At 40.0% G+C, this 115,343-nt stretch carries 108 protein-coding genes and 1 tRNA gene (2 of these 109 only partly in view); 62 read left to right on the forward strand and 47 right to left on the reverse strand.

Features of this window, described 5'->3' with window-relative positions:
• Positions 1-4,946, reverse strand: the 5' portion of a protein-coding gene (locus tag G7B20_RS01635; RefSeq protein ID WP_164108289.1) for a GH36-type glycosyl hydrolase domain-containing protein. It extends 3,733 nt beyond the left edge of the window; only the first 4,946 of its 8,679 coding nucleotides appear in the window; its start codon is at positions 4,944-4,946; the stop codon falls past the left edge of the window.
• A gap of 667 nt (positions 4,947-5,613) precedes the next feature.
• Between G7B20_RS01635 and G7B20_RS01640 the strand changes: the two genes are divergently transcribed.
• Together G7B20_RS01640 and G7B20_RS01645 are read left to right on the forward strand one after the other, a co-directional pair.
• A complete protein-coding gene (locus tag G7B20_RS01640) occupies positions 5,614-6,498 on the forward strand; it encodes an ABC transporter ATP-binding protein (protein WP_164108290.1) in 885 nt (294 codons plus the stop codon).
• On the forward strand, positions 6,491-10,144 hold the full coding sequence (locus G7B20_RS01645; RefSeq protein WP_164108291.1) for an ABC transporter permease/M1 family aminopeptidase: 3,654 nt from the start codon (positions 6,491-6,493) through the stop codon (positions 10,142-10,144). Before G7B20_RS01640 ends, G7B20_RS01645 begins: the two co-directional genes overlap by 8 nt.
• Positions 10,145-10,260: 116 nt before the next feature.
• Here G7B20_RS01645 and G7B20_RS01650 read toward each other — a convergent pair whose 3' ends face one another.
• Positions 10,261-11,049 carry a Cof-type HAD-IIB family hydrolase gene (locus tag G7B20_RS01650; protein ID WP_164108292.1) on the reverse strand — a complete coding sequence of 263 codons (789 nt, stop codon included), beginning with the start codon at positions 11,047-11,049 and terminating at the stop codon, positions 10,261-10,263.
• 262 nt (positions 11,050-11,311) lie between these two features.
• Here G7B20_RS01650 and G7B20_RS01655 point away from each other — a divergent pair, with 262 nt between their 5' ends.
• The gene (locus tag G7B20_RS01655) at positions 11,312-12,490 is read left to right on the forward strand and encodes a class I SAM-dependent methyltransferase (protein ID WP_164108293.1); all 1,179 of its coding nucleotides are present in this window, start codon (positions 11,312-11,314) and stop codon (positions 12,488-12,490) included.
• A 19-nt stretch (positions 12,491-12,509) separates the two neighbouring features.
• Here G7B20_RS01655 and G7B20_RS01660 read toward each other — a convergent pair whose 3' ends face one another.
• From G7B20_RS01660 to G7B20_RS01675, 4 genes are all read right to left on the reverse strand, one after another.
• Positions 12,510-12,896, reverse strand: a complete 387-nt coding sequence (locus G7B20_RS01660) for a VOC family protein (RefSeq protein WP_164108294.1) — start codon at positions 12,894-12,896, stop codon at positions 12,510-12,512.
• Position 12,897: 1 nt separating this feature from the next.
• Positions 12,898-13,800: a DUF72 domain-containing protein gene (locus G7B20_RS01665; protein ID WP_164108295.1), complete on the reverse strand. Its 903-nt coding sequence runs from the start codon at positions 13,798-13,800 to the stop codon at positions 12,898-12,900.
• Positions 13,801-13,886: 86 nt separating this feature from the next.
• Entirely contained in the window at positions 13,887-15,167 is a 1,281-nt protein-coding gene (locus G7B20_RS01670) for a Gfo/Idh/MocA family protein (protein WP_164108296.1), read from the reverse strand.
• Positions 15,168-15,422: 255 nt separating this feature from the next.
• The gene (locus tag G7B20_RS01675; protein ID WP_164108297.1) at positions 15,423-18,077 is read right to left on the reverse strand and encodes a heavy metal translocating P-type ATPase; all 2,655 of its coding nucleotides are present in this window, start codon (positions 18,075-18,077) and stop codon (positions 15,423-15,425) included.
• Positions 18,078-18,209: 132 nt separating this feature from the next.
• Between G7B20_RS01675 and G7B20_RS01680 the strand changes: the two genes are divergently transcribed.
• The 7 genes from G7B20_RS01680 (at position 18,210) to G7B20_RS01710 (ending at position 27,063) form a co-directional block, all read left to right on the forward strand.
• A complete protein-coding gene (locus tag G7B20_RS01680; protein ID WP_317164253.1) occupies positions 18,210-19,142 on the forward strand; it encodes a tyrosine-type recombinase/integrase in 933 nt (310 codons plus the stop codon).
• Positions 19,143-19,155: 13 nt separating this feature from the next.
• On the forward strand, positions 19,156-19,500 hold the full coding sequence (hpf, locus tag G7B20_RS01685) for a ribosome hibernation-promoting factor, HPF/YfiA family (protein ID WP_164108298.1): 345 nt from the start codon (positions 19,156-19,158) through the stop codon (positions 19,498-19,500).
• 159 nt (positions 19,501-19,659) lie between these two features.
• On the forward strand, positions 19,660-20,022 hold the full coding sequence (locus G7B20_RS01690; protein ID WP_164108299.1) for a hypothetical protein: 363 nt from the start codon (positions 19,660-19,662) through the stop codon (positions 20,020-20,022).
• Positions 20,023-20,211: 189 nt separating this feature from the next.
• Positions 20,212-20,739: a ferritin gene (locus G7B20_RS01695; RefSeq protein WP_164108300.1), complete on the forward strand. Its 528-nt coding sequence runs from the start codon at positions 20,212-20,214 to the stop codon at positions 20,737-20,739.
• 312 nt (positions 20,740-21,051) lie between these two features.
• Complete coding sequence (locus tag G7B20_RS01700) at positions 21,052-23,736, forward strand: outer membrane beta-barrel protein (protein ID WP_164108301.1); 2,685 nt, start codon at positions 21,052-21,054, stop codon at positions 23,734-23,736.
• Complete coding sequence (locus G7B20_RS01705) at positions 23,733-24,704, forward strand: NAD(P)H-quinone oxidoreductase (protein ID WP_317164371.1); 972 nt, start codon at positions 23,733-23,735, stop codon at positions 24,702-24,704. The genes G7B20_RS01700 and G7B20_RS01705 overlap by 4 nt, the downstream gene beginning before the upstream one ends.
• A gap of 73 nt (positions 24,705-24,777) precedes the next feature.
• On the forward strand, positions 24,778-27,063 hold the full coding sequence (locus G7B20_RS01710; protein ID WP_164108302.1) for a GH92 family glycosyl hydrolase: 2,286 nt from the start codon (positions 24,778-24,780) through the stop codon (positions 27,061-27,063).
• A gap of 44 nt (positions 27,064-27,107) precedes the next feature.
• On the opposite strand, the gene G7B20_RS01715 is transcribed toward G7B20_RS01710, so the two are convergent.
• On the reverse strand, positions 27,108-27,959 hold the full coding sequence (locus G7B20_RS01715) for an AraC family transcriptional regulator (protein WP_164108303.1): 852 nt from the start codon (positions 27,957-27,959) through the stop codon (positions 27,108-27,110).
• A gap of 146 nt (positions 27,960-28,105) precedes the next feature.
• Between G7B20_RS01715 and fucP the strand changes: the two genes are divergently transcribed.
• From fucP to G7B20_RS01755, 8 genes are all read left to right on the forward strand, one after another.
• Positions 28,106-29,350 (forward strand): L-fucose:H+ symporter permease, encoded by a 1,245-nt coding sequence (gene fucP, locus G7B20_RS01720; RefSeq protein ID WP_164108304.1) that lies wholly within the window; start codon positions 28,106-28,108, stop codon positions 29,348-29,350.
• 27 nt (positions 29,351-29,377) lie between these two features.
• Positions 29,378-29,713 (forward strand): L-rhamnose mutarotase, encoded by a 336-nt coding sequence (locus G7B20_RS01725; RefSeq protein ID WP_164108305.1) that lies wholly within the window; start codon positions 29,378-29,380, stop codon positions 29,711-29,713.
• A complete protein-coding gene (locus tag G7B20_RS01730; protein ID WP_164108306.1) occupies positions 29,710-31,374 on the forward strand; it encodes a UxaA family hydrolase in 1,665 nt (554 codons plus the stop codon). Before G7B20_RS01725 ends, G7B20_RS01730 begins: the two co-directional genes overlap by 4 nt.
• A 215-nt stretch (positions 31,375-31,589) precedes the next feature.
• Complete coding sequence (locus G7B20_RS01735) at positions 31,590-32,894, forward strand: alpha-L-fucosidase (protein ID WP_164108307.1); 1,305 nt, start codon at positions 31,590-31,592, stop codon at positions 32,892-32,894.
• Between the two features lies 1 nt (position 32,895).
• Positions 32,896-33,660: an SDR family NAD(P)-dependent oxidoreductase gene (locus tag G7B20_RS01740; RefSeq protein WP_164108308.1), complete on the forward strand. Its 765-nt coding sequence runs from the start codon at positions 32,896-32,898 to the stop codon at positions 33,658-33,660.
• Positions 33,661-33,798: 138 nt separating this feature from the next.
• Complete coding sequence (locus G7B20_RS01745; protein WP_164108309.1) at positions 33,799-34,653, forward strand: fumarylacetoacetate hydrolase family protein; 855 nt, start codon at positions 33,799-33,801, stop codon at positions 34,651-34,653.
• A gap of 46 nt (positions 34,654-34,699) precedes the next feature.
• Positions 34,700-35,530, forward strand: a complete 831-nt coding sequence (locus G7B20_RS01750; RefSeq protein WP_164108310.1) for an amidohydrolase family protein — start codon at positions 34,700-34,702, stop codon at positions 35,528-35,530.
• 1 nt (position 35,531) lies between these two features.
• The gene (locus G7B20_RS01755) at positions 35,532-36,320 is read left to right on the forward strand and encodes an SDR family oxidoreductase (protein ID WP_164108311.1); all 789 of its coding nucleotides are present in this window, start codon (positions 35,532-35,534) and stop codon (positions 36,318-36,320) included.
• A 51-nt stretch (positions 36,321-36,371) separates the two neighbouring features.
• Here the strand turns inward: G7B20_RS01755 and G7B20_RS01760 are convergent, their stop codons facing one another.
• The 5 genes from G7B20_RS01760 to panB all read right to left on the reverse strand — a co-directional run bounded on the left by G7B20_RS01760 (position 36,372) and on the right by panB (position 41,332).
• Positions 36,372-37,430: a patatin-like phospholipase family protein gene (locus G7B20_RS01760; RefSeq protein WP_164108312.1), complete on the reverse strand. Its 1,059-nt coding sequence runs from the start codon at positions 37,428-37,430 to the stop codon at positions 36,372-36,374.
• Positions 37,431-37,493: 63 nt separating this feature from the next.
• Positions 37,494-38,279, reverse strand: coding sequence for a murein L,D-transpeptidase catalytic domain family protein (locus tag G7B20_RS01765; protein ID WP_164108313.1), 786 nt, complete (start codon positions 38,277-38,279; stop codon positions 37,494-37,496).
• Positions 38,280-38,441: 162 nt separating this feature from the next.
• Complete coding sequence (locus tag G7B20_RS01770; protein ID WP_164108314.1) at positions 38,442-39,500, reverse strand: L,D-transpeptidase; 1,059 nt, start codon at positions 39,498-39,500, stop codon at positions 38,442-38,444.
• A 405-nt stretch (positions 39,501-39,905) separates the two neighbouring features.
• Positions 39,906-40,505, reverse strand: a complete 600-nt coding sequence (locus G7B20_RS01775; protein ID WP_164108315.1) for a hypothetical protein — start codon at positions 40,503-40,505, stop codon at positions 39,906-39,908.
• A gap of 11 nt (positions 40,506-40,516) precedes the next feature.
• Positions 40,517-41,332 carry a 3-methyl-2-oxobutanoate hydroxymethyltransferase gene (panB, locus tag G7B20_RS01780; RefSeq protein ID WP_164108316.1) on the reverse strand — a complete coding sequence of 272 codons (816 nt, stop codon included), beginning with the start codon at positions 41,330-41,332 and terminating at the stop codon, positions 40,517-40,519.
• Positions 41,333-41,714: 382 nt separating this feature from the next.
• Here panB and G7B20_RS01785 point away from each other — a divergent pair, with 382 nt between their 5' ends.
• The 7 genes from G7B20_RS01785 to G7B20_RS01815 all read left to right on the forward strand — a co-directional run bounded on the left by G7B20_RS01785 (position 41,715) and on the right by G7B20_RS01815 (position 47,131).
• Positions 41,715-42,458 carry an RluA family pseudouridine synthase gene (locus G7B20_RS01785; RefSeq protein ID WP_164108317.1) on the forward strand — a complete coding sequence of 248 codons (744 nt, stop codon included), beginning with the start codon at positions 41,715-41,717 and terminating at the stop codon, positions 42,456-42,458.
• Positions 42,459-42,470: 12 nt separating this feature from the next.
• The gene (locus G7B20_RS01790) at positions 42,471-43,085 is read left to right on the forward strand and encodes a TlpA family protein disulfide reductase (protein WP_164108318.1); all 615 of its coding nucleotides are present in this window, start codon (positions 42,471-42,473) and stop codon (positions 43,083-43,085) included.
• A gap of 160 nt (positions 43,086-43,245) precedes the next feature.
• Positions 43,246-44,079 (forward strand): orotidine-5'-phosphate decarboxylase, encoded by an 834-nt coding sequence (gene pyrF, locus G7B20_RS01795; RefSeq protein WP_164108319.1) that lies wholly within the window; start codon positions 43,246-43,248, stop codon positions 44,077-44,079.
• Positions 44,080-44,221: 142 nt separating this feature from the next.
• Positions 44,222-45,076: an ATP-binding cassette domain-containing protein gene (locus G7B20_RS01800; RefSeq protein ID WP_164108320.1), complete on the forward strand. Its 855-nt coding sequence runs from the start codon at positions 44,222-44,224 to the stop codon at positions 45,074-45,076.
• Positions 45,060-45,872 carry a hypothetical protein gene (locus G7B20_RS01805; RefSeq protein WP_164108321.1) on the forward strand — a complete coding sequence of 271 codons (813 nt, stop codon included), beginning with the start codon at positions 45,060-45,062 and terminating at the stop codon, positions 45,870-45,872. Before G7B20_RS01800 ends, G7B20_RS01805 begins: the two co-directional genes overlap by 17 nt.
• The gene (locus G7B20_RS01810) at positions 45,873-46,250 is read left to right on the forward strand and encodes a GntR family transcriptional regulator (RefSeq protein WP_079642332.1); all 378 of its coding nucleotides are present in this window, start codon (positions 45,873-45,875) and stop codon (positions 46,248-46,250) included. It begins immediately after the preceding gene.
• A gap of 2 nt (positions 46,251-46,252) precedes the next feature.
• The gene (locus G7B20_RS01815; protein ID WP_164108322.1) at positions 46,253-47,131 is read left to right on the forward strand and encodes a hypothetical protein; all 879 of its coding nucleotides are present in this window, start codon (positions 46,253-46,255) and stop codon (positions 47,129-47,131) included.
• A gap of 33 nt (positions 47,132-47,164) precedes the next feature.
• On the opposite strand, the gene G7B20_RS01820 is transcribed toward G7B20_RS01815, so the two are convergent.
• From G7B20_RS01820 to G7B20_RS01835, 4 genes are read right to left on the reverse strand one after another with little or no spacing between them, the layout of a single operon-like run.
• Entirely contained in the window at positions 47,165-47,974 is an 810-nt protein-coding gene (locus tag G7B20_RS01820; protein ID WP_164108323.1) for a phosphate ABC transporter ATP-binding protein, read from the reverse strand.
• Positions 47,929-48,732 (reverse strand): PstA family ABC transporter permease, encoded by an 804-nt coding sequence (locus G7B20_RS01825; RefSeq protein ID WP_240465970.1) that lies wholly within the window; start codon positions 48,730-48,732, stop codon positions 47,929-47,931. Before G7B20_RS01825 ends, G7B20_RS01820 begins: the two co-directional genes overlap by 46 nt.
• Positions 48,733-48,782: 50 nt before the next feature.
• Positions 48,783-49,670 carry a phosphate ABC transporter permease subunit PstC gene (gene pstC, locus G7B20_RS01830; protein WP_164108325.1) on the reverse strand — a complete coding sequence of 296 codons (888 nt, stop codon included), beginning with the start codon at positions 49,668-49,670 and terminating at the stop codon, positions 48,783-48,785.
• Positions 49,667-50,665, reverse strand: coding sequence for a PstS family phosphate ABC transporter substrate-binding protein (locus G7B20_RS01835; protein ID WP_164108326.1), 999 nt, complete (start codon positions 50,663-50,665; stop codon positions 49,667-49,669). Before G7B20_RS01835 ends, pstC begins: the two co-directional genes overlap by 4 nt.
• 169 nt (positions 50,666-50,834) lie before the next feature.
• Here G7B20_RS01835 and G7B20_RS01840 point away from each other — a divergent pair, with 169 nt between their 5' ends.
• From G7B20_RS01840 to G7B20_RS01865, 6 genes are read left to right on the forward strand one after another with little or no spacing between them, the layout of a single operon-like run.
• Complete coding sequence (locus tag G7B20_RS01840) at positions 50,835-52,934, forward strand: HEPN domain-containing protein (RefSeq protein WP_164108327.1); 2,100 nt, start codon at positions 50,835-50,837, stop codon at positions 52,932-52,934.
• A 16-nt stretch (positions 52,935-52,950) separates the two neighbouring features.
• Positions 52,951-53,718: a uroporphyrinogen-III C-methyltransferase gene (cobA, locus tag G7B20_RS01845; protein WP_164108328.1), complete on the forward strand. Its 768-nt coding sequence runs from the start codon at positions 52,951-52,953 to the stop codon at positions 53,716-53,718.
• 1 nt (position 53,719) lies between these two features.
• Positions 53,720-54,289: a bifunctional precorrin-2 dehydrogenase/sirohydrochlorin ferrochelatase gene (locus tag G7B20_RS01850; RefSeq protein ID WP_164108329.1), complete on the forward strand. Its 570-nt coding sequence runs from the start codon at positions 53,720-53,722 to the stop codon at positions 54,287-54,289.
• Between the two features lie 8 nt (positions 54,290-54,297).
• Positions 54,298-54,996, forward strand: coding sequence for a phosphoadenylyl-sulfate reductase (locus tag G7B20_RS01855; RefSeq protein WP_164108330.1), 699 nt, complete (start codon positions 54,298-54,300; stop codon positions 54,994-54,996).
• 42 nt (positions 54,997-55,038) lie between these two features.
• Positions 55,039-55,929: a sulfate adenylyltransferase subunit CysD gene (gene cysD / locus G7B20_RS01860; RefSeq protein WP_164108331.1), complete on the forward strand. Its 891-nt coding sequence runs from the start codon at positions 55,039-55,041 to the stop codon at positions 55,927-55,929.
• A 52-nt stretch (positions 55,930-55,981) separates the two neighbouring features.
• Positions 55,982-57,226 (forward strand): sulfate adenylyltransferase subunit 1, encoded by a 1,245-nt coding sequence (locus G7B20_RS01865; RefSeq protein WP_164108332.1) that lies wholly within the window; start codon positions 55,982-55,984, stop codon positions 57,224-57,226.
• Between the two features lie 23 nt (positions 57,227-57,249).
• On the opposite strand, the gene G7B20_RS01870 is transcribed toward G7B20_RS01865, so the two are convergent.
• Complete coding sequence (locus tag G7B20_RS01870) at positions 57,250-58,071, reverse strand: alpha/beta fold hydrolase (RefSeq protein ID WP_164108333.1); 822 nt, start codon at positions 58,069-58,071, stop codon at positions 57,250-57,252.
• Between the two features lie 158 nt (positions 58,072-58,229).
• On the opposite strand from G7B20_RS01870, the gene G7B20_RS01875 reads away from it, so the two are divergent.
• Positions 58,230-58,303, forward strand: a tRNA-Arg gene (locus tag G7B20_RS01875).
• A gap of 425 nt (positions 58,304-58,728) precedes the next feature.
• Positions 58,729-58,956 (forward strand): hypothetical protein, encoded by a 228-nt coding sequence (locus tag G7B20_RS19390; protein ID WP_240465967.1) that lies wholly within the window; start codon positions 58,729-58,731, stop codon positions 58,954-58,956.
• A 142-nt stretch (positions 58,957-59,098) separates the two neighbouring features.
• Here the strand turns inward: G7B20_RS19390 and G7B20_RS01885 are convergent, their stop codons facing one another.
• Both G7B20_RS01885 and G7B20_RS01890 read right to left on the reverse strand, forming a co-directional pair.
• On the reverse strand, positions 59,099-59,581 hold the full coding sequence (locus tag G7B20_RS01885) for a hypothetical protein (protein ID WP_164108334.1): 483 nt from the start codon (positions 59,579-59,581) through the stop codon (positions 59,099-59,101).
• A 91-nt stretch (positions 59,582-59,672) separates the two neighbouring features.
• Entirely contained in the window at positions 59,673-60,146 is a 474-nt protein-coding gene (locus G7B20_RS01890; protein ID WP_164108335.1) for a hypothetical protein, read from the reverse strand.
• A gap of 437 nt (positions 60,147-60,583) precedes the next feature.
• Here G7B20_RS01890 and G7B20_RS01895 point away from each other — a divergent pair, with 437 nt between their 5' ends.
• From G7B20_RS01895 to G7B20_RS01905, 3 genes are all read left to right on the forward strand, one after another.
• Positions 60,584-60,994 (forward strand): hypothetical protein, encoded by a 411-nt coding sequence (locus G7B20_RS01895; RefSeq protein ID WP_164108336.1) that lies wholly within the window; start codon positions 60,584-60,586, stop codon positions 60,992-60,994.
• Between the two features lie 125 nt (positions 60,995-61,119).
• The gene (locus tag G7B20_RS01900) at positions 61,120-61,536 is read left to right on the forward strand and encodes a hypothetical protein (RefSeq protein ID WP_164108337.1); all 417 of its coding nucleotides are present in this window, start codon (positions 61,120-61,122) and stop codon (positions 61,534-61,536) included.
• Positions 61,537-61,972: 436 nt separating this feature from the next.
• Positions 61,973-62,122 (forward strand): hypothetical protein, encoded by a 150-nt coding sequence (locus G7B20_RS01905; RefSeq protein ID WP_164108338.1) that lies wholly within the window; start codon positions 61,973-61,975, stop codon positions 62,120-62,122.
• Between the two features lie 379 nt (positions 62,123-62,501).
• On the opposite strand, the gene G7B20_RS01910 is transcribed toward G7B20_RS01905, so the two are convergent.
• Together G7B20_RS01910 and lysS are read right to left on the reverse strand one after the other, a co-directional pair.
• Positions 62,502-63,212 (reverse strand): DUF4397 domain-containing protein, encoded by a 711-nt coding sequence (locus tag G7B20_RS01910; RefSeq protein ID WP_164108339.1) that lies wholly within the window; start codon positions 63,210-63,212, stop codon positions 62,502-62,504.
• Between the two features lie 119 nt (positions 63,213-63,331).
• Entirely contained in the window at positions 63,332-65,038 is a 1,707-nt protein-coding gene (lysS, locus tag G7B20_RS01915; RefSeq protein ID WP_205600160.1) for a lysine--tRNA ligase, read from the reverse strand.
• A gap of 308 nt (positions 65,039-65,346) precedes the next feature.
• Between lysS and G7B20_RS01920 the strand changes: the two genes are divergently transcribed.
• From G7B20_RS01920 to G7B20_RS01945, 6 genes are all read left to right on the forward strand, one after another.
• Positions 65,347-65,595: a type B 50S ribosomal protein L31 gene (locus G7B20_RS01920; protein ID WP_093096812.1), complete on the forward strand. Its 249-nt coding sequence runs from the start codon at positions 65,347-65,349 to the stop codon at positions 65,593-65,595.
• 69 nt (positions 65,596-65,664) lie between these two features.
• Positions 65,665-66,852 carry a putative sugar nucleotidyl transferase gene (locus tag G7B20_RS01925; RefSeq protein ID WP_164108340.1) on the forward strand — a complete coding sequence of 396 codons (1,188 nt, stop codon included), beginning with the start codon at positions 65,665-65,667 and terminating at the stop codon, positions 66,850-66,852.
• A 31-nt stretch (positions 66,853-66,883) separates the two neighbouring features.
• On the forward strand, positions 66,884-67,648 hold the full coding sequence (tpiA, locus tag G7B20_RS01930) for a triose-phosphate isomerase (protein WP_164108341.1): 765 nt from the start codon (positions 66,884-66,886) through the stop codon (positions 67,646-67,648).
• A gap of 137 nt (positions 67,649-67,785) precedes the next feature.
• On the forward strand, positions 67,786-68,625 hold the full coding sequence (gene prmA / locus G7B20_RS01935) for a 50S ribosomal protein L11 methyltransferase (RefSeq protein WP_164108342.1): 840 nt from the start codon (positions 67,786-67,788) through the stop codon (positions 68,623-68,625).
• Between the two features lie 2 nt (positions 68,626-68,627).
• Complete coding sequence (locus tag G7B20_RS01940; protein WP_164108343.1) at positions 68,628-70,001, forward strand: Mur ligase family protein; 1,374 nt, start codon at positions 68,628-68,630, stop codon at positions 69,999-70,001.
• Between the two features lie 70 nt (positions 70,002-70,071).
• Positions 70,072-70,401, forward strand: a complete 330-nt coding sequence (locus tag G7B20_RS01945; RefSeq protein ID WP_164108344.1) for a helix-turn-helix domain-containing protein — start codon at positions 70,072-70,074, stop codon at positions 70,399-70,401.
• Between the two features lie 59 nt (positions 70,402-70,460).
• Here G7B20_RS01945 and G7B20_RS01950 read toward each other — a convergent pair whose 3' ends face one another.
• From G7B20_RS01950 to rpsF, 8 genes are all read right to left on the reverse strand, one after another.
• Positions 70,461-70,628, reverse strand: coding sequence for a hypothetical protein (locus tag G7B20_RS01950; RefSeq protein ID WP_164108345.1), 168 nt, complete (start codon positions 70,626-70,628; stop codon positions 70,461-70,463).
• A gap of 128 nt (positions 70,629-70,756) precedes the next feature.
• Positions 70,757-71,317, reverse strand: a complete 561-nt coding sequence (gene scpB / locus G7B20_RS01955) for an SMC-Scp complex subunit ScpB (protein ID WP_164108346.1) — start codon at positions 71,315-71,317, stop codon at positions 70,757-70,759.
• Positions 71,318-71,326: 9 nt separating this feature from the next.
• On the reverse strand, positions 71,327-72,451 hold the full coding sequence (gene mqnC, locus G7B20_RS01960; protein ID WP_164108347.1) for a cyclic dehypoxanthinyl futalosine synthase: 1,125 nt from the start codon (positions 72,449-72,451) through the stop codon (positions 71,327-71,329).
• A 27-nt stretch (positions 72,452-72,478) separates the two neighbouring features.
• Positions 72,479-73,135, reverse strand: a complete 657-nt coding sequence (locus G7B20_RS01965; protein ID WP_164108348.1) for an HAD family hydrolase — start codon at positions 73,133-73,135, stop codon at positions 72,479-72,481.
• A gap of 8 nt (positions 73,136-73,143) precedes the next feature.
• Positions 73,144-73,458 carry a hypothetical protein gene (locus G7B20_RS01970; RefSeq protein WP_164108349.1) on the reverse strand — a complete coding sequence of 105 codons (315 nt, stop codon included), beginning with the start codon at positions 73,456-73,458 and terminating at the stop codon, positions 73,144-73,146.
• Positions 73,459-73,626: 168 nt separating this feature from the next.
• Positions 73,627-74,070 (reverse strand): 50S ribosomal protein L9, encoded by a 444-nt coding sequence (rplI, locus tag G7B20_RS01975; RefSeq protein WP_164108350.1) that lies wholly within the window; start codon positions 74,068-74,070, stop codon positions 73,627-73,629.
• A gap of 14 nt (positions 74,071-74,084) precedes the next feature.
• Positions 74,085-74,348, reverse strand: coding sequence for a 30S ribosomal protein S18 (rpsR, locus tag G7B20_RS01980; protein ID WP_021072256.1), 264 nt, complete (start codon positions 74,346-74,348; stop codon positions 74,085-74,087).
• The gene (gene rpsF / locus G7B20_RS01985) at positions 74,348-74,716 is read right to left on the reverse strand and encodes a 30S ribosomal protein S6 (RefSeq protein ID WP_164108351.1); all 369 of its coding nucleotides are present in this window, start codon (positions 74,714-74,716) and stop codon (positions 74,348-74,350) included. The genes rpsR and rpsF overlap by 1 nt, the downstream gene beginning before the upstream one ends.
• A gap of 178 nt (positions 74,717-74,894) precedes the next feature.
• Between rpsF and G7B20_RS01990 the strand changes: the two genes are divergently transcribed.
• From G7B20_RS01990 to G7B20_RS02010, 5 genes are all read left to right on the forward strand, one after another.
• Positions 74,895-75,455, forward strand: coding sequence for a Crp/Fnr family transcriptional regulator (locus G7B20_RS01990; RefSeq protein ID WP_164108352.1), 561 nt, complete (start codon positions 74,895-74,897; stop codon positions 75,453-75,455).
• A 186-nt stretch (positions 75,456-75,641) separates the two neighbouring features.
• On the forward strand, positions 75,642-77,030 hold the full coding sequence (locus tag G7B20_RS01995) for a TolC family protein (RefSeq protein WP_164108353.1): 1,389 nt from the start codon (positions 75,642-75,644) through the stop codon (positions 77,028-77,030).
• Between the two features lie 10 nt (positions 77,031-77,040).
• Entirely contained in the window at positions 77,041-78,009 is a 969-nt protein-coding gene (locus tag G7B20_RS02000) for an HlyD family secretion protein (protein ID WP_164108354.1), read from the forward strand.
• A gap of 2 nt (positions 78,010-78,011) precedes the next feature.
• Positions 78,012-79,184, forward strand: coding sequence for an ABC transporter permease (locus G7B20_RS02005; protein WP_164108355.1), 1,173 nt, complete (start codon positions 78,012-78,014; stop codon positions 79,182-79,184).
• A gap of 32 nt (positions 79,185-79,216) precedes the next feature.
• Complete coding sequence (locus G7B20_RS02010) at positions 79,217-79,741, forward strand: GNAT family N-acetyltransferase (protein WP_164108356.1); 525 nt, start codon at positions 79,217-79,219, stop codon at positions 79,739-79,741.
• Here G7B20_RS02010 and G7B20_RS02015 read toward each other — a convergent pair.
• The 4 genes from G7B20_RS02015 to G7B20_RS02030 all read right to left on the reverse strand — a co-directional run bounded on the left by G7B20_RS02015 (position 79,724) and on the right by G7B20_RS02030 (position 85,550).
• Positions 79,724-80,689: an alpha/beta fold hydrolase gene (locus G7B20_RS02015; protein ID WP_164108357.1), complete on the reverse strand. Its 966-nt coding sequence runs from the start codon at positions 80,687-80,689 to the stop codon at positions 79,724-79,726. The two genes, G7B20_RS02010 and G7B20_RS02015, sit on opposite strands and share 18 nt — an antisense overlap.
• A 131-nt stretch (positions 80,690-80,820) precedes the next feature.
• A complete protein-coding gene (locus tag G7B20_RS02020) occupies positions 80,821-83,004 on the reverse strand; it encodes a DUF4954 family protein (RefSeq protein WP_164108358.1) in 2,184 nt (727 codons plus the stop codon).
• 1 nt (position 83,005) lies between these two features.
• Positions 83,006-84,847 carry a glutamine--fructose-6-phosphate transaminase (isomerizing) gene (gene glmS, locus G7B20_RS02025; protein WP_164108359.1) on the reverse strand — a complete coding sequence of 614 codons (1,842 nt, stop codon included), beginning with the start codon at positions 84,845-84,847 and terminating at the stop codon, positions 83,006-83,008.
• 277 nt (positions 84,848-85,124) lie between these two features.
• Positions 85,125-85,550, reverse strand: a complete 426-nt coding sequence (locus G7B20_RS02030) for a hypothetical protein (protein WP_164108360.1) — start codon at positions 85,548-85,550, stop codon at positions 85,125-85,127.
• A 92-nt stretch (positions 85,551-85,642) separates the two neighbouring features.
• Here G7B20_RS02030 and G7B20_RS02035 point away from each other — a divergent pair, with 92 nt between their 5' ends.
• From G7B20_RS02035 to G7B20_RS02050, 4 genes are all read left to right on the forward strand, one after another.
• Positions 85,643-86,998 carry a TolC family protein gene (locus G7B20_RS02035; protein ID WP_164108361.1) on the forward strand — a complete coding sequence of 452 codons (1,356 nt, stop codon included), beginning with the start codon at positions 85,643-85,645 and terminating at the stop codon, positions 86,996-86,998.
• A gap of 142 nt (positions 86,999-87,140) precedes the next feature.
• Positions 87,141-90,296: an efflux RND transporter permease subunit gene (locus G7B20_RS02040; RefSeq protein WP_164108362.1), complete on the forward strand. Its 3,156-nt coding sequence runs from the start codon at positions 87,141-87,143 to the stop codon at positions 90,294-90,296.
• A 4-nt stretch (positions 90,297-90,300) separates the two neighbouring features.
• The gene (locus tag G7B20_RS02045; protein ID WP_164108363.1) at positions 90,301-91,389 is read left to right on the forward strand and encodes an efflux RND transporter periplasmic adaptor subunit; all 1,089 of its coding nucleotides are present in this window, start codon (positions 90,301-90,303) and stop codon (positions 91,387-91,389) included.
• A 13-nt stretch (positions 91,390-91,402) separates the two neighbouring features.
• On the forward strand, positions 91,403-91,960 hold the full coding sequence (locus tag G7B20_RS02050) for a TlpA family protein disulfide reductase (protein ID WP_164108364.1): 558 nt from the start codon (positions 91,403-91,405) through the stop codon (positions 91,958-91,960).
• Between the two features lie 50 nt (positions 91,961-92,010).
• On the opposite strand, the gene G7B20_RS02055 is transcribed toward G7B20_RS02050, so the two are convergent.
• Complete coding sequence (locus tag G7B20_RS02055) at positions 92,011-92,868, reverse strand: flavin reductase family protein (protein WP_164108365.1); 858 nt, start codon at positions 92,866-92,868, stop codon at positions 92,011-92,013.
• A 33-nt stretch (positions 92,869-92,901) separates the two neighbouring features.
• On the reverse strand, positions 92,902-93,876 hold the full coding sequence (locus G7B20_RS02060) for a fumarylacetoacetate hydrolase family protein (protein WP_164108366.1): 975 nt from the start codon (positions 93,874-93,876) through the stop codon (positions 92,902-92,904).
• 309 nt (positions 93,877-94,185) lie between these two features.
• Here G7B20_RS02060 and G7B20_RS02065 point away from each other — a divergent pair, with 309 nt between their 5' ends.
• Genes G7B20_RS02065 through G7B20_RS02075 form a run of 3 tightly spaced genes read left to right on the forward strand, consistent with a single transcriptional unit; the run spans position 94,186 to position 97,761 of the window.
• Positions 94,186-95,343: a homogentisate 1,2-dioxygenase gene (locus G7B20_RS02065; protein WP_164108367.1), complete on the forward strand. Its 1,158-nt coding sequence runs from the start codon at positions 94,186-94,188 to the stop codon at positions 95,341-95,343.
• Between the two features lie 29 nt (positions 95,344-95,372).
• Entirely contained in the window at positions 95,373-96,500 is a 1,128-nt protein-coding gene (hppD, locus tag G7B20_RS02070; RefSeq protein ID WP_205600159.1) for a 4-hydroxyphenylpyruvate dioxygenase, read from the forward strand.
• 34 nt (positions 96,501-96,534) lie between these two features.
• Positions 96,535-97,761: a Glu/Leu/Phe/Val dehydrogenase dimerization domain-containing protein gene (locus G7B20_RS02075; RefSeq protein WP_164108368.1), complete on the forward strand. Its 1,227-nt coding sequence runs from the start codon at positions 96,535-96,537 to the stop codon at positions 97,759-97,761.
• Between the two features lie 32 nt (positions 97,762-97,793).
• Here the strand turns inward: G7B20_RS02075 and G7B20_RS02080 are convergent, their stop codons facing one another.
• The gene (locus tag G7B20_RS02080; RefSeq protein WP_240452762.1) at positions 97,794-98,399 is read right to left on the reverse strand and encodes a thioredoxin-like domain-containing protein; all 606 of its coding nucleotides are present in this window, start codon (positions 98,397-98,399) and stop codon (positions 97,794-97,796) included.
• Positions 98,400-98,532: 133 nt separating this feature from the next.
• Here G7B20_RS02080 and metA point away from each other — a divergent pair, with 133 nt between their 5' ends.
• The 4 genes from metA (at position 98,533) to G7B20_RS02100 (ending at position 102,047) form a co-directional block, all read left to right on the forward strand.
• Positions 98,533-99,480: a homoserine O-succinyltransferase gene (gene metA, locus G7B20_RS02085; RefSeq protein WP_164108369.1), complete on the forward strand. Its 948-nt coding sequence runs from the start codon at positions 98,533-98,535 to the stop codon at positions 99,478-99,480.
• Between the two features lie 359 nt (positions 99,481-99,839).
• Positions 99,840-100,883, forward strand: coding sequence for a sensor histidine kinase (locus tag G7B20_RS02090; RefSeq protein WP_164108370.1), 1,044 nt, complete (start codon positions 99,840-99,842; stop codon positions 100,881-100,883).
• Positions 100,880-101,662, forward strand: coding sequence for a LytR/AlgR family response regulator transcription factor (locus G7B20_RS02095; RefSeq protein WP_164108371.1), 783 nt, complete (start codon positions 100,880-100,882; stop codon positions 101,660-101,662). Before G7B20_RS02090 ends, G7B20_RS02095 begins: the two co-directional genes overlap by 4 nt.
• Positions 101,663-101,786: 124 nt before the next feature.
• On the forward strand, positions 101,787-102,047 hold the full coding sequence (locus G7B20_RS02100; protein WP_164108372.1) for a hypothetical protein: 261 nt from the start codon (positions 101,787-101,789) through the stop codon (positions 102,045-102,047).
• Between the two features lie 83 nt (positions 102,048-102,130).
• On the opposite strand, the gene G7B20_RS02105 is transcribed toward G7B20_RS02100, so the two are convergent.
• The 10 genes from G7B20_RS02105 to G7B20_RS02150 form a co-directional block, all read right to left on the reverse strand.
• Positions 102,131-102,589 carry a MaoC family dehydratase gene (locus G7B20_RS02105; protein WP_164108373.1) on the reverse strand — a complete coding sequence of 153 codons (459 nt, stop codon included), beginning with the start codon at positions 102,587-102,589 and terminating at the stop codon, positions 102,131-102,133.
• Between the two features lie 592 nt (positions 102,590-103,181).
• A complete protein-coding gene (locus tag G7B20_RS02110; RefSeq protein WP_164108374.1) occupies positions 103,182-103,583 on the reverse strand; it encodes a DUF1634 domain-containing protein in 402 nt (133 codons plus the stop codon).
• A gap of 2 nt (positions 103,584-103,585) precedes the next feature.
• The gene (locus G7B20_RS02115) at positions 103,586-104,419 is read right to left on the reverse strand and encodes a sulfite exporter TauE/SafE family protein (protein ID WP_164108375.1); all 834 of its coding nucleotides are present in this window, start codon (positions 104,417-104,419) and stop codon (positions 103,586-103,588) included.
• A gap of 160 nt (positions 104,420-104,579) precedes the next feature.
• Complete coding sequence (locus tag G7B20_RS02120) at positions 104,580-105,020, reverse strand: KTSC domain-containing protein (RefSeq protein WP_164108376.1); 441 nt, start codon at positions 105,018-105,020, stop codon at positions 104,580-104,582.
• A gap of 343 nt (positions 105,021-105,363) precedes the next feature.
• On the reverse strand, positions 105,364-106,353 hold the full coding sequence (locus tag G7B20_RS02125; RefSeq protein ID WP_164108377.1) for a diaminopimelate dehydrogenase: 990 nt from the start codon (positions 106,351-106,353) through the stop codon (positions 105,364-105,366).
• Between the two features lie 109 nt (positions 106,354-106,462).
• Positions 106,463-107,236 carry a TIGR03915 family putative DNA repair protein gene (locus tag G7B20_RS02130; RefSeq protein ID WP_164108378.1) on the reverse strand — a complete coding sequence of 258 codons (774 nt, stop codon included), beginning with the start codon at positions 107,234-107,236 and terminating at the stop codon, positions 106,463-106,465.
• 2 nt (positions 107,237-107,238) lie between these two features.
• Positions 107,239-108,486 carry a putative DNA modification/repair radical SAM protein gene (locus tag G7B20_RS02135; RefSeq protein ID WP_164108379.1) on the reverse strand — a complete coding sequence of 416 codons (1,248 nt, stop codon included), beginning with the start codon at positions 108,484-108,486 and terminating at the stop codon, positions 107,239-107,241.
• Between the two features lie 78 nt (positions 108,487-108,564).
• A complete protein-coding gene (locus G7B20_RS02140; protein WP_164108380.1) occupies positions 108,565-109,041 on the reverse strand; it encodes a carboxymuconolactone decarboxylase family protein in 477 nt (158 codons plus the stop codon).
• A 62-nt stretch (positions 109,042-109,103) separates the two neighbouring features.
• The gene (locus G7B20_RS02145; RefSeq protein ID WP_164108381.1) at positions 109,104-109,682 is read right to left on the reverse strand and encodes a Crp/Fnr family transcriptional regulator; all 579 of its coding nucleotides are present in this window, start codon (positions 109,680-109,682) and stop codon (positions 109,104-109,106) included.
• Positions 109,683-109,917: 235 nt separating this feature from the next.
• Entirely contained in the window at positions 109,918-110,118 is a 201-nt protein-coding gene (locus G7B20_RS02150; RefSeq protein WP_164108382.1) for a hypothetical protein, read from the reverse strand.
• A 182-nt stretch (positions 110,119-110,300) separates the two neighbouring features.
• Here G7B20_RS02150 and G7B20_RS02155 point away from each other — a divergent pair, with 182 nt between their 5' ends.
• The gene (locus G7B20_RS02155; RefSeq protein ID WP_164108383.1) at positions 110,301-110,858 is read left to right on the forward strand and encodes an NADPH-dependent FMN reductase; all 558 of its coding nucleotides are present in this window, start codon (positions 110,301-110,303) and stop codon (positions 110,856-110,858) included.
• Positions 110,859-110,993: 135 nt separating this feature from the next.
• Positions 110,994-112,868 (forward strand): oligoendopeptidase F, encoded by a 1,875-nt coding sequence (gene pepF / locus G7B20_RS02160; RefSeq protein ID WP_164108384.1) that lies wholly within the window; start codon positions 110,994-110,996, stop codon positions 112,866-112,868.
• Positions 112,869-112,939: 71 nt separating this feature from the next.
• Here pepF and G7B20_RS02165 read toward each other — a convergent pair whose 3' ends face one another.
• Positions 112,940-114,214: a DEAD/DEAH box helicase gene (locus tag G7B20_RS02165; RefSeq protein WP_240452761.1), complete on the reverse strand. Its 1,275-nt coding sequence runs from the start codon at positions 114,212-114,214 to the stop codon at positions 112,940-112,942.
• Positions 114,215-114,450: 236 nt separating this feature from the next.
• Here G7B20_RS02165 and G7B20_RS02170 point away from each other — a divergent pair, with 236 nt between their 5' ends.
• Positions 114,451-115,023, forward strand: coding sequence for an RNA polymerase sigma factor (locus G7B20_RS02170; RefSeq protein ID WP_164108385.1), 573 nt, complete (start codon positions 114,451-114,453; stop codon positions 115,021-115,023).
• A 195-nt stretch (positions 115,024-115,218) separates the two neighbouring features.
• A protein-coding gene (locus G7B20_RS02175) for a FecR family protein (protein ID WP_164108386.1) crosses the window boundary here: on the forward strand, positions 115,219-115,343 show its 5' portion. 1,048 nt of this gene lie beyond the right edge of the window; 125 of the gene's 1,173 nt are visible here — the first part of the coding sequence; its start codon is at positions 115,219-115,221; its stop codon lies beyond the right edge, outside the window.

The following is a 115,343-nucleotide window of genomic DNA, read 5'->3' on the forward strand; positions in this document are numbered from 1 at the left end:
TTCCATCGACTGTAGCCGCCACCGGCATTGGTTATCATCACTTGATAACGGCCATTGCTGAGCAGTTGAATTTCGGGCATGGTAGAGTGGGGCGTGGCAATGTGCCGGATTTCAACATCAGCTACTTTTGCGTGTGTTTCTATCAAGTCGGCTGTGTGTGCATAAAATAGCGTAGCTCTTGGGATACGTTCCTGAAGTAACAACAGCGTGGCTTGAAACCGAAGCTCGGAGACGAAGCGTTCTTGCATAGGTTTGTTGAGTAAGGTGTAGGCAAGTGACAGCAAGCCCATACCTTGATGGTGGACCATATAGCTTTGTATCAAGCTATACTTGCGATCTCTTGATAGGCGGCTAGGGGTATAGTCAATGGCTTCGTAGAAGCCAAGCTCTCCTTCAAATCCTTGGTTTTCTAGCAATTTTAGGTTATTGCAGGCCTTCTCAGGAGACATTAATAAGGCTAGCATAGATGCATAGGGGGCAATAACCAGATCTTCTTCGAGGCCTCTTTTGAGACCAAGTCCAGGGACACCAAATGCGCGATACTGGTAGTTGAGATCGGCATCTACCATATTATAGGCCGACTCAGAAATTCCCCAAGGCGTATTCCGTTTCCTGATATAATCGATTTGCCGTTTTACCGTAGCTCTGCTGGTTTGGTACAGTAGTGTGTTTTTGTAAGAGGGCATGACCAGCTGTGGCATCAGGTATTCAAACATTGAACCACTCCAGGATAGTAATATAGGTTCGCCTCCGAAGTGTGTCAATAACCGACCGAGTGCAAACCAGCTTTCTTGCGGTATTTTCCCTTGAGCGATAGCGACAAAAATTCCTAGCCTTGCTTCCGACGCCAGCAGATCATAGTATGTGTTTTCTTTCTTTTGTTCTTCCACATTATATCCGATTCGTAACAAGTTAGTCGATTTATCGAACAGAAAATCATATTCTACCGTACTCAGTTGTTCGCATTGGTCACTCAATAGGTGGATTAAGTCGCGTCTTTCTTTTGCCTGCTGGGCTGCGCGTATTATGCATTCCTGCAGTGCATTTAACCAATCATTCTCTTCAACTGTGTTCTCCATGCCTGCAAAGTGATCGCAAAACCGGGCTAGTTGCTCCGGCATCTTTATTAATGATGATATAGAAGGGATGTGATCTATCTCAGCGAGCTTTATAAATTTCTCTGGAATTGGCATTAGATCAAGCCAGGGAATTTGATTTCTCACATCGTCAATCGCGTATTTGATCTGTATAGATAGCCTACTTGTCCATCTTTTATAAGCTGTTTCATCTTTGACAGACAAATTATTCAATTTGTTTACGAGTACAAGCAGTTTGCTTAAGTTAGTTTTTATAGTAGCTAAGGTAGCTTTTACTTTCATTGCGGCATTCAGTACACTATCCATCTCATCTATTTTTGCCATATCATCTATCCCTACATATTCTCGAAGCACCGCTAGGGTGGTGTGCAATCCCTTATATACTCGTTGGCTAAATATAGGTTCGTTCACAAGACCTAAAAGTCCCTGTCGTAAAGTGAGCAAATGGCCTAATAGATTGCCACTATCTACGGATGAGACATAGCGTGGTTTTAAAGGTTCCAACGAACGCGTGTCGTACCAGTTATAAAAGTGACCTTTAAATCGTTCGAGCAAGAATAATGTATTTAACGTACTTCCAGATCTGTTTATTAGCTCTCCATTGGAGACGAATCCAAAGTCATAAGCAGTTAGGTTGGCCAGTAATGCCATGCCTATATTGGTTGGTGAGGTACGGTGTGCAATGCGTTCTACGGGTTGCTCTTGGTAGTTATCTGGCGGAAGCCAGTTTTCTTCAGCGGTTACAAACTGCTCAAAGAAAGCCCAGGTTTTTCGAGCCACTTTATGAAGAAATAACGATTGATCCTTTGATAGGGTTGTACTTTCTTCTTTGATCGGCCTGTTTAAATACCAAGAAATAGCGGGAGCCAGCATCCACAGGATCAATATAGGAAAGGCTACAAAAAAGACGCTAGAATTGATGTATAAAAACAAAACAATACAAATAACGGTCAATAGCGGAGTTATCCACATGGATCTGTAGAATACCCACAATAACTTATAGTGCGGATGTTGGGCGATCGCTGCTGAAGAGGTCCACTCTAATAGGTTCTTACGACTTACCATGACGCGCCAGTTGGCTCGTATAATCGCATCGGTAAACACGAATGCTTCATATGGTAATACTGCAATCCCAAAAATAAAGCGGATGAGCGTGTTTCTTACTGATGTCGCTACTTCTTTCAGATGTGCATTTAGCGTGAGGTCTATGGGTTTATGTAGGAGTTGCCATAGTGCAGCGGCCATTACTGGCAGGAGAATAATGAAAGATACGGTTAATGTCCAGAGCCAAGGGAAGGGCAGTATTGTCCAACCCATCAGCAGCATTGTAATTAATGTCTGTGGCAGAAGGCTTCTTCTGAGATTGTCAAAAATCTTCCATTTGGATAATAAAGACAATTTATTTCTTCGCATACGGCCACTTCTAGTGGTTACAAAAGGCAATGTCCAGGCAGCGATCTGCCAATCACCTCTCGTCCATCGGTGGCGCCGTTTTATATCGGCCTCGTATTGCATCGGATTTTGTTCGTAAAATAAGATATCGCTGACCAGTCCAGCTCTTGCATAACATCCTTCTACAAGATCATGGCTAAGGATGCGGTTGTCCGGAAAGACTTTGTGAACGCTTTTTTCAAATATGTCTACATCATAAATTCCTTTACCGATAAATGAACCTTCTGCAAAAAGATCTTGGTATACGTCCGAAGAGACCTGCGTATAGGGGTCTATACCAAAAATATCGCCTTGCATACGGAGATACAACGAAGCTTCAGATTTAGGTATACCTGAAGCAATTCGGGGTTGTAAAATGCCGTAGCCTTCTGTAACGCGTTGCTTTTCGCGGTTGTAGACGGCTTGGTTAAGCGGGTGGGTCATTGTTGCTATCAACTTCCAGGCTGCATCTCTAGGCATTTGGGTGTCCGAGTCTAATGTAATAACATATTTGACCTTCGTTAATATATCAAATCTGCCAATAATGACGGAGAATACGTTAGACCCCAATCCTCTTATCAGCTTATTCAGTGCGGCCAGTTTTCCTCTTTTTCGTTCATACCCCATCCATTTTTTTTCTTTGGGGTTCCAGGTTCTAGCACGATGAAAGAGAAAAAATATATCGTGGTCAGACGGACTATACTTCAGATTTAGCGCATTGATTTTGTCAGAGGCTGTTTGAAGTAAGAGATGGTCTCCGGATAAGCTTTCGGTCGGTGCATCTTTGAAGTCGGTCAACAGGCCAAAGTGAAGATGTTCTTCTTTATTGGCCAAAAAATGTATCTCTAGTGCCTCCAGCTGCTCTTCGATATATCCTTTACTAAGAAGGAGTGTAGGGATCACGACCAAGCTTCGGTATTCAGAGGGGATACCAGAAGAGAAGTCCATCCTTGGGAGTAATTTTGGTTTGACACACAATGTGGATATCCAGTTAATTAAAGAGATGACTAGCTGTGCAGATCCCAGTAAAAAAGTAAGCGCAATCCAAGCTAATAGTATTGTTTTTTTTATACCGTGCCAATAGGTTAGATAGAACATCCCTCCCGCAGCGATCAACGTCAATAAGAAGATAAGGGATAGATAAATAAACAAAGGCCTTTTTTCAATGGTACTATTTAACCGTTGTTTCCATGTGTAGCGCATATTGACCTCACGTTCGAGTTTATTTCGGCCGGCATCGATTAAGTAATATCCTATGTGCTTTGTTTTATATATTTGATCGTTGTTAGGATGGTCCGCTTTGGAAAGCTGAAGTGCTTTTTCTGCCACTTCCGTTTCAGAGAGCGAGGAAGACTTAGCGATAGATTCCACGACGTGTCTGTATCTATCGCGTGTTGCGAAGTCCATTAGTGGATAAGTTTCTGAAATATCTTGCCGCAACACCTGTTCTACTGTACTCAATTTTTCTACAAATTCATGCCAGTCTGTTGTATCCAGAAAGTGTAGCGTTCCTATGCTGTTACGGATCGAGACCTGTCGTGCGGCTTGCTTCTGGTTTTCAGATCGTATGAGTTCCATACTGTTGGTTCCTATTCTACCAAGTTGCTGTTCGATCCAGCTCAATGGGAGTGCCAAAGCCGAACCCTTCCCCTGAAGTTTTCTTGTAATACCTGCTACAAAAGGAGCATTTAACTCCGGCTTTGACTTGGCCATATCCGCGATAGTTACAATTAGATCATTAGGTTCTTCCTGTAGCGTATCCATCAGTTTTAAAGCCCAATAGTCGGCCAGATTATTGTCAATCATGTCCAGTGCCACCTTCATAGCTAATCTCCGCAAATTCTCAATGACAGCAAGTCGCAGCATGATAGGGATTGCCCATAGTTCGCCAAGGGTCAATGTTGCGATAGATTGATAAGATGACATGAAGTCCATTAGACTTTTCATTCCTACCCATGCATCACTATGTGAGATGTTTTCCAATACGATGCCATATACCCGGGGCAACCCTATCGAAATGCCGTTTGCTAACGAAGGTAACCCTTCACTATATCCTTTGGGTAAGTGCTTTCGGGCAATTACAATTTGTTCCGCTATAAAGTAGAAATTGTCGAGTAACCATTCCGCTGCCGGAGTTATAGTTTTGTCCGTTTTAAGACCTTCTAATAGTAGGTTACGCACCTCCAGCAATGTTTTTTCATTGTCATCCAGTCTTTTTAGTAGTTGATCACTAACGTTTTTATCCGATAGTTTATGTGATTTAGCTAATTTCTTAGCGAGATCGATCATCTGCTCATTGTTGAAAATATCGGATCTAAAGGATTCATCTGTACCGTTATTCCAGTAGTTATAGTTCTTCTGGAAATATCCTTTCAATCGGGATAGCATTTCTAAAACGGTATTTGTATCCACTTTCATATTATGATCAGTATTAAAAAAGCAACTCTGATTTTATTTTTGATGCGTTTTAAGAGAAGTTTATTTGTTAAGAGTTGTTCTTTGAGTAAGATTTATCGGTGATGAAAAAAGATCAGAAGTAAAAGGATAACAATGATGTTTAATTTTTGTTTTAACTATTTAAAAATAATACTGTTATGCTGTTGTTTTTGATGGTAATGGAATCTAAAAGTCTAATTAATGGTATACACACTTTATAGGACACTGCCTCGAGATTGTTCCATTTTTGCTTCATCTTCTGGCTCATTTGCATCATTGCCTAGCTAATTTGATATAGCGGCTAGCACAAAAGGACTCTTAAAATGATATGTATCTTCATCGAGATAGGCATTTACATAAGTGGAAACGTATAGGGAATCACGTTTGCCCAATATGTTGGCATGAAAATAAAGTGCTTTTTTACAGCGATGGTACATTTCGGATATGATCTTCTCAACGCCTTGTGTTAAAAGGCTGAAAAGTTGATTAATTTAATGTACAAGAAGCTGTAAATAATAAAATTAGCGGTTTGTGGCCACAATCGGAATGACTTCTTTTAATACTTTCTAGGTAAATTTTTGTTTAATACTGTAACATTTCCCTCGTGCGAGCTACTAACTAAGTAACTAATTACAAAATTATTCAAAATATGAGCTTAAAAATTAACCAACTGACAAAGACTTATAGTAATGGTGTACGTGCACTTGATGGTATAGATTTAGAAATTGGCGTGGGGATGTTTGGGCTTTTAGGACCAAATGGGGCCGGTAAATCTTCTTTGATGCGTACGATAGCTACCTTGCAATCTGCAGACGCTGGCTCCATCTTGTTTAATGGTGTGGATGTATTTGCCAGTCAGATGGATTTTCGAAAGGTATTGGGGTATTTGCCGCAGGATTTTGGTGTTTATCCGAATTTGTCGGCAGAGGAGTTGCTGTCCTATTTTGCGCAGCTAAAAGGAATATCCTCCGCTTCAGACCGAAAGAAAATAGTGAAAGAAGTCCTGGAAGTAACCAATTTGTATGACGTTCGGAAGAAAAGTGTGAGTGGTTATTCAGGTGGGATGAAGCAACGTTTCGGTATCGCTCAGTTGTTATTGAATAAACCCAAACTTATTATAGTTGATGAGCCTACAGCAGGGCTAGATCCGGCTGAGCGCCATCGGTTCTTGAATGTATTGAGAGAGATCGGTACATCCAATACGGTAATATTTTCTACGCATATCGTGGATGATGTACGTGAGTTGTGCCATGAATTGGCTATTGTGAATGGAGGCCGTGTGCTGTATCGCGGTACTGCGCAGGCTGGAGAAGAAGCCTTACGGAGAAAAATCTGGAGTACGGTGATTTTGAGAGACGAGTACGAGGCATTAAGCAACGAAAAAAATGTGATTTTTGCTAACTATAACCCGGACAATACCCTGAATGTACGCGTATATAGTGAAGAGAGCCCAGGGGACAACTTTTCAATAGCCAAGCCGATTTTAGAAGACGTATATTTTGTTTCACTTAAAAACGATACGGCTCATGTTTAGTACTATTTTTAAGTTTGAAATCAAGCGTTGGCTTAATACGCCGGCCCTTTATATTTATTGCTTTGTCTTTTTTATCTTGTCGATATTCGTGATGGCATCGGCGTTAGGTATGTTTGATGGAGCGACAGGTACAACTTCAAGTCCGATCAAAGTCAATTCACCATTGAATATAAACGGTTTTTTAAACGGACTATCTACTTTTGTATACTTTTTACTACCTACGATCATAGGAGCTGCCGTATATCGAGATTTTAAATATCAGGTACACAGCGTTTTGTTTTCCTATCCGCTGACAAAAGGAACCTATTTGTCTGCCAAGTTTCTGAGCGCATTAGTCATTACCATTTTGGTGGTTTTTACAACTATAATTGGGTTCGTTGTAGCCCAGTATCTGCCTGGTATCAATAAGGACTTGCTAGGTCCTACGCGTGCTTGGGCATATTTACAGGCCTTGGTGCTGTTGGTTATTCCCAACTTAATACTATTTGGCGCAATGGTTTTTGGTTTGGTAACTTTCAGTCGGAATATTTATGTGGGCTTTATCTTTGTCCTTCTGTTATTTGTATTCCAATCATTGTTGAGTACATTGACACAGGATATGGACAATAGGTATCTGGTAGCACTTCTTGATCCTTTTGGTTTCGAACCTATTCAGTATTATACTAAATACTGGACTATTGAAGAACAAAATACGAAGGATTTACCATTTATGGGGGTAGTATTATATAACCGTTTGATATGGTTAGGCGCTGCTGCACTAATTCTAGGGTTTGTTTATTACACATTTTCATTTGCACAAAGCGTCTTTACGTTTTCTCGAAATAAGAAAGGTGATCGCGTAGTCAAAGATAATTTTGGCAGCATTATCCGAGTGAAATTATCGGATGTTAACTACAGTTTTTCTTTTCTTTCTTACTTAAAAGTAGCGTGGAATATTTCGCAATACGACTTTAGGTATATAGTTCGTAATTGGACTTTTATTGTCATTATGGTGATTACAGTGCTTATGGTGCTTGTAGTTGCCTCTACCGCTGGGCAGATGTATGGTACGGAGACTTACCCTGTAACCTGGAAAATGCTTGATACAATAGGGGGGGTATATAGTTTCTTTTTACAGATTCTGATTTTTCTTTTTGCAGGTATGCTCATCCAAAGAGCTCAAACAGATCGGATGAATCTTTTGATTGATGCTACCGCAGTTCCTAACTGGACAATGTTACTTTCCAAGTTTTTAGCATTGTTAAAAATGACCTGCCTTGTACTAGTAATTAGTATGCTTTCGGCGATCATGTATCAGATGTATCAAGGATACTATCACTTTGAAATAGGGAATTATGTAAAGGAACTTTTTGGCTTAGATATGATGAAGTATCTAATTCTTATCTTATTTGCCTTATTTGTTCAGTCCCTGTTCAAAAATTACATGGCAGGATTTATGCTGTGTCTGTTCGTTACTATCGGAGTACCGATGCTTTCTAAGATTGGCGTAGAACAAGCTATATTTAAGTTCAATAGTGGCCCGGGCTATAGCTATTCCGACATGAATGGGTATGGGATGTTTAAGGACTATATGATTTATAAAATCTATTGGTTACTGTTTGCTATGGTGCTGACATGCATGGCACTTTTGTTTTGGAAACGTGGCATACTATCCAGTGCAAAAGAACGGTTGACAATTGCTAGACTACGTTTTAAACCAGCGATCTACCTGCCGCTGATTGTTTTTTTGGGTTCGTTTCTCAGTTTGGGGGGAGCTATTTATTACCATAACAATGTTTCGGAGCGCTATGTATCACAAATAGAGAAGGAGTTGGAACGTGTTACCTACGAACGCCAGTATAAACATTATCATAAGCATGCTCAACCTCGAATTGTTGATACCAAAGTCCTTTTGGATATTTATCCAAGTGAACGAAATTATTATGCAGAGGTACTTTTTAAAGTTGAAAACAAAAGTAAAGTAGCTATCGACACATTGTTAATCAACTATTCGGAGGATCTGCAACATATGGAAATAGGTAATGATGCACATCTGGTAAAACGGGATTCACTATTGTACGTCAATATTTATGCCTTGCGTAAACCTTTAATGCCAAAGGAGAGCATGGAGATAAAAAGTGTATTGAAGAACAAAGCAAATACATTTTTGAAAGATAAATCTCCTATTCTGGAAAATGGAACATTTCTTAATAATAGCTTGTTCCCAAGTATCGGCTATAGCGATAGTTACGAATTGGTGGATAATGAAGTGCGCGCAAAGTATAAACTGCCAAAGCGAGATCGTATGGCCGATCCAACGGATAGCGCTGCGCTAGCTAATACATATATTTCTAATGAAGCTGACTGGATTCAGTTCGAGACTACAATTAGTACTGCTGAGGATCAGATTGCCTTGGCACCGGGCTATCTGATCAAGGAGTGGGTGAAGGATGGACGGCGGTATTTTCACTATAAGATGGATCAGAAGATGTTAAATTTTTATTCATTTATTTCTGCGCGATATGCTGTTAAGAAAGAGAAGTGGAATGGAATTAATCTGGAAATCTATTATCATAAGGATCATACGTTTAATTTGGATCGAATGATGACATCTATGAAAAAATCCTTAGGATATTACGGAGCAGAGTTTAGTCCTTATCAATTTCAGCAAATGCGTATTGTTGAGTTCCCTCGTACGCATGGTACTTTTGCTCAGGCTTTCGCTAATACAGTACCTTTTTCGGAAGCAATCGGTTTTATAGCTAAGGTGGATGATGATAATCCTGATCAGGTAGATTATCCATATTCGGTGACTGCGCATGAACTGGCACATCAATGGTGGGCACATCAAGTGATAGGAGCCAACGTAAAAGGAGCTACAATGCTATCCGAGTCTCTGGCCGAGTATAGTTCGCTAAAAGTTTTAGAGCATACCTATGGAAAAGGACAGATGCGTAAATACCTTAAAGAAGGATTAGATAGCTATCTACGTGGCCGGACTATGGAACAATTGAAGGAAAATCCATTGATGTTTAATGAAAATCAGCAATATATACACTATAATAAAGGGTCGTTGGTGATGTATGCAATGAGTGATTTTCTTGGTGAGAAGGTATTCAATTCATTTTTAAAGCAATATATCGCTCAGGTGGCATTTCAAGATGCGCCTTATACGACCTCATTAGAATTTGTTGATCTCTTGAAAAGAAATACCCCGGATTCCCTACAATACGCTATTAAAGATATGTACGAGACTATTACTTTATACGATAATACAATGCGGAAAGTAACTTTCAAGAAAATAACAGAAGGTAAATATCAGCTAGAGATTGAATTTAATGTAGCAAAGTACCGTGCAGATGACAAAGGGAAGCGTGTGTATAGCGAAGGACGCAATGCCATGGATAGTCTGAAAACTACGATTGACGGTAAAGAGATTGTATCATTACCCTTGGCGGACTATGTGGAGATCGGTGTTTTTGCAGAACCTAAGAAATCGGATCATGGTTTTCAGACGGAACAGGCAATCTACCTGGAAAAACATAAAATAAATAAGATCGATAATAAAATTACGCTATTTGTGGACAAAAAGCCATTTGAGGTAGGCGTAGATCCTTATAATAAATTGATCGATACCAACTCGGAAGATAACCGAAAACGTATTTAGTACACTGTTGTTTTTTTTAAGGGAGGCAATTTTAGAATTAGCCTCCTCTTTTTTTGAAAATGTTTGTTTCCAAGCTCATCAAGGGCCCTAATGATGCAAAGTCATCATGAAAGTTCTTATAAAATACCGAAATGCTTTAAAGCATTCCAGATGCCATCATTATCGACATCATCGGTAATATGATCTGCTATGGCTTTTACCTCGGGATTAGCATTGCCCATAGCTACGCCTAAGGCAACATGTTGGAGCATGGTGATATCGTTACCGCCATCGCCAAAAGCTATTGTTTTGGATAGATCAATGCCATAATGTTCGCAAAAGATATCGACACCTACTTTTTTACTTTGTCCTTTCGGGTTGACATCCGCAAATAGTGGTGTCCAACGGGAAGCAAGTGAATTGGGCATCACCTCGGTCATAAATTGATCTTCTTCTTCTGGCCCCATGAAGATATTGGTCTGAAGGATAGAATCATGCTCTACATTGTTCATGTCGACCAATGGTGGGACTGGAAGGTTGAGGTGGGCGTACATTCCCGCGATCTCGGGGGTGACATCATGTATGCTGACTTCTTTTTCTGACATAAATGAAAAACTCAATGATCTTTCACCGACATATCTCAGAAGGCTTTCTATGTCTTTTGGATCAATGGCTTTTTTGAAAAGGATATGTCCTTCTTTGGAAACACAATAACCGCCATTGAAGGTAATATATCCATCGAAGTTTAAGTACTTAACGTGGTCTATACTATTAATAGATCGCCCGGTGGAAAGTATGGTTTTAATTCCTTTAGCTTGTAATTGTGCTAGAGCTTCTTCTGTAGAGGGAGACACTTCATGTGTCTTGAAACTTAGTAAGGTACCGTCAATATCAAAGAATACGGCTTCAATTTCTGGATTCTGCATAGTAAATCTGAGTCTATTTCAAACTTAGATAAAATGCTTTGCATTGGCGAATGTTTATTGTAAAATGATGTAATAACCATCGAAACCAATTAAGGTCGAACGTAAACTAACTATGGTTGTATCGGAAACAACCATGGTCAACAACAAACCAACCCTAGTCCAATAAAAACAGACTACGGTCAATCCCTAAATCACCAAGTTAGAATATAAATAAGTGAACAATGATTTTGTATCTTTGTAGCCTAAAATTATTATCTGTAAAATGGCAGTATCTTCTTTTATCGAAAAGTTAAGACAAAGTATAACACAGGAAAGTTTCATAAAGTTATCCCTGGGGAACTATCAAGGCACCGAAAATGGGCTGAAGCAAATCCATGTAAAACTCGTGTCTATAAAACGGGAGTTGCACCTGTCGTTTACTTTCCGTCATAAGACGAAAGATATCACGAAGAACTTTGCGGTGGAAGCTGGCTTGTTGCAAATCACTGAATATCTAAATTTGGGACAATTTAAAGTGGCGACACTTTTTACAGCCAACGCTAATGTTGTGTGCCAGATGAATAACAAAGGGGAGTGGTCTGAACGGATTGAAAAAGCGACGGCGAAGAAGACGCAATCGATGAGTCACGATGTCCAAAAGAAACGAAAGATTGGATCTGCTAACAAGCCCTATCTCCACGCTTTGCGGCTGACGGATCAGAACGGTGAAGTATACAACGCCGCTCAGGACAAATGGAAACAAATTAACCATTATATAGAACTGTTAAGTAATTCGCTGAATAATCTGCATTCGGATGATAGAATCAATGTTGTGGATATGGGAGCTGGTAAAGGGTACTTAACGTTTGCGTTGTATGATTATCTTAATAATGAACTCAAGAAAAAAGCCTTTGTAGAAGGTGTTGAATATCGACGTGATCTCGTCGAGTTATGTAATGGGATCGCTGGACAAGCTGGTTTTGATGGCCTGCATTTTTCGCAAGGAACGATCGATGCGTATGAGGCTTCTGTTAAACTTGATGTGTTGATCGCGCTACATGCCTGCGATACCGCTACCGATGATGCTATCTACAAGGGAATTCAAAATCAGGCAAAGCTTATCGTTGTAGCCCCTTGTTGTCATAAGCAGGTGCGTCGGGAATTGGAACTGGTCAAGGCCAAAAATGAATTAGATTTTATGACGAGACACGGCATCTTTTTGGAAAGACATGCCGAAATGTTGACCGATAGTATTCGTGCGCTTATTCTCGAATACTACGGATATCAGACCAAAGTCATGCAGTTTATTTCAGATGCACATACCCCCAAAAATGTAATGATCGTCGCGGAAAAGCGGGAGATAAATACGGAAAAGCAGCAGGAAATAAAGAAGAAACTTCAGGAGCTGAAAGCTTATTTTGGAATTCGGACACACTATTTAGAAAAAATCTGTAGTTTTTAACGATCAAGGTCGTGATGAGTTACCTTTCGTAAAGTTCCAGGGGTAATCCATCGGGATCTTGAAAAAAGGTAAATCTCTTGCCCGTGAATTCATCTGTTCGGATGGGTTCTGCGACTATGTTATTGGCTTTTAGTTTTTCTATCCATGTTTCTAACTGATCCACTGCGAATGCGAGATGCCGTAGCCCTAAGGCTTCTGGATAGGAGGGGCGTGGTACATGTGTGGGAAATGAAAATAATTCAATGATATAATGTTCATTGATGGCCAGGTCCAGTTTGAATGAATCCCGTTCTTCCCTATATGTCTCATTTAAAACCGATAATCCTAAGATCTTTGTATAGAAACTCTTGGACCTGTGGTAGTTACTAACGATAATAGCAATATGATGAATACCGGTTATCTTCATCTCAAAATAAGGTAGGTGGAGTGTTGTTTTTTTGATCTCCTGGTTTTTGTGGGATATTTAATTTAATTCCTAAGGCCTTATTCAGTTTTTCGATAAAATGAGCCGCTAGTAGTGGAGACTCCACTTCAATATTTTGATGGATAAAAAAGTACAGTTGTTGTAAGCCTGCCTCTTTCCATTGTAGGATGGTTTTGATCCATTCATCTAATCTGGTATAATCCGAGGGATGGTTTGCTCCTACATAGCGTACAAAAGCGGTGGGAGTAGTAAGACGCATATGCATCATGTCGCGCCTTCCTGCCGTATCAACCAGTACATTTGTTTTGTTGGTTTCTTCCAAAAGCTGATAAAATCGTTCAGCGATATCTGCAGAAAACCATTCTTCATTACGGACCTCTACTGCTAAAGGATAACCCTTAGGGAAATTTTTTAGAAAAGCCTCTAAACGGTCAAAATCCTTGGGTTTGAAGTTATCTATAAGCTGAAGAAAAGCCATTCCTAGTTTTTCCTCAAATAATACGGTAGAGTCTACAAATGCGGCGACTTTCTCATCCGAATTAAGCAATCTTCCAAAATGACTGATAGATTGCGGTATTTTTGGGAAGAATTTGAAGCCTTCGGGTGTTTTATGTTTCCAGGTCTCCACCTGATCTTTAGAAGGAGAGTTATAGAACGTAGCGTTTAACTCGATTGCGTTGAATTGGGTAGAGTAATAGGCCAATTCGTCTTTAGTACCCCGAGGATAAAATCCTTTTAAATCATTTTTATTCCATTTGGCACAGCCCACATATACTTCCATGGGTTTGTCTTGTTTATTACGCTGGAGTAAATCAAAGGTCTCTTGCGGGGTGTCAGGTATTGTAAAATCAATAAGGGAAGGATCTGCTACTTGTCCAAATTTCATAATAGGGAACTCGTTTATATTTTTAACAAAACTGCTGTAAAAATAAGCAGTTTTGTTGTAGAATCCCAATAGGACTTTAAAAGGTGTTAAGTTAATTTATAGCCGTTGTGATATTTTGCTTTTATCAAGGTGTTGGCCTCTGGGATGTCAAATTTCTTTTTGAGTGGATCCCAATGTATTTTTTTACCTACACGGTAGGCAATATTGCCCATCTGAGAAAAAATGGCGATGTGGGCACCAGCCTCTACAGGAGCATTAACTGCTTTGGGATCACGACGGCGTATTGCTTCAACAAAATTTGTGGTGTGTTTGTCCAACCCATTATCCAGCGGTTTTTGAAGTGGAATTGCTTCCATCTTGTCTTTTTCCGGAATAACTTCCCAACCTCTCCTATTGAGAACCAAAGTCCCGTTTTCGCCGACAAAAGCAACACCGTGATCCCGTTCATAAGGCCCTAAGGTTATTCCTTTGGTGTGTTCCCACACGATATTAAAATTGTCAAATTCGTAAACTGTATTTAAGGTGTCAGGAGTCTCTGAAGCATCGGTAGGATAGGCAAATTTTCCTCCCGAGGATATAATTGATTTAGGTTCAGATACCTGCATGCCCAATAACGCATAGTCTAGCATATGCACACCCCAGTCTGTCATTAACCCTCCGGCATAATCCCAAAACCAACGAAACTCAAAATGAAAGCGATTTGCGTTGAACGGTCTTTTCTTTGCCGGGCCTAACCATAGATCATAGTTGACATCCAACGGTGCCACCGTATCTTCAACGATAGGGATGCCTTGTTTCCAACTGACATAAGACCAGGCTTTGACGATTCTAATTTTGCCGAGCTTGCCCGAATGAACGAAACTGATTGCATCAGCAAAGTGTTGTTGACTACGTTGCCATTGCCCGACCTGCACAATGCTGTTGTGTTTTTTTGCCGTTTCCACCATCACATTACATTCTTCTATGCTGTTGCCTAATGGTTTCTCTACATATACGTGTTTTCCGGCTTTACAAGCATCCATCATCTGTAGCGCATGCCAATGATCCGGTGTACCAATGATTACAGCATCTACTTCTTTTGAGGTGAGTAGATCTTTGTAGTTTTCGAAAGTCTGTACCTTAATCCCCCGTTGCGCAAGTTCGGTTTCCCTCTTTTTGAGGACATTGGCATCGACATCACATAATGCTGTGCATACAACATCAGGGTGCTTGATAATGGAATTTAAATTTGACCACCCCATTCCATTGATTCCAATCGCTGCTACCCGTACTTTATTTTGTTGAGCGGAAAAGGATGGAAGTATAGGGGTGAGTAAAGTGGATCCACCTATTAAGGCGGCATTTTTTAAGAATAATCTTCTTTTCACGGTTTATAGTATAATAGGGTTCGTAACTGTTTTAAATAAGTAGGTTACATTACTTATTTATACAAACCTACATAAATTCGCTTTTATGCGCAATACAATTGCGTAGTAAAATAAAATCGAATTTTGTAGCTTTCCTCATCAATTTAGATTCTTTTATATTGAGGAAATGGCCAAAAAAGACAAGTACTTAGTGACAGTCCGATTTGGCAGGGGATGTCACTAAGTATTTCTTGAATGCATACTGTCGACTGTTTGTTACAGCTTCTTTAAATTAAGACGTAATGAATTTGCTATCACAGAAACCGAACTTAAACTCATAGCTGCTGCTGCTATCATTGGAGACATCAGCATCCCAAATACGGGGTAAAGCAAGCCTGCAGCAATCGGTATTCCTATCACATTGTAAAGAAAAGCAAAGAGTAAATTCTCCTTAATGTTTCGCATCATCATGCGGCTTAAGTCAATCGCTTTGGAGACGCCTCTTAGTTCGCCTTTAAGTAAGGTAATGTCCGAGCTCTGTATGGCCACATCGGTACCAGAGCCCATGGCTATGCCCACATCTGCCTGAGTGAGGGCGGGCGCATCATTTATACCGTCGCCAGTCATTGCTACAATCTTACCTTCTCCTTGCAGTCTCTTTATTTCATGGAGCTTGTCCTGCGGTAACAGTCTTGCTTTAAAGGAATTAATTCCTGTTTCTTTGGCCACAGCCTGGGCAGTAAGTTCATTGTCTCCTGTAAGCATTAGGACTTCTATTCCCAAGCTTTGCACATGCGAAATTATTTCTTTCGCGTTAGCTTTTATCTTATCCCGGACAGCTATAAAACCGGAGTATTCATTACCTACTGCGAGATAAGAGACACTGGATCCCTCTGACTGTAATCGACTTACCTTATCTTTTGTTGGAGAGGGGATTTCAATTTTATTGTCGTTGAGTAGGGCTTCATTACCTAAAAGTACAGCGGTACGGTCTAGTGTAGCTGATACGCCTTTACCCGTGACATTTGTAAAGTCACTAATAGGGGATAGAGGTATAGATTCAGCTTCAGCTTTGTTGACCATAGCCTCTGCAAGTGGATGTGAACTTTGTTTGTTGATAGAAGCGGCAACCTTTAGAATGTGATTGTCTATCGTCCCGTTTTTATTCTCATAGGTGGTCACCTCAGGTTTTCCTTCTGTTATGGTGCCCGTCTTATCCAAGATAAGATAGTCTATTTTTCGAAGTTGCTCTAAGGCTTCCGCTTTTTTAACCAATATTCCATTTTTTGCTCCCTTTCCAATACTCACCATAACCGACATCGGTGTAGCCAATCCTAAGGCACAGGGACAGGCAACTATTAGAATGGCTAACGCATTGGTGATGGCGTAGGCTAGTCGATCTTCCACTCCGCTTAACATCCAAATGATAAAAGTAGCGACTGCTATGAGAATAACTATAGGGACAAATACTTTTGAAATCTTGTCCGTGAGCTTTTGTATAGGAGCTTGACTTCTACTCGCATCATTGACTAGTTGTATGATTTGTGAAAGTAATGTTTCGGCGCCTATATGTGTAGCTTTCATTAAGAAGCTCTGATTGCCATTGATGGTTCCGCCGATGACATTATCATCCTTATTTTTCTCTACAGGAATAGATTCGCCTGTAATCATCGATTCGTCTACGGACGATGAACCCTCCGTAATGACTCCATCAATTGGGACTTTATCGCCCGGACGAACCCGTAATATGTAATCTTTTTTGATATCGTTTACAGCTATCCGCTGCTCGGTCCCTTCATGTAGCCAAATGGCTTCTGCAGGTGTCAGCTTGATGAGGGCTTTGATAGCGGAGTTTGTTTTGGAATGCGCTTTAGCTTCCATCAGTTGTCCGAGTATCACCAAAGTGATAATTACGACTACCGATTCAAAATAAAGTGGTGGGTGTGCGTGATGGGCACGCATTTCGGCCGGAAGAATTTGAGGAAACAGCAGGGCAATAATACTGAATATAAAAGCTGCAGCTGTTCCTAAAGCAATCAGACTAAACATATTCAGATTCCAGGTCTTAAAGGAGATCCAGCCTCTTTGAAAGAAAGTCCAACCGGTATAAAAGATCACTGGTAAAGTTAAAATAAATTGGATCCATCCATTTATGTGGGGAGGTATTAACTTGCTAACCGCATTTCCGGGAAGCATATCGCCCATAGATAGTAGAAATACGGGCAAGGTGAATAGGGTGCTGATAATCAGTTTCTTCTTCCAATTCTGATAAGTGTCGTCTTCTGTTTCTATTTGTTGGTTTGCAACGAGATCCATACCACAGATAGGACAGGCGCCTGGACTGTCTTGTTGTATTTCTGGATGCATCGGGCAGCTGAATACGACTTTTACTGTGGCCTCCGGGATTTTTTCCAGATTCATTCCACATACGGGACACATCCCAGCCTTGTCATATACTTTGTCTCCTTCACAATGCATCGGGCAATAGTATTTTCCAGCGTTGGATGAGCTGTTGTCGGAAAAATGTGATTGATGATGTTTACTGGGCTGCTGTTCGTGTATTTGTTCTAAAGCGACTAAGTGCATATTACATACCGGGCAACGGCCTTTTTCGGGATAATTCTTATCATGTCCCTCACAAAACATAGGACATATATACTGTCCGCTTGCTGAGTCAGCTCTTTCTTTTTGAACCGGGGAATTGTTGGTGTGCCTGTGCTCGTATTCGTGAATGTGGTAATTCGTGTCGAGCTCAGCTAACTTCCGTTGCAATAGAGGAAGGTTTGGTAGGGTAGCGCTTTCTATTTCGGCCTGTTCTTTTTCTAATGAAACTGTTGCTTGTATACCTTCGATCTCATTCAGTTTGGCTTCGATATGCCTACGACAACCGTCGCAGGTCATACCATGTATATGATATATGTGTTTATGCATATTGGCTTTTTATTAGTGTCTTTATTGTAAGTTAACACGAATTTCGGCTTATTGTTAGCAGATATGTTATATAATTTTTAATAAATGATATAGATTGTTGAGACGTTAATTTTTTTGATTAGATATTGGTTAATGCAGTTCATTTTACTTAAGTTTGGTTACAAGGTACGTAAAGAAGAAGATATGTTTAAAGATCGGTTTATTCGCTTTTTGACGTTTGAAAAACGTTATTCACCGCATACGATAAAGGCGTATGAAATGGAGGTGAAATGTTTTTTAGAATTTCTTGAAGCTGAAAAAATACCTTTTGAAGAGGTGGATCATAAATTGATGCGATATTACTTTTCGCTGTTGCGGGAGAAAGGAAAAGAAGCTACATCGGTCAATCGGTCTATTTCTACTTTGCGGTCATTTTATAAATTCTTACAAAGGGAGCAGCTAATTGCTAAAAATCCAGTACGTCTGGTACAGGCATTAAAAACACCGAAGAAATTACCGGTGGTGATAGAGAAGCAAAAGATGAATCATCTTTTAGAACATATGGACGAAGTGGCTGATGATTTTGAGTCGGTGAGAGATTTTATTATTATGGAGCTACTTTTCGGTACAGGGATTCGACTTTCCGAACTTTTACAAATAAAGGAGCAGGATATTGACTTTTACAATAAAAAAATTCTTATATTAGGGAAACGGAACAAAGAGCGTTTTGTACCCTTACATTTACCCTTAATCGAAGAATTAAAAAGATATTTAGAAAAAAAGAAACTTCAACATGTAGAAAACAATTCCGGATATTTAGTCGTTACTAAAGAAGGAAAGCAAGGATATCCGATGTTAATATATAGAGTAGTAAAAAGGTACTTAAGTATGATCACTTCACAAAAGAAAAAAAGTCCACATGTACTTAGACATAGTTTTGCTACTTCATTGTTAGACAACGGCGCAGATTTAAATGCGATCAAAGAATTATTAGGTCATGCAGGATTGGCAGCGACGCAAGTCTATACGCATAATTCGGCTGAGCGATTAAAATCAATTTACAAACAAGCACATCCAAAGGCTTAAAAAAGGAGGAAAAATGAACATTACTGTGCAATCAATTAAATTCGATGCAGACCAAAAATTGGTAGATTTTATCAAAAGGAGAACTGACAAGTTAGAGCAGTATTTGGACAATATCATTGAGGGCGTATGCTATCTTCGTTTGGAAAATGTAGAAGACGAGGAGAACAAAGTGGTAGAGTTGAAGTTTAATATTCCAGGAAGCCAGCTTTTCGCGAAGGCGCAGGCGAAGAGTTTTGAGGAGGCGACGGATATCGCAGTGGAGTCGTTGAGACGACAGATTAATAAACACAAGACGAAAACTAGAACTAACGTTAGTAATCATAAGGAATTACTTTCGGCGGAGGAAGATGAATTTTAATGGGAGGAAGTTCCCATTTATAAAAAAGGAAAGCGGCTTAGTATTACTAAACCGCTTTTTTATTTTCTGTTGCGAAATTTTATTTGGATTGATTCTTAATTAATTTTATATTTGCACATCGTTTAATGATTAGTGGTCTAAAAGATAAAATAACCGGAAATGATTTGTCCATTGGCTAACGTAGAAGAGGTGTATATAACGGAACATGGTGCCGTTTATCAGTGTAGTAGAAAAAATTGTTATTGGCTCGAATTTCAGGGGAATACCACGGCTTTTAAGGTCAACGATTTTTTTGTTTTTAAAAAGCGTATCGAACAGGTCGATATAGAAGCAATGTTATGTAACTCTTCGCGTTCTTTTGATTTTGAAGTCATTATGCCTTTTCGTACAGAACGTTGTTTTATTCTTTCTGTAGAAGACGTACTCAATCTCCGTGAGTTGCTTTCAGGGGCAAAATTTATGTTGGAGTTAAATGGTCAGATCCGGTCAATTTTACGTCATAATTCCCTCTTGGCTATCTAATCAAAAGCTGTTTAAAATCATACTGATTCTAAACAAGTTAGCTTAATGATTTCTAATTTAGACTTAATTTGTATTGCATTTTTTTTATTGTTATCCTATAGATCGGCTTTATCTTTGTGTTAGTAAATCGCAGGTGTGTATGGCTCGCTGTGGTTTAATGTAAAAGTGGAAATATAAAAATATAACGATATGAAAGACTTATTAAAATTGAAGTCATCTTTGACTGAAGAAATAGAAAATATATTAAATGCCCAAGTTAAAGTAGAAGCACATTCTTCCGCTTTGTATTTAGCGATGTCTGCATGGTGTGATGATCAAGGGTTGGATAATGCATCTCGTTTTTTCGCGAAGCAATCTGACGAAGAGCGTGCGCACATGTTGAAGTTGTTCAACTATATAAGCAACCGTGGTGGGAGAGCAATTTCGCCAGAGGTTACTAATATCCCCGTAGATTTTGAATCGTTCCGTGGTGTTTTTGAACAGACATTGGAGCAGGAAATGTTTGTAACAGAGCAGTTTAATAATATGGCAGACAAATGTATGAAAGCTAAAGATTATGTCACGTTCAACTTTTTACAATGGTTCTTGGCGGAGCAGGTGGAAGAAGAATATGTAGCTAGACGTATTCTGGAAATATTTGATGTTATCGGTGAAGAAGGAACTGGACGTTGGGAAATCGATAGACATTTGGTTAAAGTAGCTTTTGATGGCGAATAGTCATTATTAAATTTGTATAATATTTTGTGAAAGGCTGTCGGAATCGACAGCCTTTTTTATATACGATTGTGTAATATTTATCGTTTTAGTTATATAGGACTTTTTGATGTTTAGGACGAGATTGTTAATGCCGAAAGCCTAAAGTGAGTTTTTTTCTTATTTGTAAGTATATGATTAGTCTACTTGTAGAATGATGAAAGTTTTTTGAATAACAATATTTTAGTATATTGAACTAAGTTAGATTTTGCGAACTTATTGGTGAAATTCTCGTGGTATAAAATAAGGTTTATCATTGTTGTGTTTGCTTGTCAAATGCTGACAAATTATGTACATGCGCAAAATAGTGTATATGGTCGGGTATTGGATAAAAGAGGGAATCCCCTTAAGTCCGTTAGTGTCCGTATGACCAGTGAATTGGATACGCTTCATAAAATAACAGATTTACTCGGTAATTTTAATTTCACAGATTTTAAAGGCAAGAATCTCAATTTCGACTATAAGATGTTGGGGTATAAGAGTGCAAACAAATCAATGCTTATCGCAGGAGACAAAGTTCAGTTAGAGGTTCCTACTGTTTATCTTGAGCTATTTTCTTTGGAAATACCGGATGTTAATATTTTGAAAGTAATACCTGTTGTCGTGAACGGAGATACTTTGCAGTTTAATTTTAACGCTTTCGATTTTCGAAAAAATTCGTTGTTGGAAGACGCGTTAAAAAATCTTCCAGGTTTCCAGGTGTTTCGAGATGGTTCTGTGACTTATAATGGCAAAACGATCAAAAGAGTAAAGGTCGATAATAGAGATTTTTTTGGTGGAGATCTGTTGACGGCTACACGAAATCTGCCGGTCGACTTTATACAGAATCTACAGGTGATTGATTTTTACGGTGATAAAGAGCAGGAGACCGGTTTAAAAAATGGTGAACCAGAAAAAATACTGAATATAAGCCTGAAAGACGATCACAAGAAAATCTATTTTGGGCAAGCTACAGGTGGTGGGGGAACCAACTCCAGGTATCTTGGGAGCTTTGGAGCGAATAAATTTGATGATGGTCGGGAGATTTCTATCTTGGGTTCTTTTAATAACACCAACACGAATCTTTTTAGCTTTGGTAACCCAGAGGGAGGGGATAGAAGTCGTAACTCGATGGATATAGGTGAATATGCTGATCCTATAGATGGTCTGAACGAAGTGAGCTCTGCGGGTGTCAATGTCTCCGATAAGTGGGGGGAGTATACGTCCTTTAATGCGACATATAATTTTGTGCGTCAGGAGAATGTTACTGACGGTATATCTAAATTGACCTCTACTTATGTTGGAAACACAATTACTAAAGAGGAGACTTACAGGATTCGGAATATCGACCAGAATCACAAGATGAAATTTGGTTTTGATACGAAGTTTAAGAATTCGGACCTGCTGAAGATACAGGGAAATCTTACTTTCAATCAACTGAATGGATCAAACAGAAAACGTACCGACCTACGCAACTACGAAAAGACCAATTCCGGGGTGTACCGTGATTCTACTTCCCAAATCAGTCCGAATGGAGATCTTGAGGCGATGTACTCCAAGTCATTTCGAATGAAAGGGCGAAAGCTAGTCGCAAATATTTTGTTAAATTCCAACAATGTAGAGAAGCGGGAGAGCGTATTTGAGGAGTATGATGAAGCAGAAAGAAATGTAACAAGGGTTGATTCTGGAGAATTTCGTCAAAATCAATTTATCAAACAGAATAACTATACGAATTCGACGAAAGCGTCCGTTTCTTATGTAGAGCCCTTTCTTCAACACAGTTTGTTTGAATTTAGTTATGAATTTGATATTACGCGTATCGAAGCTATACGTCAAGTAGAGGATAAACTACCGTCCGTAACGCCTCTTTCTGTTAACTCTGATTCGCTGACCGTTGATTACGATTATTTTTTTAGAAATAATAAAACTGGTGTAACTTATCAATACGAACCAAATAAGCGGTTTAAAATGAACTTTGGGTTTGCGGTGCAGCCGCTGTACATGGAAGGGAGATTGACCAAGGACAATGTCGTCTATAAGTATGAGAATATCAATTTAATACCCAGCGCAAATGTTATTTATCGTTTCTCGAAAAATATGGACTGGCAGATGAACTATAAGGGTAAGAATAACCAACCTTATTTTAACCAGATAGCACCGGTTGTTGATAATACTAATTCGCGCAATGTCATTATTGGAAATCCAGAGCTGAAAGCGGAATCTGCGCATCGCGTTGCAACAACTTTGCGAAAGACCTTTACATCACGTATGCAGTACTTCGAAACCAATTTCGCCTACAATTTTATTTTGAATAAGATTGTGAGCGACAAGCGTTCGGCAACTAACTCCACTGTTCAGGAAACTACCTTTAAAAATACCTCTGGTTATTATGATGTTCGGTGGTATTATATGTTTAATACGCCTTTTATCAATGATGATTTTCAGTTGGATTTGACAGGAAATACAGACTATTACAATAATCTTTCTTTTATTGACGAGAAAAAAAGAACAACGAAGCAGTTGATATTGACACAGTCTATGCAATTGAAATACGCGTGGAGTGATTATGTGGAATCTGTATTTAACGCAAACTATGTGTGGAACAATACCCGCTACGATATCCCGTTTAAAACGAACATCAATGTGGAAACAATGTTCTGGGGCTTGGGGGCTAGAGGCTATCTGAATGATAACCTTTCTTTGGGGCTAGAGATGTCTCAGCGCTACAATAATGGTTACACCAGTAATTTTATGAATGAAAATCAAACTATAATGAATGGTTTTGTGGAGTGGACTTTCTTTCGGAATAAATCGGCTCTATTACGATTGCAGGGCTATGATTTGTTTGATCAAAACAAAGCGATGGGTATCTATTCGGAATATATAGGTAATGATGTTTACGAAGCAAAGAACAGTCGACTGGGACGTTATTTTATGCTGTCATTGAATGTTCGGCTTCAAAAGTTTCCAAAGAAGAAATGATGAAAGCAGTCGTGATAACACAAATGGGCGGGCCCGAGGTGCTACTGGTGGAGGAACGCTCGATTCCAGTACTTAGATATAATGAGGTACTTATTGAGGTAAAAGCTGCAGGAATCAATAGGCCTGATATCTTTCAGCGTAAAGGTAATTATCCGGCGCCCGCCGGTGTTGTTGCTGATATTCCAGGACTGGAAGTGTCGGGTGTAATTGTTGAAGTGAATGGGGTTTGTGAGAATTTGAAGATCGGAGATCGGGTAATGGCTTTGGTGGCTGGAGGAGGATATGCACAGTACGTTGCTGCACATGCTGGCGTATGTTTGGTTATTCCTGAGAATCTATCTTATGAAGAGGCTGCCGGTATGCCAGAGACTCTATTTACAGTATGGCACAATGTTTTTCAGCGAGGAGGTCTGGCTAAAGGAGAACGTTTTTTAGTCCATGGTGGTGCCGGAGGTATTGGTAGCACGGCAATTCAGTTAGCCAAGCTTTGGGGCGCTGAGGTGTTTACGACTGTCGGTTCTATCGATAAGGTTTTATTTGTCAGTTTATTGGGTGCCTCTCATGTTATTGATTATTCAGATTCAGATTTTGAAGTGGCTTGGAGGGGAATAGGAATTGATGTCATCTTAGATAGTATCGGTGGAACCTATTTTAACAAAAATATAAACCTTTTGGCGGAAGAAGGACGGCTTGTTATGATCAATGCTATGGAGGGAGCTAAGGTCGAATTGAATTTGATGAAAGTAATGTTGAAACGTATTCATATTACTGGAAGCACCTTGCGTAGCCGATCAGTGGAGTTTAAGCAAGATCTGACAAATTCTATTCGACAGGAGGTTATGCCATGGATAGCCTCGGGGAGGTATAAAACTCACATTGCTGCATGTTTTCCGTATGATAAAGCTGATCTAGCACATGAACTGATGGAGAGTCGGGGATTTCGCGGAAAAATTATATTGACTTTTTGATGTTGCTAAAATAATTTAGCTATTTGTATTGTTGGAATATTTTAGGATATTTATACATTCAAATATAACCAGCATGAAACTGAATCTAATCTTATCCTTAGTATTTGTACTGTTTATCCGATCTAGTTTTGCTCAAAGGATTGGTAAAATCGAAGATCCATTGGATTATGTAAGTACGTTAGTGGGGACACAGTCTACCTATTTTCTATCCAGTGGCAATACCTATCCGGCAATAGCGGTTCCTTGGGGGATGAACTTCTGGAGCCCGCAGACCGGAAAAATGGGCGATGGATGGATGTATACCTATACGGCAGAAAAGATTCGGGGATTTAAACAGACACATCAGCCTTCGCCCTGGATGAATGATTATGGGCAGTTTAGTATTATGACTATGGTAGGCACAGCCACATTCGATGAAAATAAACGTGCTAGTTATTTCTCACATAAAGCTGAAATTGCGAAGCCGCATTATTACTCGGTATATCTGGCCGATTACGATACGAAAGTGGAGATTACACCGACCGAACGTGCTGCTTATTTCCGGTTTACTTTTCCTAAAACTGATTCTGCCTTTGTACTTATAGACGCTTTTGATAAGGGCTCTTTTGTGGAGGTATTACCTAACGAGAATAAGATCATAGGTTATTCCACAAAAAATAGTGGAGGCGTACCAGACAACTTTAAAAACTACTTTGTTCTTCAATTCGATCGTTCATTCAACAATGTCTCCACTTTCGCAGACTCGGTAATGCAGAATGGTAGACTGAGAGTCAAGGCCGAACACGTAGGTGCTATTGTGGGGCTTCAGTCCAAAGGTAAGTCTGATCAAGTTTTAGTGAAAGTGGCTTCTTCATTTATCTCTTCGATGCAGGCTGATCTGAATTTAAGAGAATTGGATGGTCTTAATTTTGATCAAGCGGTTCAAAAAGCCGCCTCTATTTGGAATAAGGAACTAGGCAAATTACAAGTTGAAGGAGGGAGCATGGACCAACTCCGTACGTTTTACTCTTGCTTGTATCGATCGTTGCTTTTTCCGAGGATGTTTTATGAGTATGATGCCACAGGTAAGGTCGTGCATTATTCTCCATATAATGGCCAAGTGTTGCCGGGCTATATGTTTACAGACACGGGATTTTGGGATACATTCAGAGCTTTGTTTCCGTTTCTTAATCTCATGTATCCAGAAGTAAGTCTCAAAATGCAGGAGGGGCTTGCAAATGCGTATAGGGAAGGAGGCTGGCTGCCGGAGTGGGCTAGCCCGGGATACAGAAATATTATGGTAGGTAATAATTCAGCTTCTGTAGTAGCAGATGCTTGGGTTAAAGGGGTGCGTTCAAAAGATATTGAGGTTTTATACGAAGCGGTTAAAAAAGGTTCCTTAAAAGAAGGTCCGATTACGGCCGTAGGCCGGGCCGGGGCATCTTATTACAATGAGTTAGGTTATGTCCCTTACGATGTCAAAATACATGAGAATACGGCGCGAAGCTTAGAATACGCATATGATGATTTTTCTATATACCAATTGGCCAAAGCGTTGAGTAAAGATCAAGCAGATGTTGATTTTTATAAGCAAAGATCTTTCAATTACAGGAAGCTGTTTGATCCATCGACGGGCTTAATGCGAGGTAAGAATAAGGATGGTTCGTTTCAAAAACCTTTTAATCCATTCAAGTGGGGAGACGCATTTACAGAAGGCAACAGTTGGCACTACAGTTGGTCTGTATTTCAGGATTTTGAAGGTTTAGCCCAATTAATGGGAGGGCATCATGCATTGGAAATAAAGCTTGATTCCGTATTTGCTTTGCCTCCGGTTTTTGACGATTCTTATTATGGGTTCCCGATTCACGAAATCAGAGAGATGCAGATTGCAAACATGGGGCAATATGCACATGGAAACCAACCTATTCAGCATATGCCTTACATTTATAATTATGTAGGAGCACCTTGGAAGACTCAGTATTGGGTTCGTGAGACGATGAATAGAATGTATACGCCCAATCCCGATGGCTACTGTGGAGATGAAGATAATGGGCAGACTTCTGCTTGGTACGTTTTTTCAGCCTTAGGATTCTACCCCGTAACTCCCGCTACAGATGAATATATCGTAGGTACGCCGCTTTTTGATAAAGTAACATTGCATTTAGATGGTGGTAAAGTTTTGATTATTAAAGCAGAAAATAACAATGAAGATCAGCGTTATATTAAATCTATGACTGTTAACGGTAAGCGTTATACCAAAAACTACCTACGTCATAGCGAACTAATAAAAGGTGGGACAGTCCATTTTTTAATGGATGGCATACCTAATAAATCGAGGGGAGTAAGTGCTGAAGACAGACCATTCTCGTTGAGTAGGTAGTCAAAGGGTTGGTGTTTCGTTTTTTTAAGAAAAGGACACCGGATTTAATTTTTTCTGTATTCCGTGGGGGTTAGTTTTAATTGTTCTTTGAAGGTCTTATGAAAGCTTACAAAGTTATTGAACCCGCTGTCATAGCAAATCTCTTTGAGGCTAAGATTAGTATTCTTTAGCAAACGGCAAGCATGCGCGACCCGGATTTCACTGACAAACTGTATGGGAGTCTTTCCCGTTTTGTATTTAAAATACCGACAGAACGAGTTTTTGGTCATTTTGGCCTGATTTGCTAATTTGCTGAGCTCGATTTTTCCCTTGTAGTATTCACGGATATAATTCATAACATCATTCATCCTACGCTCGTCATTAGAATGATTGAGGATTGCATAGTTGTCACTTACTAGTTTTTCATAGGGTAGAGTCGCATATTGTGCTAACGACTGAAGTAAAAAAGTAAACTTCAAAACCCCTTCTGTATCCAGCATTGATTTAAGATGCTGCCCTAAGGAAGGGGAGGCGGCGTCCCTGATCATCAATCCTTTTTCTGAATCTTGTATTAGCTGTTTAAGCTGTACCATTTCTGGAAGGTTGAAGAAATCTGAACCCGCAAAGTCTTTTTTGAAATGAACTACAATACAGTCTATGGGGGCATCCAGATTATCGCTTCTGAAGTTTTCAAACAACCAGTAATGCGGTAGATTCGAACCTATCAGGACAGCGTCTCCTTCTGCAAAATTTTGAATACAGTCGCCTATAAAAAGAGTTCCTGAACCTTTGTATATCCATATAAATTCGAGCTCTTCGTGATAATGCCAGCTGTTGTGGTTACGTGGATAGCTATCCTGACGGATATGAAAACTGTTGTAATAGGTACGGTCCAGAGAAAGCTGTTTCAGTTTCATTTTTGCGAATAGTTAACTTTATATTCAAATATAGTTATTGTTTTTTTTAGATGCAGGTAAAATAGTTTATTTATATGGTAAATTGGTTTATGTTTTAATCGAGAAATATAGCGTATTTAGTACTACCAATATAATCCATAGATACTATGACACAAGTAAAGAAGTACACATTTGCCATTATTTTGATAACGTCCTTATTTTTCTTTTGGGGCTTTATTCATAATCTTGATCCGATTTTAATCAAGCATCTGCGGAGTGCTTTCAGTTTGACCCATTTTCAGGCATCATTGGTAGATTCCGCTGTTTTTGTAGCCTATTTCTTTTTAGCTATTCCTGCAGGCGTTATTATGAAACGCTATGGTTATAAATCAGGTATTCTAGTTGGACTTTCCTTATTTGCTTTGGGTTGTTTTTTATTTATTCCTGCAGCAAATACAGTCAGTTATCCCTTCTTTCTAGGGGCTTTGTTTGTCCTTTCTTGTGGATTGACTATATTGGAGACTGCGGCAAATCCATATATTACTGTTTTGGGAGACCCGGCCAAGGCAACACAACGCTTAAATTTTGCACAGTCGTTTAATGGGCTGGCTGCCTCGGTGGCACCAATCGTTGGAGGGGTGTTTATACTTGGCGAAGAACCTAAATCTGCAACGGAGTTGGCTTCAATGACGGAGCAGGCTAAGTCCGCCTATATTCAGGCTGAAACGTCGTTGGTAAAAGGTCCTTATCTTATTTTAGGACTTCTTATTCTTTTTGTCGCTATATTATTTTTTTTAACAAAGCTTCCTGAGATTAAAGAGGAGGAAGGTGAATCGTCAAAAGGCTTTCTCGGCGCATTGCGTCATAAGAATGTGCGGTGGGGCGTATTGGCTCAGTTTTTTTATGTTGGAGCACAGATATACGTATTTAGCTTTTTATTGGTGTTTGCGGAAGATGCATTAGGTATGAGCGGTCAGGAAGGTAAATATTATGCTGGATTGGCAGGCTTTCTCTTTATGATAGGCCGTTTTATCGGTACTTTTTTTATGCGTTATGTGAAGCCTTATAAATTGTTGATTATCTATAGTATTATGGCCAGCCTACTGTGTTTAGTCGTTATCTACGGCACAGGGATGGCTACTTTATATGCATTGGTTGGGATTACATTTTTTATGTCTATCATGTTCCCAACTATTTTTGCGTTAGGCATTGAAGGTGCAGGTGCGGATACCAAGTCTGCATCTAGTTTGATCATTATGTCTATCGTTGGGGGAGCGGTGATACCTCCTTTGGCGAGCAAAGTGACCGATATGACAGGAAACATTCATTTATCCTATTATATTACTTTACTTTGTTTCATTGTAGTATTGTTCTTTGCATGGAATAATAAAGGGAAAGAGATAGTTAAGTAGTACGCAAGATTAAAAAATATATAGTATATGAAGACACATGCACTGGCATTGGATCTACAGAATGATCCTGTTTTGATTGAAGAGTACGAAAATTATCACCGGGCGGTATGGCCAGAGATAAAAGAATCTATACTGAATGCCGGTATCGTTTCGATGGAAATATACCGCTTTGGAAATAGGCTTTTTATGTTGATGAATGTAACTGATGACTTTAGTTTTGAGCAAAAAAGAGACATGGATGCCGCTAATGGTAAAGTCCAAGAGTGGGAGGCATTGATGTGGAAATATCAACGTGCTATTCCTGGCGCTAAAGAAGGCGAGAAATGGGTGATAATGGATAAGATATTTGAATTGAAATCATGAATAAAGAGAAAATGCTGTTTTTGCAAATCCATCCAAAGGATAATGTATTGGTGGCGCTGAGCGATCTTTCTAAGGGTTTTTCGGTTAATTTTGAAGGGCGGTCTTTTGAGTTGCAGCAAGATGTTCCTGCTAAGCACAAGTTTAGTATACATGCTTTTGCAAAAGATACTGAGGTTTACATGTATGGAGTGCTTGTAGGAAAGGTGAATCATGAATTGAAAGCCGGGGAACCGCTTACGGTAGACAATCTACGGCATGCATCTGAGGGTTTTAAGTTGGGGAATCGAAAGTTAGATTGGCATAAACCGGATGTGTCTAAAATTTCAAACCGTACTTTTCGCGGTTACCACCGCAGCAATGGTGCTGTCGGAACAGCCAATCATTGGCTAGTCATTCCACTGGTTTTCTGTGAAAATAGAAACGTGCTGACACTTAAAGCAGCACTTGAGGAAAAATTGGGTTATGCGTTGGATAGTAAAGATTATTCGGATGAGGTTGATGAGCTGATCGCAAGGTATAATGCAGGTGCGTCTGTAGAGGAATTACTTCAGGTAGATCTTTCTTCTGCCCGGGTAGATAAATCTAAAAATCGCTTGTTTCCCAATATCGACGGTGTCAAGTTTTTGAATCATGACATGGGATGCGGGGGGACGAGAATGGACGCTGATGCCTTGTGTGGTTTGTTGGCAGGGTATATTACACACGCCAACGTAGCAGGGGCCACTGTGTTGAGCCTAGGTTGTCAGCATGCCCAGGCTTCGATCTTAAAGGCTGAAATATTAAAAAGAGATCCCAACTTTGATAAGCCGTTGTTTGTCTTCGAACAGCAGTTGGAAGGCACAGAACAAGAGCTGATGCAGAAAGCCATTAAGGCAACATTTACCGGAATGGTTACGGCCAATCTACAGGAACGTAAGGAGGCGGGATTGGATAAACTATGCGTGGGATTGGAATGTGGCGGTTCGGATGGCTTTTCGGGGATTTCTGCGAATCCGGCTCTAGGGTATTTGTCGGATATTATCGTTGCGCTCGGTGGTTCAGTTATACTTTCAGAGTTTCCGGAGCTTTGCGGTGTCGAGCAGGAATTGAGTGATCGCTGTATAGATGAACCTACTGCGGAAAAGTTTATGCATCTGATGAAGACTTATAATGCGAAAGCGGAAGCTGATGGATCTGGATTCTATATGAACCCTTCTCCTGGAAATATCCGTGATGGGTTGATTACCGATGCGATCAAGTCTGCTGGAGCGGCCAAAAAGGGAGGTACGTCTCCAGTGGTTGCAGTGGTAGATTACCCCGAGCTAGCTAATGGTCCGGGACTGAATCTTTTATGTACTCCAGGTAATGATGTTGAGAGTACTACAGCAGAAGTTGCCGCAGGGGCCAATGTAGTGTTATTTACAACCGGATTAGGAACTCCGACAGGAAATCCCATAGTCCCCGTTATTAAGCTTTCTACGAATACGGAGACCTTTGAGAAGATGCCAGATATCATTGATATCAACTGTGGGCACATTATAGACGGTGAGGAAACTATAGAAGAAGCCGCTCATCGTATTTTAGATTACGTTATTGCTGTAGCAAGTGGAGAACAGATTGCTAAAGCAGTCAAATTGGGACAAGATGATTTTATCCCGTGGCGTAGAGGTGTATCGTTGTAGTCTTTATATACTAGTTCTGCTACAGATAAGTAGCTGTTGATATAACTATTAAAATGTTGCTTACAGATGAAATACGCATGTTTAGCGAGGCGCAAACACCCAGGAGTATTCCATCCCGAGGTGTCGGTACAAGTTAATGGCAGATAAGAACAAAGCGAGTGGGCCGAGTTCATTGATATCAGTTTGAACAAAAACTCATCAATAATCATACACATATGAAAAAAATTGTATTTGCATGTTTGTTACTGTTTCAGGTGTTCGTATCATCGGGACAAGAACAGTATCAACCGACTAAGGAAAACTTAGCGAATAGAAGATGGTTTGAAGAAGCCCGTTTCGGTGTATTTATCCATTGGGGAGTCTATAGTGTGTTGGGAGATGGCGAATGGGTAATGAATAATCAAAACTTTGGGTTAAATGAATACGAATTACTACCTAAATTTTTTAATCCCATTGACTTTGACGCACGAGAGTGGGCGAAGTTGTTTAAGCAAAGCGGGGCCAAGTATATTACGTTTACGACAAGACATCATGATGGTTTTTCGATGTGGCATACAAAGCAGTCTAATTATAACATCGTAGATGCCACCCCTTTTAAGCGTGATATTGTAAAGGAACTGGTGGATGCTTGCCGCAAAGAGGGTATCAAGGTCATGTTCTATTATTCGTTGCTCGATTGGAAAAGGGATGATTATTTGCCTTTTGGGCGTACAGGTAAAGGGATTATTGGCCGTGATTCGACAAAGGGAAATTGGGATGGTTATGTAAGGTTTATGAAAAGCCAACTGACAGAATTGTTGACAAACTACGGTAAGATAGACGGAATTTGGTTTGATGGTCATTGGGACAAGCCAGATGCTAACTGGCATTACGATGAGATATACAGCCTTATCCATCGTCTACAACCACAGTGTTTGGTAGGGAACAATCATCATATTGCCCCTATTGCAGGAGAAGATTTTCAGATGTTTGAACGGGATCTTCCTGGACATAATACCACGGGATTTGGTACTAAGGCTGAAGATATAGGTGCTCTGCCAAAAGAAGTCTGTGGTACTATTGCGGGATCTTGGGGTTTTGATATTAAAGATCGAAAGCGAAAGACCTTCAAAGAGGTGTTGAGCTATCTTGTTAAAGCCGGAGGACATGGTTCAAACCTATTGTTGAATGTAGGCCCCATGCCGAATGGAGCTATACAGGATTATCAACAGGAACGTTTAAGGGAGATCGGAGCATGGTTGAAGAAGTATGGAGATAGTATTTATGGTACCCAAGGTGGTGATATTAGCCCTACCGATGACTATGCGTTTACGCGTAAGGGGGATGTAGTTTATCTCCATGTGTTGAATACGCAACTCTACACTATTAATGTAGCCGATTTTACAGCAAAAGCTAAGTCAATAGTTTTGTTTGATTCGAAAGACAAAGTAGAATATAAATTAGAAGGTTCAAATCTTCAGATTGTTCTGCCCGTCCGAAAGGGTGATGAACCTTATGTATTAATGATAAACACAAAATAGCATGTCAAAATTAGTTGGAAAAGTGGCCATCGTTACCGGGGGTGGTAGTGGAATAGGGAAAGCCATAAGTGAGTTATTTGCTGAACAGGGGGCTTTTGTACATATATTGGATCTCGATCAGACAGGAAGTGAAGCTGTCGTAGAGGAGATTCATCAAAAAGGTGGGAATGCGATGCTGCACGTATGCAGTGTAGCGGATCAAGGACAGGTTCAGGAAATTGTCTCGAAAATAGAAAAGGTAGATATCTTAGTCAACAATGCCGGGATAGCTCATGTAGGGAATCTAGAACACTGTGCGGAGGCTGATTTTGAGCGTGTGTTTAATGTGAATGTTAAAGGCGCTTACAATGCGCTATACGCGGTGGTACCGTGTATGAAAGAAAATGGTGGGGGTGCGATCTTGAATTTAGCTTCTATTGCTGCGGTTGTAGGTATCTCGGATCGATTTGCTTATTCCATGAGCAAAGGAGCTATCTATGCGATGAGTATGTCGGTAGCAAGAGATTACATGAAGGATAATATTCGATCTAACTCGATATCTCCGGCACGGGTTCATACGCCTTTTGTGGATGGGTTTATTGCAAAAAACTATCCTGGCAAAGAGACGGAAATGTTTGAGAAACTCTCTCAATCCCAACCTATCGGAAGAATGGCGAAACCAGAAGAAATTGCTAAATTAGCATTATTCTTATGTTCGGATGATGCTTCTTTTATCACGGGAAATGATTATCCTATAGATGGTGGATTTATAAAATTGAATAATTAAATCAGGAAAATAGGTAGCTGTAAGCGCTTAACCATCTGCTAATAAATATTATATACATATGGAATAACTCATGTCTGGCGAAGCACAAATCCCTATTACTATTCCATATGACAGATAAAAAAACAAAATTAAATACATATGAAATTAATACGTTACGGCGAGTTCGGTAAAGAAAAAATAGGTGTTCAGGTTGATGGTGTGAATTATGATGTATCTGCCTTTGGCAGTGATTATAACGAACAGTTTTTTGCGGAGAATGGACTAGCGAGATTAGAGCAGTTTGTCAAAGCAAACGAAGGTAAGTTGACCGAGATACCTGCGGACAGCCGATTAGGCTCTCCATTTGCGAGACCTTCGAAGATCGTTTGTATCGGGCTTAACTATAAGGATCACGCTGCCGAAACCGGAGCAGCAATTCCTGCTGAGCCTATTATATTCATGAAGTCTACCACGGCTTTAGTGGGACCCAATGATCATATTGTGATTCCTAAGAATTCAGTAAAAACCGACTGGGAGGTGGAGTTTGGTATTGTAATCGGGCAGAAGGCGACTTATGTGGAAGAATCGGAAGCTTTGGATTATGTTGCCGGATATGTATTGCACAATGATGTTTCCGAACGCGAGTTTCAAATCGAAAGGGGGGGGACTTGGGATAAAGGAAAGGGCTGTGATACTTTTGCGCCTATGGGACCCGTCATGACTACAAAGGAAGAAATCCCCGATATCAATGACGTACATCTCTGGTTAAAGGTGAATGGTAAGACTTATCAAGACGGAAATACAAAAAATCTGATTTTTTCTGTACAACATGTTGTTTCTTATGTTTCCCAATTTATGACTTTACTGCCAGGTGATGTTATTTCAACAGGCACACCAGCAGGAGTGGGCCTCGGTTTTAATCCGCCGATTTACCTCAAAGAAGGTGATGTTATTGAACTCGGAGCAGATTATTTGGGCGAGCAGCGTCAGGAAGTTAAGGCTTGGCGCAAATAAGGATTAGAAACTAGAGAATAGTAATTAGAGACTAGAAAGAACTGAAATGAAAATAGATTGTCATCAGCATTTTTGGTTGTATGATTCGGTCAAAGATGCGTGGATAACGGATGATATGAAGGTTATTCAACGTGATTTTTTGCCGAATGATATCTCAAAGACACTTAAGGATAATAGAATAGATGGGGTTGTCGCCGTCCAAGCCGATCAGTCTGTCCGGGAGACAGAATTTTTGGTAGAACTTGCGACAGCCTACAAAATGATCAAAGGAGTCGTCGGGTGGGTCGATTTGCGTGCGGATGATATCGAAAGTCAGCTTCTAAAGTTTTCTGATTTTCCTATTATCAAAGGATTTCGTCATATTGTTGAAGGAGAACCTCAAGGGGACTTTTTGAGTCAACCTGAATTTCTGCGCGGCATCAAGGCACTGACTAAATATAATTATACGTATGATTTATTGATTAGACCAAGGCATTACGCAAGTACTTTAAAATGTGTTACTGACAATCCAGAGCAACAATTTATGCTGGATCATATGGCCAAACCGGCTATCGCAACAGGAGAGTTTGCTGAGTGGGCCGCATTTATTACAGCGCTCTCTGCTTTTCCCAACGTGTACTGTAAAATTTCAGGGTTGGTTACCGAAGCGGACTGGAAGGCCTGGTCAATCGGAGATTTCGAGGTATTTATCAAACACGCTATTGACTCGTTTGGTAGGCAACGGATCTGTTTTGGCTCAGATTGGCCTGTTAGTACACTCGCCGCTACATATGCGCAAATATTGGAAGTTTCGGAAGCTTATCTAGAAGGTTTTACGGATATAGAAAAAGCTGAGTTTTTTGGAGGTAATGCCGTTAGATTTTATAATTTGAAATAATATGGATCTTAATTTGAGAGAAAAAGTTTTTATCGTAACGGGCGGAGCAAAGGGGATTGGCCGTGCAATAGTACTGGCTTTGGCTAGGGAAGGTGCTATTCCTGTAATTGTCGGGCGTAGACAGGAAGACAATCTAGTGGTCCAACACGAGGTTGAAGCTATTGGAGGTAGGTGCTTGTCTATAGAGGCCGAGTTATCAGAGCCGAGTGCATGTACGCGTGCCGTAGCCCAGACACTACGTGTTTTCGGAAGAATCGATGGATTGGTCAATAATGCCGGACAGAATGATGGTGTGGGATTGGCAAGTGGAAGTTACGAAAGTTTTGTGGCTTCTTTACATAAAAATTTGATTCATTACTACTTGATGGCCCATCACGCATTGGATGCCCTGAAAGAAGCTAAAGGGGCTATTATTAATATTAGTTCCAAAACAGCGGAAACAGGGCAAGGGAATACTTCGGCTTATGCGGCGTCAAATGGTGGACGGAATGCGTTAACCAGAGAATGGGCGGTAGAGTTATTACCTTATGGTATACGTGTGAATGCGATTATTGTGGCTGAAGCAGCGACGCCACAATACGACACCTGGATAAAGACATTGAATAATCCCGAAGAAATGTTGAAGAAAATCACCGATCGTATTCCATTAGGCAATCGAATGACTACAGCGGAGGAAATTGCAGATACAGCTGTTTTCTTGTTGTCCAGTAGATCCAGTCATACCACAGGACAGCTCGTTTATGTAGATGGAGGTTATGTTCATTTGGATCGGGCACTGATTAAAGAATAAATATTTTGCACCCTAGTCTGTAGGAGCTTACAGCCTAGGGTTTTTTATACACTATCCTTTGGAAAGGAAATTCCATACCGACTTTTTTCGTCGCTCCACTTCCTTTTGATCATGAATCAGTTCTTTCGCTAGTTTTTCCAGTACCGCTTCATTCTCGCTTATTATCTTATCTGCCAGTGCGACAATTTTTTGGATGTTGGACTTACTTGCGGCATCCATTCCTGGAGCTATGGATGACAAATTATTTGGTTCGATACGAATGTAATTATCGGCCCGATTTACGGATCGGAATAGCTGTCGGATAAAATAATCGTTACTTTCAGATGAACTTGACGTCATGATATCGACTAAGGCCGGTCCGATGGAAATGGCCCACTTTTTCTTGAAATCTTCGTAGTTGTAAGCATTTTTTGTAACTCCGGTTCCTAATGAAAGGATGTGTATGTCGTGTATGTTGAAGGTATTGAAGTTTTTTAAAACTTCAATTAACGCTGAGATGGCCGGGTTATGTGCAAATAGTCCGCCATCGACAAGGACATAGCGTGTGTTAGCGAGAGAGAAGATCTCGGCTACTGAAAAAAAAGTAGGTGCCGCAGAGGTTGCTCTACACACATCCCGCAAATAGAAATCTCTCGAGTCACCGTGAGTTATGGCTTTTTGCTGCCTAAAGAGCTGGTTTTTTCGTAGTTCTATGTTGTAGGCAGTTATGATGCAGGGTTTAATTAATTCACTGAGCTTGGTGTCACCAAAGTAGTCGTATAATACTTTTTCGATCACCTCTTCATTATAGATTTCGCTCACCAGACCAAATTTGCTTAAGAACCTTCGCCAGTTACTTGCATAGAAGATACTTTCGCCATGTTCTAAATAGATATCCAATGCCTCTCTTGCGGAATACTTAGGTTTTGTACGATCTTGGTCTGAAGGATATAATAGTATAGAAGTCAATATACCTCCCGTACTGGTGCCCGAGAAAAAGTCGAAATATTCTGAAATATTGGTTTTCGGATTGCCGCTAAGCTGCTTTAGTCTCTCCTCCAGGGCTACGATTACCATACCGGGGATAATTCCCCTTATTCCACCACCATCAATAGAAAGTATTCGCTTCATTAATATTTTATTGACTTCCAGCTAAAAGTAGCGAATTTATAGCTAAAAAAAAAACAAAGGCGTTTAATTTAAAGATCCTTTTGCTGTTCCAGTTTCACCAATATCTTTTCGAGCGATTAATGTTGTAGGTGCTTTTTTGAAAACTTTTGACTGAGCTAGGTATTCTTTATTATTTGCGTAAATAAACAACATTGAACCGTCTTTTATCGTATTTATTATGGGAGTATTCAGTTCTCTGGGCAATGCGGGACAGCCGTAACTGCGACCGAGCCTCCCGGTAGCATCAATAACCGCCTGACTACTATATGCTGCACCGTGGATTACCACTGCCCGTGGCCTAGCTTGGTCGTTAATTCCCTTTTCTAGTCCGTCAAGTACTAAAGAATAACCATTCCCTCCTTGATAAGTATTCGCGGTTTTATAAAATCCCAATGAACTTTGATAGGAACCGTGTCTGTTTGAAAAAGAAGTCGCATACTTCTCACCACTGTTTCTACCATGTGATACAATAGTATGAAAAAGTACTTTTCTGTTTTTCAAATCAATAACGACCATTCGTTTGTCGGTCGATGGCAATGAAAAATCTATAATACTGATAATATCTTTGTTTTTAAAAGACATATTTTCATACCCGTTCATGGCCATCTCAAATGCTTCAAATTTAAGTTTTCCTTTTAGCGCAATTTCCTGGTATAATTTTTCGATTTTGGATAGATTATTCTCTTCCTTTAAAGAGTCTACATTTTGGATAGTAGCGAGCGGTTGAGATTTTAGTTGATTAGAATGACTATGGATTGCAAAGAGACCTGCAAGTGATATTAGTCCTATAATAGCTATTGTTTTTTTCATATGTGTCTCCCTTGTTCCTTATCTTACATATGGAATACTCATGAGTGTTTTTGCTTAGCGCTAAACATGAGTATTTCATATACATACATTTCCTTCCGTATACAAAGGTCGTTACCAATGTGTTATAAAAATGTTAAGAAATGTTAATTCTTGTCGAAATGGTTAATTTATGACAATTACGAGGGAAGAAAACGGCTTAATCCAGTCATAAACAAACTTTGCATGCGAGGATGCATTCCTAACACACATATGTGATCGAGGGGTGGTACCGAGTGTCCAACTATGTTCGATGATTTTAGCTTTTGGATCATTAGTAGGTACTCCATGGATATATGCACCATTTGTAAATCTGCTGGCCCAAGGAGCATAACCGGCTATTGTTGTAGTGCCATCAGCGTAGTAGAACATCTTGTTTTTTTGTTCCTGGAGTAAATATATACCTACGGGCGTCTCCATGGCATAAGGAGGATTATGCTTTCCAGTTGTTGCAGGATTCATACTTCGGATGATCCATTCTTTTTCTGAGTGTTCTAGAGCACAAATATTTTGATTTGTAACATCAACAACTACAACATGTTTGAAAGTAGCTGTATCACCGATAGATTTGACATAGCGTTTTGGGATATCCCATTCCCCATCAATATTGGTGAGCCCCTTGATTCGAACCATTTTTAACGTATCACTGGATAATAGTTTTACCAACGACCCATCTCTTCCATAAATGGTTGGTGTTTTTGTCTCGCCTAGTTTGTATAAAGGTGCGGATTGGTACCGTTCGGTACCCAAAGTATCGGATACTCTTTTATAAGCATTCCTTTTGAAATTCGCTACCGTAGGGGCCTCTCCATTTCTGTTTTTATAGTTTACGACCAGTCCGTAGTTATTATGTTCACGTTGGAAATTTTCGATATATGCTAGTTTCTCTTTAATCTTTTCCCATTGAAATACCCTAAAAGTGTCCCTGTATTTGTATCTATCTTCTAAAGTGTACTTGTCGTATATCAAATCTTTTGTCAGTACGATATCTGATGCTGTACGTGGTTTAGCTTTTTGTTTTTCTTCTTCTTCTGCTTTTTTTACCAAGGCGATACTATCGAGCTTTATTTTTTTGCTGTCAACGTTTTTGGGTGATGCCTGCCGGTCACAAGAAACAAACAAAGTTAGCGCTATAACAAAAAACATAAAATTACCTGCGCAGCTTATACTAAGTGAAAATTTCATATGTAAATAATTATTTTAGAGTGTTTGTTTTCATTTGTATAAATGAGCTCCTTTCACTTGGTTTGTCTTTTGATCGTCATAGGGAATATCCAAAATATTCTCGTATGTGTTTGTACGTCCTGTACTACATGTATATTTCATATAAGGGCTAATCTTAATAATTAAAAAAGAATATAGCAACGTTTGTACCAAAATCGGTTGAATTTGTGTTTATTTGATCTTTAGCTCTAAAAACAGCTGTTTTCAGCCATTATGCTACATGTAAATTACGTCAAGTACCCCGAAGTGTGTTTCAGTGTGTAAGCACCTATACTCCCCTGGTTAAAAAAAGACGGTACAGCCCTAGCCCTTTGGTGTGTTGTTGGAAAAGCGTAATGAGGACAAGCTGTTTCAGCAGGCATGCCATTAGATGATTGGGAATAATTTAGTTTCTGACTGTCTGCTGAGCGATTTCAATTTGTCAAAGAAAAGCTTATTCTTCGGGTTTTCTAAAAGGAGGTAAGGTAAAAATATCATTTTTGTTCCGATTGCAATCTGGTAATAGCCCAGCAACATACCGTTGTTTTTTTGCACAGCTTGTACCTCACTGAGTTTTTTGATATCCGTCAGCAAGTTGAATTTAATGGAGCTGCCATCCAACCATTCGATGTATATCACCTGTGATTCAGAATCATAGTTTATTTTTTGATTCCTGATTGTCTTAACATGATTGTTGAATACGAAAAATTGGCCGATAAGGTATAGGCTTATCGGTAGCATGATCAGTGCAATTTTGAATTTTGCAGCAATAAGTAGAATGATACATAGTAATATCATACCTGTCCCCACGGTATATAGTACGCGTTTTAATCCCCGTTTTAATAAAGGAGTAGGGATTCCAATCTCTGTCACACCAGGGGATAAGGGGATTTCTTGGACTTTACCGAAATTGAAAAAGTTAAGCCGGCGGAGGATAAAGTATATCAATACCGCCAGCAAAATACCTATAATGATGATTTTACCCAAAGCTTATTTCTTTAGTACTGTTCGTTTTCGTTGGGGTATTCTACCGCTTTTACATCGGCTACGTACTGAGCAACAGCAGTAGTGATCTGTTCGTAAAGATTGACGTATTGACGTAAAAATTTCGGTTTGAAGTCTTTCGTCATGCCCAGCATGTCGTTTACTACTAACACTTGTCCATCACAGCCAGCTCCAGCGCCGATACCTATAGTCGGGATCTGTAGCGATTTAGAAACTTCCTCTGCTAATTGAGCCGGTATTTTTTCAAGAACTATTGCAAAACACCCAGCTTGTTGTAGCGCTAAGGCATCTCTTTTTAGTTTGTCGGCTTCCGCATCTTCTTTGGCACGGACACCAAAACTACCGAATTGATGGATCGATTGGGGAGTTAATCCCAAGTGGCCACATACCGGTATACCTGCCTTTACTATCTTTTTTATGTTGTCGATTATTTCTTCTCCACCCTCCAGTTTAAGCGCGTGGGCGCCGGATTCCTTCATCATCCTTACAGCAGCGTCATAGGCTTTTTCTATTGATCCCTGATACGTTCCAAAAGGCAGGTCTGCCAGTACCATCGCTCGTTGACAGCCTCTAACAACAGCCGCGGTATGATAGATCATATTGTCTAATGTAATAGGGAGCGTTGTTTCATAACCAGCGAATACATTGGCTGCTGAGTCGCCTACCAAAACGATATCTACTCCAGACTCATCTAAAGCTCTCGCCATTGAATAGTCATAGCCTGTCAGCATACTTATTTTTTCGCCACGTAATTTCATTTCTTTGATAATAGAAACGGTAACGCGCTTAATGATTTTATTTACGGACATGATATAAATGTTATGCTGCAAAATTATAAATAATATACCGCTGGTCGGCATAATAATGTAAAAACCTTGTGTTACCAACTTGAATTCGATTAATAAACCTTCTTTTGCAGCATCTAAAAACTAGACTGGTTTGCTAGGCATCTGCCTTCGGCTGTCGTCGCTCCTTCTACCAATTACAGATTTACTTTTACTGTCATCAAATCACCGCCGTGTTTATTAAAATACGGACCTCTCAAAGACAAATAAGAGGCGTCATTGCTGGGCTACAAATCGATCTTATAGCAACATAGCTATAAAGTCCATCAATAAATATTGATATTCAGTAAAATAACAATCGAACTCAGGTTGCTAAATAATCGGCTAGTTTTTATATTTTTGTATTATGATTCAAAACGATACCCGTTTATTTAAATATCCAAAATTCAGTGATCTTATTATTCACGAAGACGACAACCTTATTGTCATAAACAAGCCCCCATTTATAGCTTCCTTGGACGAGCGTGAAGGAGGTGAGGTTAATATTCTTCGCTTAGCAAAGCGGTATTACGCGGATGCACAGATCTGTCATCGATTGGATAAAGATACATCCGGCATACTTCTGATTGCTAAGAATCCAGAAACTTACCGTCTTGTCTCTATCGAATTTGAAAAACGAAGAGTAAATAAAGTATATCATGCCATTATACAAGGCACGCATACATTTGACAACCTGAAAGTTGATCTTCCTATTCTGAATCAGGGAAATAAAAATGTAAGTATCGATCGGGCCAACGGGAAACCCGCTGAGACAATTTTTAATAGTATTCGTTATTTTAAACATTTTACATTGGTAGAGTGTAAGCCTATAACCGGCCGCATGCACCAGATACGCATACATCTGGCTACCCAACATGCTGCTATTGTTGGAGATACAATGTACCGTGGTAAACCCGTATATCTATCTCAGATCAAGAAGCGTGGATTTACGATGTCGAAAGACGAGGAAGAACAGCCTATCATGAAGCGTTTTGCTCTTCACTCGAAAAGGACCGATTTTACCATCGATGGCAAGAGTTACTCCTTTGAGGCTGATTACCCGAAAGACTTCGCAACTTTGTTAAAACAATTAGAAAAATTTGATTCCTAGTCGATAAGCGTTATGGCGGATAAAAAGAAAGTAAAAAATATAATTAGCTGGGTGGTTTTTGTTCTGGCAATGGGGTTTATTTTATGGTCGCCAAGCCGGATTTTTATCCAACAGCAGCTGATGAAAATAGGTTTTTTTAAACCAAAACTGGAAAAACCTGTTGAAGATGCCACTTTGGCAAAATCCGAAGTAAATCCAAGTGCAGCTGTTGCGGCAGTCGATAAGGCCTCATTCGTCGGTGCTGATAACAAGATATACGATACCGAACAGCTTCGGGGAAAGGTATTGTTTATCAATTTTTGGGCGACCTGGTGTCCTCCATGCAGAGCAGAGATGCCGTCGATTCAGACATTATACGATAAATTCAAAGGCAATGACCAGATAGAATTTTTAATCGTGGAGATTGAGGGAGACGTCGAGGGTACGGATAAGTTTTTGAAAGAGCAGGATTTGCAGCTTCCTATTGTATATCCAAATGGGGAGATTCCTACCAACTGGTTAGGAGGTTCTATTCCGACTACTGTCATTTTAGACAAGAACGGAAAGATTGCGGCCAAGGAAGAAGGTATGTACGATTATTCTACGAAAGAAGTAGAAGAGTTTGTTCAAAACTTGATTAACCAATAATAATTAAATGAAATATCCATGTTACAGAACAGTATAAACACGAATGGCCGCGAAGAAGCATACACTTTGCAACAAAATCGTGTATAGTATACTTTGGATATTCCATAGGATCATTAAAAGTCAAACCGAGTTTGCGAGCTCATGAAATAATTATTTACTTATGAATAGACAAGAGCTCATAGAGCAGATTAAAGAAAAGCAATCCTTCCTTTGTGTGGGATTGGATACAGATATTACGAAGATACCGGAACATCTCTTAGAAGAAGAGGATCCTATTTTTACGTTTAATAAAGCTATCATCGAGGCTACTGAAGATCTTTGTGTAGCGTATAAGCCCAATATTGCATTTTATGAGAGTTATGGTGTAAGGGGCTGGCAGTCTTTACAGAAGACCTGGCAGATAATTCCTAAAAGCTGTTTCAGTATCGCTGATGCCAAGCGAGGTGACATCGGAAATACCTCCAACATGTATGCGCAGGCTTTTTTTGATGAAGCAGTTTCTGGAATGGGGTTTGATTCCATTACGATAGCGCCCTATATGGGGAAAGATTCGGTGACCCCTTTTTTGGATTTTGAAGGCAAGTGGGCTATCGTGTTGGCATTGACCTCTAATGAAGGAAGCAAGGACTTTCAGAATTTTTCGAACAGCAGTGGTAAACATCTGTTTGAAGAGGTCATCGATAAGGTGAACTGTTGGGGTACAGATGAGAATCTGATGTATGTGGTGGGAGCGACGCGTGGAGAAGCTTTTTTGAAAATTAGGGAGCATGCTCCAGATCACTTTCTATTGGTTCCGGGAGTAGGTGCACAAGGGGGATCTCTTCAGGATGTCTGTAAATACGGTATGAATAAAGACTGTGGCCTATTGGTTAATAGTACAAGAGGTATTATATACGCGTCAAACGGCAAGGACTTTGCTGAACGTGCGCGTGAAGAAGCACAGAAGCTCCAAAAAGAAATGGCGCTAGAGCTTATACAGGCTGGGCTGATTTAATGCCGGGCTTTGATTAAAGGAAATATAACAATTTCGTATATGGAGCGACCTATGCATGGTCGCTCCATATTTTTTTATAAGTATTTTTTGAAAGTTGAAATATCTGAACTATATTAGTGTATTATTTAAATAGTACACTAGTATGATAACTATTAAAAACTTAAATTTTAGCTATTCCCGATCCCGTCCTTTATTCACAGACTTGGATTTAAGTCTACAGGGGGGACGGATTTATGGGTTACTTGGGAAAAATGGCGCTGGGAAATCCACCTTATTGAAAAACATTGCAGGACTGGTTTATCCTCAAGGAGGGAGCATAGCCGTTCTCGGTAAAGATCCTAGCCAAAGATCGGTAGAAACATTGCAACAGATCAGTTTTATTCCGGAAGAGTTTCATCTACCCGCAGTCAAATCTGATGCTTTTGTAAAGGCAAACTCGGGGTTCTATCCCGAGTTTGATCACCAGTATTTTAAAGAACTTATTCAAGAGTTTGCTATTCCTGTTCATGAACAGCGGTTGGCGGACATGAGTTATGGACAAAAGAAAAAATACATTATTTCTTTTGGTTTAGCGAGTCGAACAAAGTTAATTATCATGGATGAGCCTACGAATGGCTTGGATATACCTTCTAAAGCGCAGTTTAGAAAGGTTATGGCGTCGGCTTTGACGGACGACCGATGTTTTATTATTTCCACGCATCAGGTTCGCGACCTGGATAATTTAATCGATACTGTGATCATACTCAATGATCGTAAGGTCGTGATGAATGCTACCATCGATCAGTTGGCCAATGCGTTTTTGTTTCGCAAAATGGTCGAACTTCCTTCGACAGTAATCTATGCAGAGCAAGCTATGGGAGGCTATAATACGATTTCGGTTAATCACGGAGAGGAACATTCGAAAGTAGACCTCGAACTACTGTTTAACGCTGTTTTAGAACAAAAGATACAATTTGAAAACCTTTTAAATACCTCGAACAATGAACAATACGCTTAATAGCCGCCGCCTAGGTATGCTGATTCATAGACAGTGGATTGAATTTGGCAAAATTTACCTGATGTCATTGGCTGTGCTGACAGGTATATTTGTAGCTTTCTATGGCTATAGTATCTATGAGGTATACCGACAAAATGCAGATAACCATGCTTTACAGTCTATGTTGTCTTTTCGCCCTTATCTTTTTGTCTTTATGGGCTTATTATTTATCACCATCATATCGGGAACCTATTTTTCTAATCTTGGGCAAAAGCCTAAAGCTATATTTGAGTTGTTGTTGCCCGCTTCAAGACTGGAAAAATTCAGTGTAGCTATATTCTATACGGTCATTTTGACAACGGTATCCTATATTTTGATTTTTTTTCTAGTCGATCTAGGCTTTGTCAGTTATATACGGTCAAATTTTTCTTCTTCATACAGCTATTTCGATCAGGAAAGCGGGCGTGAGGTCGTAGTTGATCAATTGATGTTTTTTTATAAGCAAGAAATCAATCCTAAAGTGTATTTAATGACTTTTTTGCCTTATTTATTAAGCGCCCTTTTCCTTTTGGGATCGATAATGTTTACGAAGTTCCAGTATATCAAATCAGCTGTCTTACTAACGGTTTACATTTTATTATATAGCTTATTTATGCTAAAGGTGATTCAGTTTTTTACACAGGATACTATACGTATTAGTGAAGGAGTGTTTAGTGAAGAGGTATATATATTAAGAGTTATCTGCGTTCTAGGAGTATTGGTGACAGTCGCTGTATGGGGGATTGGGTATTTGAGATTGAAAGAGAAGGAGGTTTAAATGGATTTTAATAACGGTAAGGCGATCTATTTGCAGATTGCAGAACATGTATGCGAGCAGATTATGTTGGAACATTGGAAGGCCGAGGATAGGGTCCCGTCGGTACGGGAGCTTGCTGTTGAGCTGGAGGTGAATCCCAATACGGTAATGCGTACCTATGATTTTTTACAGCAGCGGAATATTATTTATAATAAACGCGGGATTGGTTTTTTTGTTAGTCCAAATTCAAAGAGCGAGGTGCAGGCGTACAAGAAAGGTATTTTTATAGAAGAAGAGTTGCCTCGGGTTTTTAGAAATATCTATTTATTGGATATAGGGCTGGACGAGTTGAAAGATCGTTATCAATTATTTGTAGATCAAAATTTTAAAACAAGTTAGTTATGAACAGAAGTACAAAGCTATTAATCATTTTAGCGATATTACTATTTGTGATACCTGTAGGAGCTGTGGTGTTGTATACGGCATCGACTAATGTAGATTCAAAGGAATATGCAGAATCCGTAAAAAAGGAAGGGCAGGACCCCAATGCTCAGGATCATTTCCTGGTAACCCATAAGCTAAAAACATTTAATAATATCCATATTGCTAGTGATGGGTATAGTTATGTGAACCTGTATTTGGTCGAGAGCAAGGATTATGCTGTAAAGGTGGATAAGAGAAATGAAGGGCATGTTGTATGTAGTGTTGATGCATCTGGAGGATTAAAGATTGAGTCAAATCCGGGAAGTCGATTTTCAATGATATCGATTTATGTATTTGCACCTGTAATCGACGAAGTACACCTGTCGAATATGCAAATCGGAAACCTGGAAACGAATTTAGATAGTCTTCGTATATTTGGTGACCGGATACGTAATACGATCCGATTTGGAGAAAATAAAAAGCTCGAAAGCTTGTCACTATCTTTGACAAATTCCAACATTAATTTAGGAAGTGCTTTGGAGGATTGGGCTCCGAATGAGTTGGAAGCTTTAAAGGTATTGTCTCTCAATTTGGATAAAAGCAACCTAGCGTTGAATACCAAAAATTATCATCAGATAGATGCATATTTGAATAATTCTGGGCTTTCAAATGCTTTTTTTGAACAGAATGGGGAAGACAGCGTAAAGTATGCAATCGAAGATCTGAAGCTGACTACAGCAGGTAAGTCGAGAGTGCAATTTAATAAAGGAATTTCGATAAATCGCATTTCGGGAAAACTATCGGATAGCACGGTCACAAGTTTACCGATATCACTACTCCGAGATCTTATCAAGTAATAAAAAGAGAGGCTGTTTAAACAGCCTCTCTTTTTAACTTATAAAGCCCTTTACATATTGTTGGGTGAGTTCATGCTGTGGGTTCAAAAGAATATCTTCCGTTTTTCCAAATTCTATTATCTCGCCGTTGTATACAAAAATGATGTAATCCGAAACCCGACGAGCCTGTCTAAGGATATGGGTTACCAACACAATAGTATAGTCATTCTTTAGATCTATCAGCAGGTTTTCAATGGTCTGTGTAGATATGGGGTCTAGGGCAGAGGTGCTCTCATCCCCAAGAATGATTTCCGGTTGGACTGCGAGGCCCCGTGCAAGGCAGAGCCTTTGTTGCTGTCCGATAGACAGGCTGGTTGCCGAGCTGTCCAGCCTGTCTTTGACCTCTTCCCATAGTCCTACATTTTTCAGCTGATTTTCAACAATATGGTGCAGTACTTTTTTGTTTCTTTCCCCATGTATCCGCGGGCCATAGGCTATATTGTCGAAGATCGACATAGGCAATGGGAAAGGGCGTTGGGAGAGTAGTCCCATTTTCTTCCGGATATGAGTTACTTCGGCGTCTTTTGCATAGATATCCTCTCCGTTTACGAGTACCGATCCAGATACTTTTACATTCTTACTGTCATCCATAAGGCGATTCAACGTTTTGAGCAGGGTCGTTTTTCCACAGCCTGAGGGGCCAATAATGGAGGTTATTGAATTATTCGGAATATCGAGGTTGATATTTTTTAATATATGTTTGTCTTCTATGTACACATTCAAATCCTTGATTTGTATGTGCGGCAACACAGGGAAGCTTATAATTTGTGTTTCTTCTGTTTGGAAGCTAGAATGTGTGTGCATATGACAATAAATAAAATTATAAATGTTAAAATTAATGCAGAAGCGTACGCCCGTCCTTGAACTTCAGGTATAGGACTGCTCAGCTGAAAAAATATAGCCAATGGCAATGTCGCTGCCGGTTCATCAATATATAACGGAAGGTTGTCGCTAAATCCAGTAGTAATGAGGACCCCTGCAACATCACCTATGGCTCGGCCAAAGGCGAGAAGTACAGCGGTGAATATGCCTGGTTTTATATATTTTAATAATACCTGTGCCGTTTCCCATTTTGTAGCCCCTAGCGATGTGGTTATGTTTTTGAGGTCCAAAGGGATCGTTTTGAGCAATTCGTCCAATGTACGTACCACTATTGGGATGGTGAGTAGCGTTATCGTTATTACGCCCCCCAATAAGGACGCGCGGATACCAAACCACACCATAATGCTGAACGCTATGGCGCCATACACAATAGATGGAATGCCAAATAGTACGTCAAATAATAGTCTGGAAGCCCGCACCATTATAGCGCTTTGATTGCTGTAAATATTCAGGTATATGGCTATAGGGATACCCAGTAGACAGGCAAGAATGGTCGACAATCCAGCCAGGTAAAGCGAGCCCAGGATAGCATTTAATATGCCTCCTTCCTTTCCGATGTAAAAGCCTCCTTGAGGAGTTTGGCTTATCATTTCCCAGCTCAGAAAGGGGAGTCCTTTAAATAGGATGATTCCAATTATTAAAAAAAGAGAACCCGTTATAGATATCCCTGAGAATTGCATCAATAGTTTCGCAATTTTTTCTTTTCGTAATCTTGATTTGACAGTTGACATTAGACTTTTCCCTCCAGTTTATTTAGAATAACACGCGAAATCAGGTTGAACCCGAAGATGATGACCAGTAATAGTAGTGCCGCAAACATTAAAGCCGCATCATAACGGGGGATGGACATCATCTCTCCGAAGTTGTTTGCTATCAATGCCGGAATTGGGAAGCCCGCATCAAATAGAGATTTTGGCACCTGCGGAATATTCCCACAGACCATCAATACCGCAATAGTCTCTCCGAAAGCCCGCGATATAGCCAGTACTACGGCAGCGATTATCCCAGGTCTTGCTTTTTTGATGATTACTTTTTGTATCGTTTCCCATTTGGTGGCCCCTAGAGATAGTGATGCGGATTTTAATTCAGCAGGGATTGTTTGCAAGACCTCTACCATAATACTGATCATAATCGGGAAAATCATGACCGCGAGCACCATTCCTCCCGATACTACAGAGTATCCCGATGTCGAGCTTCCGAAAAAAGGACCGATATAATTTCCTATTAGTGGTACGACAAATAGAACGCCCCAGACCCCATAGAGTACGGGAGGAATAGCGGCCAGCACATTCATCAAGGGGAGCACGGTATTCCGGAGCCTATCGGAGGCATATTCGACAAGGTATAAGGAGGCCAGGATACAAAGAGGGACAGCTATCGCCAGCGCGATCACAGTTACCCACACCGTGCCCATAATAAATGGCAGGAAGCCGAATTTTCCCCTTAACGGCGACCAGATACTATCTGTCAATATAGAAAATAGACTTTGATCCTCGAGAAGGGGCAGCGCTTTAACGGTTAATCCAATACATATAAAGGCAATTACGGATAGCATTAATATAAGCAACGTAAGAAATGCTCTTCGTATCCATAGGTCCTTCCATAGTCTTATTCTCATCGGTTCGTTATTTTATTGTTACTATTCACTGTATCCGCTTTGATTTTTTCTAATTCGGTAGTCCGTTGTGCTGCGGTCATGGGCACATACCCGTTCGCGAGCAGGTGTTCTTGTTGTTGTTTGTCGAGGACAAATCGGATAAATTCCCGCATCAGTGGGTTTATATTACCCTTCTTAACGACAAATGCCAAAGGCCGTGAAGGTGGGGATGGGTATTGTCCCGCTGCCACTGCGCTAGTCAATTCATCAATAGTACCGTAAAAGCTTTCCTCTTTATCTATTTTGCCATTGGCATTCTGGTCTAGCGGAATGACCGCTATGTTTTCCGCCGTTCTTTTGCTAGACAGGTCGTATACATAATTAATGTTATTGAAGCCGATCGACGTTGGTTCATCTTTGATGGCCTGTGCCAAACCGGGATCGCCGAATATGCCTACACCCTTTAGGTCTTCTTGGTTCTGTCCGAAAAATTTGGCCCATGTCTCGGCTGCTCCCGCAGCATCAGATCTTACGTAAGCGCGGATGGGGAGATTCACAAATTTAGTATCGATATCACTCCAGTTTTTATACCGTTGTGTTACGAAGATACCTTCCAGTTCCTTCTGCGTCAAGCCCCGCTCTCTAATGAGGTTTGCATTTGGATGTTTAGCGTTGTAGGTGCCCAGTACGGCATCTTTTGCTACAAATATGGGGAGGGCCCCATTTGTTAATTCCTGTTGGTGCAGATCTCGCGACACCAGACCTATATCCATCATATCGGTCAGCACATCAGTGATCCCTTTTCCCGCGCCTCCGGCAGAAATATTAAAACGTACATTCGGGTGTATTTTCTTAAAATCCTCACTCCATAAAACGACAATCGGGTACAAAGCAAAAGCACCAGAAATAGATATATTTCCAGAATAACCAGTCTTGTTATCATAGCTGTTTGATTTTTTTGGCGCACAGCTTAATAAGGATAATGTTATCAATACACTGATAGTTAGTTTGTTCATTGTCTATTTTTTGACTTTGCTAATTTCAGTTCATCTCTTTTTTTTACAAATATATACTAATTTGGTAGATTATGTAGTTATTATAGTTTTTCTTTTATACATTTGTTTCGTCGTTCATGAAAATACAGGAATGGCAAGCTAAAGATTAATGGTGTTTTAGGTAAAAAATATGCAGAGTTTTCGTACTGAATTAGAGAATCCTATTGTCGAGCAGGAAATAATTGAGCTAGATAGGAAGATTAGGGCTTACCAGGAAGGGAAGTTGCCCGAGGAAAAGTTTAGATCGCTTCGTTTGGCAAGAGGAGTGTATGGACAGCGTCAAGCAGGTGTTCAGATGGTTCGCATTAAGTTACCTTTTGGGAAGGTTACATTTAAGCAATTGCTGAATATTGCCGCGATCTCTGACGAGTACGCGAGCCGTAACCTGCATCTTACCACAAGACAGGATATACAGATTCATTACGTAAGCTTAGATAAAACACCCGAACTCTGGGCCAAATTGGCGGCTGATGATATTACGCTTCGGGAGGCCTGTGGTAATACCGTTCGCAATGTTACGGCTTCGGCGACGGCAGGGGTAGGCCCCGACGAACCTTTTGATGTATCGCCTTATGCCCAGCAAACATTTGAATACTTTCTGCGCAATCCCGTCTGTGCGGAGATGGGGCGTAAATTCAAAATAGCCTTTTCATCATCAGATAAAGATACAGCATTCTCCTATATACATGATTTCGGATTTATCCCTAAGATCAAGCTGGTTGATGGCGTAGAGCAGCGCGGATTTAAGGTACTATTAGGAGGAGGGCTTGGCGCCCAGCCTATCTTGGCGGAGGAAGTGTTCGATTTTCTTCATGAAGATCACATCATACCTTATATGGAAGCTACACTTCGTGTATTTGACCGCTATGGAGAGCGCAATAACCGTAATAAAGCCCGGTTTAAGTATTTAGTCCAAAAGATGGGTTTGGAGGAAGTATTGCGCCTTATAGAGGAGGAAAGGATCGCAAATAAAAATCAGACTTACGTGGTGGATCGCAGCGCGGTAGAATTACCCGAGTTGCCTACCGATAAGGTGGAGCCTACATCGCCTGTAGACGAGACGTCCTATACCTTGTGGAGATCGACCAATGTGTTTCGCCAGAAACAGGATGGCTATTACGGCGTGTATGTAAAGGTTTTGACAGGTGATGTATCGACAGACAAAGCCCGGAAATTAGTTGAAGGCATAAAAGGCCATGTCGCGGATGATATCCGTATTACGCAGGGACAAAATCTACTGTTCAAATATGTCCGCGAAGAGTCGTTGCCTCATTTGTTCAACCTGTTGACTACGCTGGATCTGGCCAAGGCTGGATTTGACAGTACAGCCGATATTACGACCTGTCCCGGTACAGATACCTGTAATCTTGGGATTTCTAATTCTACAGAGATGGCACGTGTGCTCGAACGGTATATACACGAGTTCTATCAAGAGTTTGTAGTAGAGCAACGGTTGAAAATAAAAATTTCGGGCTGTATGAATTCCTGTGGACAACACGGATTGGCCCATATTGGCTTTCATGGCAGTTCAGTCAAAGCGGACGGTAAAGTAGTACCGGCAGCGCAGGTGATGCTTGGAGGTGGTACTGTTGGTGACGGCAAGGGAAGGGTTGCCGAGCGCGTCATAAAGGTACCTACAAAACGTGTTCTTCAGGTGGTCGATCTGATTCTTTCAGATTATAAGGTAAATAAGGGCGTAGAAGAAGATTTTCATAGTTACTACGATCGATTTGGCAAAGACTATTTTTACAAGCTTTTGAAGCCATTGTCAGATCTGAGTACATTGGCAGGCGAAGAGTTTATCGACTGGGGGCATCAGGATACCTTTGCGACAGCGATAGGTGTTGGCGAGTGTGCCGGTGTGGTGATCGACCTTGTCGCTACTTTGCTGTTTGAGGCCGAGGAAAAAATAGATTGGGCCAAGCAGGCGCTGGACAAGGAGCAATATGCCGATGCCATCTATCATAGCTACAGTGCGTTCGTGTGGACGGCGAAAGCTTTATTATTGGATAAGGGCATCAACGCAAGTACACAGATCGCCGTGATCGATGCTTTCGATGAGACCTATGTGGCAAACGGTGATTTTCAATTTCCGACCTCCTTTTCAGATCGAGTGCTGCAGATTAATAAATACGAACCATCAAAGGATTTTGCAAAGGCTTATCTGACCCAAGCGACAGCATTTTATTATGAAGGAGCTGAACGGAGAGCGGTTCTAAAGTTGAATTAAAAAAAGAGAATAACGAATGAATACGATACAACCATTTGTCACGCTAGTAGGAGCAGGTCCGGGTGATCCAGATTTGATCACGTTAAAGGGAATAAGGGCGATAGAGAGTGCCGATGTCATTTTATATGATGCATTGGTGAATGAATCGTTATTGTCTCATGCTAAAGCTGGCTGTACCAAGATATATGTCGGCAAGCGTGCCGAGCAATTGTCTACCTCACAGGATTATATTAACCGGCTGATGGTGGATTATGCATTGACGCATGGGCATGTCGTACGGCTCAAAGGGGGGGATCCTTTTGTTTTCGGCCGTGGGGGCGAAGAGCTGGATTATGTACATGGCTTTGGTATTGCCACAGCGGTGGTTCCGGGCGTTTCGTCGGCTATCGGGTTGACCGGTCTGCAGAAAATTCCATTGACCTACCGTGGGATCAGTGAGAGCTTCTGGGTCATCACAGGTTCAAAGTCAGACGGTAGCCTGTCCCATGATCTTACACGTGCCGCCGATACAGATGCTACGGTTGTGGTGTTGATGGGGTATGCCAAGTTACAGCAGATTGTTGCGTTGTATAAGTCGCATCAAAAATCGGAGCTTCCTATTGCGGTCATTCAAAATGGTTCTTTACCCAATGAGCGTATCGCATTAGGAACTATCGATTCTATCGTGGCAGAGGTCGAGAAATCTAATATAGGCGCCCCTGCTATACTCGTGATCGGCGAAGTGGTACGTAAGTATGAAGCATTTAATGATTTGCGTAAAGAGATTCAATGTTTGGAAGGATAAAATGAATAGATTGTTCCCTATATTTCTTAAACTCGAACAATTGCAGGTATTGCTAGTCGGTGCCGGGCCGATAGGCTTGGAAAAGATCACGGCCTTGCTGCAAAGCAGTCCAGGTGCCCAGATTCGGGTGGTGGCCCATACGGTGATTGATGCATTTCGGGAATACATTGCCGATCGACCGTATGTCGAGTTGTATGAGCGAAATTTTAGGGAGGAGGATTTGGAGGGGGTCGATCTGGTCGTATTAGCATCCAACAATCCAACGTTTAATGAAGAAGTCCGCGCATTGACCAGACAGCGTAATATACTATTGAATGTCGCAGACAAGCCCGATCTGTGTGACTTTTATTTAGGGTCTATCGTGACCAAGGGAGATCTTAAGATCGGCATTTCCACGAATGGTAAGTCGCCTACTATTGCCAAGCGCTTGAAAGAGTTTTTAAACGACTTGCTGCCCGAGGAGATCGATGAGACGCTAGGCTTGATGCACGAGATGCGCGAACAGCTGAAAGGAGATTTTCAGGAAAAAGTAAAAGCGCTTAATGCGCATACACGTGAATTGATAAAATAACGCATAGAATGATCGATTTATTGAAGAATGCGTTAGCGGGTCTAGATGCGGCGCAAATTGTTTCTTATATTGCTCAAAATTATGGTGGGCGTACCGTATTCTCCACGTCCTTTGGTATAGAAGATCAGGTCATCACTGCGATGCTTTCGAAAGAGCCCCAGCAGGTATCTATTTTCACCTTAGAGACGGGGCGGCTATTCCCTGAAACCTATTATGTATGGAATAGAACCTTGGATCGTTATGGTTTACGAATAAAAGCTTTTTATCCACAGGCAGATGCGGTGGAGGCGATGGTTTCGGACAAAGGCCCTTCTAGTTTTTACGAGAGCGTAGCCAATAGGAAGGAGTGTTGTTTTATCCGTAAGATCGAACCGTTACAGCGGGCGATCAAGGGGTTTGATATCTGGATCACCGGTATACGGGCCGAACAATCGGCCAATCGGGAGGAGATGGATTTTATAGAGTGGGATGCCGCGAATTCAATCGTTAAGGTACACCCTTTATTTTATTGGTCATTAGAAGATGTGGAAGCTTTCTTAAAACAGTTTAATGTCCCGTACAATCCGTTGCATGACAAAGGATTTCCAAGTATTGGATGCCAACCTTGTACCAGAGCCATAAAGAAGGGCGAAGATTTTCGTGCAGGCCGGTGGTGGTGGGAAGATAAAAGTAAAAAAGAGTGTGGATTACACGGAAGTGGGAAATAGCGTCTGAGATAGACGATTAAAGCGTAAAATCTAATTAAAAAAATGGATTATTTAGATCATTTAGAGGCAGAAGCCATTTATATTCTCCGTGAGGTCGCGGGACAATTTGAGAAGCCGGCCTTGTTGTTTTCCGGGGGAAAAGATAGTATTACATTGGTGCACCTTGCCAAGAAGGCATTTCGTCCGGGCAAATTTCCTTTTCCTTTGGTACATATTGATACCGGGCACAATTTTCCGGAAACTATTTTATTCAGGGATTGGCTTATTGATCAAACCGGCGAAAAGCTGATCGTTGGCTCGGTTCAGGATAGCATCGATGCAGGACGCGTTGTGGAGCAAAAAGGCAAAAATGCGAGCAGAAATGCATTGCAGACGGTGACTTTGCTGGATACGATCGAGCAGTATGGTTTTGATGCCTGTATTGGTGGGGCGAGGCGAGATGAGGAGAAGGCACGGGCCAAAGAGCGTATTTTTTCGGTACGCGATGAGTTTGGGCAGTGGGATCCCAAGCGTCAACGCCCCGAATTGTGGAACATCTTTAATGGTAGGATACATAAAGGAGAGAATGTGCGCGTGTTTCCTATCTCCAATTGGACCGAGTTGGATGTCTGGAACTACATAAAACGGGAGCAAATAGCATTGCCATCTATCTATTTCAGTCACGAGCGCGATGTCGTGTGGCGCAATGGACAGTGGATGGCTAGTGCAGACTGTCTGCAAATTGATGAAGCGGACAAGGTAGAGCATCGGTCTGTGCGTTTCAGAACAGTAGGAGATATGACCTGTACTGCCGCAGTAGACTCTATTGCCGTAGAACTCGATGATATTATCTCCGAGATAAAGGCTTCGACGGTGAGTGAAAGAGGGGCTAGAATGGACGATAAAGTATCTGAAGCAGCCATGGAGGAACGGAAAAAACAAGGGTATTTTTAGTGTTTAGTATTTAGTACATAGTATTTAGATATTAGATTTTAGACAATAAGAAATGAACATATTAAAATTTATAACGGCTGGGTCAGTAGATGATGGCAAGAGTACGCTGATCGGTCGCTTGCTATACGATACCGATTCTATATTGGACGATCAATTGGAGGCCATTCAAAAAGCGAATCGGAAGAATGACGACGGTACGGTCGATCTTGCTATCCTCACCGATGGATTGAAGGCCGAACGGGAGCAGGGTATTACCATCGATGTGGCCTACAAATATTTTCAGACCGAGGTGCGTAAATTTATTATTGCCGATGCACCAGGACATATTCAGTATACCCGTAATATGGTGACCGGAGCCTCAAATTCTGATTTGATCATTATCTTGATAGATGCCCGCAAGGGGGTGATCGAGCAGACCAAAAGACATTCTTTCATCGCTAAATTATTGTCTTTGAAAAAGGTGCTGGTCTGTATCAATAAAATGGATATGGTGGATTATAGTCAATCTGTTTTTGATACGATCAAGTCGGATTATCAACGATTAGCGGACAATTTAAAATTACAGGACGTAGATTTTGTACCAGTCTCCGCACTTAAGGGAGATAATATTGTTTTTTCTTCCAAGCATATGCCTTGGTATACAGGAGCGACTTTGCTGCATTATCTGGAGACGGTTCAGTTTGCCGACAAAGGAACCGGCGCTTGGCGTGTCCCTGTACAGTGGGTGGTACGCCCTCAGACCTCAGATCTGCCTGATTATAGAGGATATGCCGGCCGGGTAATAGGTGAGGGATTGAAAGTAGGCGATGACGTTGTCGTATTACCTAGTGGCGTAAGCAGTAAGGTGAAGGCCATAACCTTTGATGAAGCGGATCTAGCGCAGGCCGAGGATGGGCAGTCCGTCATTGTACATCTGACAGACGATATTGATATTTCCAGAGGCGATTTTATTGTTAGCGCCTATTCGCAGCCCTATGCCGAGCGTAGTTTTGAAGCCAATATCAGTTGGTTTGAAAACAAATCGTTGGATATAAATCAGGTCTATCTTTTGCAAAATCAAACCAAGGTAACCAAGGTTAAGGTGGTCGAGATCAAGTATAGGTATGATGTCAATACGCAAGACATGGTTTATGACGAGCGAATTGGATTAAATGATATGGGACGGATTGTCGTTAAGGCAGCGGACGAGGTGGTTTTTGACTTAAACAACGAATTGGCATTAAACGCACGGGCTATATTGATCGATCCCCGCAGCAATTTGACGGTGGGCGCATTGACCATAGAGGAATTGGTTTAATCCCTCTATGAACAGTTTTCTCCTTATCTAAGGAGAAAACTGTTCATATGTCTGTTAAAAGCCAACGGTTGTTCCAGGTTTGGAAGATGTCCCGCATTTTCTATTTCGACGTATTTTGCGTCAGCAATGCGTTGGCTCATTTCTTCCATTAGGTTCTTCGGGGTAATCTTATCCTCACTTCCTCGGATCAGAAGGGTCGGAACCTTTATATTTTCTAGCATCTCCGTACTATCCGTTCGGGATGCCAGCGCCAATAGGGTAGCGCATATGCCTCGAATTGAATTTCGCCGAATACTGCTTTTTATCAATTCTATCGCTTCTTGGTTTTCCTCCTCGTTTTTGTGGACAAAGATATTATCTATAAACCCCAGGGCAAAGGGTCTTCTGCCGTGCCTCAGGATAGCTTGTATACTGTCAAAACGTTTCTGCTTGGCTGTATTGTCGTCTGCTTTGTGGTGGGTATCCGACAGGATGAGCCCTTCTATTTTTTCGGGTATCAACTGATAGATCCGTAGCGCTATATAGCCGCCCATAGAGACTCCGCATAGCGTTACTTTTTCGAGATCCAACTTGGCGATAAGTGCTATGATATCTTTTGCAAAGACATCAATACTGAAAAAACCATGTCCGTTCGTGGACAGTCCATGACCACGTACATCTACTGCGATCCCCGTGATATTGTCTTCCAGAGATTCCATTTGAGGCCGCCAAGAGTTCTTGTTAAAGGGGAATCCATGTATAAAAATAATAGTACGCTCTTCTATCTCTGTCGCCTTTTTGATGTGATAAGATAGACTGATATCTTCTACTCTTATTTTGCTGCTACGAATAATACGCTCTGTCATAAAAAATAAAATGTAATTCAATTACTATCAGCAATATATAAAGAATAATGCTTTTTTTTGACTAAAAAGGAATAAAAATGTTTGAAATATTGAAAAAAGTGCTGATATTTGCATCACTGAAACGGAGTATAACTAAGGTTTTACAAAGCTTCGAAAAAGCATTCCTAGCTCAATTGGATAGAGCGTCTGACTACGGATCAGAAGGTTAGGGGTTCGACTCCCTTGGAGTGCACAGGTTAAAGGATTCTCATTCGAGGATCCTTTTTTGTTTTCTCTCTTTTCGGGTGTTAAGAGATGAATTTCTTTGTTAACGAATAAGTCATCGCACTGCTGCTAACATATACCATCCCCAAGGTCTTTCTGAAATAATTACAGTTAAACTTTACCCTTTGAGCAATGCTATTTTTTTAATATCATTTTTATCTTAGCTTAGTGGAAAAATGACAACCAATTATGTCTCGAAAATAAAAATTCCATAATCCTGAAGGGGTATAGTTTGTCAGTTTTGCTACAATCAATTGGGGGATGTATTTGTTCGGAGATTATACGCTGACATTCTTGTTAATTCATTAAATTACTGTGTAAAGGAAAAGGGAATGCGAATTTATTCCTGGTGTATCATGCCCAGTCATCTACATCTTCTTTTTCGTTCTTCCAATGAGGATCCTCAGCGATTATAACAGGATTTTAAGAAATATACGGCAAAGCAAGATTATACATGAAATTAAAGATAATGTACAGGAAAGTAGAAGGGAATGGTTATTTTGGATGATGGAAAGAGAGGGGATAGAGGCTGGATTTGTTCCAGAAGGGCATTTTTTGCAATATAGTAGTGCGATAGATTACAGTGGTGGCAGGGGATTGGTAAAGTTGGAAGTGTTGTGAATGAATAGATAATATATAAGGGAACTTTAGGGGTAGGCTATTGATGAGAGGTTGTTGAGTAATTGGTGCTTTTTTTGCCCCATATAGTCTTTTTGATGTAAAAACATAGTGCAGTAATAATTACGGACCTAATAAGATACCTTCAGTTTAAAAGTTCAGTATCTAAAACTTTTTTATCTGAGTTCAGAAATTTATCACCAGAATTGTTAATAATTAATATTTTCTTCAAGTCTTTTCGCTTGATGATTTTAAAACCATCACCATTTACAATATTATTAAACATTAACTTCTCTGAAGAAAATTCTATTTTATCTATAATTGAAGAATCTTTTATCCAGATAATAGCCCAATTACCCTGATTTAAATCAAACGGTTGCTGTTTTGCATCATCCGGTATCGATGTTTCAGTTTTCAATTGGGTTGTGTTATTTTCATGACTTAGAATGATGATTTTGTCAAAGGACAATTTTGGAGGGTTTAAATCTAATGTATCACCTTCCGTAATAGTGTTAATTTTTTTATAGATTTGGTCGATAAAATTTGACGAATTGCTTTCATGTTTTTTTGGTATACATGCAAGATAGAAACACGATAGTAAGGAGAATGCAATTAAGTAAGCTTTCATGTGGATGTGCGATTAGTATCCCAATGATGTGGGGAATCTGGAAAAATCTTGTGTATTCATTTCGCTATTTTATCCGATGCTTATATTGAAATTATTTAATAGCGTTTATTTTATTTAGAATGTTTTTTTCAAAAACTTTCATTTCACTGAGGTTGGCAAAAAAGCCAAAATCTTTATTCATCAAACGGAGATCGCCAGTTACCGTATCGACGAAACTAACTAAATAGATATTAGTATTATTTCCATTATCTCTAATCATGGCGTGAACAATTTCCTGTCTTTCTTTATAGTAAAAATCTACTTTTTTCCAATACCCTGTATGGTCGTTTTTAAAGGATAATTTGTCATTTTCAAAAAATAAGTCAGGTTCTATTTCATGAAGTTTTATTAATTTACGTTCAGTTTCTTCGATAGATCCAGTAATTTGCCATGCTTCTGCAAAGGGATAAGAACCTGCAAATCCTCCTATTTGTCTTCTGAAAAATTCAAAGCAAAAGAAACCGATAACTAAAAACAAAACTCCTAAAAACCACTTTTTTAAGTGGCTTTTATTTGATGTTAACATATAAACGAATTTGATTTTACGAAAAGTAAGCATTGATCTTTAAGCTGATGTTAATAGGAGGTTAACTTTTTAGTGCAGAACAAAAAATGGTTTTCTTTCTCAGGGGTAGATGTGATTCGAGCATAGTTAAGGTTATGGATGCTGAGAATTATATCAAGTTTGATAATTGGTTAAAGCGACTGAATTATTTAAAGAAAATTTCTTTAGATCTAGTTGGAACTTTTATTGTTAAATCGTGAAAAGTTCTTAATTACAGATCGAAACTAATAAAAGGAATAATTTAATGAAAAAGCTAACTACGATTGAGTTAATACCTAGTAGTCTACAATAGCAATTGGTAATGTCTCGAAAAATCTAAGAGTTCGAAATAAATGTAATCATTGCTTACGAGGCGGGGGTAATGTGAGCCGTTTTTCGGGCTTTAAAATAGAAATGCTATGAAACATTATCTTATCACTTATTTGTTATTGTTTCTTTTCTCTTTGTTAATAATCTCGTGCAATGAGAAAAAGGAAGTTCGATTTCGCGCAGATTATTTTATGGGAATAGAAGCTCTAAAAATCACAGTGAAAGATAATCTTAAAAACGTTCTCTTCTCTACTATCGTAGATAGTAGAGATAATATCAATGTAAGTATTGATTCTGTCATCAGGTATAGCCGTCAAGCCGACTCTCTGAAAATCACTGTAAATGATGCCGATACTTCTATTGCTATTCAGGATCTGTCAAAAAGGCTAATTGACATCGCATATACTAATATGTTTTATGGAATAAAATATACTGTTCTTTTTGGTTCTGAATACGAAAGAATAATTTTTAATCAACCCTATTTTAAACATTATGAGTAGATTTCAGCTATATCAAGTTAAAATTCAAATAATTCACAGAAATAGAAATCAATATAGATAGTGAAATTTCAATGAATAAAGAAATTAAAGTCTCAGTGTCAAATGATTTAATTCTATTGTCTTTTATGATAATCAGAGTTGTTGTATATTTAGGAGTAGTCTTTTTGTTAGATCTCCCCGTCTATTTTTATTATGGGGTTGCAATAATGATGCTGCCAACTCTTTATCTACATTTTAAATATCAGATAGGCGATAGTACAAAAAAGGTGCTGCTCTTCGACCAAGAGATATTATTGGTTTTAAAGGGACATGAGCAGGTTAATTTGACAGAAGCTAAAAGTGTTATCTATCACTGTCATGTTAAATTGACGGAGCGTAATATTCCTTTTCTAATTAATCCTGATTACTACAATATAGTTTTCAAGATGGGGGATGGTTGTGAATTCAGTGTTTCGTCGCTTCTAGACCGAAAACTTAGAAACTATGTTAACGAGCGAATAGACAATAAGAAAATTAGTTACAAGTATTATATGTTATATTAAATGCAGATTTGAATAATCTGGATATACTCTGATGTGGCGGAATCTCTTGAACGATACTATTGTTTTGTTTGTATTTTAGATTTGCTTAATGATGATTGCCAATTATGTTGTAATGGATAGGGGGAGTCTGATTAGAATGCCATAAGCACTGTGACACCAGCGGAAGATTAGAAGTAAATGTTGAGAATGAAACGAAAATAAATAGAAATATCTTTATATATATTGCTTGTTCTCTGGTTGTGGCTCTTGTGTTTTCAAAAGTTACGAATTGCATAATTTATAAGGATACACCGTTATTTATTTTATTGGCGTACGAAGAACTTAAGGAAGGTGATGGTGTTATTCCGGTGATCGGTAAAATTCAGGACGAGACAACATTTGGCCGATACCAAGTGTCATGCCCGTCTGGCATAGAAGACTATAAAACATTAATATTATGGAAACAAATAATATGATATCTTATATTCTATTCAGAATCGGTGCTTTCACGATCTTTTTCTACGCTATTCTAGGTTGCCAGACAGTCAAAGCAAAAAAAACAACAATTTTACGAAAGAGAACAGGCTTATACCCATCAGCAGCATAAATATACAGAAGCCTTTGGGGGGTAGATAGCATCGGTCGATATTGGACATTCCGCGCCGACAGTGTTTTCTATTATCACCCTGATAGCGGATTACGCGCAAGGCAAGGTCTGTTATCACTGTGGGAGAATAAGCTGCAAAAACAGGCTTGGACGTCCGTAATGGATAGTAATAATACCAAGGCGGTCGAGCGAAAAAATAGCAGCTTATGGAAGACTTCCTCGCGAAGCAGAAAGGAGATGCAAGGACGCATTTTAATTGGGATTATAGTATTCCTGGGGCTAGGTTGTTTTGTGACTTTCTACTTTATAAGGAGCGAGTAATACAAAAAAGGGTATGCCTCCGTGAGACATACCCGCTATATAGAATTAAGATGTAATTTTAATATTGCGCCACGACACCAAGGTATAATGGTCTTTCTGTTGAGTTTTTGTCTCCCGCCAGTATAATGCTGTAGTACCTACCTGAAGCGAGGTCTACCGAACGTTCGACCAGCGTATTGTTGCTTTCGTCTGTTACAATAATATTGGTTTTGCCGCTGTTTTGTGCCACGAAGGTAGCGTGTGCTAAGTTCTCTCCGGTCAACACACCTTCGATAGCTCTGTTGCTGTATATGGGAGTTTCCTTACTATTTATATAAACATTAACCTTGCCTGTATTGTTTGCGAGATGAAAGAAACGCAGTGCTGATTTGCTACCTAGATTCTCAACTTCTTTGTCTTCTGCAATAATCTGCTTTGGTTTTTCTGCCGTTCCATACACAAAAGAAGTGTAGTAAGAGCTGTCTTTGAAAGTGTATACCGTGTCAATCAGCGTTTTGTTCTCGGCAGATATTGTTTTGATTTTTCGATTTCCCGTGTACAGAAAAGTTGGTGGTACGCCGTATGTATTATACTGCAAAGGGTTGTACGCCGATTGTAAGTTGTTGTTGTCTGCCATATGCATAATATATGGAGAAGGCGTGTAAGCATTGACCATTGTCAACGTTGCCCTCGGGATGTTATTGATATCGTCATTATCTTTAAGACATCCACTCAACACTGATACACTTAGGAGGGCAATAAAGAATAATTTAATAGTATTTGTTTTCATCTTTCTTAATGCTTTTGTTTGGGATTATAACGGAAGGTTTTTTTGAAAAGCTACAGTCGGATAAAAAAAAAGCAGAAATCAAGAGATTTCTGCTTTTTGCTATTCTATTTTTACAGTTCTTATTTTTTGGAGATATATTTATTGTCACCATCCAAAACGATGTCGATCAGGTCTTTCTGACGTAAACTCTTGGTGGCATTGTCCCATTTTTTTCCACTTAAACCAGCTTTTTCTTTGATTTCTGATAGGGAGGAATGTTCTTCCGTCAACAGGTCTAAAACGGCTTTTTCATCGCCTGTTAGTTCTATCGCTACTTCCTTTTTCTCGGGTCTCATCTGCGGGAAAAATAAGACCTCTTGAATCGATGGGTTATTGGTCAAGAACATAATCAGTCTGTCCATCCCGATACCAAGGCCCGAAGTTGGTGGCATACCGTACTCGAGTGCTCTAAGGAAATCTTGGTCGATAAACATGGCTTCGTCATCCCCGTTTTCTGAAAGACGGAGTTGCTCTTCGAAGCGTTCGCGTTGATCAATAGGGTCATTTAACTCGGAGTAGGCATTAGCCACTTCTTTACCACAGATCATTAACTCAAAGCGTTCGGTGAGCTCAGGGTTGTCGCGGTGTTTTTTTGTAAGCGGAGACATTTCGACAGGGTAGTCGGTAATGAATGTCGGCTGAATAAAGTTGCCTTCACATTTTTCACCAAAGATCTCATCGATCAATTTACCCTTACCCATAGTATCGTTGACATCGATACCCATTCCTTTGGCGGCAGCACGGATCTCGTCTTCGGATTTTCCGGTAATGTCAAATCCGGTAAACTGCTTGATAGCGTCCGTCATCGTGACGCGTGGATAAGGAGCTTTGAAGTCGATATGATGTTCGCCGAATACTGCTTTGGTGTCGCCATTGACCTGTTGAGCACAGTGCTCTAAAAGTCTTTCTGTGAAATCCATCATCCAGTTGTAGTCTTTGTAGGCTACATATATTTCCATGGCGGTGAATTCCGGATTGTGTGTGCGGTCCATTCCTTCATTTCTGAAGTTTTTGGAAAACTCGTATACACCATCAAAGCCCCCAACGATCAGACGTTTTAGATACAGTTCATTGGCTATACGTAGGTACAATGGAATATCTAGCGCATTATGGTGCGTGATGAATGGTCTGGCAGCTGCTCCACCGGGGATCGCCTGCAACACCGGTGTCTCTACTTCCATATAGCCCGCCTCATTGAAAAACTGGCGCATAGCGTTGAAAAGCTTTGTGCGTTTGACAAATATATTTTTGTTCTGTGCGTTTACGATAAGATCTACATAGCGCATTCTGTAGCGCTGCTCTGGATCGGTAAAAGCATCAAACGTTTTGCCTTCGGCTTCTTTAACGACAGGAAGTGGACGCAAAGATTTGGTAAGTACAGTTAGTTTTTCGGCGTGTACAGATATTTCACCACTTTGGGTCGTGAATACAAAGCCCTCGATACCGATGATATCACCGATATCTAAAAGTTTTTTAAACAGGGTATTATATAAGGATTTGTCCTCTCCAGGGCAAAGGTCATCTCGTTTTACATAGACTTGGATACGGTCTGTAGAATCTTGGATTTCGATAAAAGAGGCGTTGCCCATGATACGACGGCTCATGATCCGGCCAGCGATTAAAATATGCTTGTAATTAATCTTGTCGCGTTCGTAATTTTCTAATATATCAGCAGCAGTAACATTCACCTTGAATTCGTCGGCAGGGAAGGGGTTAATGCCTAAGTCAATGATGCCTTGTAGATTTTGTCTACGTTGTAATTCCTGTTCGGATAATGCAATACTCATGTGTTATTTTTTTGAAAAATGTGTGTGCCCATATGGCTAGAAACAACCCTACATATTGGATATGATATCGTCTTACTGCGAAGGTTTGTTTAAATAATCAGCAAAAATAGCAAAAACGTAGCTAAAAAAGATCGATTAATCGCCTTATATTTTAAAATAATGTTACTTTTGTCCATTGATAAGTACGCCTCTGTTTTACATAGTGGATAATTATCCCGGTGTGGATAAATATTATTTTGCAAATTATTGTTAAATAGATTATCTTTGCACCTCAATTGTTGAATATATAGTAGTAATCATAAGATAAAATGAAAAAAGATTTGCATCCATCAAACTACAGATTAGTTGTTTTTAAAGACATGTCAAACGACTATGCTTTTGTAACTAAATCATGTGTAGATACTAAAGAAACTATCACTTGGGAAGATGGTAATGAGTACCCATTGGTTAAATTGGAGATCTCTCATACATCACACCCTTTCTATACGGGTAAAATGAAATTGGTTGATACAGCTGGACGTATCGATAAATTCCGTAGCCGTTATAACAAAAAGTAATCACCATATTATATATGGTATGAAAATCCCGATAAGTGCATTATCGGGATTTTTTTGTATTTTAGAGACATGTCTTTTTCCCTTGTTTTATTTGACGATTGTTCCTCTAGAGAACGATTACGACCTTTGACTACAACCCGCCCTACGGGCAATCTTCGCGTTGGAATATGGACTTTGGACCAAAAATGGCATCATGCTTTTGATGCCGACGTGGCTTATCTAACGCAAGATTACCTGCGTGAGAAATTCCCGATGCCACCTATGGACTCTGAAGGTTATTTAATCATTGATGGCCGCGTGCTGCCCAATGCCGAATTAGTGGACGAAATATGGGGTCTACAGCTAAATCAAAAACTTATATCGGATGATGGTGACTGGATCGCATTAAAGCTGGCGACTCTAGATGATTTTAATGTGCCTGCGTTGGAGCGGGCTGTAGCTGTTTTGTCCCACAGTAGGATCAATCGACTGCACTATCCGGAAGATATTTATTTAAATAATGCGGATCAGATCAGGTTTGATCTGGACTGTATGGGGATACAGGCTGTCGGCGCTGATGGGTATCCGGATAGTCATTTTCTGGGCACATCAATCTATATAGATAAGAATGCTGTATTAAAACACTGTATTTTAGATGCTACGCAGGGACCGATTTATATTGGTGAGGGAGTTGTTATAGAGGCAGGTGCGGTGATCCATGGCCCTGCGGCTATTGGAGCAGGTTGTCGTGTCAAAAGTGGGACTGTCGTGTATTCAAACGTAAGCGTGGGTGTAAACTGCACAATTTGCGGCGAATTAAATAATACGGTTATCTGGGGTAATTCTGCTAAAGGGCATCTGGGGTATCTGGGCTGTGCGGTAGTGGGGGAAGGTTGTAATATTGGGGCTGGAACGAATAATTCCAATTTAAGAAACGATTGGAAGACCGTGCGTCTGTATGACTATTCGCAGGCGGGGATGAGAGACACGGGCCTCCAAAAGTGTGGCGTAATTATTGGCGACCATGTTATGCTGGGAATTGGTTGTAAAATTAATACAGGAACGGTGATTGGGGTAGGTGCTCAGATTGCAATCTCGAATTTTATTCCGAAATTTGTGCCTGACTTTGGTTGGCTGACTGATTTGACCCAGGATCGTTATATCTTTGCAGCGTTTATAGCTATGCTACAACGGAAAGCTTTGGTCAAAGGGGAGTGTTTTGGGCATGAAGAAGAGAAGATATTGTCTCTTGTTTATGAAGAATCGCGAAATGTATAGGTAAATAATCAACACTAAATAAAATAATATTATGCGTAAAAAAATCGTAGCAGGAAACTGGAAAATGAATCTAGGTTATGAAGATGGGTTAAGCCTTTTTTCTGAAATCGTCAATATGGTGAAGGATGAAGTTATAGGCGATCAGGAGGTCGTGGTATGTAGTCCTTTTATTCACCTGTCTTCCATTGCCAAATTGGGTGCTGCGGTCACGAATGTGAGTATAGGAGCCCAGAATGTCCATCAGGCAGAGTCAGGTGCTTTTACAGGAGAGATTTCGGCTTCCCAGGTAAAATCTGTTGGCGCGAGCTACGTAATTTTGGGTCACTCGGAGCGTAGAGCTTATTTTGGAGAGACTGACGCACTATTGGCAGAAAAAGTTAATGTGACGCTAAAACACGACTTAAAGCCTATTTTCTGTATCGGAGAGACGAAAGAAGAACGTGAGTCAAACCGCTTTTTTGAAGTCATAAAAACCCAATTAGACCAAGGCGTATTTCACCTGTCGGCAGATGAATTTGCTAAGATCGTATTGGCGTATGAGCCGGTTTGGGCAATTGGAACGGGATTGACCGCTTCGCCAGAGCAAGCGCAAGAAGTTCATGCTTATATCCGCGAGGTAATTGCCAACCGCTATGATGCTACCGTGGCGGATAATACAACTATTTTATACGGTGGAAGTGCTAACCCGTCGAATGCTGCTACCTTATTTGCGCAGAAAGATATCGATGGTGGATTGATCGGAGGGGCGTCCTTGAAATCTAGAGATTTCTTGGAAATTGTGAAAGTATTTAATTAAAATAATGAAATATCCAGTAGCATTGACTGTACAAACGCGAATGACCGCGAAGCAGCATGCACACCCATTCGTTATAAAAGCGTGCATAATATACTTCGGATATTCCGTATGACCATTAAAGAACAAGTTATTTAAATATGAAATATACAGCTGTTAATTTTATAAGTGCTGACATTCAGGACTGGCAAAAGGATTTGCTTATTGCTGATCTTGGAGATATTGGATTCGATACATTTGAAGATAGTGAGCAGGGATTTGACGCGTATATCCCGAGTTCAAACCTGGATGTTCAGCGCTTGGAAACGTTATTGTTGGATCAGGTCGTGGATTATCAGTTGGATTATTCTATAAATGAAATCGAAGAGGAAAACTGGAACACACTTTGGGAAAGTAACTTTAATCCGATCCTGGTAGATGACGTCTGCTATGTGCGGGCTACTTTTCACGAAGCCAAACCGGAATACAAGTACGAAATCGTCATCGATCCTAAGATGTCTTTTGGAACAGGACATCATCAGACTACTTCTATGATGTTGTCTTTTATCTTAGCCAATGACTTTAACGGGAAGCGGGTGTTGGATATGGGATGTGGAACCGGGATTTTAGCGATATTGGCAGCAAAGAAAGGTGCTTCATCGCTATTGGCCGTGGATTATGATTCGATCTGTGTGGAAAGTGTGGAAGAGAATAAAGTGCTTAACGGCGTAACGAATCTGGAAAGTAGACTCGGCTCTAAAGAAGTGATAGAAGGGGGGATGTACGACACTATTTTGGCAAACATAAACAGGAATATTTTGTTAGATCAATTAGATACTTATGAATCTGTACTCGAAAAAGGTGGTGAATTGTATTTAAGTGGTTTTTATGAAGCTGAAGATTTGGATATTATAAAGCATAAATGTGAAGGCCTAGGTCTCTTCTTTAAAGAAAGAAAGGTTATGGATCAGTGGTGTGCAGCAAAGTTTGTTAAAGGATAATCATGCGGATACATTTTATAGCGATTGGGGGCAGTGTGATGCATAATTTGGCGATCAGCTTAGCCAAATTGGGGCATCAGGTTACTGGTTCTGATGATCAAATTGTAGAACCTTCAAAATCACGTCTGCAGGAAGCTTCCTTACTGCCTGAACAGATTGGTTGGAATGCGGATAAGATCACTGCGGATATTGATGCTGTTATCTTGGGAAAGCATGCATTGGCGGATAATGTGGAGTTAATGAAAGCCCAAGAGCTTAAAGTCAAGATCTATTCTTTTCCAGAATTTGTTTATGAGCACAGTATGGATAAGGTTAGGGTCGTTATAGCCGGCACGTATGGTAAGACGACCATAATCAGCATGATCATGCATGTGCTTAAGTATTTAAAACGAGATTTTGATTATTTAGTCGGTGCTAAACTTGAAGGGTTTGATTCACTGATTAAACTGACTTCTACAGCTCCTATTATGCTTATAGAAGGGGACGAGTTTTATGCTTCTTCCATCGACTTACATTCTAAGTTTCACTATTATCATCCGAATATTGCCTTAATCAGTAATATACAGTGGGACAACTTCAAAATGCTCATGACGGAAGAGGAGTATCTTGGTCAGTTCGAAACTTTTATCGATACCATCGTACCTAAAGGAACATTGATCTATAACAAGGAGGATAGTAATGTGGTTAAGATCGTGGGAGAGACGAAGGATTGTAAAATTAATAGACATGGATATAGATTGCCTAACTACTCCATAAACAAAGGGATCACCTATTTGCAGATCGGCGATCAGGATATTCCATTACAGATTATAGGCAAACAAAACCTGTCAAATATTGCGGGGGCTTATACGGTCTGCGAGTGGTTAGGGATAAAGAGAGATGAGTTTTATGAGGCTATCCGGAATTTTAAAAGTTCAATACGTTACCTGGAATTTGTGGCAAGCGCTGAAGGGTCTGTTGTTTATCAGGATTTTGCCCATACACCCACGAAGTTAAAGTCCAGTATACATGCTATAAAAGAACAGTTTTCTTCTTTTAAATTACTGACCATTATCGAGTTGAATCCCTATGACGTGATTGAGGGAGACAAGCTAGAGCAGTATGATAGCAGTATGATGGAGTCGGATACTTCGATAGTTTTTATCAATAAAAGCAGTATAAAAGAAAAAAATGTAGTTTTAGATAATATCGTAGATAGAATTGTTAAAGTCTTTAATCATCCTAACCTTTTGGTTATAACGGATCCCGTTGATTTATACGGATTTCTGGAAGTGTTTGATAGTAAGGGGTATAATATGCTGTTTATGAGTTCTAGTAATTACAGTGGAATTAATATGCTCAAATTTGCAGATAAATTTTTAACGAAAGTTAGTTAAACTGTTTTTGTTTTTCTTTTTATTTTAACAATTTATTTTTACTTTTGAGGTAAAACATAACATTTACCAAATGAATGCTTTAGGAAAGAAAATTAGATTACTAAGACATCAAAAAGGCTGGAGCCAAGAAGATGTGGCAAAGAGGTTAGATATATCTATTCCTGCTTTTTCGAAAATTGAAACCGGAATTACAGATGTGAATTTATCACGTTTGAATCAGATTTCCAAATTATTTGGTCTATCTTTAGTCCAATTACTGTCTACATCGGATTTGGACGACGATAAAGATAGAATGGATGAGTTGAATGAATTAAATAGAAAACTGCAGCTTCGGGAAATCGAAGTAATTGATTTGCAAAAGAAAGTGATTGATCTTTATGAGCAACTTCATAAGAAATAGAAAAGGCGATTTTTAAAATCGCCTTTTCTATTATAAGTGGATCTTCTTACAACTTAGCGCTAGAAATCATCTTCATCCTCATCGTCAAAGTCGTCAAACCCGCCCATACTGGCATCCATTTCTAATCCGAAATCATCTTCATCATCAAAATCAGAATCGTCCTCAGGACCGTTGAAATTGACTAATTCCTCTTCAATTTCAAACTTTTCGACACTCTCGTTCATCATAGTAAGCTAATTCTTTCTGTTATTTATTCTAGCGTAAAATTAGATAAGAAAATCAAAACATAAAATTTTTTTTAAAAAATATAGGTTTGATTATCAGGTTGCTCACTTTTAATAAAGTGGGACTGGCCTTAATCGATAATCTCGCCGATACTGTTTTCTTCGTTTATGATATCTTTAAGTTGTGGTAAATCTTTTACAGAGTTGATGCCAAAATGATTCATGAACTGATCGCTGGTGGCGTAAAGTAACGGCTTTCCTATGCTTTCGGCCTTTCCTGCAATCTTTATCAAATCCTTTTCAAGCAAACGTTGTATGGAATAGTCACAATTTACTCCCCGAATCTGTTCGACTTCCAACTTGGTGATCGGTTGTCTATAAGCAATGATGGCCAGGGTCTCTAGTCCGGCCTGACTTAACTTTTTACGATCCCTATGCGCTTGCAATTGATTAATTGCGTCATGGTATACCACTTTGGTTAGAAACTGGTATTTGTTGTTGACCGGAGTGAGTGTGAATATGGAATTCTCATCTTCGTATTTCGCCTTAATCTTATCCAGAAATGAATTCACTTCGTCTTTGTTTATATCAATCAACAGCGCATCCTGAAGTACATGTTTGATTTCATTGGCGGAGATCCCCTCTTCAGACGCGAAAATAAGGGCTTCAATATTGAGCATTATATCTTTCATTCCAGGAGACTAATAATTTATAACTTGTTCAATCATTGATGCTGGCATCTCTCGAAACTGATACGTCTGTGTGCGTAACTGCGGTTCGAATCCAGCTTCTTTAATAGCGTCTTGAATCGATTTTGAAGTGAAGCGGTGTGGTGCTCCAGCTGCTGAAACCACATTTTCTTCTATCATGATAGAGCCAAAATCATTGGCGCCACTGTGTAGGCATAGTTGTGCCACCGGTTTTCCAACAGTCAACCAGGATGCTTGAATGTTTTTAATGTTTGGTAGCATAATTCTACTTAAAGCAATCATACGTATATATTCATCGCCGGTTACATTATTTGCTATGCCGCGTAGCCTTTTTAACAAAGTACCATCGTCCTGAAAGGGCCATGGTATGAATGCTATAAAGCCATAGCTATCCGCGGGCTTTTCACTTTGAACTTGTCGGATCCATTCAAGATGCTCGAAGCGTTCTTCTATGGTTTCTATATGACCAAACATCATCGTAGCTGAGGTTGGAAGATTGATCTGATGGGCTGCCCGCATGACATCTAGCCATTCTTGTCCACCGCATTTTCCTTTGGAGATCAATCGACGTACTCTGTCGTTTAATATTTCTGCTCCAGCACCTGGAAGTGAATCTAACCCGGCTTCTTTGAGTACAGTTAATACTTCTAGGTGGGACATCCTCTCTAATTTTGCGACGTGTGCTATTTCGGGAGGTCCTAGTGCGTGTAGTTTCAGCGTAGGGTATAATTCTTTAAGCTCGCTGAAAAGGTTTTGGTAGAAGGCGATTCCTAAATCGGGATGATGCCCGCCCTGTAGTAATAACTGATCGCCGCCGTATTTAAAAGTTTCTTCTATTTTAAGCTTATAGGTCTCTATATCCGTGATGTAGCTATCTTCGTGCCCCGGTCTTCTAAAAAAGTTGCAAAATTTACAGTTGGCGATACAGACATTTGTCGTATTTACATTTCTATCTATTTGCCAAGTAACTTTGCCATGTGGGACTTGTTGTTTTCTCAATTGATTAGCAACATGGGCCAGCGCTGTGGTGGTTGCGTTGTGGTATAAAAATATACCTTCTTCTTTTGAAAGAAACTCAAATTGAAGTGCACGCTCTAGTAGATTTTCAACATTCATTAATAGCAAAGATAAGTAGTTTTTTAATTAATCTATAAGATTTAGCAGACTATGGAGCTGGATTTCTGTATAATCTGAGATGTATAAATCACACGGGGGTAGTTCGCTTTTGCTGTGCGAGCTGAGTACACCTACGACCTTCATCTTCGCATTTATTGCTGCGCTGACCCCTGAAAAGGAATCTTCAAATACAAGGCATCGCTCTTTCGGAACGTTGAGTTTGGCGGCAGATTTGAGGTATATTTCCGGATCTGGTTTGTGTTTTTCGACATCTTCGCTACACATAAAAGAGTCCATCATATTTCTAATATTCAACCCGTCGACAATAAGATCCATATTGGCTCGTGGTGCGGATGTGGCAACGCCTGTTTTGACTTTTTCCTGCTTTAGCAATTTTAAAAAGTCGATATATCCGGGGATATCTTTGACATACTGCGCATAAATATCCCGGAATAGCCCCTCTTTTTCTCTTTCTAGATCTATTAATTCCTCCCCTTCTATTTTTCTGTTGAAAAAATGGGACATGATGTAGGAGTTGTGTTTGCCATACATATGTTGCTCAAATTGGGCGAGATTGTACGAAATATTGTGCTTGTCAAAAAAGGCCTCAAAGGCTTTGGAATGATAAGGATTTGTATGCGCGATGACGCCGTCCATATCAAATAATATAGCTATTTCTTGCATGTATATTCTTAGTCTCTTCTGATAAACTCCCGGTCTTCTTCGGAAAGAGGATTGGGAGCGTAGGGTGATGTTGGATTTGTGTTTTGATCTGTTATTAAAGGGGGATTGGGGTTAGTAACAGCGTATTCTTTAGGGTGTTTTTTGCGACGTCTGAATAGGATACCCCCTGTAATCATCCCCAACACGTAAAAAGTAGCAAGTATTATTAACTTTGATGTCCTAATCTCTCCAAAGAACCAGAATGAACTTTCTTCTTTATTGTTAAATAAGATGATGACAACGATTGCCAGTAGCATTGCAATGATGATTGTTTTTGGCCTCATATTAAAATACTGATTTAGTTCTGATTTGTGGGTAAAAATACTAAAAACTTTTATGATCCGCCAGTTGCTGTGGCAATGTGGGGATTTAAAGCTTTTGAGGATTGTTCTAAAAAATAAAAAAGGAGATAACATTTGTTATCTCCTTTGTATTTTTAGTGAGTTTTAGAATTACTCAGCTACTACTTCGAAAGGAACTTGAACTTTAACTTCTTTGTGTAAGTTTAAGTTAGCTACGTAGTCACCTATTGTTTTAGGCTCTACTTCGAAAGTAATACGACGACGATCTACATCGTAACCTTGGGCTTTCAACGCATCAGCAATCTGAATGCTGTTTACTTTACCGAAGATTTTGCCAGTTTCACCAGCTTTAGCACCAATAGAAAGTTTTACATTTTCTAATTTAGCAGCTAATTCTGTAGCGTCTTTCTTGATTTTGTCTTGTTTGAACTGAGCTTGTTTGATATTCTCAGCCAATACTTTTTTTGCTGATGGCGTAGCCAAAATAGCAAATCCTTGAGGAATTAAGTAGTTACGGCCAAAACCTGGTTTTACTACTACGATATCGTCTTTCTCACCAAGGTGTTTAACATCTTGTTTTAATATAATTTCCATTTATCGTATCCTCCTTATTTTAATGAATCTGCTACGTAAGGCATTAGACCGATGATACGCGCACGTTTCACGGCTTGAGCTACTTTACGCTGGAATTTCAACGATGTACCTGTAAGACGGCGAGGTAAGATTTTACCTTGGTCGTTAACAAACTTCATTAGGAAGTTTGCGTCTTTGTAATCGATGTACTTAATACCGTTTTTCTTAAAACGACAGTATTTTTTACGGTTGTCCTCTACTTTAGGAGCTGTCACGTATTGGATGTTTTCTTTTGACATTAGTTTGCTACCTCCTCAGTTTTAGTTTCAGCTTTCTTGTTGAATGCACCGCTGCGTTTTTTCTCGCTGTAAGCAATAGCATGCTTATCAAGAGCGATAGTTAAGAAGCGCATCACACGCTCATCACGCTTGTATTCAACCTCTAGTTTTTTAATTAATTCACCTGGAGCCTTGAATTCAGTTAAGTGATAAAATCCAGTTGTTTTTTTCTGGATTGGATACGCTAATTTTTTCAAACCCCAATTATCTTCTGCGATAATTTCGGCTCCGCCTTCTGTTAGGATGCTTTTGAATTTTGCGATTACTTCTTTCGCAGCATCTTCTGAAAGCAACGGGGTAAGAATGATTACAGATTCGTACTGTTGCATTTTTTAAATAGTTATGTTAATTTAAATATTCCGTAACTCACGGAAGTGCAAAGATAGAAATATTTTTCTTTTTTTTTGTTATAGGCTTAATAAAAAACAAAAAGTGAATCGGCATTGCTTTTTTTGGGACAAATGGATATATTCAAGTTGAATTGTATCATGTTGACAAGAAATTAAAATGAGAATTATTGACTATTTGAAAAGTCTATACCCTATAAATGAGGAACTGGAGTTATTCTTTGCTCAAACGGCAGAAAGTAGAAGTTATGGTAAGGGAGATATCATCTTTGCGCCGGACAGCTATTTGAGGCATGTCTATTTTGTAGAAACTGGATTTACGAGGATCTATTATAACAAAGGAAACCGCGATGTAACCCATTATTTTTTCGGACCCGATACTTTTGGTACGGGGATCGAGAGTCTTTTTTACCAAAAACCCTCGGTATTTGGTTTTCAGGCACTAACGGATACTGTCGTAATGGCGATTCCGTTTTTAGCCATAAAGCAGCTGGCCGAGACGAATATTACCATGAATCATATTATTCAGAAAATATTATTGGACTCATTGATAAGTTTTTCTAGACGGTTTTATAATATGCAGTTTGAGACGGCTAGCGAAAGGTACCAGTCATTAATGCTTGAAAATCCAGCGTTGTTTCAGCAGGCGACATTAGGCCATATCGCTTCTTATCTGGGAGTATCCCAGCAGACATTATCTGTAATACGCGGTTTAAAATAGTAGTTTTTTTTAAGATATCTTAAAATTCGAGCAACAAATAAGCTGTATTTTTGTCTTTAGTTTATGAATATGAAATACCCCATGCAGTATAGACTGCACAAACACAAATGAGTTTGCTTTGTATCCGCCAGCTGGCGGATGATAGTTGAAAGTCAAATTGTACACATATGAAATAATTGTATAGATATGAAATATACGTCTTATTGTATTTTTCTCTTGTTTTCTCTCGGATATTGCTTTCCGAAGCTAAAGGCGCAGCAGCAATTGTCCGATTTTAAGCAGCCGGTAGAACAGGCTGTTAAACATAATAAAGGGTTGCAGAATGCCTATCTGGAAAATCAAAAGGTAGTTTTGGAAAGGGAAGAGGTGAAAGGCAAATTCCTGCCTACAGTATCTATCAATGGGGGATATGGTTACCTCAACAGCGCAGTAGATTTGGATCTATCCGCCCATCAGCTTCCTATAACAGGTATCAATCTGTTTGAAGGGTCACAACGCTCCAGCCTTTCTACACAGATTGCAATGGCTGGGGTTACGGCAAAGCAGGTTATTTTTAGTGGGCTACAGATCACTAATGGACAGAAAGCTCTGGAGCAGAAATTTAAGGCTCAATCCTTGATGCGTGAAGCTGGGAAGGATCAAATCGCTCAAGAGGTAATGTATTCCTTCGATCAACTCATGTTATTGAGAGAAGTTGATCTTCTTATTAAGGATTCCGAACGTAGGCTGAACAAAGAACACTTGAAGGTTGTTAAAGCCATTGAGAATGGATTGGCCATCCCTTATGATCGGGACAAGATAAAACTGGCCATGCTGGAATTGGAGAGTAAAAAGGCCGAAGTGAGCAGTAGCCGGGAGTTGCTATATTTTAAATTGGAAGAGTTAACGGGGCTGGACAAGGATCAGCTGAAGATGGTAGTTTATCCACTGACTGAAATAGCTCTGGCTTTGGAGGAGGCAACAGTGATGAATCGTAAAGAGCTACAGGCATTAGAAGCGTCACAAAAAGCCTATGGATACGCTTTGAGAAAGGAACAAGGGGCGAAACTGCCATTAGTGTTTGCTTTTGGAAATGTCTCTTATTTGAATGCATTTGATTCGCGGTTTACTTTAAAAGATTTGCCTCAGGTCGGCGATGTCAAAGTGAAGACCAATCACTTGCAATTAGCCCCTAATTATGCTGTAGGAATCGGTTTAAAATGGAACGTGTTTGAAGGTAAATCGCATAAAAGTGCTATTGAAAAGGCTAAGTTGGATATCCAGATTAATTCAAACAAGCTGGAAGACACGCGGGAAAAGCTCAGCTTGCTACAGCGTAAAACCCGGTCGGACTACGAGCTGAGTATGAAAAAAATCGGCGTGAATCAACAGCAGGTCGCTATTGCAAAGAATAATTTGCATCTGGCTTCGAGACAGTTTGAGGAAGGATTGAGCGATGTCACCGAACGGCTGGAAGCTGAAAATGAATTTTATAAGCAATCGTTGAATTATTACAGCCAGGTACTCCATCAACGTAATGCGGTGGCTGAGCTTTTAAAGGCGAATGGAAACCTTTATGAAACAATTATAAGATAATTTATTAAAGATGAAGAATATACTTTATATAGTCTTTGCTACCTTATTTGTACAAGGATGTTCGAGTAATAATACGAAGCAACAAAAGGTGTTGGAAGGCAAAATCGAACGGGACCAGATCGCAGTGACTACTAAGATACCTGGGAAAATCCAGAAAATTTTGGTGGAAGAAGGACAGATGGTCAATAAAGGAGATACTTTGGTAATTCTGGAGATTCCAGAAGTAGATGCTAAATCTATTCAGGCACAAGGCGCATTAGAGGCTGCACAGGCGCAGTATGATATGGCTGTCAAAGGGGCTACCGATGGACAATTAACCCAGCTTAAGGCGAAGGTTGACGGACTGAAGGAACAGTATGATTTTGCAAAAAAATCATTGGACCGCATGCAGAATCTGCTGCGGGATTCATTGGTCGCCCAACAAAAATATGATGAGGTGTATGCAAAATACCAAGGTGCAAAAAATCAATATTTAGCGGCTCAGGCAGAATTGGCCGATGTGAAACATGGAGCACGTATTGAGCAGCAGAAGATGGCATTGGGACAGAAGGAGAGAGCTATAGGAGCTGTTTCTGAGGTCAACGTGGCAGCAAAAGAAAGATATATCATCGCACCGCAGGACATGTCGATCGAAAACATCAATTTAAAAGTCGGGGAATTGGCTCTAGCTGGTTACAGTCTAGTTTCTGGGTACATAGTAGATGGTACTTACTTCAGGTTGACTGTCCCAGAAAGCCGTGTTAAAGACTTTCAAAAAAATGCGATCAAAACGCTTGCTATCCCTTATCTCGACCATAAGACGCTAACGGCAAAAGTAGAGACAATCAAATCTTTGAGTAACTATGCCAGCATCAGTACTGCATATCCTGATTTTGAGCAACAGGAAACCCTTTTTGAAGTTCGGTTGAAACCGACAAATAATACAGACAATAAAGAACTGTTAACAAAGGCTACTTTTATCGTTAAAGACGAAAAATAATTATGAGGAACTTTTGGCATTTAATCAAAAGAGAGTTTGGCTTATTTTATCAAAATAAGGTTTTGCTCATTCTCTTTTTAGGCGCTCCGATCATGTATGGTGTTTTGGTAGGAGGGGTGTACAAGAAAGGTAAAGTAACGCATCTCCCTATCGTGGTTGTCGACGAAGATCGTAGCCCTTTGTCAAAACAGTTGATCGATATGTTCAACGAAAATGAGGTTATTTATGTTGCTGAATTAATGAATGATCCATTTGGTGCTAAGGAAGCAGCGATGAAAAAGGAGGCTACCGTGGTGGTGCATATCCCACGTAATTTTTCGTCCGATGTGAACTACAACCGCAGTACCGAATTGACGTTGTTTGTAAATGCTTCGAATACCCTGACCTCTAATTATGCGATGATGGCGGTCAATGTCTGTGCAGCGACCATGAAAGCCGGTATACAGATAAAATCCCAGGAAAAGAAAGGTGTACCTAGTTATGTGGCGACACAGCAGTATGAACCGTTTAAAACGACTATGGTAAAGCAGAATATACGTAGTGGTAATTACCTGTATTTTATGTTGCCCGGGGTTTTGCTGACGGTATTGCAACAGGTGATGATGTTGGGGCTGGCGCTGAGCTTTGCCTCGGAGTTTGAAAATAATACTTTTAGAGAACTGGTCGCCAAAAGTTCCAATGTTTTTGTCCTTATTCTTGTAAAGATTATGCCTTACATACTCATGTCATTCTTTATCTATGGACTGTATTATGGCTATTCCGCCTATTATAAAATGCCCTTGCATGTAGAGGGATTAGCTTTTTTCGGTGCTTCTTTTTTATTTTTACTCGCAGTTGCTTTTTTAGGTATTCTCGTCAGTATAGCTATTCCGAATCAGCTGAAGGCGACCGAAATCTTAATGGTCATCGCAACGCCCTCTTTCATACTTAGTGGGTTTACCTGGCCCCTGAGTCAAATGCCAGACTGGATTGTATGGATTGCTAAACTTATTCCGCTGACGCACTACCTACATATTTTCAGGACCTTGGTTATAGAGCAGGGGACTGTCGATCTGATAAGATCTTCTGTATGGGGACTGGGAATTATTGCGATGGTATCTTTTTTGGGATCGGTCATTCTTTTACAGTTAAAGGTTAATAAGGTTAATAAGGTTAAGGAGGTTGATAAAGGTTAAGGAGGTTGATTATTATTTCCTTATTTTGACGAATGATCGAAAATATAGGCTTTAGAAAAGCTGTCGTAGCAGATGTGGATAATATATGGCCCATCTTTGATGAAGCTATCCGTAAACGTAAGGATGAAGGTTCGGATCAATGGCAAGATGGGTATCCCAATAGAGACGTTATCTTAGCAGATATTGAAAAGGGGTATGGTTTTGTTGCTGAACGAACGGAAACGGAACTGCTGGCTTATATCGCTATTATTGGAGATATAGAGCCTGCCTATGAGAAATTAGAAGGGGAGTGGCTCACGATACGTCCTTATACAGTAATACATAGATTGGCAGTTTCACAGAGTAACCCTATAAAAGGCTTGGGGACTTGGATGATGCGGGAAGCCGAGAAAGTTAGCTTATCTTGGGGTCGATCAAGCATAAAGGTGGATACAAACTATGATAACGTGGGGATGCTACGAGTATTTGATAAACTCGGATACGTGTATTGTGGAGAAGTCTGTTTTAGAGGCGGAGCACGTCGCAGGGCATTCGAAAAATTACTGGACGTTAACTGATTGAACATGCGCTAAAAGCCACTGTCCTATATCGGAGAAAACCTGTTCTTTGTTATCTTCCTGTAGTATTTCGTGGCGCTTTTCGGCGTATATTTGTGTAGAGATATCTTTAAAACCGGCCGCTTTAAGTTGTCGTTCGGTATGGTTTATTCCTTTACTAAAGTCGCCGATAGGATCATTTTCACCGCTGACCAGAAGTATCGGGAGATTGGTTGGGATATTTGTATACCAACCTTTTTTTGTTGCTTGTAACAGTAAGGTTAATAAGGTGTAAAAGGCGTTGTTGGTAAATGGGATGCCGCAGCGACTATCTTGTTTAAATAGTCGTCTGTTGGATTTGCTGAGGCTCAGCCAGCTAGTATCGTCAAAATCGGCTTCGTTCTGGAACTTACTGTTGTTTATTTTGCTAAAGATTCCATTGATCAGCTTACTCCGTTTCTTTGGATTGAGTTTATTTAGCAGTGACAGTAAGCTCTTAAAGATTTCGGCCCCGGGTGTCTTAGCGCCGGTACCTATCCATACACTGCCATCAAATTCAGACCCGACCCGCTGTAGTACATTGCGCGTGATAAACGATCCCATAGAATGTCCGATAATAAAATGAGGTAGCTCTGGATGCATGTTCTTCAGATGGCGGTGTACCCCTATAGCATCTGAAATTAACCGATCTTGTGGTTGCTCTTTTTGAAAATACCCCTGTGCATTGGCATGGACTGCAGTGTTGCCGTGCCCGACGTGGTCGTAGAGGAGTACAGCAAAACCGAGGTTGCCGAGGTATTCTGCAAACTCCAGATAACGGCCGCTATGTTCTTGCATGCCATGTAGTATTAATATGGAGGCAACGATGGCTTTTTCCAACGGTTCTATATAAATGCTGTATAATCCATTTGGAGTTACGCTGTTGTCGCTGTTTGAAATATCGATATATTTTGTAGTCCTCTTTAACATGAAATGAACGTTGTTGAATTTTATTCAATATACTATTTTTATAGGCTATTTCGTCACTTTTTATATACTTTAACTTTAGAGGCATTTAAGTAAGGAAGCCCTCCGGTTTCGTTGGGAGGGCTTCGGAACACTTATTCCTGATTTAATAATTTTCTTATTCTTTCTTTAAAGACGATGTATTCTTCTTGCTGTTTGTTTAAGAAGCTGTTGTCTGCTAGTTTTCCGATTACAGTCTCCATTTCCTCCGTGGAATTGTAAGTCAGCATGCGGAACGGATTGTCATAGTCCTTTGCCCTTGATTTTTCTATTTCCTGGCAGATCCATTCCTTTGTTTTAAGACTCTGTTCAAGACAGTCCTGTATAAAATCGGTGGTCCATTCGCTGATTGGAAGGTTCGTTATTTCCGCCAAAGAGGCTATTGCATGAATAGTTTTGTCGCTTTGATACGTGCTACTCCATAGGTGATAGTGTTCATGGATGGTGCTCCAAGAATCTACTTTTCCGCTTTTTATATCCTCGACGAGAGTCTGTACCTGTTGATTTTTAGCTAATTGTCCACCAATGTTTTCAAATTTAGCACGCTGTATATCAGTTGGATTCTGCTTGTTGTTCGATAACTTAAAGGTTCTATTTTCGATTGCATCGGCTAGGTGTGTGCTGCCATAATAATGGATCATACGTTTAAAGATTCTGTAACAGGCTCTGACTTTTATCAATACGACTTTTCGGGTAGAATATTCGGTATTGGTCAGGTTTATCTCTCTTTTATCAAGATCAAAATCCTGATCCTCCAGAAGCTTAAATCCTAATATTCTGGGATCCATTTGAGGATTCAAATCTGACCAGGTCTTCCCCACTGCAACTTTGATTTCATCCAATGCGTCAAACATCTCATTGATTGTATCTGGAGCCAATACATCGTATTCGATGTGTTGATTTTTTAATGTTCTCTTGTCTCGGGATGTAAATTTGAACGTATTGCGCATTAAGGCATACATGTTGTATAAAAACCAATATCCAGGAACTATCAATAAACGGTTTTTCTCGATGTCGTTGCTGACTAGAGAAAAGGGAATGCGGATATCTAATTCATGCAAAAAGTCTCCTTTTACTAAAAGTGTATATGACGCAAATCTAGAGTTATGTTTGATACTCACGCATAGACCGGGCCAAAACCCCCGTCCGGCAATTATCTCTCCGTCTGCAGCGCGAGAATTGTGATTAGACCCAATGGTAGCACCTGCTGCCATATTACTCTGCCCCTTGATCAGCGCTGCACAAAGGAATGAATTGTTATGATGCTGTTCGTGAGCGGGAAATAAGAGCGAGTTCAGGACTTCACAACATGAGATGGTTGAGTTGTCACCCAGAAAAGAGTTAATCAAGCGTGCTCCATACTTTAGCTGTGAATGGGAAGAGAGAATAAAACGAACTGCTTTTACACCATAAAATATTCTACATCCGTAGCCTATTATGCCGTTTACGATTTCACAGCCTTCGCCAATTTGGGTAAACGCTTCTTCACTGGAATTTATTGTGACATTTTTGAGCTTATTTACTCCTTTGATATAGCTAAAGGGGCCTATTTTAACATCTTTTATGGTATTCGAGTTTTTCAGAACAACATGATCTGCGATGGTGCTGTAGTAACCTCTTTTTTTGGAAAAGCTATTGTCTGTTATCTCAACTAATCTATTCTGAAAGGTGCTATCATTGCGATAGCGTGACCACAAATAGACATCGGCAGCCTGCATTCCATCAAAAGGAATTACGGATCGACCTCCGTTTTCATTACAGAGCTCCATCCATATTCGCTTTTCCGGGTGCTCGTCGTCTTTGAGAATCCCATTTCCAAATTTAGCACTGTTACTACTTTCCATTTCATTGATGTTGGAAAGTATAACACTATCTCCGATAATAAAATGGGACATGTAACGGACATGATGTATAGCGGAGTATGCACCAATGTCTGAGCTTACAATAGTCGAGTTGTATATACCACAAGGGAGACGAAGATCTCTATAGGAAAGATATGCCTGAAGCATTGGCCCGATACGGACTAATCCATAGAATTTTGAGCTTTGAATCTGTTCTGGAAAAAATGGATCGCTAACGAGCACCTCCGACCAATTGGAACTGTAGTTAAGTTGATCCGTAAGTTTTTTTACCTCTAGGCTTGTCAATGGACGGAAGACCTTTTCTGTACCCAACTGTTCATTCCTAATATAGTATTCATCGGCCTGAGCCGGAATATGCTTCGGAGAAATAAAGCCATATCCAAGATTGGCTAAAGGTTCTTGTGTGATGAAGGTCATACTACTCTACTGTTACGGATTTGGCTAAGTTTCGAGGTTTGTCCACGTCACAGCCTCTCGCAATACCTATATAATACGCTAATAATTGTAATGGAATTGTAGAGAGTATTGGAGCGACAATTTCGTGCGCTTCGGGAATCTCGATAACATCGTCAGATAGGGAGGAGGCGAGCTTGTCATCACGGGATACTAAAGATATAAGCTGCCCTGAACGTGCCTTGATCTCTTGCATATTGCTGATGATTTTTTCATGGATTTTATCTTTTGTAGCGATGAATAATACCGGAAGATTCTTATCAACTAGTGCTATAGGTCCATGTTTCATCTCTGCAGCAGGATAGCCTTCGGCGTGGATGTAGGATATCTCTTTGAGCTTTAAGGCTCCCTCGAGTGCTATAGGGAAATTGTAGCCACGTCCTAGGTACAGAAAATCTCTGGCATTGGCGTATTTATATGCTATGGCTTTAATTGTTTCGATCTGCGTATCCAGTATTTCTTGGGTTTTTTTGGGGATGAGTTGAAGTTCGCGTACCAATAATTCTGCTTGTTCAGGAGCTATTTTTTGTTTGTATTTGGCAAGTTTAATAGCAAAAAGCAATAATGCCACGAGTTGTGTGGTGAAGGCTTTCGTGCTGGCCACCCCAATTTCTGGGCCTGCATGGGTGTATATCCCTGAATCGGAGAGTCGGGCAATAGAAGAACCAACAACATTTACTATTCCAAATATAGTTGCGCCATGTTGTTTGGCGTTTTCCAAAGCGACTAACGTATCTGCTGTCTCACCACTTTGGGAAATAGCAATAATAACGTCTTCTTTATCAATTATAGGGTTTCTGTATCTAAATTCTGATGCATACTCGACCTCGACAGGAATCCGACATAATTCCTCAATCCAATATTCAGCAAGTAAGGCCGCATGCCAGCTGGTACCACATGCTACAATAATGATTCTATGGGCTGATAGAAGTTGGTCCTTAACCCTCTCAAGACCACTTAACGTTATTTGATGGGTATCCGCATCAACCCTTCCTCTAAGACAATCTTTAATAGCTTTAGGTTGCTCCACTATTTCTTTCAGCATAAAGTGTGGATATCCCGCCTTTTCTATACTAGCGAGCTCCATGTCGAGTTGCTGAATAAATGGGGTTACTTGTTCGTTGCCTAGATTTTTGAGTATAAGCTCGTCTGGTCTTATAATAGCGAGTTCATAATCGTTGATGTACACTACTTCTTTGGTATGCCCAAGCATTGGAGAAGCATCTGAGCCTAAGAAATGTTCGCCCTGGCCGATACCTATGACCAATGGGCTACCTTTGCGTGCTGCTATTATGGTGTCTGGCGTGTCCTGATCCAGTACGAGTATAACGTAGGCTCCTGTAATGCGTTTGAGCGCAATTCGGATTGCTTCTTCTAGGGGACAGTCGTTGTTGATCTTTATATCTTCAATAAAATTGAGAAGGACTTCGGAATCGGTTTCACTTTTAAAAACATATCCTTTTTTGAGTAACTCTTCTTTAATCGAAGCATAGTTTTCGATGATTCCATTGTGTACGAGGGCTAGCTTGCCACTTTGGGACGAATGGGGATGTGCGTTATAGTCTGAAGGTACGCCGTGTGTCGCCCATCTGGTATGTCCAATCCCTGTTGTAGACGAAAGGTCTGTCGATTTGATCAGTTCCTCTAAAGCTGCGACTTTTCCAGCGGTTTTGGAAATCAGTAACGCTTGTTGCGAATGAAGTGCAATACCTGCACTGTCGTATCCGCGGTATTCAAGTTTGTGCAATCCTTCTATCAAGTAAGGATATGCTTCACGATGGCCTACATAGCCAACAATTCCACACATAGTATCAAGTTTAATCTGTTAATAGGAAGTCAAAATTATGAATTTTCGATAAAACAATCGATTGCGTAACGTTTTTTAACAAAAAAATATTTTTTACATAAGATAGGTGGTAAAATGGAAATTTTTGGGAGTAGATGCTGTTAATATGCTATTGTTAGGAACTTTGCCTGTCCGGTATCTGAAAAATGGAAAGCGTAAAATAGGTGTTACATCTATTTTGATGTCTCAAGGAATAGTCTATTTTTCCTCAATTGAAGGTCTTTTAGGATGAGGAGAGCTACAAAATTTTATATTCGAACGCAATTATATTGCGTATAGTGGTAAATTTATGTAGGTTTGCCTTGATGAATAATCTTGGTGTCATAAAAAATAGTCCGTTCGCATTCTTTTTGCGGATCGTGGGGATTTTTATGGTTTTTATTTTGACCTCTTGTCCGATAAAAGCATCTATCAAGCAAAATTCTACGCAACAGACTTCTTCCGGATTAAGTATAAAGCAATCTAAACTTATGAATTCGTCTGAAGTTCGGTGTGTGTTAGACGGAAAAGAGCGTGTAGCAAAGGTTATCAATTCGGAGAGGGAGCTCTCGCCAGCTGTATTCCTCATAGCTTTCTTCTGTCTCCTATTTTTAAGCGTTTCTAAGAATAACGCTAAAATTCGCTTACCACAAGTTCCTCGTTCGGGGACCAATAATCTTTTCATATTCATTAATCGACTCAATTTATAGCATTCAGACACATTGACCGCCTAAGGGCTTTTTTATAATTGTGTTTATGTACTATAAAATTTAATTCATGATCAACAAGTTATGGACTTGTTTGCTCGTTATGGTAGCTGCACTTATCTCTAGTGATGTATATGGGCAGGTGCTTCAGAACTATTGGCAACAAGCTAAAGTAAACTATAAGGGATTTTCTATTAAAGACCGGGAAATCGGCATTGCCCGGTTGGACAGTGCCGCGGCGTTGGAAAGGTATAAGCCTCAGGTTTGGCTTCAATATCAACAAGGACTTAGCTCTTTAAATAATGTGTCGGGCGCATTCTACCCCATGCCCGGTATTTTCAATATCTCAGGTTCCAATGCCCTGGGCAGTAGCGCAAACACCTTCAATCAGTATGCTACGAGTAGCCTTAATTGGGATCTAGTCAATTTCGGGCGTAAAAATATGGATAGAAATCTAGGAGCTGCTGCGGTAAAGCGCTCGATTTGGGAATCTAATCAGTATGAGCTCTTGATACAGCAGGAGCTTTCCCAACGGTACATCAATTTTTTATACTATCAAACGCTTTTTAATTGGTATCAAGTACACCTGAAGAGATACCGGGATATCTTAGAGTTGACACGGGATTTAGCGGTAAGTGGTATTATCCCTAGTGCAGATACACTTCTCGTCTCCTCTTCGTTAAATAATGTTTTGTCTGAGCTGTCACAGGTATCGGGCCAGCTTAAAGGCAGCGTGTATGCTTTGTCAGAGTTTGTGGGTGATGCTATAGATACTGCTGCAGGCCGAGCGGATCGCTTCTTTACACTATTGGAAGGTAACACTCCTGGATTAATCCTTCAGCCTGTTTTAGAAATAAAGAAAGTAGAATCTGAAAAGCTGGATTATTTGGTGGAGAAATCAAAGCGACAGACTCTACCACGTGTGCTGGGGATAGGAGCGGTCTCCAGTCGTAGCTCGGGCGTGTCCCCAGAAGGTTTCGCGTCCAATAATTACGGTGACCTGTTTAGGAATTATGCACACAATTACTTTGTTGGAGTAGGTGTCAGTTGGAATCTGCAACAGTTGTTTACCGCAAAATCGGACCAAAAGATTTTTGAGGCGAAACGCCAAAAAGTCAACGAAGAGTATCAGGTATTGGATAGAGAAATTGAAAAGCGTGTATTGGATCTGGACACACAGGAAAAGCGGACTGCTGACGGTTTGATAGACTCCGACAGAAGCAAAAAAGAGGCTTCAGAAGCCTATGATATGTACAGGGTACGGTATGAAGGTGGATTAATCAATTTGGCGGAACTTTTGCAGGTACAGGCCATTTTGCTTCAAAATGAAAAGCAGAATCTTCTACAGTATTACAACTATTGGAATATTGTAATAAAGCGATCTTTCCTGGAAGCAGACTTTAATCCGGTCATCCAACATTTTTAATCAATGATAAGGATATGAAATATCCATGTAGCACAGGCTACACAAACACAAATGCGTATAGTTTGGATCCGCCGGCTGGCGGATGGCCGTTGAAAATCAAACCGATCCGCCAACTGGCGGATCACGAAGTAACTATTTACATATGAATATTATTAGAACAGCGCTGAGGAAGCCTATTGCATTCATTATGGTGATCATAGCGATTGCATATTTTTCCTGGCCCGTGATCCAAAAGATAAAAATTGACATCTTTCCCGAGATAGAGTCGCCTGCTATGTACATAGCAATGCCTTACGGCGGATTATCTCCGGCTTATATGGATGGTTTTATGGCCAATGAGTTTCAAAAGGTTTTACTTTTTGTCAATGGCGTTAAAGAAATGGATTTTAAAAGTATCCAAGGGCTTTCGTTGATGAAGTTGACATTTTATCCAGGAACGGACATGTCTCAAGCCTCTGCCGAGTTGAGTATGCAGGTGTCCCGTGCCATGGGGTTTTTACCTCCTGGAGCCGTGCCGCCTATGGTAGTTCGTTTTGATGGTAGCTCACTTCCTGTGGGGCAATTGGTATTTGATAGTGAGAAGCATTCGGTAACCGAGTTGCAAACCATGGCAATCACGAAGGTGCGGCCTATGTTTGTGAATATACCTGGAATTACTGCGCCAGCCCCTTTTGGGGGTAATATGCGTAGTCTGGTCGTGAATATTGATCCACAAAAGATGAAAGCCTCTAGCCTTAGTCCAGAGGAGATTACCTTGGCCATAACCAAAAACTCGGTGCCATCGCCGGCTGGAAATGTACGATTGGGTGATAAAAACCTGATGGCTCCCATCAATTCTATCGCTGATGGGGTCGAAGAGTTCTTGCAAACGCCGATTAAGGCCGTAGCTGGCGGTACACTATTGGTCGGAGATGTCGCGACAGTCGTGGACGCAGCAGATCAAACAGTGGGGTATGCATTGATAAATGGAAAGCGCTCGGTGTACCTTCCCATCATAAAAAAGCCTGATGCCTCCACATTAACGGCGGTCGATAACCTGAAAAAATCGCTGCCTATGTTGGAAAACCTCTTGCCGGAGGGTGTTAAGATTAGTTATGCTTTTGATCAATCGGTTTATATATCGAGATCACTATCTAACCTGATTTTTGAAGGAGCGTTGGGAGCGCTTCTGACGGGACTTATGGTTTTCCTTTTTTTGGGTGATGTACGTGGTGCGTTAATCGTTGTCTTAACTATCCCTATTGCTATTATTACAGCGGTGATAACGCTATATTTCTTTGGACAGAGTGTGAATATCATGACGTTGAGCGGTTTGGCCCTATCAATAGGTATTTTGGTGGATGAGGCTACGGTGACGATAGAAAATATTCACCAACATATGGAATTGGGTAAATCGAAGCCTAGGGCCATTTTGGATGCGCTTTTGGAAATATCTGCTCCTAAGCTGTTAATCTTACTTAGTATCTTGGCTGTACTTACCCCTGCATTTATGATGAGTGGTATCCCTAGGGATATGTTCATGCCTTTATCGTTGGCCGTTGCTTTCGCGATGATAGCATCCTTTATCGCTTCCCAGACTTTCGTGCCTATCATGGCTAATTGGATCATGAAATCCAAAACACATGGACAATTTGTCCGTAAGAAGCGTTCTTTTATGGAACGTATCAATGTTAAGTATGCTTTTTTAGTTCGTTCGCTCGTCCGTAGGTCTATGTTGCCTACTATGGGCTACCTGATCTTGAGTATTGGCGCTATTTTTCTAATGTTTTCGTTATTGGGCACTGATATTCTTCCAAGATCGGAAGGAGGGGACTTTCAGCTACGGATAAGGCTACCTGAAGGAACGCGACTGGAGACGAGTGAAGAAACAGTTCGTAAGATTGGAGAGTCCATTACAGAAATGCTACCTGTAAATAGCGTCAAGATGAGCTCTGCATTTGTAGGCATGCATCCTTCTGCAAACCCAATAAACCCCATTTTTTTGTTCAACAGTACAACAGGAGAGGGGGTTCTGCAGTTGTCGCTGAATAAGAAACTGATCGGCCTAAAGAATGACGAACTTAAGGAGCAGATACGTGAACGGATCCGTGAAAAATTTCCTTCGGTGGTTCTAAATTTTGAACCGATGGAGTTGATGGATAAAATTATTGGGCAGGGAGCTATGACACCGGTAGAAGTTAAAGTGAGCGCGCCGCAACTTCAGGCCGCGGAATCTTACGCTAAAAAGTTGGTTTCTAAGTTGTCTGCTTATGGGTTCTTGAGAGACGTGCAGATTGCAGAACCACTGCACTACCCAGTGATTGACATCAAACTGGATAGAACCCGTCTGGCTCAGTTTGGACTAACGGTACAACAGGTGTCTAGAAATATTTCAGCGACAACATCGTCAACGCGATTTACAGATAAAAATCTATGGGTGGATCCAAAGTCTGGTTTGGTATTCCAGGTTCAGGTTCAAGTGCCCGAGAATTTAATCCAGGCCGTAGAAGATCTGCGCGCTATGCCTTTACAAAAAGGCCAAGGTTATCCGATACTTGAAGATGTAGCGACTATTACATATAGTACGGTGGCTGGTCAGGTGAATCGGCGGGGCCCCAATCGTTATGTCACGATATTGGCAGATCTCCATAAAACGGATTTAGGTACAGCAAACACGGCTGTCGATCAGGCTATTTTAGAAATTGGAGATTTACCCAAAGGAATGCGTATATGGAAAGAAGGTACCTTGCCCTTGCTGGAAGAGACCCTGTCTGGATTATTAATAGGGTTGTCTATTGCTATCGTTGTTATTTTCTTTATGATGAGCGCTTATTATCAATCTATCCGTATTAGCTTGGTCATTCTTTCCGTGATACCTGCTGTAATTGCGGGCAGTTCGTTTTTTATCTGGGTTTTTGGCAGTACATTGAACCTGCAGTCTTACATGGGAATCATCATGTCTATCGGGGTGTCTGTCTCGAATGCTGTGTTGTTAGTCAATCAGGCAGAACAGAACCGCAAAACCTATTTTATATCGGCCCAGTTTGCGGCTATTGTTGCTGCAAAATCCCGTTTACGCCCTATTCTGATGACTGCAGCAGCAATGATCGCAGGGATGATTCCTATGGCCTTGGGTATGGGAGATGGTGGGGAACAGATTGCTCCATTAGGACAGGCCGTAATCGGAGGGTTGGTCACTTCTACTTTTGTCATCTTATTGATGATACCACTCTTATTTTCATTGATGATGAAGAAAGCTACTTATCTAGCGCCTTCACTGGATCCCGATGATGTAAATAGTAAGTTTTATAATAATTAAAGAAATGGTAAAATATAGTTTTTTATTAGTTTTCGTCGTATTCCTTGGTTGTAAACCGAAGGAGGATGATAAGCAGGGTAAGGATAAGACAAAGAGGGATTTACTGGAGTTGGAGGTTTCGCGCCCCCAGTCCTTGCAGCCTGAATACAGTCTTAAACTGACAGGCGAACTTCAACCGCAAGAGTCTGTTGCTTTGTTTTCTAAAGTAAAGGGTTTTGTTAGACAGATTCATGTTGATGTGGGTGATTATGTCCATAAAGGACAGTTGCTTGCACGGATGGAGGCTCCGGAGATGGATATCCAGAGTACCGCCGATAGGGCAAAACAGAATCAGCTGATGGCAAATTATGAAGTGAGTAAGCTCCGCTATAAGAGACTGGACGATGTAGATAGACGTAAAAAAGGCGCTATTTCGGCTCTTGAGCTGGAGAAGGCATATGGCGACATGCTAAGGGATAGTGCTGCTGTTGTTGAAGCTGGTGGGACTTATCAAAAGTCCAAGCAAATGGAAGATTATCTCCTGATCCGGGCACCATTTTCTGGAATTATTACCCAGCGTAATTTTTCGAAAGGGGCTCTTTTAGGCGACAACGGAATACCCATGTTTAATTTGGTGAGTAATGATAAGCTTAAGTTGAAAGTCGTAGTGCCGGAAGTGCATGGGAAATCTGTTTCGGATAGCACTACAGCCGAGTTTCAGGTGTTGAGCGTCCCTAATCGGATATTCTCGACAAAACTTAAAAGAAATACAAAATTCATTGATCCTACGACACGGTCACTTAGCTTAGAGTTTGAGGTGCCTAATGCGGATAAAGGGTTAATCGGGGGGGACTTTGCCGATGTGAAATTATCTTTGCAAAGAAAACATAAAACAATGTTTGTCCCCAAAGGTGCAGTGGTCAACGCCCAGTCTGGTATATTTGTGGTAAGAATAGGGGAAGATGGCAAGGCAGAACGTGTATCCGTGCGAACTGGTATTTCCTACAATGATCTGATTGAGGTATTTGGTCGTATTGGATTGGAAGATCGTATTGTAAACCGCGCATCGGAGGAATTAACAACTGGAAAGATGGTTAAAACTTTAATGAATTAATACGTTAGATATTATGCTAAATAGGAAACAACAATTAATACTACTAATCTCGATTGGATTATTTACGGTCGGTTGTACCAATACCGCCAAAGAAAGGGGAGATAAAGAAGAAGATAACTTGGAAACCTCGGTCGAACTGGCTACAGAACCCATCGAGGAGGTGGTGAAAGCTAGTTTTATCGATATTAACAATGGCGTTACAACGTTGGATTCACTCCGTGGAAAAGTAGTGGTGATGAATTTTTGGGCTACATGGTGCCCGCCCTGCATTCGGGAGATGCCTTCTTTGAATGCAGTATTTCTGGATCTGAAATCGAATACCAAGATTGTGTTTATGGCAATAGATGTCGATGTGGATATTAAAGGAGCAGCTAAATTTATGGCTAAAAACAAGTTTGATCTACCTCTATATACACTGCATACGCCGTTGCCTGCTGCGCTTGAAACAAATTCTATCCCAATGACGGTAATCTTAGATAAAAAGGGAAAGATTGCTGCCCAACATACGGGGATGGTAGATTTTGGTAATCAAAATATAAAAGCCAGTTTGATAAAGCTGGCTGAAGAATAGTTCTGTCGTGTAAATGGTCAGGGCATTTTTTTCCTGACCATTTTTTACAATTAGAGGGTACGAAGTAAGATTTGCCAGGCTTTTTCTAGGGAGCCCTGATCTAACAATTGTGCTGCATGTAAATGTACCGTCTCGATATCGGCATGCTCCGTATTTATTGCTAAGACATCATCAATAAGAGGTATTGTTTCTACGTTGGCTAACAATCCCAGATGATTTCCAGTTAGAACTTTTGATAATCGGATAGTTTCAGGAAGGTTGTCTACTCCGATTCCCAGGTTACGTAGCGGTTTGGGAACAAGGAAAAGATTGTCCTGTGTAACCCTACAATACCAATCACCTCCCAATCGGGCGACTAAATCTAATTCATGTTGTTGTATGTTGTTTTTTTCGTCAAGAAGGTGTTCTTGCACGTGCATGGCAAGTACCTCTGCTAAAACAAGATTGCCCGCTCCGGGGAGTTTACTAAGAGGGATAATCTGTTGCACTCGGCACTCGAGTTGAACAGGTGATTCGGCCACACGGGGAGGGGTTATATAGAGGGATGGTATTGGGGTTAATCCCGCTTTCTCAAATTCGTTGGTTCCTTCGGCGTATTCTGTACTTGCTAAAGATTGCTGCTGTACAAGGTCGTAATTCACTATGTTAATAACGACCTCTTCAATCTCCAGCATGTTTTCCAATGTGTGTTTTGTGGATCCATCACGCATCCGTCTTAATGGAGAAAATACACAGATAGGGGGCTGGTGGGACATCAGGTTGAAGTAGCTGAAAGGACTTAAATTGACCTGTCCTTTTTTATTGATTGTACTGGCAAAGCATATCGGTCTAGGTGCGATCGCATACTTAATCAGGTTGTCAAATATAGCTTGATCCTTTTTGGGATCAAAACTTATCGTGTTACTCATATTGGCTATATTAATGTAGTGCTTATTTTATGGTTACGCTGTTGTCAAAATAATTCTGTTGTCAAGTATGCCTAATCCCGTTACTTCTAAAGAAACGGTATCACCTTCCATGAGCCATTGATCCTGATGATCGGGATTTTCGAGGCGTCCGGTGCCATTCAGTTCGAGAAAGCAACCCGTGCCTACCGTGCCAGATCCTATCACATCTCCAGGGAAAAGCTCTACACCATAGGATGCGCGTTCAATTATCTCTGCAAAAGTCCAATCCATATCGGCCAGGTTGCCTAAGGAGACTTGGTGTCCATTGACTTTACAGGTCATTTTTAAGTTGTAACAATCACCGGTGTGACCTTTGGCGGGGGCTGTTTTGTAAGGCTGAAGTTCCTCTTTAGTCACTAACCAGGGACCGATGGCGGTTGCGAAATCCTTGCCCTTAGCAGGTCCTAAATTCAACTTCATCTCTTCCATTTGGAGTTTACGGGCACTGATGTCATTCATAATCATGTAGCCGGCGATGTAATCGTCTGCATCAGCAGCCTTAATATTTTTTCCTCGCTTATTTATAACTATGGCAACTTCCAGCTCAAAGTCAAGCTGTTCCATATGTAAAGGCATACAGGGAATATCTCCGGGGCCAAAGATAGCACGGTGGTTGGTGAAATAGAAAACAGGAAACTGATCGAACTCTGGAATCATTGCTAATCCACGATTGCGCCGGGATGTGGCAACATGCTGTCTAAAAGCATAGGCATCTCTGCAGGATGATGGATTTGGGACTGGAGCCAGTAAGGCAACTTCGGACAGCGATAGCCCTTGAGGGTGGATGGCACCTTGTTTTATTTTTTCTTCCAGAGCACGTAGCGCAACCATGCCCTGATCGCCAGCTAAAAGAAAATCCTGCATGGAAGTTGGTAATGCCTCATCTAACGCTGAACAAGGGTATATCTTATCCGCTATCAATAGGGAAAGATGTTCTGTGTTGTTATAAAGGCAAGTTACAATTCTCATAAAAAGAGCGGTGTTAAAGTGGATTCGATTATAGATTTATACTGCAAATATACGTATGATTACAAAAATTAAAATATTTCGTTTAATAATATTGAATAAAATTTTTACCTTTACGTTATTATAAACCCAACGATGTGCAATTTTGGCTTACATAACGCTAAGTTATCCTTTGGATTAATCGCTTTTATTAAAGCGATGATAGCGGATATTGTATTTGCGCAATATTAACACATTTACTTCTTAGACTCGAACACATATTCGTCGAGTAGTTTCATCTTTAATTTTTTGACAGTTTAAAACTAGAGGATTATGGCATATTATCATAAACTCGGGCAAGTACCCGCAAAGCGGCATACCGTATTTAAAAAGGAGAATGGTGATTTATACGCTGAAGAATTGGTGTCAACGCACGGATTTTCAAGTGTTTACTCCTTGGTCTATCATTGCCACCCACCTACCTTGGTCAAGCAAATTCGCGAAGCCTATGATGTGTCTCCCAAGATAGCACGGGAGAAGCATCTCAAACACACGAGTTTAAAAGGGTTTTCTTTGGCTCCGGCTGATGATTATCTGGAGAGCCGTAAGCCGGTTTTGGTGAATCATGATCTCCACATTTCCTTAGCAGCGCCTCGACGATCGATGGAGGATTACTTTTATAAGAATAGTCAAGCTGACGAAATTATCTTTATCCATGAGGGGAAAGGTGTATTGAAGACGGGTTATGGGGAAATTAGCTTTTCCTATGGAGACTACTTAGTGATCCCTAGAGGTACTATTTATCAGATTCATTTTGAGTCAACAGGTAATAGACTGCTTATTGTAGAGTCTTTTTCTCCTGTACGTACCCCAAAAAGATATCGCAATGAATTTGGTCAGCTGATGGAGCATGCCCCATTTTATGAACGTGATATCCGTGTTCCTGAAAATCTGAAAACATTCGATGAGATGGGGGATTTTGAAGTTAAAATAAAGAAGGAAGGGTTGATTTATCCTTATGTGTACGGTAGTCATCCTTTTGATTTTATCGGGTGGGATGGTTATCATTATCCTTGGGCTTTTTCTATACATGATTTTATGCCGATCACAGGTATGCTGCATCAGCCACCACCGGTACATCAGACTTTTGAAACGGATACCTTCGTGTTGTGCAGTTTCTGCCCCCGTTTATACGACTACCATCCGTTAGCGGTTCCGGCTCCCTATAATCATAGTAATGTGGATTCTGATGAACTTTTATACTATGTGGATGGTGATTTTATGAGCCGTAAGTCGGTGGACAAAGGGCAACTCACGCTGCATCCGGGCGGAATACCGCACGGTCCGCATCCGGGAACGGTAGAAAAAAGTATAGGCCAGACACGGACAGATGAATTGGCGGTAATGATAGATCCATTTAGGCCGTTAATGCTCACAGAAGATGCTTTGGCACTGGAAGATCTAGATTATTATAAATCATGGATGAGTTAGTAACTAATTAATAAACATATCATATTATCATGACACAAACTTTTGCGGAGAAAATTGCGAAGGCGCAGGATTTTCTTCCTATTAATGGTACCGATTATATTGAATTTTATGTCGGTAATGCGAAGCAGGCTGCACACTATTATAAAACTGCTTTTGGTTTCCAATCTGAGGCCTATGCAGGTCCGGAAACGGGAGTTAAAGACAGAGCTTCTTATGTATTGAAGCAGAATAAAATAAGATTGGTACTAACTACAGCACTGCGTTCTGAACATCCTATTTCAGAACATGTGAAAAAGCATGGTGACGGCGTGAAGATACTGGCCCTTTGGGTGGATGATGCACGTAGATCTTTTGAAGAGACAACCAAGCGGGGCGCAAAAGTGTACCAAGAGCCTATCTGCGCTCAAGACGAGCATGGCGAGGTTTGGACGGCTGGAATTTACACCTATGGAGAGACGGTCCACATGTTTGTAGAACGTAAGAACTACAAAGGCGCATTTATGCCGGGCTACGAAGCTTGGGTAAGTGACTATAACCCGGAGGAGACAGGTCTTCTTTACATTGATCACTGCGTTGGAAACGTGGATTGGAACAAAATGAATGAGACTGTCGATTGGTATCAGAATGTGATGGGGTTTGTGAATATTTTATCATTTGACGATAAACAGATTAATACGGAGTATTCGGCTTTGATGAGTAAGGTGATGAGCAACGGCAACGGTTATGTGAAATTTCCAATCAACGAACCGGCAGAAGGCAAAAAGAAGTCACAGATTGAGGAATATCTTGATTTTTACGAAGGTGAAGGGGTGCAACATGCAGCTTTAGCAACCAATGATATCGTCTCTACAGTAAAAGCATTGAAAGCGCGTGGGGTAGAGTTTTTGGGGGCTCCTCCTGAAGCATATTATGATATGTTGCCGGAGCGGGTCGGTGCGATTGATGAAGAAGTAAAAATCATTCAGGATTTGGGAATCTTGGTAGACCGGGACGAAGAGGGGTACCTTCTTCAGATCTTTACGAAACCTGTTGAAGATCGTCCGACCTTATTTTTTGAAATTATCCAGCGTAAAGGTGCACAGAGTTTTGGTGCAGGTAACTTCAAAGCTTTGTTTGAGGCTATAGAGCGTGAGCAAGAAAGAAGGGGAAATTTGTAGAACAAAGATAGTTGATTTTAGAGATTATTGATTTATGAAAGAATTACTTAAGGAGTTTGAATATAAAAGGCCCGAGATTGTTTTTGAGTGGAAAGATAGAGAGACAGAAGCTGAGGGATGGGTCGTTATCAACTCCTTGCGCGGTGGTGCTGCTGGTGGAGGTACACGCATGCGTGCTGGCTTGGATCGCAATGAGGTAGAGTCTTTGGCGAAGACCATGGAAGTTAAATTTACGGTATCAGGACCAGCGATAGGTGGGGCCAAGTCGGGAATAAACTTTGATCCTAAGGATCCTAGAAAGAATGAGGTGTTAGCTCGATGGTTTAAAGTTGTTACTCCTTTGCTTAAAAACTATTACGGCACGGGCGGAGATCTCAATGTAGATGAGATTCATGATGTGATCCCTTTAACCGAAGAGTACGGACTATGGCATCCACAAGAGGGAGTGTTGAATGGGCATTTCAACGTTCGGGAAAGCGATCGTATTCGTCAGATAGGCCAGTTACGGTATGGTGTCTCGAAAGTGTTGGAGGATACTTTTTATAGTCCTGACTTGAAGCGTAAGTACAAAGTTGCGGATATGATTACCGGTTTTGGTGTCGCCGAATCGATACGGCATTTTTATGACCTTTATGACACCGGGTGTAAAGGCAGAAGAGCCATCATACAGGGCTGGGGCAATGTTGCCGCGGCTGCTGCTTTTTATCTTTCAAAGATGGGCGTTCGCATCGTGGGAATTATCGATCGTGCCGGTGGATTGATCAATAAGGAGGGGTTTGGAGAGGAGGAAATCACGCAACTGTTGCTGAATCGTAATGGTAATGAGCTTGTTTCTCCGGACATGATTCCTTTTGATAAATTGCAGGAAGAAGTCTGGCGCGCAGGGGCCGAGATATTTGTTCCTGCAGCGGCTTCCCGTCTTGTCTCGAAGAGTCATGTGCAACAGTTGGTCGATAACGGCTTGGAGGTTATCGCAAGTGGCGCCAACGTCCCATTTGCTGACAAGGAGATCTTTTATGGTCCTGTAATGGAGTATGCAGATCAGCATGTGGCTGTTATTCCTGATTTTATTGCCAACTGTGGGATGGCAAGAGTGTTTGCTTACCTAATGCAGACTGGTATTGAAATAAATGATGATGCACTCTTTTCTGATGTGTCAAGAGTGATTCAGGATGCTCTGAAGAATATTCGTGATATTTCAAAAGAGCGAACACATATATCTTCAAAAGCGTATGAAATTGCTCTCCGCCAATTGATTTAAAATAAAAGGGGCTTTTCAGAATGCCCCTTTTATTATTTCTTGTCATACTTTTTCATAATGTCCTCTAAGACTGCGGTAGTAAGCTCATGGTCTGTAAGAGTAGGGAACCCTTCCCAGCGAACAATACCTTCTGGATCAATTAGAATACAATGTGGTATTCCTTTGACTTCAAGTTCTTTTTTAAGTCTGGCCTGTGTGTCTATTGCATTGTAGTAATCTATTTTTATATTCTTTGCATTTTGAACTTTGGTGGCTGTTTCATCGGATATTCCGATAATGATTAATTTATCACTGTATTTTTTTTGCCATTCATTAAGTTCTGGAATAACTCTTCGACAGGGACCACACCAAGTAGCCCAAAAGTCTATGAGTACAAATTTTCCTTTTGTGTCGGGAGTCTCTGAAAGCCATTGTTCAACTTCTAATGTAGGAGCTTTTTCGTTGATAATGGATTTTGCCCATAGTTTTTTGCCATTATTGCTTTCTTGCCCATAGCTCAGTGTAACTGTCAGGCAGAGTAATAGTGCTGTTGCGATTGTTGTTGTTAATTTTTTAGACATAGAATGGTTATCTTTTGCTGTTTTCTTTGTTAACAGGATTAAAGTAGGCAATTTACGATTGTTTTTTTCTTTCTGCAACTGTCTTAGCTATTTGTACAATGCAATAGATTTTCCTTGGACGGGATTAATTTACTTGGTCGTGGATTTTTAATTCCTGGGTATTTTTGGTACTTTTACTGCTGAATTTAAGGTGAAATAAGTGTAAATTAGTATGCCTGTCAAGATACCCGATAACCTGCCCGCTATAGAACTTTTAAAAAGCGAAAGTATATTTGTAATGAGTGATCTCCGTGCCAGTGAGCAGGATATTCGTCCGTTGCGGTTGCTTATTCTTAATCTTATGCCTCTTAAGATCTCCACGGAAACTGATTTTGTCCGATTATTGTCCAACAATCCCTTGCAGATAGAAGTTGATTTTTTACGCTTGGAGTCTCATACTTCTAAAAATACGTCTGCTGAACATCTAGAGATGTTTTACAAAGGTTTTTCTGATGTTTCTGATGATTTTTATGATGGAATGATTATTACGGGTGCTCCCGTGGAGATGCTTCCTTTTGAAGAGGTGACTTATTGGGAGGAGGTGACACGTATTTTTGATTGGGCTAAAACTCATGTTACTTCAACATTGTATATTTGTTGGGCTTCTCAAGCAGCGCTCTATCATTTTTATGGCGTTGAAAAGCAACCTTTAGATAAAAAGCTATTCGGTGTTTTTCAGCATACGGCTCTTGATAAAACAAACCCGCTGTTTAGAGGTTTTGATGATGAGTTTTTTATCCCGCATAGTAGACATACAACTATTTCGCAGTCGGATATGGAGAAAAGTAAGGATGTGGAGGTGTTGTCAATATCTGATGATGCAGGGGTAGCTATCGCAGCTTCTAGAGGAGGACGAGAATTCTATTTGACAGGACATTCCGAATATGCTCCGTATAACCTACACGAGGAGTATGTACGTGATCGTGATAAGGGATTAGCTATTGATATCCCATCAAATTATTATACAGATGATGATCCTACATTACCACCTAAGGTAAGATGGGTAAGTCATGCAAATCTGCTTTTTAACAACTGGTTGAATTATTATGTCTATCAAGAGACACCATTTGACTTGAAAAATGTACCACAGCTAGGCGATTTAAGAAATACGAACGGGTAAAATACAATGTGGGTAATATATGAGGGTAAGAAAAACGCCTGGAGCGGGGAGCAACAGGCGTTTCTAACTAACCAATTATTAACCTAAATTATGAAATTACAGGTATAACGTTATTTTGTAGTCTTTAGTATGTGAGAGATCAGTTTTCCTGTATTGTACTGGTTTTGTTACAATAACCAGGTTATACAGCAGAATTAGGTCATTTAATTTTCGGTTTTATGTAAGATAGATTACTTGTGCTACGTTATTTTGTGGTCAACAATTGGGGGTTAGGGATACTTCTCAATGTATCCTGATTTTACGTGATTTTATGATAAAATCTGTACTTTCGTGAATCACTAATTGAACTCAATAGACTAATGATGAGATGTAAGCACATGGATTACCCCTTTGGCTTGTGGATAAAGCAAAGTTTTGTCTTTGCGCTGACAGCAACTTTACTGATAGCTTTGGCCTCTTTTACGGGAGGTTTTATGAGTACGCGTAGTGTTATTCAAATTTTCATTACGTTTTTAGTTATCTTAATTGTTGCGTTAGATAATATCTGTATTCATATCTATTTTAAGGTAGAAGACCCCGTCAAGTCCCCCCTATATGTCAAGGTGATAAGTTTTGGTAGTGCAATTGGGATCATCTGGCTTTTTCATGGTGTAGAACTCTTTTTTGATATTGCTGATGATCGGTTGCGCGGTATTTTAGTTCAGAGTCCGTTACGTAGTTTTACATTTATTAGTGTGCAAGGTAGCTTGTTAAATGTTGTTGTTCTACTGTGGCTTTATTTCTTGATGTCTGAGCATGCAAAAGTACATCATAAGCTGGAACGTTCTCGTTTAGAGCGTTCTAGAGAAGAGGCTATAAACCTAATGATGCGGCAACAGATACAGCCTCATTTCTTATTTAATGCGTTGGCGACTTTAAAAACACTGATTGTAAAGGATCCCGGCATGGCGCAAAATTATCTGCTGCAACTTTCTGATTTCTTGCGAATTACTATTGCTTCTGTTAAAGATGGTGAGCTGGCAAGTATAGATCAGGAAATTAAGCTTTGTGAAGATTATTTGAATATGCAGAAAATCCGGTTTGGGGAAGCTTTGCATTATCAAGTCGATGTTTCAACTGATGTAAGAGCGAAGCAATTACCTATATTCTCTATCCAACCATTGGTAGATAATGTATTAAAACATAACTCATTTACCGTTCAGAACCCGGTCCGGATACGCGTTGACGAAAGAGATGGCTGGATTGTGGTCCGTAATAATAAAAATATTCAGTATCAAAAAGTGGAATCAAATGGTAGCGGACTTCGGAATCTTGTAGAACGGTATAAATATTTGTTTGTACAAGGTGTCGAAATTGATGAATCGAATGATTTTTTTGAAGTGCGTATTAGGATTCTGTCATGAGGATAGTTATAGTAGAAGATGAGATTTTGGCAGCCGAAGACTTGACCCAGACGTTACTGCAAGTGTTGCCCCAATCAGAAATCGTAAAGCATGTTCAATCGGTTGAAGAAGGATTGGTATTCTTTGGAAGCGATCCTAAGATTGATTTGATTTTTTCGGATATACAACTGGGGGATGGTCTCAGTTTTCAGATCTTTCAAGAGATCAATATCACTGCGCCTATTGTTTTCTGTACGGCTTATGATAATTATTTGCTGGAAGCGTTTAAAACAAACGGAATTGATTATATCGTAAAACCTATATCAAATTCTGCAGTTGAACAAACAATACAAAAATACTTTGGATTACAACGGCAACTAACCCAGGTGGTATCCACTATGCGTATCGGGACAGAAGGTGTGTACAGTGCCTTACTAGGGCAGATGCAAACTAATAATAATGCCTTAATCGTATATCATCATGACCGTATAATACCCTTGTCTTCAGGAGAGATAGCCTTATGTTACATCGAATATGAGAATGTATTTGTTAAGACTTTTGAGGCCAAAGAATATACGGTAAATAAAAGCTTAGATGATCTGGAAAAGCTATTGGGGAATGTTTTTTTTCGAGCCAATAGACAAAATCTGGTCAATCGAAAAGCACTACGACATGCCAGTTATACCTTAACTAGAAAGTTGTCCTTGGAGCTTTGTATGGCGCATGAAGCTAAAGTATATGTCAGTAGAGAAAAAGCGTCCACTTTTCTTCGGTGGTTGGAAGCAAAGGATATCATATAACATATGTAGTTACGGTTCGCCCTTTATTTTGTCCGTTTGAGCTTGAAACTGGTTAGATAGGTCAGATAAATTCATGATTTTTGATTTACTACTATTTAAAAGAAGTATGATAACGGTAATGGCTATGTATAACTTTGTAAGTATTTTCAAAACAAATATTCAAACGCTGACTGATAAACTTATTATTTTAGAGGGGTTAAGAACTTTAAAAATGCCGATAGTGGTAAGTTTAGATCTTGAAGATGAAGATCGTATATTGCGTGTCGAGTCTCCCGAGCATATCGTAAGTCAGGTTTTAAAAAAAGTGCATGAATATGATTTTAAATGTGAGGAACTAGATAGTTTCGTAAGTGGTGTCCCGTTAAGGGGTGCTGTACTATCTTAAGATCTATATGATCCCATGGATATTATAGATCCCGGACGAGTGGAAATGTGATCGGCCCACTTGTCCAGGAATATAGAAGTTAGTTATTCGAAATGATATAGAAACACAACATCGCCAACATATGCCGGTTTCGGATTGTCTTTGATGATTAATGTTGCTTCGATTGAAGCTTTAACGGTACCTCTCAGGTTAAGTATCGATTTAACTTTTGCTTGCAGTTGTACTTCGTTATCTACTAATACAGCCTGTCCAAATTTTAAATTTTCAATACCATAATTGATTTCCATCTTTAGATTTCTGACGTCTGCAATCTGTTTCCATAAGTAGGGGATTAAAGAAAGCGTAAGATACCCATGTGCTATAGTCGACTTGAAAGGGCTATCTGTTTTTGCCTTTTCTTGATCGATATGAATCCATTGATGATCTAAAGTGGCATCTGCAAATCTGTTGATCTGTTCCTGATCGATTTTGTGCCAATCGGAAGAGCCCAGTTGTTTCCCTTCATAGGACTTGTACTCTTCATAATTGTTAATTATTACCATTTTAAGAAAGTTGTGTTTAATACTTAAATGTAAATATTTTGGATGTAAGTTAGTAAAACTTTTCTTAGCTGACGTTAATTCTTTTTATTTAAAACAGATGGCTATTGAATGGTTTGATTTTGTTGTAATTGTGGAAATGCGAAAGGGTTTAGACTTCTCTAAACCCTTTCTGGCCTTTTGTATGCGTACCTTTTTTTTCTGTTTCTTTGTTTCTTTTTTCGCTTAGACCAATTGTCCAAACTTTGCAGATACAATCAAAAAGCGTTTATCTAAAAAAGCGCTAATAAAGTAGCTCTTCAAAATTGTTGCTCTTTTTGATATAATAACGACTATAGTTCAATAATATTGTGTGTCTTGTAAAAAAAAATCTGGAAGCCTACTAAATTCAAAAAAAACGCCTGTAGCGGGGAGCTACAGGCGTTATTAACTAACCAATTATTAACCTAAATTATGAATGCTCAAAGATAAGATGTAGATTTTAGATTAAGTGTTAAAAAATTGTTAATTTTTATTTGGTGTCAGTGTTATTACGTGATATTTTATTTGGACATTATGTGTTTTTTTAAAATTATATAGTTTTTTTCTTTATTTTTTAACCTTTTACTCCGCTAAATATACTGGCTATGATAACACCTAGAACAATTAAAGTAATAACAACGTACATGATGTCTTTCTCGATAACAAACCCAAAAAGAGAGCCTATCACTCGTAGGATAGGGGTGCATATAAGAAGCAGTACACCGAATTGGATGATCTGAGGTATCCTGAACTGAAATGCACCAACGATAATTTCAGTTATCGTTGTATTTGAAGTAGATTCTCCTACAAATTCTTTATAATTTGGTATAGGTTCCTGTCCATGTATCATCAAATATAGTATACCACCTACGATCAGCGTAACGGAGGCGAAGGTAACACCAATACGCAAGATCTGTCCTACTAAGATCGAGATATCCTTATCGTTCCAGTAATACTTTGAGAAGACTTGTTTCATAGTTAAAATTTATGTTGTAAGCCGTTAAAAATCATCTGGAATGCAACCAATGTAATTGCTATGGCAAATATCAAGCGTAATGTTCTTGGGTTCATCTTTTTCAACAGCTTTGACCCTGTGATAGCCCCACAGAGAACGCCTAGAATGACTGGAAAAGCAATTCCTGGCTCCATGTACCCGCGTTGTAAATAGACTACAGCTGATGCAGCAGCCGTGACACCTATCATAAAATTGCTTGTGGTTGTACTCACTTTAAAGGGGATTTTCATCATGCTGTCCATGGCTAATACTTTTAAAGAACCAGAACCTATGCCTAAAAGACCCGAAAGAATTCCTGCTATCCCCATCAACGAAAAGCCGCCGGCCACATTGGTCAGTTTATAGGGGATCTTTTGACTGTCTACTGGATAGCTATTATTAAGTTTGAGTTTTTCGGCAAGCATGGAACCTCCTTCATGAGCATATTCATTTTTTTTACGCAGTGTCATTACGGCAGAAAAAATGAGTACAATACCAAAGATAATTGCAATGGTGTTGGTTGGCATATAGATGGCAATCATAGCACCGACCACAGCACCGATGGTGGTCGCTATTTCTAAAAACATGCCTAATCTTATATTTGTAATTCCCTCTTTTACATAGGTCGTTGCTGCTCCTGAGGAAGTGGCGATCGAGGCTAGTAATGCTGCACCGATTGCATAACGGATGTCTACATGAAATAAAAGCGTTAACAAAGGAATGACAACGACACCGCCTCCCAAGCCTGTCAATGAACCTAAAAGACCAGCTATAAACGTGCCTAGGAAAAGAATGAGGGTAAAAGTCAGAATGGTCATTTATCAAGTTTTTAAAAGCAGTAAACTTAGGAGGTTTTTATTGCTTTTAAAATAGTATTAATCGAATAAATACAATTGTTACATCAGATTAGTGATGACCTCTTCGTAACAAACTCCACTACTTATAATAATACAATATAGTGGAGTTCTGGTATGGAGGCTAACTCGTTTTTAGTACGTTTCTATACGAATACTTTGGATAAACGTGTCGTTTGGCAAAACGCGCAGGGGAATCGGCGTTTACCAACTTGATATACTCGTTCCTTGGTACGTTAAAATATTCATATTGACTTCCATCAAGAAATGTAAGTGTCAAAATTTGACCCTTCCAATCAAAGTCAGAGATAGATGAATCTGTTATTGTGCGCTGATAAACAGGTCGTTGATTTTCTAAGGTTTCAGGACAGATACTTACTAAAAAATGATAGGCTTCGATCATTTCTTTGCTTTTTTCTTCTGCTGCTAAAAGGCCTTCCTGATCGTTGGCAAATCTATCCGGATGACACTCCTTCATAATTTGGCGATAGCGCGACTTCAATGTACTGAGATCAACTTTGCTATCTACATCTAACAGTCTTCTGTAGTCCGCTATTTTTTTCATGGCGCAAAGGTAGTTAATCTACGGTAGTAATTGCATGTTTTCTACAAAATACATTTAAATTACATCCGGAATATCATTTTAATAGTTAAGACCTAGGGACTATCAGTAAGAAATAAACAAGCCAATACACGTTTTTCTTAGATTCATAATGCTCCGTCGCATTGCATCCGACCAATGCAGATTGGTAGACTATGCCGTCACCTCCCGACCGATATGGAGGGAGGTAGAAACTACATATTAATCCTGTACTGTTCATAGACCTCTCCACAAGGTCGAGGTGACGTTTACTTTGCTGTCCTTAAAACTCCATGGTGTTTGTTAAAAATCTAACCTCTCGAAATGATTATAATAAAGTTCGACGGAGCTCTTCGTCTGATTTGGGCGAGAGGTACGATAGTGGGATATCCAACACGGTACGAGCTCCGGATTGTCCTTGTCTGGCCATCTTGCCTACGGCACGGGCATACGCTACAAGCACACTTGCTGTAAACTCTGGATTACTTTCTAGTGCCAAACTAAATTCAATGCGCTGTTTTGCACCACTCCCGGAAACGCCGGATCGAAATACAATACCCCCATGAGGCATTGCCCCGTGGTTTTGTCTCAACTCTTCTTCGTTGATAAAATGTACCGTTGTTTCGTAATCAGCGAAATAATTGGGCATGGTCTTTATTGTGTTTTCAATAATACTGTGGTCTGCCCCGGTTTCTGCTACGACATAACAGACCCGTTTGTGTTTTTCTGCTGTTGACAGAATAGGGTTTTCTCCTGACCGCACCAACGCTAAAGCACGGTCTATTGGAATAGTATATTGGACGCCGTTTTTGACACCTTCTACTCGCCTTACTGCGTCTGAGTGCCCTTGGCTCAACCCCTTTCCCCAAAAAGTATAATCCTCACCATCAGGAAGGACACATTGTCCCATCAGTCTGGCCAGGGAAAATAATCCCGGATCCCAACCTGTAGCGATTAAGCTCAAGGTGTTGCTCGATTTTGCGGATTCATCAACGTTGGCAAAATATTCTGGTATTTTGGCATGGGTGTCAAAACTATCTACCGTATGGAACAGTTTGGATACTTCGAGGACCTGTTCAGGTAGATCCGTAGATGAACCTCCACATAGAATCATAACATCGACAAGGTCACCGTAATCTGTCAAGCGATTCATTGGTATTACCGGAGATTTACAATCAAGCGATGAGGGGTCTCTCCTTGTAAAGATAGCTACTAATTCCATGTCCGGATTTTGCTTTATCGCTTTTTCTACCCCTTTTCCAAGATTGCCATATCCAATGATACCGATTCTCAAAATATTCGTAGTCTTATTTTTCATATTAAGATTCTTAATTTTTTGTATAAAGCAGCGAATCTACAAAAAAAACAAAGATTTGAGCAGACTTATACAAATAGTTCGTATTTGTAGGAATGTATTTTGATACTTTTTAGCTCTTGTTCGTTTTCTCCGGAAGATATTTCCAATATCTTTTTGGAACATGGCGAAGATGCAGCTTTAGGTTTTTACGGGCTTCTATATTCGTACTCTGAAAATAACTCTGCCATAATACGGTGTAACAGTTATCATCTGCATCTAAGGTTATCGTTCCTGTTGATTTTTGTAATGCAGTTGATTGCTCCACACTTAGAGTCACTTCTGTGACACTGTAAAGATCATAATAAATACCATAGCAGCGCTTATTATCATAGATAAGCCAATGCTGATCAGCATATCTATCCCTAAAAAAGGAAATAATCAATGGCAGTACGTTGAAGTCTGGCTCTATAATGGCCACATACATCCCATTAGAATCTTTATGAAAGCGAACAAAAGCTTTCATACGATGACGCTCACGGCTCACTTTGAGAAGTGTTTGACGGAATAGTAAAACACGTTCATCTCCGTAGTTGTCCAAAAGCGTTGGACTATTAGTTTTGAATACAGCGATGATCAATTCAAAAATTATTTGATGTATTTTAGAGTCCTCTGCTAAAAAAGCTCGCCAAAAATCAATAGCTCCATTTTTTGTGAGCAACTTGGTTAGGCCATCGTTTACACGTCTAGCCTTTACTGCATCAGATGGGATCTTTTTAGCTGTTTCAAATAGAGACTCCTGAAAATCATATTCTACTTGTAGTTGTACGTCAAACTCTCTACATTCAAATACTGTAAAAATCGCTGTCAGCAGACCTTCATAGCTGCCGTCGTACCTGTAAATCATTTTTAGAATAAGGATAGTTGAGGCGTAACGGTCTTTTGGCGATTGGATCCCTGTAAGATATGTTTTCGAACGCTTTCCATTTGTATCGAACCTAACGGGATGATAGAGTCTGCACAAACCATAAAGTGCTTTGCTCTGTTGTAAGCTATTCCCATTTTCTTGATTTGGTACTCGTGGAGTCTTCCGAACTTTCGGGCTTGGATTATCTTCATGGCGGACTGCCTTCCTATACCAGGAATCCGAATGATCATCCAATAATCGGCCTTATTTATATCGACGGGGAAGAACTGCGGATTGCGTAATGCCCAACTTAATTTAGGGTCAATCTCCAAATCCAGATGCTGAAAATCTGGATTCAGTACCTCCTGGATTTTGAATCCATAGAATCGCATAAGCCAGTCTGTTTGGTATAATCTGTTTTCGCGTACGAGCGGAGGTTTTGTCCCTATTTGAGGGAGGAGGTTATTTGTGTTGGATATGGGGATATATCCAGAGTAGTAAACTCTTTTTAAATTATAATTTTTATAAAAGTTGTCAGCTACCTGCATGATTTCATAGTCACTTTCTGCTGTCGCTCCAATAACCATCTGTGTGCTTTGTCCTGCCGGGACGAAATTAGGCGTATGTTTAATAAGTTTTTTTTCTTCTTTGTATTGTTTCAGTTTGTCATTGACAAATGCTAAAGGTTTTTTGACTGACTCATGATTCTTTTCTGGAGCCATAAGTTGGAGCCCTGCATCGGTAGGCAGCTCTAAATTGATACTCATTCGATCTACATAGAGACCGGCTTCCTGTATGAGTTCTTCACTCGCTCCGGGTATGGTTTTAAGATGTATGTAGCCGTTGTAGCGTTCTTCTGTACGTAGTTTTTTGACGATGCGTAATAGTCTCTCCATCGTATAGTCTGCACTTTTGAATATGCCAGAACTTAAAAACAAGCCTTCTATGTAGTTACGACGATAAAAATTCATTGTAAGCCTAACGACCTCTTCTACTGTAAATGCAGCACGTTGTACATCATTGCTCCGTCTGCTCACACAGAAGGCACAATCATATATACAGTGATTGGTCAATAGCAATTTTAATAAGGATACGCATCGGCCATCTTCGGTATAAGTGTGACAGATGCCTGAATATGACGCATCACCTATACCGCCTGTATTCTTTCTCTTTGAACCTGATGAGCTGCAGCTGACATCATATTTTGCTGCATCAGCGAGGATTCGTAGCTTTTCTTCTAATCTCTCCATAAAACAAACATACTAATTATATTAGTATGTTTTGTGGGTTGGTTGTGATTTTGCTAAGCTTTTTTAGTGAAGAATATTCTATAGGATTAGGTTGTCTAGCCCTAGAAGCTTATCCAATGACCCTGGTGCCGTGCGAAATCCTACTCCAAAGCGATTAAGCGCGTTAATCATTGTAATAATCATGGTCAGCTGCGTGATTTCTATGTCGTCGAAGTGCGATTTAACCGATTCATAAACGTCGTCGTTCGTGCTTTCAGGACTAAGCGTAGTCAGCGCTTCTGTCCATAATAGCGCTGCTTTTTCGCGTTCAGAGAATAGCGTGGATTCTTTCCAGGTATTTAAATGGAGTAGACGTAAAGCTCTTTCACTGTCTCGTATAGCTTGTTTGGAATGGATATCAATGCAAAACAAGCAACCATTGATCTGTGATGCCCGCAGTCGGACAAGGTGTACCAGAAGGTTGCTTAATTGGGATTTTCCCACCAATGCATCTAATTCCAAAAGTTTACGGTAAGCTTCTGGTGAAAATGAGCTGTAGTTTAAGCGTTGTGCCATATAATATCGTAATTTGTGTATTCAAAAGTACGCGCTGCAATGGAGGAAAAAGTTGAACAGGTTCAAGAAATATTTTTTCGTCTTAATTTGCTTACATATTCGGCTGAAAGTCCAAGATAGCTGGCAATAAGGTATTGTGGTACGCTGTTTACAAATTCAGGAAAGGAATCCCTAAATCTAAGATATATTTCCTCTTTAGAATAACTCAGTATATATTTCATTCTCGTCTGGTATGAGCCATAGGCAATCTGGTATACTGCCCTGAAATACGATTCCATTTTTGGAAAGCGGAGCAGAAGCTTTTCTCTATTTGGAAGAGATATACTTAGTAGTTCCGAATTTTCTATCGCTTGAATATAGAAGTCGGTAGGTTGCCCTCTTTGTAATGCTATATAGTCTGCTATCCACCAGTTTTTTAGTGCAAATTGAACCGTATGTTCAACCCCTTGGTGATCGACAAAATACATGTGGACACAGCCCGTCAAGATGAAGTAATCATTCACAAACCGATCTCCGGCTCGCATTAAAATTCCTTTCTTTGGAATGTCTTCTCGTTCAAAATAGCCGATGATCTCTGTAAATTCATTTTCCGTCAGTGGAATAAATTGATTGATATGTTGGAATAGTATGTTGTTTCTCATCCATTAGTTATTTTTTACTATTTTATGTTATTCTATGCTTCGCAATATAAGGCTTAAATTTATTTTTCCATGTTGGCTGATTTCTTCTCGCTATCCGTGAAGTGCATTCTTTTGAGTTAGCTTTTTGAATCACATTGTAGTCATGATCATAATAAAAAAAACATTCCATTTTATCGAATAACCATCGATCTCCATTTCCAGTCCCTGCAAAGCACCAAAGACCCGCATTTGAAAATTATTTGGATTCATTTACCGCTTCAACAGAACTGTACAATATACTATCACCAGAGATTTCTATTGTTTTGATCTGTGTTACCATACTTCGATGCCGTTCCGGGAATGGGAAATCAACGGATTTTGGAAAATTTTGAACTGAAAATTCTTGAATAGTTATTTCCTTGTCGATTGTGATATCTTTCTTTATAACAAACTGCATACTTTTTTATATTAAAACCAACGATTAAAATTAATAGTTTGTTTGTGGAGCCATATCCCTGAATACAATAATTTTTTAGTTGTAGTGATTTTCAGGGGGGCTGTCCAAACATTTGGAACATCTCACTGTTCTATATTTAAGTTTAATACAAGGAGAGATATACATTTAAATAGGTTAAGGTCATGGAAATAAAAAAAATAGGTATAGTCGTCGGATCTATTCGCAGAGATGCGTACACCGGAATGGTCGCAGATTATTTAAGTCAGCATACGCCTGAGGGGTACCAGTTTGAACGTATTGGCATCGCCGATCTCCCGCTTTACAATCAGGACTATGATGTGAACGGGGAGCCGGATAGTTATGCCCCGTTTAGGTCCCAGGTAAAATCTTTGGACGGGGTAATATTTATCACTCCCGAACATAATCGCTCTATACCAGCGGCATTGAAGAATGCACTAGATGTGGGATCGCGCCCTTATGGCAAGAACGTCTGGAATGGCAAGCCGGCTATGGTTATCTCTTCATCTATAAGTGGTCTTTCCGGATTCGGCGCCAATCACCACTTAAGACAAGTCCTCACATTTCTCAATATGCCTACCTTACAACAGCCGGAAGTATATCTGGCTAATATACAGGATTGTTTTAAAGAAGATGGAACTTTAGTTAAAGAGGGTTATGGTGAATTTTTGCAAAAAGCATTAATCGCTTATTTGGACTTTGCAAAGAAATTTGGGGGGTGATTCTGGTTAAATAGGAGAGAGGTGCTATGAGTGCTTTTGATATGTCCGTGTATGTGGTTCAAGTGCAGATGTTTTTAATTCTAATGGAAGATAAATTTTGTAAATTCGCGGCACAAACTAGACATTGATAAAGTTATGTTTAAGAAAACGCAATTGATTACTGCTGCAATGTTATTTTCAACGACAGTTGCAGTCAGCCAAATGAAGGTTCGGGATGAACTTCCTGATAAATACAAATGGGATTTGAGCCCGCTGTATGCTACAGATGATGTATGGAAGGAAGAGAAAGCCCGTGTACAACAGAAAATGCAACAAGTAGCTTCCTACAAGGGTAAATTGACCCAGTCTGCTAGCATACTTCTGGAAGCATTGGATCTGAATAGTGCGTTGATTAAAGACATGGTTAGGTTGTCTTCATATGCTTCAATGAAATCGGATCAAGATACACGCGTGACCAAATACGCAGGTATGAAGCAAGAGTTACAACAACTATTTGCGGAATTCGGGGCGTTGACCTCGTTTATGGAGCCTGAGTTACTAACCCTACAGGAAGAGCAGCTAAAAACTTTTATTGGACAGGAGAAGGCACTTTCTACTTATGAGTTTTATATCAAGGATTTACTTCGCAAACGGGCACATAGAGGCTCAGAGGAAGTTGAAAAGATAATGGCTTATTCGTCGTTGATGTCGGGCAATGCGGCAAATATATTCAATACATTTTCGAATGCGGAGTTCCCATATCCTGATGTTGACCTAAAAGGAAAACGCGTTAAGCTCAATGCAGCCAATTTTTCCTTGTACAGAGCTAGTGAAGACCGTGAGGTACGGAGTAAAGTATTCGCTGCCTATTTTGGTAAGTTAAATGAGTTTCAGCGTACTTTTGGTGCTCAGCTTTATGGCAATATTAATGCGGCCCTCTTTACAACAAAAGCCAGAAACTACAAAAGTACTTTAGAACGGGCTCTCGATGATGGTAATATTTCGACAGCTGTGTTTCACAATCTCGTCAAAAATGTAAATGGTAATTTAGAAACCTTCCATCGCTATCTAAATCTTCGCAAACGCATGATGGGGGTGGATACCTTGCATTACTATGATCTTTATGCCCCTTTGGTGGACAAAGTTGATTTAGAATATACGGTAGAGGAAGCTGTCAGCAATATCCTACAATCGTTGAAGCCTTTAGGTACTGCCTATACTGATGTGTCTAAAAAGGCTTTCAATGAAAGATGGATCGATATGTATCCGAATGAAGGTAAGCGATCGGGGGCCTACTCCAACGGATCGGCCTACGATGTGCATCCCTACATTCTCATGAATTATAACGGCAAGTACAATGACATGTCTACGCTGACTCATGAACTGGGACATACCATGCATAGTTATCTGACGAACAAAAAGCAGCATTTTGCCAACGCGGATTATTCGATTTTTGTTGCGGAGGTAGCTTCCACATTGAATGAGGAGCTATTGAACGATTACATGCTTAAACAGATCAAAGACGATAAGGTGCGTTTAGCTATTTTGGGTAATTACCTCGAAGGTGCGAAAGGTACATTATTCCGCCAGACGCAGTTTGCTGAATTCGAATCCATGATCCATGACAAAGTCGCTAAGGGAGAAGCGCTGACCGGCGAGGACTTCGATAATATGTATCTGAAACTTACTCGAAAATATTATGGACACGATAAGAATATCTGTATCGTCGACGATTACGTGAAGTCTGAATGGTCTTATATTCCGCACTTTTATTACAATTTTTACGTATATCAGTATGCGACATCCTTCACAGCTTCTACGGCTCTCTCAGAGAAAGTGTTGCGTGGTACCGATGCTGACCGTAAGAGATATCTTGATTTTCTAACTTCTGGTAGCACTAAATATCCGGTTGATTTATTGGTAGATGCTGGTGTAAATATGAATACATCCGAGCCTTTTGATCTGACAATCGCAAAGATCAATAAAGTGATGTCAGAGATGGAAGCTATTCTCACTAGGATGGGGAAATAGTTATATTGCCTTTCGCAAAATGAATAAAAGCCGTAGTGATACGGCTTTTATTCTATACAGTATTTTGAGATTTACCGTTTCTTATTTTTCATTGTCATTTTGGCTTTTACTCCGCCTCCGTAGTTGTAGGTCTTGCTATTACTTTCCTTTTTCTCGTGAAAAGCTCCGCCTTGAGATTCGTCTATCTTGCTTTTGGTCTTTGCATTATTGGACGGACGATAGATAACAAGATCTTCCGGCAGAGGCATCACGGGGATTTTTTTGCCTATAGACTGTTCGATCTTTTTCACCTCTGGAAGCTCAATATCTGTCGCGAAGGTGATTGCAATGACTTCGTCGTCAGATTTTTTTGTAATGTGATCGACAAAAACATCTCCATTCTCCGGTACTTCAAAATGAAATATAAATGGTATCCCACTTAAATCGATGTCTTTTGTTCCTTCATTTGCTACAATCAGTATCCTACACTCGGGGATTTGTTTGAATTCATTGATGTCATCAATCCCGGAGTCGTCATGAAAAAAAGGATGTAATACGGTGGCTTCTCCCTTTTTAGCGTGTAGACTTTCACTCAGTTTTTGTGCTGTCAACCTACTATTCACAAATACCACTACTTTATCAAATACCTCTTCGTCGCGCATCAACGCGTTTAGGAGATTTATTTTTGTGGTAAAGTTAGGAACCTGGTATAGTATCAGTTCATGTGTTTCCGTCGTTTTTTCGCCCAGTTCGTCTACCTCAATTAGCGTTGCGACAGGCATAAAATCATCAATCATCAGGTGCAGCTTCTCATGTTCTACGGTGCTAAACGCCAGATATTGGACTTTTCCACAACTTTGAGCCAGTTCTCTTACTGTATTTTGCATTCCTTGCTTGATGATCTCGTCGGCATCATCAATGACAAAAGTCTGGATACGATTTAAATTAAGACCTAATTTTAGATATATAGCACGGGCGCGAGTTGGAGTAGCGACTACAATATCTACGCCGCGTACCAGTTCTTCAATCTCTTCTTCTACACTTCCGGCTGTTTTGAGCCCCATGATATAGAGGTTTCTATTGGCACTGATCGTTAGAAAACGATCAACTATTTCAGCAACTTTTTCTTCGTTAGGAGCCAGGATTAACACTTTAGGAGCCTCATCATGTGTGTATTTTAAGCGCATCAATACCCCCAGGACATATGTCGTTGTTTTTCCTGCCCCTTCTGGCGCGATACCTATGATACTGTGTCCACCGACAATTCGGGAGAGCGATTTTAACTGGAATTCCTTTGCTGTCAAATATCCCAGATCATTCATGGTTGCATGAAGACGTTTACTAAGCTTTAATTTCTCTAATGACACTGTCGAATGATTTAATATATCAAATCACAAAGGTAGATAAAATACTTTTCTTTTGTACGGCCTATCTAACCAAACAAATCATCTCGGTACTTGTTAACCAAATAGGAGGATATTGTTTTTGCAATTATTAAGCCTTCCATCTGTCCTAAAGATTAACATTTACTTAAAAGTACATTAATATAATGTTGATGGATCATTGCTTACTTTATACCTGATTTAAATAGTTACCTAATGGCATGAATCGACAATTGAATATGGATTTGACAAATGATGAGTTTCAGCAGTTCTTAACTGGAGACGAATTCGTCTTTCGAAAGGTTTTCAATAGCTATCATCAGGTGTTGTACCGTTATGCCTATGCGGTAGTCAAATGCGATTTCGAAGCCGAAGAGGTCGTACAAGAAGCCTTTATCCAACTTTTTAAGGGATGTCAAAATATGAAAGAATCCAGGCAGCTTTATCCATACCTATTTGTTATTGTCAAACGCCAACTGATTCAAATCTTTCGTAAAAAACTTGTTCAAGCAAAATATAACAGTTATATCGAACAAAATTGGACAGAATCAAGTCGTTGTACCCAACAGCAGTTAGAGGTTAATGACCTCAGCAATCTCTTGCAGTCTGCAATGGAAGATTTATCTGTCAAGGAAAAGGAAATGTATACACTCAATAAGATTAGTGGTCTTAGTTACGATGAGATTTCTGATTTTACCGGTGCATCGAGAAATACAATCAAAAATCAGATTATATCTGCTTCGAAAAAAATAAGGTTACAACTCCAAAAGTATTATTTTCTTTTTTTGTTTTAATTCTTGTTTTCTTTTCTCTCCTTATATAGTTTATCGTACTTATTCTTGCTGGTATAAATAGTATGTTAACTTTGCTTTACCACTAAACCAGTGGATTTCCTGTCTCTATGCGTATAGTTTTAAAAAAAATCTAAGATATAATAGTCCTCCCGGTATCCCTTCAGCTAGTATAATATTAAAAGCAAGGTATTATCAGTGACAAAAGATCAGTTATTCCGTTTATTTATAGCCTTTCGTGATGGAAATATCAGTGAGGAAGAACTACATACATTAACAAAATTTGTAAACCAGGATGCTGAGGATCAGTGGTTGGATCAATT

Origin of the sequence: Sphingobacterium sp. xlx-96 (genome assembly GCF_011007365.1) — a bacterium.
Classification (GTDB): domain Bacteria; phylum Bacteroidota; class Bacteroidia; order Sphingobacteriales; family Sphingobacteriaceae; genus Sphingobacterium; species Sphingobacterium luzhongxinii.

Coding starts and splice junctions, on each gene's coding strand:
- G7B20_RS01640 (WP_164108290.1), top strand. CDS start 5,614: ATGAGCTTAAAAATTAACCAACTGACAAAGACTTATAGTAATGGTGTA.
- G7B20_RS01645 (WP_164108291.1), top strand. CDS start 6,491: ATGTTTAGTACTATTTTTAAGTTTGAAATCAAGCGTTGGCTTAATACG.
- G7B20_RS01650 (WP_164108292.1), bottom strand. CDS start 11,049: ATGCAGAATCCAGAAATTGAAGCCGTATTCTTTGATATTGACGGTACC.
- G7B20_RS01655 (WP_164108293.1), top strand. CDS start 11,312: ATGGCAGTATCTTCTTTTATCGAAAAGTTAAGACAAAGTATAACACAG.
- G7B20_RS01660 (WP_164108294.1), bottom strand. CDS start 12,896: ATGAAGATAACCGGTATTCATCATATTGCTATTATCGTTAGTAACTAC.
- G7B20_RS01665 (WP_164108295.1), bottom strand. CDS start 13,800: ATGAAATTTGGACAAGTAGCAGATCCTTCCCTTATTGATTTTACAATA.
- G7B20_RS01675 (WP_164108297.1), bottom strand. CDS start 18,077: ATGCATAAACACATATATCATATACATGGTATGACCTGCGACGGTTGT.
- G7B20_RS01680 (WP_317164253.1), top strand. CDS start 18,210: ATGCAGTTCATTTTACTTAAGTTTGGTTACAAGGTACGTAAAGAAGAA.
- hpf (WP_164108298.1), top strand. CDS start 19,156: ATGAACATTACTGTGCAATCAATTAAATTCGATGCAGACCAAAAATTG.
- G7B20_RS01690 (WP_164108299.1), top strand. CDS start 19,660: ATGATTTGTCCATTGGCTAACGTAGAAGAGGTGTATATAACGGAACAT.
- G7B20_RS01695 (WP_164108300.1), top strand. CDS start 20,212: ATGAAAGACTTATTAAAATTGAAGTCATCTTTGACTGAAGAAATAGAA.
- G7B20_RS01700 (WP_164108301.1), top strand. CDS start 21,052: ATGCTGACAAATTATGTACATGCGCAAAATAGTGTATATGGTCGGGTA.
- G7B20_RS01705 (WP_317164371.1), top strand. CDS start 23,733: ATGATGAAAGCAGTCGTGATAACACAAATGGGCGGGCCCGAGGTGCTA.
- G7B20_RS01710 (WP_164108302.1), top strand. CDS start 24,778: ATGAAACTGAATCTAATCTTATCCTTAGTATTTGTACTGTTTATCCGA.
- G7B20_RS01715 (WP_164108303.1), bottom strand. CDS start 27,959: ATGAAACTGAAACAGCTTTCTCTGGACCGTACCTATTACAACAGTTTT.
- fucP (WP_164108304.1), top strand. CDS start 28,106: ATGACACAAGTAAAGAAGTACACATTTGCCATTATTTTGATAACGTCC.
- G7B20_RS01725 (WP_164108305.1), top strand. CDS start 29,378: ATGAAGACACATGCACTGGCATTGGATCTACAGAATGATCCTGTTTTG.
- G7B20_RS01730 (WP_164108306.1), top strand. CDS start 29,710: ATGAATAAAGAGAAAATGCTGTTTTTGCAAATCCATCCAAAGGATAAT.
- G7B20_RS01735 (WP_164108307.1), top strand. CDS start 31,590: ATGAAAAAAATTGTATTTGCATGTTTGTTACTGTTTCAGGTGTTCGTA.
- G7B20_RS01740 (WP_164108308.1), top strand. CDS start 32,896: ATGTCAAAATTAGTTGGAAAAGTGGCCATCGTTACCGGGGGTGGTAGT.
- G7B20_RS01745 (WP_164108309.1), top strand. CDS start 33,799: ATGAAATTAATACGTTACGGCGAGTTCGGTAAAGAAAAAATAGGTGTT.
- G7B20_RS01750 (WP_164108310.1), top strand. CDS start 34,700: ATGAAAATAGATTGTCATCAGCATTTTTGGTTGTATGATTCGGTCAAA.
- G7B20_RS01755 (WP_164108311.1), top strand. CDS start 35,532: ATGGATCTTAATTTGAGAGAAAAAGTTTTTATCGTAACGGGCGGAGCA.
- G7B20_RS01760 (WP_164108312.1), bottom strand. CDS start 37,430: ATGAAGCGAATACTTTCTATTGATGGTGGTGGAATAAGGGGAATTATC.
- G7B20_RS01765 (WP_164108313.1), bottom strand. CDS start 38,279: ATGAAAAAAACAATAGCTATTATAGGACTAATATCACTTGCAGGTCTC.
- G7B20_RS01770 (WP_164108314.1), bottom strand. CDS start 39,500: ATGAAATTTTCACTTAGTATAAGCTGCGCAGGTAATTTTATGTTTTTT.
- panB (WP_164108316.1), bottom strand. CDS start 41,332: ATGTCCGTAAATAAAATCATTAAGCGCGTTACCGTTTCTATTATCAAA.
- G7B20_RS01785 (WP_164108317.1), top strand. CDS start 41,715: ATGATTCAAAACGATACCCGTTTATTTAAATATCCAAAATTCAGTGAT.
- G7B20_RS01790 (WP_164108318.1), top strand. CDS start 42,471: ATGGCGGATAAAAAGAAAGTAAAAAATATAATTAGCTGGGTGGTTTTT.
- pyrF (WP_164108319.1), top strand. CDS start 43,246: ATGAATAGACAAGAGCTCATAGAGCAGATTAAAGAAAAGCAATCCTTC.
- G7B20_RS01800 (WP_164108320.1), top strand. CDS start 44,222: ATGATAACTATTAAAAACTTAAATTTTAGCTATTCCCGATCCCGTCCT.
- G7B20_RS01805 (WP_164108321.1), top strand. CDS start 45,060: ATGAACAATACGCTTAATAGCCGCCGCCTAGGTATGCTGATTCATAGA.
- G7B20_RS01810 (WP_079642332.1), top strand. CDS start 45,873: ATGGATTTTAATAACGGTAAGGCGATCTATTTGCAGATTGCAGAACAT.
- G7B20_RS01815 (WP_164108322.1), top strand. CDS start 46,253: ATGAACAGAAGTACAAAGCTATTAATCATTTTAGCGATATTACTATTT.
- G7B20_RS01820 (WP_164108323.1), bottom strand. CDS start 47,974: ATGCACACACATTCTAGCTTCCAAACAGAAGAAACACAAATTATAAGC.
- G7B20_RS01825 (WP_240465970.1), bottom strand. CDS start 48,732: ATGCAATTCTCAGGGATATCTATAACGGGTTCTCTTTTTTTAATAATT.
- pstC (WP_164108325.1), bottom strand. CDS start 49,670: ATGAGAATAAGACTATGGAAGGACCTATGGATACGAAGAGCATTTCTT.
- G7B20_RS01835 (WP_164108326.1), bottom strand. CDS start 50,665: ATGAACAAACTAACTATCAGTGTATTGATAACATTATCCTTATTAAGC.
- G7B20_RS01840 (WP_164108327.1), top strand. CDS start 50,835: ATGCAGAGTTTTCGTACTGAATTAGAGAATCCTATTGTCGAGCAGGAA.
- cobA (WP_164108328.1), top strand. CDS start 52,951: ATGAATACGATACAACCATTTGTCACGCTAGTAGGAGCAGGTCCGGGT.
- G7B20_RS01850 (WP_164108329.1), top strand. CDS start 53,720: ATGAATAGATTGTTCCCTATATTTCTTAAACTCGAACAATTGCAGGTA.
- G7B20_RS01855 (WP_164108330.1), top strand. CDS start 54,298: ATGATCGATTTATTGAAGAATGCGTTAGCGGGTCTAGATGCGGCGCAA.
- cysD (WP_164108331.1), top strand. CDS start 55,039: ATGGATTATTTAGATCATTTAGAGGCAGAAGCCATTTATATTCTCCGT.
- G7B20_RS01865 (WP_164108332.1), top strand. CDS start 55,982: ATGAACATATTAAAATTTATAACGGCTGGGTCAGTAGATGATGGCAAG.
- G7B20_RS01870 (WP_164108333.1), bottom strand. CDS start 58,071: ATGACAGAGCGTATTATTCGTAGCAGCAAAATAAGAGTAGAAGATATC.
- G7B20_RS19390 (WP_240465967.1), top strand. CDS start 58,729: ATGAGGATCCTCAGCGATTATAACAGGATTTTAAGAAATATACGGCAA.
- G7B20_RS01885 (WP_164108334.1), bottom strand. CDS start 59,581: ATGAAAGCTTACTTAATTGCATTCTCCTTACTATCGTGTTTCTATCTT.
- G7B20_RS01890 (WP_164108335.1), bottom strand. CDS start 60,146: ATGTTAACATCAAATAAAAGCCACTTAAAAAAGTGGTTTTTAGGAGTT.
- G7B20_RS01895 (WP_164108336.1), top strand. CDS start 60,584: ATGAAACATTATCTTATCACTTATTTGTTATTGTTTCTTTTCTCTTTG.
- G7B20_RS01900 (WP_164108337.1), top strand. CDS start 61,120: ATGATAATCAGAGTTGTTGTATATTTAGGAGTAGTCTTTTTGTTAGAT.
- G7B20_RS01905 (WP_164108338.1), top strand. CDS start 61,973: ATGGAAACAAATAATATGATATCTTATATTCTATTCAGAATCGGTGCT.
- G7B20_RS01910 (WP_164108339.1), bottom strand. CDS start 63,212: ATGAAAACAAATACTATTAAATTATTCTTTATTGCCCTCCTAAGTGTA.
- lysS (WP_205600160.1), bottom strand. CDS start 65,038: ATGAGTATTGCATTATCCGAACAGGAATTACAACGTAGACAAAATCTA.
- G7B20_RS01920 (WP_093096812.1), top strand. CDS start 65,347: ATGAAAAAAGATTTGCATCCATCAAACTACAGATTAGTTGTTTTTAAA.
- G7B20_RS01925 (WP_164108340.1), top strand. CDS start 65,665: ATGTCTTTTTCCCTTGTTTTATTTGACGATTGTTCCTCTAGAGAACGA.
- tpiA (WP_164108341.1), top strand. CDS start 66,884: ATGCGTAAAAAAATCGTAGCAGGAAACTGGAAAATGAATCTAGGTTAT.
- prmA (WP_164108342.1), top strand. CDS start 67,786: ATGAAATATACAGCTGTTAATTTTATAAGTGCTGACATTCAGGACTGG.
- G7B20_RS01940 (WP_164108343.1), top strand. CDS start 68,628: ATGCGGATACATTTTATAGCGATTGGGGGCAGTGTGATGCATAATTTG.
- G7B20_RS01945 (WP_164108344.1), top strand. CDS start 70,072: ATGAATGCTTTAGGAAAGAAAATTAGATTACTAAGACATCAAAAAGGC.
- G7B20_RS01950 (WP_164108345.1), bottom strand. CDS start 70,628: ATGATGAACGAGAGTGTCGAAAAGTTTGAAATTGAAGAGGAATTAGTC.
- scpB (WP_164108346.1), bottom strand. CDS start 71,317: ATGAAAGATATAATGCTCAATATTGAAGCCCTTATTTTCGCGTCTGAA.
- mqnC (WP_164108347.1), bottom strand. CDS start 72,451: ATGAATGTTGAAAATCTACTAGAGCGTGCACTTCAATTTGAGTTTCTT.
- G7B20_RS01965 (WP_164108348.1), bottom strand. CDS start 73,135: ATGCAAGAAATAGCTATATTATTTGATATGGACGGCGTCATCGCGCAT.
- G7B20_RS01970 (WP_164108349.1), bottom strand. CDS start 73,458: ATGAGGCCAAAAACAATCATCATTGCAATGCTACTGGCAATCGTTGTC.
- rplI (WP_164108350.1), bottom strand. CDS start 74,070: ATGGAAATTATATTAAAACAAGATGTTAAACACCTTGGTGAGAAAGAC.
- rpsR (WP_021072256.1), bottom strand. CDS start 74,348: ATGTCAAAAGAAAACATCCAATACGTGACAGCTCCTAAAGTAGAGGAC.
- rpsF (WP_164108351.1), bottom strand. CDS start 74,716: ATGCAACAGTACGAATCTGTAATCATTCTTACCCCGTTGCTTTCAGAA.
- G7B20_RS01990 (WP_164108352.1), top strand. CDS start 74,895: ATGAGAATTATTGACTATTTGAAAAGTCTATACCCTATAAATGAGGAA.
- G7B20_RS01995 (WP_164108353.1), top strand. CDS start 75,642: ATGAAATATACGTCTTATTGTATTTTTCTCTTGTTTTCTCTCGGATAT.
- G7B20_RS02000 (WP_164108354.1), top strand. CDS start 77,041: ATGAAGAATATACTTTATATAGTCTTTGCTACCTTATTTGTACAAGGA.
- G7B20_RS02005 (WP_164108355.1), top strand. CDS start 78,012: ATGAGGAACTTTTGGCATTTAATCAAAAGAGAGTTTGGCTTATTTTAT.
- G7B20_RS02010 (WP_164108356.1), top strand. CDS start 79,217: ATGATCGAAAATATAGGCTTTAGAAAAGCTGTCGTAGCAGATGTGGAT.
- G7B20_RS02015 (WP_164108357.1), bottom strand. CDS start 80,689: ATGTTAAAGAGGACTACAAAATATATCGATATTTCAAACAGCGACAAC.
- G7B20_RS02020 (WP_164108358.1), bottom strand. CDS start 83,004: ATGACCTTCATCACACAAGAACCTTTAGCCAATCTTGGATATGGCTTT.
- glmS (WP_164108359.1), bottom strand. CDS start 84,847: ATGTGTGGAATTGTTGGCTATGTAGGCCATCGTGAAGCATATCCTTAC.
- G7B20_RS02030 (WP_164108360.1), bottom strand. CDS start 85,550: ATGAAAAGATTATTGGTCCCCGAACGAGGAACTTGTGGTAAGCGAATT.
- G7B20_RS02035 (WP_164108361.1), top strand. CDS start 85,643: ATGATCAACAAGTTATGGACTTGTTTGCTCGTTATGGTAGCTGCACTT.
- G7B20_RS02040 (WP_164108362.1), top strand. CDS start 87,141: ATGAATATTATTAGAACAGCGCTGAGGAAGCCTATTGCATTCATTATG.
- G7B20_RS02045 (WP_164108363.1), top strand. CDS start 90,301: ATGGTAAAATATAGTTTTTTATTAGTTTTCGTCGTATTCCTTGGTTGT.
- G7B20_RS02050 (WP_164108364.1), top strand. CDS start 91,403: ATGCTAAATAGGAAACAACAATTAATACTACTAATCTCGATTGGATTA.
- G7B20_RS02055 (WP_164108365.1), bottom strand. CDS start 92,868: ATGAGTAACACGATAAGTTTTGATCCCAAAAAGGATCAAGCTATATTT.
- G7B20_RS02060 (WP_164108366.1), bottom strand. CDS start 93,876: ATGAGAATTGTAACTTGCCTTTATAACAACACAGAACATCTTTCCCTA.
- G7B20_RS02065 (WP_164108367.1), top strand. CDS start 94,186: ATGGCATATTATCATAAACTCGGGCAAGTACCCGCAAAGCGGCATACC.
- hppD (WP_205600159.1), top strand. CDS start 95,373: ATGACACAAACTTTTGCGGAGAAAATTGCGAAGGCGCAGGATTTTCTT.
- G7B20_RS02075 (WP_164108368.1), top strand. CDS start 96,535: ATGAAAGAATTACTTAAGGAGTTTGAATATAAAAGGCCCGAGATTGTT.
- metA (WP_164108369.1), top strand. CDS start 98,533: ATGCCTGTCAAGATACCCGATAACCTGCCCGCTATAGAACTTTTAAAA.
- G7B20_RS02090 (WP_164108370.1), top strand. CDS start 99,840: ATGATGAGATGTAAGCACATGGATTACCCCTTTGGCTTGTGGATAAAG.
- G7B20_RS02095 (WP_164108371.1), top strand. CDS start 100,880: ATGAGGATAGTTATAGTAGAAGATGAGATTTTGGCAGCCGAAGACTTG.
- G7B20_RS02100 (WP_164108372.1), top strand. CDS start 101,787: ATGTATAACTTTGTAAGTATTTTCAAAACAAATATTCAAACGCTGACT.
- G7B20_RS02105 (WP_164108373.1), bottom strand. CDS start 102,589: ATGGTAATAATTAACAATTATGAAGAGTACAAGTCCTATGAAGGGAAA.
- G7B20_RS02110 (WP_164108374.1), bottom strand. CDS start 103,583: ATGAAACAAGTCTTCTCAAAGTATTACTGGAACGATAAGGATATCTCG.
- G7B20_RS02115 (WP_164108375.1), bottom strand. CDS start 104,419: ATGACCATTCTGACTTTTACCCTCATTCTTTTCCTAGGCACGTTTATA.
- G7B20_RS02120 (WP_164108376.1), bottom strand. CDS start 105,020: ATGAAAAAAATAGCGGACTACAGAAGACTGTTAGATGTAGATAGCAAA.
- G7B20_RS02125 (WP_164108377.1), bottom strand. CDS start 106,353: ATGAAAAATAAGACTACGAATATTTTGAGAATCGGTATCATTGGATAT.
- G7B20_RS02130 (WP_164108378.1), bottom strand. CDS start 107,236: ATGATTTACAGGTACGACGGCAGCTATGAAGGTCTGCTGACAGCGATT.
- G7B20_RS02135 (WP_164108379.1), bottom strand. CDS start 108,486: ATGGAGAGATTAGAAGAAAAGCTACGAATCCTCGCTGATGCAGCAAAA.
- G7B20_RS02140 (WP_164108380.1), bottom strand. CDS start 109,041: ATGGCACAACGCTTAAACTACAGCTCATTTTCACCAGAAGCTTACCGT.
- G7B20_RS02145 (WP_164108381.1), bottom strand. CDS start 109,682: ATGAGAAACAACATACTATTCCAACATATCAATCAATTTATTCCACTG.
- G7B20_RS02150 (WP_164108382.1), bottom strand. CDS start 110,118: ATGCAGTTTGTTATAAAGAAAGATATCACAATCGACAAGGAAATAACT.
- G7B20_RS02155 (WP_164108383.1), top strand. CDS start 110,301: ATGGAAATAAAAAAAATAGGTATAGTCGTCGGATCTATTCGCAGAGAT.
- pepF (WP_164108384.1), top strand. CDS start 110,994: ATGTTTAAGAAAACGCAATTGATTACTGCTGCAATGTTATTTTCAACG.
- G7B20_RS02170 (WP_164108385.1), top strand. CDS start 114,451: ATGAATCGACAATTGAATATGGATTTGACAAATGATGAGTTTCAGCAG.